The following is an 86,803-nucleotide window of genomic DNA, read 5'->3' as shown; positions in this document are numbered from 1 at the left end:
AATGGATTAAAAGTCCACTGCTCTACCAACTGAGCTAATGACCCGCTCTGGTATTAATTGCGTTAATCCGCCGATATAAGACCATTCGAAGAATGGTGGGTCATGATGGACTTGAACCATCGACCAATGGATTAAAAGTCCACTGCTCTACCAACTGAGCTAATGACCCGCTCTGCTGCTTATTAAAAGCTACGTAAATCCGCCGATATAGAACCATTCAAAGAATGGTGGGTCATGATGGACTTGAACCATCGACCAATGGATTAAAAGTCCACTGCTCTACCAACTGAGCTAATGACCCGCTCTGATGCTTATAAAAGCTATACGTAAATCCGCCGATTAAAGATTACCATTCTAATAGAATGGTGGGTCATGATGGACTTGAACCATCGACCAATGGATTAAAAGTCCACTGCTCTACCAACTGAGCTAATGACCCGCTCTTTTTTCCGCAATTCGGCTGTTGTTACCAATCGCCTGCTGCGGGCGCTTATAATACTTATTTAAATGCTGAGTGCAACAGAAAATATCTCTTTTTTTAAGTTTTTATGTCTAGATGCCTAATTTTAGACCGCTTAAGTCAAAAAGCAGTCTAATCAGGTCAAATCTACATTTGAGACAAACGTTCTGTGGCTAATTTTGCAGCGGTTGTACTTGGGTACTGATTTATTAAATCATTAAAGGTTTTAAGGGCTTGTTCGCCTAAACCTTGATCCGCTAATAAGTTTCCTAATTTTAACATCGCATCAGGGCGCTTGTTAGAATTTGGGTATTCATTCACAACTACTTTAAAGTGCTCAGTCGCACCTGCTGGATCGTTTTGAATTGTTAATAGCTGGCCTAACCAATAATGTGCATTCGATGCATACACTGAATTAGGGTAAGTCGTTAAGAATGTTTGAAACTCAGGAATTGCTTGCTCATAACGTTTATCTTTCATGATTAACGCCACTGCACGCTCATAGGCTTCGTTTTCAGATAAATCTGAACTAATTGCCTGTGATGGACCCACATCCGTATAAGTGTTCGTAGGTTGAGTTTGTGTTGCAGCAGGCTGGCTATACGCTTGGCTGACACGGTTCTCAATCTCTTGATAAAGCTCACGCTGACGCTGAAGTACTTTTTCAAGCTTATAGCTTTGCTCTTCAGTAATACCACGTACTTGGCTTACTTCGTCTTGTAAAATATTAAGCTGCTGCTGAAGCTCAGCTTGCAATAAATTACGTGACTTCATCATGTTTTCTAAAGCGACTAAACGCTTCTCAATGCTCGATTGCGAGCTTGCAGCTTCTGAAACAGGAGCGGGAGCAGCCCATAACTGGGTGCTCCCGCTTAAGATCATTGCTGCCAAAATAATTTTCGGCTTCATAATGACTCTTTATTAGTAAACTAATACTGCGCGACGGTTCTTCGCGAACGCTTCTTCAGTGCGAGACTTAACCATTGGCTTCTCTTCACCATAGCTCACAACTGACATTTGGCTAGCAGAAACACCTAAACTTTGTAGGTATTTTTCTACTGCTTGACCACGGTGCTCACCTAGTGCGATGTTGTACTCAGGTGTACCGCGCTCATCTGCGTGACCTTCGATTAGTACTTTAACTGAAGGGTTTTGTACTAAGAACTCAGCGTGTGCTTGTAAAAGCTCAGCATATTGGCTTTGGATTTTTGCGTTATCAAAACCAAAGTAAATGATTTGCTCTTGACGTAACGCTTCGTATTTTTCACGAAGTGCTTCTTCAGCTTGTTGCTCTGGAGTAAGTGTTGCAACTTCAACAGTATCAGTGTTGTTTGATTGCTCAACCATACCTTGGTTAGATTGGTTTGCAGAACCTTCATCAACACCTGAAGAAGAGCTACACGCCGCTAATGTCATCACTGGCACAGCAATAAGCAGGCCTTTTAAAGTTTTATTAAGTTGCATTTAATTGATTCCTATATTGAGTAAACCAGTAAAATTACTGTAAATAAGGCGACCAAGCTGGTGCCTTTACTTGTCCGTTTAGCACAGGTAAGCGTGCTTTAAAGCGACCGTCCATAGAAACTAACGCCAACACCTGTTTATTATTATGAAGCGTGCTGTAGATAATCATCGAGCCGTTTGGAGCGATACTCGGTGATTCATCTAGGCGAGTTCGTGTTAACACTTGGAACGCGCCTGTAGCTAGCTCTTTCTTAGCAAGATGGTATTGACCGTTGGTACGATTCACCATCACTAATTCTTTCCCGTCTGGAGAAATCGAACCTGCAAGGTTCATATCTCCGTCAAACGTCATGCGTTTTGACCTGCCAGTTTGCAAATTTAACTTATAAATCTGAGCATTACCACCCCTTTCAGACGTAAACACAATATCTTCACCATTAGGGAACCACGATGGTTCAGTATCTATACTACGGTGGTTTGTAAGACGTCTTTCTTTGCGAGTTGCAAGGTCTAAAACATACACTTCTGTTGCACCATTGCGGTCTTTAGAAAGCACTAAAAGTAACTTTTTACCGTCTGGTGAAAACTGTGGTGCACCATTAATACCCGGATGGCTTGTGATTAGCTCACGTTTACCCGTGTATAAGTCTTGGATGTAAATTTGGCTTTGACGATTTTCAAATGTTACATAAGCAAGCTTAGTACCATCAGGTGACCAGGCTGGTGACATTAACGGTTCTTTAGAACGAAGTAACACTTGCTCATTAAAACCATCATAGTCAGCAACAACTAGTTGATAAGGCTTTGGCTCTTCTTCACGTACAATCACATAAGCAATCTTTGTTAAAAACGCACCTTTTTCACCTGTTAATGCTTCATAAACCACATCGCTAATGCGGTGCGCGTAACGGCGAAAGCCATTTTCTGCAATAACACTTTCACGAGCATCTAAGATATGGTCTTGGCTTTTAACAAGTTGGCCATTGCTCATCATTTGAGTTTGGCCACCGGTAATTTGGCCACGGATCACATCGATGAGCTCATACTTTACTAAGTAACGACCACCCGATTGTTGTTCAACTTTACCAACAAGGATTGCTTCAACACCTTTATTTACCCACGCACCGTAATCAACGTCAGTGTCAGCAGCAGGAAGTTGCGGCATCGTGTTCACATCAATTGGCTTAAACTTACCACTGCGCATTAAGTCAGCTGCAATTACTGAACTTAGTTTTTCAGGGATCGTTCCCACACCTTGATATTGAAATGGCACAACCGCTATTGGGCGTGCACCATCAATACCATCGGTGATCACAATTTCTAGTGCAGCACTGGCAATGCCATGAAAGCCCAGTAATACAATAAAACATGCTGTTTTTATCTGGTTAAACATATCATTCCTTTAAAATTGAGGCGCTATAGTTAAATTAATGTTTTTAAGTTGCTCAAATACTTCACGGTCTGGTGATACTGGTAATGTATCTGCCATACGCACTGCGCGCATTGCCGCTTCACATACCAAGGTATCGCCGCCCAGTGATTTTACTTGAGTCACTAAGCCATTGAAACCAAGACGAATATTAAGACGACATTCTTTGCCTTTCATCTTCTCATCTTTTAAGAAGTTTTGCTGAATGCGCGCCATAATTAACGCTTTATATTTTTCAACTTCGCCCACTACTTGTTGCTGGCGCACTTTATTACGTGCAGCCTGCTCAGCAGCTAATTGTTCTTGCAGCATTTGCTCTTGCAATGCTTGCTGACGTTTACGTTCGGCTTCTTCTTCTTTGCGTTTACGTTCAGCTTCTGCTTCCGCCGCTTTACGCTTGCGTTCTTCTTCCGCTTTCTTTAACGCTTCTTCTTCAGCTTTACGTTTTTCAGCGGCCTCTTTAGCAGCGGCTTCGGCTTCTTGCTTTTGCTTTTCTGCTTGCTGCGCTTTAGCACGTTCTTTCTCTTGAATTTCACGTGCTTTTTTCGCTTGTGCTTCTGCTTCTGCTTTTTCTTTCTCTTTTGCGCGGCGCTGCTGTTCTAGCTTTTTAAGACGACGGTCTTCAGCTTCACGTTGCTTACGTGCATCGTTTGCACGGCGCTCAAGGTCACGAATACGTTTTGCTTCGGCTTGTTTTTTTGCTTCTTCTTGCTTTTTAAGCTCGGCAATTTTCTGCTCAACCTTTTGCTGATCAACAGTTACCGCAGCAACCGCTTTTTCAGGTTCCGGCAAAGCAGGATTCAGCGTCACTTCCATCACCTTAGGTGCTGGCATGTGAAAACTCGCTGTTGCTACTAATAAACCAGCTATAGCAAGATGCAAAAGAACTGACTTTACTACTGATGCACCCATACTAGCCTTTCGTCCCCTCAAATGATTCGGTCATAAGACCCACTGAAGGCACACCGGCATTTTTCAAAAAGTCCATAAGCAGCAGCACTTCTTGATAAGAAACACGGCCTGAACCTTTGATCATCACAGGTGTATCGGGATTCTTTTGCAATTGAAGTTTAATCACCGCCGCAACATCCAAGGCTTCCATTGGCGCTTCAGGATCAGTACCAATACTTACATAGTACTTACCCTCAGCATCAATTGATGCAATGATCGGTGGTGTATCTTTAGTATCAACTAAATCCGATTCTTCCATTTTCGGCAAATCTACTTTTACGCCATGAGTAATAAGCGGTGCCGTTGCCATAAATATGATTAGCAGTACCAACATTACATCAATGTAAGGTACTACGTTTATCTCCCCTACAGGGCGACGTTTCTTACGCTGATACATTCGCTTTAGCCTCTATTTGCGCAGCTGCTTGGCGGTGTAAAATATTGGCGAACTCTTCCATGAAGTTAATGTAATTACCTTCAAGCTTTTCTACTTTGTTAGCAAAACGGTTGTAAGCAATTACCGCAGGGATTGCAGCAAATAAACCCATTGCTGTTGCAATCAATGCTTCGGCAATACCCGGTGCAACCATTTGTAAAGTAGCTTGTTTAACTTCACCTAATGCGATAAATGCGTTCATGATACCCCAAACCGTACCAAACAGACCGATATAAGGGCTAATTGAACCCACTGTTGCTAAAAACGATAAACTAGACTCAAGCTTTTCAACTTCACGTGATAACGCAACACGCATTGAACGGTGTGTGCCTTCCATAACAATGCTTGCACTTTGAAATGTATTTTTCTTATGACGTGCAAACTCTTTAAAACCAGCAACGAATAATGCTTCAACACCTGATGCACCACCAGGACGAGCTGATACTTCGTTATATAATTTACTTAGGTCAATACCTGACCAAAATTTTTGCTCAAAACGCTTTGCGCCATTAAGTGCATCAGAAATCGCTTTTTTACGTTGAAAAATAATTGCCCATGACATTACCGACATACCGACTAATGCCAACATTACTAGCTGGACAAGTACACTGGCTTCTAGAATAAGATCTAAAAAGTTAAGCCCTGATCCCACGTTAAACTCCTAAAATAGATTTCTATGTAATTTGTTATATTTTTTACACTTGCATTTATTGACCACAAAGGTGGCCAAAAGTTACATCTAGTGTATCTAGTCAGTTATGAACTGACAACGCTCTTGCTGTGAATTAGCGGCAAATAACGGTAAAAAGCAATTTGCTTAGTTATTTTTTAGCCATATTAGCTTTTATCAACACTTTTATGCATATTTTCACCTTAATAATAAGTCATTACAGTGACACTAAAAAGCAACCAAAACACTCAAAAACACGGCGTTTATTCATAAATAACGCATAAACACCCAAAAGCACTTTTGCAAATCTACTACATAATACTTAAACTAATCCTGAATAAAGATCACAAAATTTATAAAAAGCCTTTTATTCAGTGATTTAAAACATAAACAGACAAAAAGTGAACAAAAAGAAAACAATTTGATTTTTTGCTCACATTAGTTTTTTTTATCTGAAAATAAAATTTTTCTAGTTTGAAGAAAAATCCACCATTGCGTATTATTTACCTATACCGAGCTAGCAACCTCATGAAAGTTTCTTTCATTAAGCTCCGTTTTTAGCAATATGAAGTTTCGTATTGCTCAGGTTTGCTTAAATCTGGATAAAACCTTATTTAAGTAGACCGTAGTTCCCTGGATTACTTCCTTCAACTTGTTGTTTGCCCGCATTCTTATGCGGGCTTTTTTTTGCCTATTCAAACGTCAACGAGAATACCTACCGATAACTTAACAGCATGTGAATTACAGATGTTAAAATGAGACAACAATCCAGTGGTAAGCGGTAAGCGGTAAGCGGTAAGCGGTAAGCGGTAAGCGGTAAGCGGTAAAAATCTACATACCCGTTGGATACAAGCAATTTATCTCGATAAAAAACAGCCCTTTCGAGCTGCTTGATACTTATAGCTTAAAGCTTCTAACTAACCGCGGGGTTTTTAGTTATTTCTCTGGCGTTAGCCCAAAGTGTAAATAAGCGATGTCTGAAACAAGTCGTCCACGTGGGGTGCGTTGTATAAAGCCTTGTTGTATTAAAAACGGCTCTATTACATCTTCAATGGTTTCTTTTTCTTCGCCAATCGCAGCCGCGAGGTTATCAAGGCCAACGGGGCCGCCCATAAATTTTTCGATGATAGCAAGCAGGTATTTTCTATCCATGTAGTCAAAACCGCTTTTATCGACATCAATCATATCGAGGGCTTGCTCTGCAACTGTAGCATTCACTTTACCGTCTGATTTCACTTGGGTGTAATCACGAACGCGGCGTAATAAACGGTTCGCTATTCGCGGCGTACCACGTGAGCGCTTAGCGATTTCGGTTGCCCCTTCATCGCACATCGTTAATTCTAAAAAGCGTGCTGAACGGGCAACAATTTTTGATAAGTCTTCAACAGAATAAAACTCTAATCGTTGAACAATACCAAAGCGGTCTCTAAGAGGTGAAGTGAGTGATCCTGCACGCGTTGTCGCGCCTATTAGAGTAAATGGTGGTAAATCGAGCTTTATTGAGCGTGCTGCAGGGCCTTCACCTATCATTATATCCAGCTGATAATCTTCCATCGCAGGATACAAAATCTCTTCGACTTGCGGGCTCAAACGATGTATTTCATCAATAAACAGTACGTCACCTTCTTCAAGATTCGTTAAAAGCGCGGCTAAATCGCCTGCTTTTTCCAGTACTGGCCCCGACGTCGTTTTAATATTAACGTTAAGCTCGTTGGCTACAATGTTTGCAAGTGTAGTTTTACCAAGACCCGGTGGACCAAATATTAATAAGTGATCCAGCGCTTCGCCACGATGGCGAGCTGCCTCAATAAAAATTTCCATTTGCTGCTTAACATGCGGCTGGCCTGTGTAATCGGTTAACAGTTTTGGTCGTATGGCACGATCAACACTGTCTTCGTTACTTTGTTCACTCGCATCTATTAAGCGATCTGCTTCAATCATGGTTTACTCACAACATTGATTTTAGAGCTTCTTTAATTAGAACCTCGGTCGTCATATCTGGTTTGTTCACTGTTTTAACCGCTTTTTGTGCTTGCGGTAGCTTATAGCCTAATGCCACAAGTGCCGATACAGCATCATCGGCAGCATTGTTTGCCACAAGGGTATCATTACTTGATGGCTCAATTACGGCATTATCGCTAAATGGCGTAAATAAGTCATTACCCCAATTTTTAAGCCTGTCTTTCATTTCGAGTACTAAACGCTCAGCCGTTTTTTTACCAACACCCGGCAGTTTAACCAGTGTGGTCGCATCTTCATTATTAACACAACTTACAAATTGCTGCGCCGACATACCCGATAAAATAGCAAGACCAAGTTTTGGCCCTACACCATTGGCTTTTAAAAGCTCTCTAAATAAAGTGCGCTCGGTTTTGTTGTTAAAGCCAAATAATAGCTGGGCATCTTCACGTACCACAAAATGGGTATAAATAATCGCTTGCTCACCCACTGCTGGTAAATCATAAAAGCAAGTCATGGGCATTTGTACTTCGTAGCCTACACCACTTACTTCGATAAGAATTTCTGGTGGCTGCTTTTCAACAAGTAAGCCATTTAATCGACCAATCATATTACTTCCTTAATCGTCCTCTTACGGTTTTGCTCGCACTGCCCGCAAGTTTTATTAAATTTTGTTCTGAGTGTGCATGACAAATAGCGATTGCTAAAGCATCTGCGGCATCGGCTTGAGGGGTACCAGGCAGCTTTAAAATGTTTTTAACCATATGCTGTACTTGGGACTTATCGGCTCCGCCATTACCTACAACGGCCTGCTTAATTTGCCTAGCTGAATATTCATAAACTGGCAGCTCTGCCATTGAAGCACCAACAATCGCTGCACCACGTGCTTGGCCTAGTTTAAGTGCCGAGTCGGGGTTATGCGCCATAAACACTTTTTCGATAGCAAAACTGTCTGGGGAGAATTGCTCTACCAATTGACTGATCCCTTGGTAAATCATTTTTAAGCGTACAGGAAAATCATGATCGGCCAGTTTAATGCAGCCACTGCCTAAATAAGTGAACTTAGCACCTTGGTGAGCAATCACGCCGTACCCTGTTAATCGTGAACCAGGATCAATCCCTAAAATAATCGCCAACTAACTGACCCGTCTATTATCATTATTATCTGCGGTTAATAATGCCAGAGCACTGTATAAATTACCAGTAACCAATTGCAATTCATAAAAAATGCCCGCAATTGCGAGCATTTTATAGTCAACCTTTAAGTAAGACATTTACGCGAGCGAGCGTAATAAGCCTTGGGTATTTTTTCGCATTGTGCGGGCTATCATCAAATAGCCCAAACATGCCACGAATAAGCCACCGACTGCTGGGCCAATCACCCAAATATGAGGGTGGAACTTACCTGCTAAATCGAACATCTGTTTTTGCACTATCAACAGGGCAATATCACTGACAATGGCAGCCACTAAGCCTGCGGTAACGCCTAATAATAAAAACTCATATAAGGTGGCATTTTTAATTAAGCGCCCTTTGGCACCTAAGGTTCGCAAAATAACAATCTCTTGCATTCGCTCGCCTAAACTTGCTTGCACTTGCGAAATAAGCACTAAAGCGCCACAGGCAACCACAATCGCGAGTACAAAGCCAATCGCTAACGATACTTGCTCTATGGTTGAGCGAATTTGTTTAATGAAACTCTCAACATCTATCACGTTAACCGTGGGGTATTGACGCATTAGCTCATTAAACTCTCGTTTTTTCTCTGCTTTTACATTCACTGATGAAATATAAGTAGCAGGAAAACTCGCTAGCACATCAGGGCTTAAAATAATAAAGAAGTTAGGTTTAAGCGTTGTCCAATTAACCTTGCGCACACTGGTAATTTTTGCATCGAATGATTGTGCACCAATTAAGAAGGTAAGCGTATCGCCAATTTTAACATCAAGGCGTTCAAGCATCGACTCTTCGACCGATGCCTCGGCAACAGAGTTTTCACTAAACCATGCACCGTCGATAAGCTCGTTTTGATTAGGTAAGTCTTTACGCCAAGTTAGGTTTAACTCACGGCCAATACCAGAGCGGGCTTCTTCGTCTTTCTTTTCGTTGTCTTCTTGCGATACTTCGCGGGCAACCAACTCACCATTAACGGCATTTACGCGACCACGCACAACCGGATAGAAATCAGACGTGGGCATATCGTTTTGTGCTAAGAAGCTCGTAATAGGCTCTAACTCTTGCTCAGTAATGTTCACTAAAAATGAATTAGGTGCATTTTCAGGAAGCTGAGACTGCCAGTCCGAAATCATGTCGTTCTTAAGTACAATTAAAAACAGTAATAGCTTGATAGCCAAAGCAAAGCTAATTAATTGTACCGCATTCACATTGGCACGCTTTTGAATTGACGCAATCGCCAATGACCAACTATTGCCCGGACTCAAGCCAAGTTTGCGGCCACCACCAAAAATAACCTTTGATAGACCAAATAACACAGCAATTAAAAATGCCGTCGAAAGGAACAAAATTGCACTTATTTTGATGTTATTACTAAATAACCACATCAATAAAAACACAGTAAGTGCCGACATAGCCAAGTGCACTTTACTTACTAATAAACGGTCACCTAAGTTACGGCGAAGTACACGCAGCGGCGGAATATCGAATAAATCGAGTAGCGGTTTAATCGAAAACATTACCGCACAAATCACGCCTGTGCTAATTGCAATGATCCAAGGTTTTGCCGATGCACTAGGCAGTGCTGAACCCATGGTTTGTGCTAAATAATCAGTGGCAATCGCTTGTAAACCATAACCAATCAGTAAACCCACAATCACCGACATTGAACATACAAGGCTTAAGTGCAGTAAATAGATTTTACGGATCATAGCGCGACTTCCGCCAAGCGTTTTCATCATCGCAACTGGGTCGTACTGACGTTCACAATACCGTTTTGCCGATACCGCGATAGCAACAGCAGCTAAAATAATGCCAAGCAAACCTGCTAGCAATAAGTAACTCTCAGCGCGATTTAAACTATTAGAAATTGGTGACTGGCGGTCTTTAACACCATACCAATTTTGGTTTTCTTTCATTTGTGGTTTTAACCACGCATAAAAGGCATCTAAATTGTCTTTGTCGCCAGCATAAAGTTGACGGTAAAATACCCGACTCCCCGGCTGAATTACCTCTGTAACAGCAATGTCTGCTTCATTGATTAAGATCCGCTGGCTGCTTGAAAACACATTAAACGGCGCATCTGGCTCTTCAGCTACAACATGACTAGCCGTAAACGTAGCTGCGCCAAGCTCTACTTTATCGCCCACGTTAATATTCAGCGCATAAAACACCGATTCACTTAACCATACTTCACCACGGCTTGGGATCTCGGTTGTTACTTCTGCTTGGCCAGTCAGGCTAGTTTTTACTTTTAACTCACCTTTTAACGGATAGGTGTTTGATACCGCTTTAACCGAACCAAGCTGCATTTCGTCACCTGCAAATAACATGGTGTCGAAGTAGGTTATTTTTGCGGTGCGTAAGTTATCTTGGTTGGCTTTTTCTAAAAACTCGGCAGGTAAAACATGGTTACTTGCTAAAACGCGATCAGCAGCAATAAAAGCACTGCTTTTTTCTTCAATACTTTGGCCAATACGGTCGGTAACCATGGACAGAGTTAAAACAGTGAGAACAGCTAAGGCTATTGCTGCACTGATCACTGTTAATTCGCCACGCTTAAACTCACGTGAAAACAGTTTTAGTGCTAATTTAGCCCACATTCGCTTGCACTCCTTCGCTTTCTTTTACAGTAACTAACTGCCCTGCTTCAATGTGTAAAATTTGCTGACACTTTTGTGCAAGCTGCTCATCATGGGTTACTAAAATAAGTGTCGTGCCGTGCTCTTTATTTAGTTCAAATAATAGAGACTCAATTAACTTACCGTTTTTGCTATCTAGGTTTGCTGATGGTTCATCGGCAAATAAGATTTTCGGTGTGCCAATAAATGCACGCGCAATTGCTACACGTTGCTGCTCACCGCCAGATAATTGCGATGGGTAATGACCCACGCGATGACTCAAGCCTACCTTTTCAAGTAACTCAAGTGCTTGTTGTTTAGCGTCTTTGCTACCCGCAAGTTCTGCCGGAAGCATTACGTTTTCAAGGGCTGTTAAGCTTTGTACAAGCATGAAAGACTGAAATACAAAACCTACTTTTTCAGCGCGAAGTGCTGCGCGTGCTTCTTCATCTAATTCATGTAATGCGGCTCCGTCTAAATGGATACTGCCGCCAGTTGATTGGTCAAGGCCCGCCAATAAACTTAATAAAGTAGACTTACCCGAACCAGAGGTGCCCACCACGGCAACTGAGTCGCCCGACTTGACATTAAAGCTGATGTCACTGAGGATGGTCAGGTCGCCCTCAACCGTGGTGACCGTTTTAGAAAGTCCTTTAACTTGAATGATGTTTAATTGAGAAAGCGCTGACATATGATGCATCCAATCCTACGTTTTATATTCGTTTTACTGTTAGTAATCAAACCACTTACGGCAGCAGCTGACAACACAATTTTAATTCTAGGTGACAGTTTAAGCGCCGCTTACGGACTTAAACAAGAGCAAGGCTGGGTTAAATTGTTACAAGATAAGTACGATGAAAAAGACCAATCTGTATACCTAGTAAACGCCAGTATTAGCGGTGAAACCACAGGCGGTGCCCTAAGACGGCTCGACGCGTTACTGAGCGAATTTGAACCCACTCATGTACTCATTGAGCTTGGCGGAAACGATGGTTTACGAGGTTTCCCTATTAAACGCCTGCAAGCTAACTTACGTGATTTAATTGCAAAAAGCCAAAAAATTGGGGCGAAAACCGCCGTAATGGAAGTACAAATTCCACCAAACTATGGCCCCCGTTATACCAAACTTTTCACCGATAGCTTTAAAACCATTGCCGATGAAACAGATTCTGAGCTCATGCCCTTTTTCATGCTTAGCATTGCAGGCCGTCCAGAACTTATGCAAAACGATAACCTGCACCCTAATGCCGATGCTCAACCATTAATACGCGACTTTATGTACAAAACGATCAATGATTGGCTAGATTAACCTCTAGCCCATTGATTTAATGTGGATTACCTGAACAATAAACAAGCAATCAAACTGCGGGGATATTGATTTTTATAAAAAAAGCCGTACTATGGCTTGCAACGTCGGCATATAGCGCAGCTTGGTAGCGCACTGTCATGGGGTGTCAGGGGTCGCAGGTTCAAATCCTGCTATGCCGACCATTTAATTCAATAACTTAGCCCCCTTTCTTTATAGGTTATTTTCTGCAAAATCTCTATGTGTAGCCAATCTGTAGCCACTAAAGACTTCCCCTTAGATACATCAAAAATAGCAAGTATCTATTAGTTTGCAGTTCCAACATAAATTAGTTATGTTATCTTCTAGGCTGAAGCTAAATACATATACAGTAATTAGGGATGATTTTAATGAAATTCGTAATTGTTCAAAACAATGTTGGCGAAACAATAGCTATTGAATCGAGTAAGGCTGGTAATAGGATTGTTTATGGAACATATGAGGCCGATAATTCACAGGAAGCTTTGAATAAGCACCTAACAACAAAACCCGCCAGTCACAAGAATAACGACAATAACCCAAAAAAAGTACAAATAAATAGTGAAAAAGTAAAATTGAGTGAGTCTAGCTCTCGCATGGTATTACTTCACATCATTCACTTTTTAGCGCTTTTTGGAGTCAACCTTCATCAACAAACCAAGACGATGGGCACTTATTTTACGACAACCTCAACATCTTGGGAATTCATGATTAACCCTGCTGGAATTATCGCTGTACTGATATCTTGGATAGCTTGCAGTATTGTAGGTTCAATTTTAAAACGCGTCACAATGCTATACAACAACTCGATCGAATGATCAAAGTGAATGCCGTTACACATATGTAAGCGTAGTGCTTTATAACGTACTGGTTGCGAAACTCCCTTTTTACGATGTCTGAAAATACCCTAAATAAACTTAGCTAGCTTTGTATATTGCTCTAAGCTGTTTCGTAAGCCCCACACACCAGAAAAGCCGTTTCTTTGTAGATATCTAAATAGGCTTTTACGAGTCCAAGTATTTCCCCAATTTGTCAAAATCCCCTTATTATTAAGGTGGTTAACTAACGCATGGTAACTAGGGTTTTTGTATCTGCTGGATTGATTTAGCAACTCCACCAGCGTTTTAAAAATTAGTTTATCGTTTTCAATTCGATATGAATGTTTCATAAATCCCCCTTTATTAAGTCATATTATACCCTTTTATGCGCTAATGTTTACTTGGCAGCATCAAAGCATGTCTGAGTAAATTTCACCTCAAAATTCAAGTCATTAATAAATATTTAAATTTTCTAAGGAAAGATATGTTTTTTCTAAAAGCGATAAATCAACTCCATCAAACACAAAGCCTGACTGGAGTTTAAAAGGCAATGAACTTATAAATAATAAATCTGGGAACACATATGATACCTCAGATTTAGAATATGCTCTAAAAAAGTACGGTCATAACGCAATTGCTGCCATTTGGCATAAAGGTCAATTTTTATGTAATTTAACAACTCTATATAGTCAGTCTGGGATTTATAAAAATCATGGTATGAAAGAGTGCGATGCGTTTATAGAAAGCTTCGACGATACTAACCTAGCTGTTCTAAACAACAATGAAATTGATATATCCTTGCCTAGCCTTAAATTCATGAATAAAGAGTTCGGATTAGCGGGAATCAGAACCCTTTAAATTGTTATTAATAAACTATACAGTTTTTAAGCAAGACTATGGTGAAAATTTAGGCCACATATTGTAACCGATCTCGGGGTTATTTGACTGATACTCCCTAATTAATTCCACCTCTCGTTTATTAATTTCTTTTGTATCAGTTGATTCAAAAATAATATCTTTTGTGATGGTAAGGCTCTTACGTTGCTCAGCTGAAAAGTCTGCTGCCACCAAATCAGAATTAACGCTTCCAAAATAAGTGAACGTATTAGTAAGATCTTTTCCTATATAAATTTTACCATTCGGATAAGTGATTTTATAAATAACTTTTGTAGCCATGTGCTACCCATGCTCCTTGTTATGTAAATACTAAGAAATTGTTAGCTTAGTTCTTGATACCTAACAACCACTAACCAATTGAATTTTAAAGACTAAGATAATTTTAAGTTAGGTGTTAAGTTAAAACGCCAACTTTCCTATTTTAGCCTTTTCTATACACGGTAGTCCTTATTGCCTTGATAAACCACCCTATATTTAATCAGCTATTTAAATTATTTATAGAAAGTTACTTAACTACCTAACACAAATAAGAAAAGCCCTTATAAACAAAGGGCTTCAGGATAGGTAGGTAAATTTTAAGTGCTTAACTTTTCTTAACTAACCTAACAGGTAATGTAAAAGAAGCGGCTATAAACTACTTAATTTATATCGCGTTTGATTCCCCCCTGCTTTTTTGGCTTGTAAATGCCCCTCGCGGCTCAACTGCTTTAATGCTTTACCAACAACACCGCTTGTATATGAGTTTAACTTTTTATCTTCATAAATTAACTCACCAGCAGAGAACCACCCATTTATGCACTGTGGCCTGTCTATTTCATTAATAGAATCTATCTTGCTGGCTGGCGCTATGTAATTATCGTATAGGTAACTATATGCAAAGCCTTTATCTTGATAGCTGTCGTTAACCTTGGCTATTTGCTGTAAATCTTCATCTTTAAGCATCCAGCCATAACCATCTAAATATAGTTGTTGAACCTCAAGCCAAAATTGAATTAATTGCGACTCATCTACACGTTTAAGCGATCCTGTACCGTCATAGTGCCACCCTAGTAACTTGTTTAGCTTATCCATGTTAGCGGCTTGTTCCATTTCAATAACAGCAAAGCGGCTTGAGCCTGTTTCATCTTTTAAAAACTCGCTACCGTTAACCGTGGCAATAAAATGTGTTTGCCGTGGCTTTTTAATGTCTAGCCTTGCATAAGGCGGGCGTACAGTATCAACCTTATTAGTAATAAACGCTTTTAAACTACCTTGTGAGTTTTTACTGGTGCGTTCAAGTTCGCCTAGCTCAACGATAAACGAACGAATACACGATAAAACACTGTCCTTATCATCGGGGTTTAATGCTGCCCCTTCTAAAAAAGCATGTGGGATTATTTCAGCAAACCGAGAAACAAACGCGGTTTTTCTAAAAGATTGATTACCCTGTAATACAGGCACAAGCTTACTATTAAAATTATCCTCATAAAGAGAAGCCACACAGCCCACCAGCCAGTGCTTTAATATAGTATCGGCTAGTGCTTCATGTTTAGCATTTAAACAGCTAATAACGGCACTCACGCGCTCTTTACCATCCCATTTTTCACCATCAAGGTATAACTTTACTGGGTGGTATTTTGTTTCCTCACATAACGCGACTAAATGTGTACCTATTGCCTTTTCAGGTAAACCATAAATATTTGCAGCAGAAATAAGCTTACTATTAATACTGTCGAAAGAATCAGCAATTAAGTCGCCAAACATATCACAAACTTCATTATTAAACGTCATCATATTGAGCCTAAACCCTAAACCGCAAAAGTTACCTAAGTCAGCTAAATTTTGGTTCGTGTTTAATACCCTTACGTTACCTTTGCTGTCCTCCTTTAAATCAGTAAAGCGTGGTCTATCTAAAACCGTATTTTGAGGCAGCTCTATTTCGTAATTTTTGTGTGGTGCTGGTACGTTTATACTCATAGCTTAGCCCCCATAAATAGCGTTTGGCTTCGCTGGTTTTGCTTATGTATTTTGTACTCTTTTAAGTTGTGCTTATGCAAATCAGGAAAGTACGTTTCAGCAATTTGTTTTAAGGCGCGTTTATAGTCCCCCTGATAAGAGCGCATGACCATAAAATCAAATTTATCTATGCACAAACCTGTGGCGCAGGGGTCGCTTTCGTGATGTGAATAATATCGCTCCTTACCATCGGTATGGCTTGTTAATATATGAGCGCCCGCTTGCTTGCTGGTGGATTCTGGCGGTAAATACGCTTTACCTTGTGCTTTATAGCCATAACTCAAAAGCAGTTCATGCCAAGAATACGCACTGTTAACAGCATCTATAATAGATACCTGTTTACCTAACAGCTCTGTTTTATACGGTAGCTTTATAGGTATTTGACTAGCCTGTTCTATTTGCTGCTGTTGCTCTACTAAAAATGCACGTGCTTCTTGTAATAGTTGAGAAGAACACACATCAAACGCACTGCCCTCACCTATTTTATACTCGTAGGTATCTCCTTTTAACCTAACAGGTAAATACATAATTTGCTGTGGACGTTTGGCACAATCATCAGCCATAAATATATAGCTTAAATAACTCTCCACCAGCGCCCAAACCTCATAAGTAATAGAAGCGGCTAGTTGTATGTAAATCCTATAGCGGTTGCCTTTATCGCCTTGCTGGTGGCTTGCTGTTGAATGGATTATGTAAGAGTGTATAGCCATACCTTCGAGGGTGTCGGCTATGGATTCTAAATCTAGTTTTGTATCGTCTAAATCTAACCGTATTAGCGTAAAGTTATCATGCTGTAATATGGTCTCTTTGGTTTTGTTGGGCGCATCGGTGGCAGCTATAACGGGACTTTTAGCCTTTGCTTCTTTTACTGTTAACGCGCCCAAGTTTATCGGGTTTTCAATTTTTAGCTTAAGCTCATGCCAATTTATATACGTAAAATCAGCGGTTACATTGTGGCTTTTACCGTGTAAAAAATTAAGCATGTTTAAGCCCTCTATTAAAAATAACATTTGTAAGTGGCGTGTTCGTACTAGCGCTCATACTCAGCAAAGTTTTAAATTTATTGATATAATAGAGAGCGAAACATGCCTCTATAACTAGCCCTTTAGTGAGGGCTTTTTTTTGCGTAATCATAAAGCCCCCGAATTAATCAAGGTGATAATTAAAGCTACTAATTGAAAAATTATGCATAATATTGCAGATAAAATATCATTAAGCTTTACACTCACTTCTGAATTAAGTAGCTTATCAATCGCAAGCATCATTTTTTTGCATCTTACAAAAGGGTTCATTATTTTGCCCCCTTTTTTGGCTGGTGGTTAGTCGCCAAACTATCCCCACCAGTATTTGAATTAGAAGCCAATACAGTTTGCGCTGTATTGGCTTTTTCTTTATATAAACTAACTTGTTCAAAACTCATATAAGCCTTATCAACGGGATTACTTATCACCTCTTGAACGAGTGGGCAATACGCTTTTACATGGTCTATAGTAAATGGCACACCCCGCTTTTTAAGTTTGCTTAAAATACTGTGTAAGTTATAAATGCCTATGTAACGTGCCATTCGCGTGTTAATTGAATACCCTGTAAGCAGTAGTCGTAAAACATAGTTAATTTGCTTTTCGTACTTTTTAGGGGTAGATAAGCCAAGTTCTAAACAGTTTGCGATATTTATACAGCAAGGCTTTAATTGAATAGCATGCTTAACTGAAAGGTTATCGTTTGTCATAATCAAACCTCCTTACTTGCTAACCAAGCATCAAGGTCGGATTTTCTATAGACACAGCAGCGGCTGGTTATATGTATTTTTTTAGGAAATTTTTCTTTGCTCTCACCGAGGCGGTAGAGTGTTACTTTACTGATACCAAGGTACTTTGCAGCATCAGCTAAGCGAAGATGTTCTTCTGGGAATGTTTGTTTCATAGTGAAACCTCAAGTAGTTAATCGAGGCTTCATTGTATTAAGCATTATTTGAAAGCAGGGGGATCAAAAGTGTACCTACACAATTTCACCCTTTTGAATGAATATTGGATCATCAACTAGATCAATAAAAGGCATTTTAGTTGGGGATAATTCTATTTTTGTTTTTTTTCTTTGCTCGATTTCAGAGTTTAAGTATTTAGCTAGCTTATATTGGCTTCGCTTGACGGCTTGGCTTACCCAACTTGGATTACCAGTTAATTCATTAATAACTGGTATTGTGTAAACTCCCATTTCTTCAAATACTTTAATAATTCCATAGCACAAATGAAGAGATTTTTTATACTTTTGCCAGTCTTTTCTCAATGGCCTCAACAAATATTTTAAGTCCTCCTGAGCGAAAGAAGGACTGTTTAGCTTCTCCTTATAAATCTCATTAAAATTATTACTAAAATTATCGAAAGCATAACCGTCATCATAATTTTGATAAAAAGCTAATGACCTGACCAAGTAATTATTCCAACTATATGTTATTTCTTTATTTGACTTTTCATTTCCAATAAAGTGAGTATATGCTTGCCAAAAAAATAGAGCCCTCACAAACCTTTTTTTACCTTTGTTAAGGCAACTATCGATCCTTGGCCATTTTTTTGGGTTTTCAAAATGTAAATTAATTAAATAATTTAGCTTTTTCTCCCTTAGTATGGCTTGCAAAATAGCATCATAGAAATCTTTTCTATCTTTGATTTGTTCCAATTCAGGGTAAGAGATAATCGAAATATACTCAGCGGCTATCAAAGTTGCTTTATCTATTTCAGGAATTACATGATCCACTGAAGGTAAACCTATTAGTTGGTCAAATTTATCTACCGAGTTAGAAAGCATCATTCTGTCAATTTTGAACATTACTTATTCCCATAGTTTCTTCTTTATTATCTAAATCCATAAACTTTAAAACTAAATCAAGATATGACTCATCATGTCTCAAATAGTTAGCAGCAATCATTGAACCATCTTTATGACCTACTAAACCTGCGATTGTAAGTACAGGCACACCACGCGCCACCAGCGATGATATAAAGTTATGCCTAAATGAGTAAAAGTCTAAGTTTTCGGTAATACCAGCAAGCGCTTTAATTTGTTTCCAGTGTCGCAAGTGAGCTTTACGCTCTAAACTTTTACCAGTGCGTTCTGATTTAAATATTAAACCGCTTTTAGCCTGTTCTTGTTGTGCTGCCCAGTTGTCAAACACGAACTTTAATTCACCCGTTACAGGGAATTTAACCTTTCGGCTATTTTCTGCTTTTTTAGTTTTACTAGGTGTAAAGATAAGTGTGGTTTGATTATTAAATTGGTTAAATAGTAAGTTTTCCCATTTCAAATTATAAATGTCGGCTGGGCGCATACCCGTTAAACGCGCAATATGGCAAAAGGGAATAAACCAGTGCGGATAAGTGTGGTTATCTAAATTTATTAAGTGGCTTTTACCGTGGGCTATGCTTGAGCGCCTTTTCATTTTTAAGCTATCTGCGTAAAGCGCTAAGCCCTCACTTATTTGTTGTTTAACCTTATCGCTGAATATATCGCGCTGGTGGCTTAGCTTTTCGTTGTGTTCTTCTAGATCGTCTTGCTCTTTAATTGTGAGCGCTGGCAGCGTAAAGTTTTTAATAGGATTAACTTTTAGAATTGGCTCACTCACCCCTCTTAATGGCTGGGCAGCATAATTAAGCATGGCTTTAAATGCGCCAAAATCTCTTATGAGCGTTGAACGCATAATGCCTTTACTTCTGCGCTTGTTGTACCAGTGTAAAATATCAGCGCTATTAATCTTGTCCATATCGCGATCAAATAGATGCGAGAAGTTATGCTTTATGCCTTTTAACGTACCCGCGCCATATCTGTAATTATCTATTTTGTGGGGGGTGTAAATGGATTCGAAAAACTCACCTACCTTTAAATATACATTGGCGGCTTTTTGTTGTTCTTCTTCTCGTTGTATTTGGGCTAGTTCTTCTTTGTAAGAAAGTGGATCAATCCCCTCTCTTAGTTTGGCTTTCCATGAAATTGCCTCTGCTGCTGCTTGGTTTGGTTTAATATTGGTATCGGCAATAGTCGCGGTTCTGCGCTTACCCAATAGATCAGTATAACGCAAACGCCAAGCTCCGCCTTGGGCAAGTTTTAAATAAAAGAAGCCAGAAATTTTATCGCACCCTAACTGCTGTCGTGGTGTCGCTTCTTTTTTAAATGCTGTTAATTTAGCTTGTGTAATAGAGGTTAAATCTGCCATGTTAAAACCGAGCGTGTAGCCAATCTGTAGCCAGTATAACCTAATTTTCAGAAATTAACAGATACCACAAGAAACAACAAATTATATAAAAACAAAAACTTAATATAAAAACATTAATCAAAACAACCATTAAAACTGTCATGGGGTGTCAGGGGTCGCAGGTTCAAATCCTGCTATGCCGACCATTTTTCTTCACCCTACTCAATAAGTTACTTAACTTATCTATTTACTTTATCGCACCTTTACTCTGTATTCTTTTATTTATATCGCACATTTATCGCACCATACTTAACTAAATTTATTTTCTCATTTTTAGGTTAGATTAAGTGTAGATTGGGGGGGATATATAGGAAGACAGCTAATGGCACCTTTGTTAACCTTCCTCACTATAGAATTTCATAAAAGCTTTTCAGATAAAAAATTTGTAATAGTCGGGTAATGAATCGTGGCAGCTCAAATATGACCTTATGCTTTTAGCTGTTAGGTTAGGGTTTCTGCTAACAGGTAGGTTTAAACGAGGTGCAGACAACGGCTCTAACACATTTTTGGATATAAATGAGTTAGAGGTGAAGGAAAGCTGTGTGCCAGAAGCAGACTATGGTAACGCCCTGTTAAGGTGTGAGCAACGCAAGACCGAAGCCAACGCATACCACTTTAAATACCAAACGCAATGCTTAGTAAAAATGCCACGCGTGGCGAATCACTCTTAAACAGTTTGTTAGCAATCTACTGCACCTTGATCAGTATCGGAACTTTCATTTCATGTATAAGTCTTCGATCAATCACATGAGAAACCTGCTCGACTACATCTTGAATTTTTTTGCTTCCTTTGAATAAGGCTGGATCAATACAAATATCTTCTGAGTCAAAGAAAATAAATCTATTTATCAGTCTTTCAAAGTCAGAAAGGTTATCTTTCGCATCCTTCAACCATTTAGAATAATAATCAAACTTCTTTAGCCATGTTATTACGATAATGGTTTCTAATTTTGACGGTATAACATCAAAGGTAAATGTGGGTAACTCGCCATTATTTGATTGCATATAGAAATCTTCAGCAATCCCATCATATAACGAGATACAACTAGAACAAGATACTCCCAGATTTCGAGGAACCACATGCCATATCGTCTCTATTTCATCATAACTCTGTTTTTCTATTACAGACATTAAACTCTTCATTAAAGGAGTTAGCTCCTTTTCTATACTATAAGCAAGGTAATCATGGCGGAGTTTACCAAACTGCAACTTTTCATGCCTAATTTTAGACTCTCTCTGTCTAGCCAATTCGTAACCAATTGTTCGATATGATAAATAACACGCGTGTTCATCATTAAAGGGCTCTAAACCATTTTTTTCGAAAACAGAAAAAATCGCTTCATGTTTAACACAAAAGCCCGGGAAAGTAGATGCGCTGGCGATTCTTTTTTTCCTAAACTGAACTGAGAGATTCCCTGTTTTTACGTCATATGACCTAGCTATATTTGAATCTAAGGCATAAACCTCTTTATTTTTATTAGAAATAGCTAATAGAGAACCCTGTTTTTGTTGTGAATGAGATTTTTGTGCTTCACCGGTGCACCCTTCAAATAAACAGTTAAATTTTAACTTTTCTATTTCTGACTCGATTTTATACAACCGTTGTTTTTCTTTCTTGAATTCTTCCACAGTCCCTTTCCTGAATGCTAACAATTTAATACCGACCCAGTGGATCGTTTTTCTACCGAGCCACGAGTTATTTTGATCATTATACCAGATCTATGGTACTTACTAACTTGTTGCTACAGATATACTTTTAATCATTATAGAAATTATGAAAAGGATAAAAACGACCAAATAGGTCGTTTTCCTGAATATAGGAGAAATTCATAGCAACTGGACATAAAATCATTGCTGAAAAATAATTTCCTAATGTCCGTTGTTCGCTTTTTTGAGGCATTCGCATAAGCACGTTTTTGGGGCAAAATGAGTTACGCATCAAGTTCGGCTCATGAAATTTCGCCACTTCAAGTTTGATTAAATTCTATTAATCTCTTCTGGCAAACCGAGTTAAAACTTCCTTAAATAAATTACATTTTTCGTTGAATTGGAAATGCTGATATTCACCCTTGGCAAAGCCAATACCTCTTTACAGTTCGTAACCCTAACCCTACCCTTTCCGCAACTTGCCTCTGAGTAGGCTTTTTGCCTGTTTCTTTTGTTAGCTGTTTAATGGCTTTCGCTACAATCTCATGAGAGTTATTTCGTTTTTTATCAGCCGTACATTTAGCAGCTTCACTTTGCCTTTGTCTTATTTCATCTTTTGATAGCTTAATTTTAGGTTTCGTACATAAATACTCTGGACAGTAACCAAGCAACTCTTCTAAGTACTCAGCTAAAGTTTCTTTTCTATAGTTATAAATTGTTATTTTGGCGGTTTTTGTTAAACCTTCTAACTCTTCGAGTGAGAAGCCAATCAGCTCATCATTAATTTTTATCAGCTTTTCAAAAGCTGTCTCTTTATTCAAGTGCTGAAAAGCAACAAATAGAATGAAAGCAGTTTTATCTCGTTTGCCTTTAGGTACTTTACCTAACTTTCTAAAATGAATTTGAACTGTGTTAATACACTTAAACCACCAATCCTTGATGTTGTGACCATATCGCCTTTGAATTTTTTGACGAGGTTTGCTGCTTGTGGGTTTATATGGCAGCCTAACAACTGTCGTTTCTTCTTTTATTTTTAATTTATCTCTTAGTGACCCCAAGTTTAGATAATTTATTAACTCTTCGAATTCGTATTTGGGGCCACCAGCTAAAAACCTTGCTTGCAAACCTGTCGTTCCATGAACAGAGCCTGGTATCCGAAGGTTTCCATTAAGTCTTTTTGATGCTGTAGAATCAACTTTCCATTGGGAACTTATACCTTTTAAACTATCAATATAAATTTGGGCTATGCTCTTCCACAGCTCCTTATTCGTTAGAGAGGCATCTACTGGTTCGTAAACCCAGTATAAATGTAGCCCTCCAGAACCAGAGAAAACGTAACCTGTAAACGGCGGTATTTTCTCTCTTTTGAAAATTTGCATGACCTCACCAATTAAGACTTTCTCAACCTCTCTAACTTTTTTCCCATAGATAACCTTTTTGATATCTATATCTATCCAATTAGCTCTTAAAAGGGCTAAATTTGATACTCTAGGCCATTCATAAAACTCATTTGGACTATAGTAAATATTTACTGCTTCACTTTTACAATTCAATACACCCTGAACATACCGGGTTGTTTTTCGCTTGAATGTTTTTAAATCTGTGACGCTTTTCGATCTACGATTTCCCAGTAAAAAAATCTTACAACCTGATTCGTGATTGTTACTAAAAAGCGCTCTTACATATTTTGGTGAATGAAAATCTATTAAATCGTAAAAGTCCTTTGGCGAGGCAATAGCGTACTCTGGCCACGACAAAGGTGGCCTTTCTTTTAAGGCAAGCATATAATTTGAAGATGCAAAATGCGGTTGGGGTATCGCCGGTCAAGCTGCCCCTTTCGCCTTCCCTACATCTTCACCCCTTCAAAACGAGCTAGCCATTGCTCAACCGTTTCCCGAATGAACAAACGAGATTTGCCTAACTTTATTGAAGGTGGCGCTAAACGCTGTATTTGATAGCTTTCTGGATTTTCACCAGCTTCTATTGCTTTAAATTGAGCACTAATTCGGTTGTGGATTGTGCGAGGTGATAATTGTAGTAGCTCAGCTAAGTCTTTAACTGAGATAGTTTGAGATGATGACATGACAGTCCTCCAATACGTTTAATGGAGCGAAGGGCATTGTTCATGCACGTATGCACGACGCTGCATATGCAGCCATGTCTTTCCTCTTTACGTATTGAAGGCAGCCATAAAGGCGCCTGTTTTCAGTCACCGAAGTGACTCCCTTCGCAGGAACGCAGCAAATGTGCGCATGTATGAATATAAGTGATGAAACGTGAACTATCAAGAGCTGTATTTAAAGAGTTGCTTTACCTCATAGAGCTCCCACACTTAAGCATTAACTTACTATTTCTCTCCAATCAATTTAACCCAATGCTCTAATGCAGCTAACTTAATATTTTTATCTTTATGCTCCCATATCAATTTTTCTAAGAACGCCAATGCAATGTATTTCTCTACAGGAGATTCTGTTAACTCTCTTGCAAGCTTTCTTAGTCTGCTATTTGAAACATGCCTAATTTTGCTAGCAACCGTTTCTGATTCACTACGCATAGAGCTATGATGATTCATTTATTTCCTCTTCCCTTTAACTAAGACTCGTCTGTTTTTATAAAATAAGACTGCGAAAAATATAACCAAGCTTATGATCATTATATTACTAGCGATCAATGCGCCCATATTAACCTCCAGAGCTTTCAAAATTAGCCGCACAGAGTATATGCCATAAGCCTATATTCATAAAACCAACCCCTTTTTATTGAGGCATCATGAGCAATATCCTCCTCTTTTAAAAGGGGCTACGCCCCCCGCTATGTCGAAGCGATAAATCGCTCGCTTCATAGCGGGGAGCTTGGTTTTTCGCGGCTTACACGCAGATTTTTATTTGCAGATTGCACATAGGCAACTTTAACGCTAACCTAATATTGAAATAGCCCAATGGGCATTTACAAAAAACGGCGCTGTTCAGCTGCCGACAACACGTAGTGAGGACCCTCACTCTTTTCAATTTAATAGTCATGTCTCACGCCACATTTAAGGCGTTATACCGGCGCTTTCTGCTGCCGCTTTCACGTAAAGAGGAAATAAATTAAGGCGAGATCGGTCCGAGCCTTTTGCATGTGCGAAAAACAGGGGCGAATAGGCTTCAGTGTCGCTGAGCAACCAAGTTGCCAGTTAATCTTACAACCTAGGAGAATGCCATGACTTTTAATGCAAATACTGAAGTCGCTTTGTTAAAAGCGCATACTAAACTACGTGCCCGTAAACGTCACAAATCATCCAAACTGGACAAATACCGCACTCACCTTTGCAAACTCTACGAAGCTGGTGCAAGCAAAGCTGAATTACAACGTTGGCTTGCAATGAGAGGTGTCAATGTAGAATGGACGACTGTTAAAAGGTGGGTCGATAAAAATGCCTAAATTCGCCAAAGCTGAAACTCAAGCAAAAAATGTTATTAAAGGACTAACCAAAGCACAGCGCATAAAGTCTTTGGGCACTGCCAGGAACTATATGCAGTCGATAAAAACGGTTGCCAACTGGTCTAAAGATATCGGCATTAATGGTATTCAGGCTATGACTATTCAGCAAGCACGTATGTATCTTGATTACAGAGCTGAGATCGTTGGTCAAAAAGCCCTGGATATGGAACGCCAAGCTATTCAAGCAATGATGCAATTAAACGGTAAATTACAACCGAAAGAAACACTCTACCGAGTAAAGTCATGTTTAGATGAGATAAAGCGCTCTCGTGCTTACACCACAGAACAAGCCAAAGCTATTTCACATAGACAAACGGAAAGAAATCAACTCGCAACACAAATCGCCTATGCGGCCGGACTTCGAGCTCATGAGCTACTAACACTTGCCAAAGCTAATGAACGAACTCCAGATAAGCGCCCTGCTCTAGACTCAAAATGGCAGGGCCGAAATGGTGAACTTTACACAGTAGTTGGTAAAGGAGGCTTGGTTCGACATGTACTTATTCCCAATATCCTAGCCTATCAGCTCGAGCAACAACGTTTAGCTCAACCAATCACAGTAGTAGACAGAGAAATTAACTATTCTCAGCGTTATAATATTGCTGGCGGTAAAAAGTGGTCGGACTCATTTTCAAAAGCCTCCAACCGCACTTTGCTGTTTTCCACAGGCGCACACGGCCTCAGGCACAGCTATGCCCAAGAAAGAATGGTTGAACTGAAATGCTTAGGGTTAAAATACGAAACGGCCTTGGAGACCGTTTCACAGGAAATGGGGCATTTTAGAAAAGAGATAACTAAGGTATACCTTCAGTGAATGTTCATAACTAATTGCTACTATTTAATTAAATGTTGCTAGAGTCTGAGCTGGTATGTACAATTGCCTTGTTTAAATTATATAAAACAATCAATATAAGAAATATGGAAATGACTGCTCACGTTGGCTACCACACTTGCAAATTAGAGAATGGATTCGATTACATTGTCGATAATATCCCCTTCAGAAGTGGCAATGGTGCTAACCAATGGCTAACTCAGGGCTACTACTTTTGGACTGACTCGGACTACTGGGCAAAAAAGTGGGGAATTTCTAATAGAAGAGTTATAGGTCAGTTCAATATAAATTTATGCTTTAAAAAAGAAGTACTAGATTTAGTAGGTAACGTTCAGCACCAATTAGAATTTATCCAACTAAAAGATATAATCCTTGCTAAACTTGATAAAGAAGAGACACGTAAAAGTGTTACTGTTAATCAAATATTAAGTAAGTTAAGGTGCTCGAAAGAAATATTTCCATATCTAGGCGTCAAAGCACAGGATGGAAGAACAGTAGAAAATATTGATTTTGTTGATCCAAAAATTAATAAATCAAAGTTAGGTTTAGTCACACCACAGCAACTTTGCGTTTTCGAGGAAGCAAAAGACCGTATTTTCTTAAATGGTTTCATTGAACCATCTGATTTCGCAGAAAAAATGCCTACAGCATGAAGGAGATTAATATGTTAAGTTTACAAGAACGTGTACTTTTACTTCAAGAAGAGTTATCTAAAGTTTCTGCTGAAGAGCTATACAACGAACTTCAAAGCTATGAGTCTGTTGGTCCATTAGCTCACGACTTTCTGTGTGATGTACAAAAACCTTATTCAAATGAATATTGGAAACAATCATTCAATAAATTCAATTTTGAAAAATTTTGTGATGATATTTATCGTGAGATTATGATTCTCGAAGTTACTTACTTAGAGGATAGTACAAGCAAAATTGTAACAGCTTGTAATGATGACGATTATGGTAACTCTTTAGCGGCTTAAAAATGAACATTCAACTATATACTAACAAGGCAAAAGAAATAAACCTACTTGATAAGGATCAAGTTGAAGGCTTTGATGAAATCGATGAATTCGGATTTCACTATGAGCCGAATTTTTCAGAACAAACATCTGATAAATTTAATATCTTTTTTGCCTTAAGGTTAAAAGTTAAAAATTCACACTTACTTTTGCTTGAGTATGAATCAACTTTTAAGCTAGATAGAGAACTTGACGATGAGTTTATACAATCTCACTTTCCACACGTAAATGCACCTGCAATAGCTTTTCCGTATATGAGAGCTTTTGTAAGTACGCTTTTACTCAATGCAGGGTATGACCCTATAATGCTTCCAAGCGTCAACTTTTCAGCTATGTACAAGGATATGCAAGAAAAAGTTAATTAAAGGAGTTGGTGTACATCTTAGATTTAGAACATGTACACCAAATCCTGTCTTTCTGAGCAATAAATTTTAATAACTAAATTTGACTATAAAATCTAAAGCTCAAGCAAACTACTATAGTCACAGATAGTAAAAAACTATTTTCAATTATAGAAAATTGGTGGTTGAAAAGTGCGATTGCTCTTTATTTAATGCTTTTACTCACCCTATCTCTTCTTTAACTGTCAATACTCCTTCATCAACTGTTCAAGTATAAATGGTGTTAGCTTTAAATATAAACGGCCTAGAGACGGTTTAGCAAGGGGTGGGACTTAGGGCTGAGATTACGACTCATTATCTGTAGTGAATATCAACTTTATGCATCAGAAAACGCGCTCTCTGAACCTCTCGCTCATTTGTAAATGTTGTGGTTATCACGTCTAGCAATTTAAAGAAATCACTCTCAACGGAAAAAAAGTCCCCTTTGGGTAAATTAGCAACATCAATACCAAATTTTTTAGCGAGCTTTATTATTTTCTTTTTATGATTAAAAAAAGAAACTTCTGAGTTCGGCATCTTTTTAATCCCACCCTTATACCCATTTGAATAGCTAATTACATAGTCTCTCAGTTCTTTAACTCTTCTTTTGTACTCATCAAAGTTAGACATTTTACCTTCAGATGAATTTGGGTAAATCAACTGATATAAAATATTGAAATCAACGCTTGATTGAGAGAGGTAATCTAGTCGATCAATTTCAGATTTTATGAATGATACGAAAAACTCTAAATTGCGAAGGTGGTTGTTAAAAGCCCTATCCTTTGATTGCTCAATAAAAGCTACATAACCATAAGCTACGCCAAAAATAGCCGTAAGCCCCGCTAAAAATTTATTTATTACAATCACCAACTCGATAAAATATTGGTGCCTATCATATATGTATTTTAGGCAACGATCTTGAATGCAAAAATCAAGTGAAAACGTTCCTGCTCCATTCATTTGCACCAACAGCAGGACTAAGAAAATGAAGTTTATGAAAGCATAAATACATGCCAGCTTTGTTATTTTGCTCTTCACTAGCATTAATAGTCCTTGATCTTAAATTCTGGCTCATAACGTGATAATTTATCAAGCTTATCTTGTGCAAACTTTTTATAGTCAGAGCCACCCTCTCCTTTTATAAAAAATAAAAGATGCTTTAAATAATGATATCTTTTATAAAAGTTGTATTGAGATTTTTTTCTGCTGTAGTCAATCACTATTTTATCAAATCGCTTTTCCGCAGAAATTTTGTCTGATTGCGATGGTTTGGGTCTTAAACCATCACTTCTAAGTATTTTTATAAGCTTTGCATGCTTGTCATTTTTAACACGACTAAGCTTATTAACTCTTCCTAAAATCCTTTGGTAATCGTTCCTGTATGATTTCGATTTTTGATCTTCTTGTTTTTCAGCTCTATGTTTCAGTTGATGAACAGCCGCCCTAATATTCTTTACTTCATCTTTAGAATATATAGGGTTTGGGAATGACACTACTAAGCCATGGACTTTAAGAGGCTCACTAGAAAGACGGTATACTCTAGTTTTATCAATGTTTTGTGGTAAGCCTTTTTCATTTAGCATTTCTTCTATCAGCTTAGATGTCCCGTTAAAGTCAAAATTGTGACTAGTAGAAGAAACAGTAATATCATCAACTAACCGCGTATAAGTTAGATTCAAACGCTTCAACTTTCTCACTAAGTATAATTCAACATCCCACAAAATAAGTGAAGCTATATAACTAGAGGTTAATGCTCCTTGCACAACTCTGTCACCATAACAGCATATATTGGTTATAATCTCAGAAACTTCATCAGAATACCTGAAGAGATTTTTAAACATATTCTTCACATGAAATTCTTGTATATTGTCAAAGAAATTAGAAATATCGACTTTCAAAATACTCTTTGCCCCACAGTGTTTATGAGCGCATTCAACATAATCCCGATTACCATTTTCAATGCTTTTAGGGATAGAACCATAAATGTAGGAGGGCCATCTTATACACTGTTTATTAATTCTATTATTAATGCGTCGCTGCAAAAACCTTACTTTTCGATGTGGGTTAAATATTTTCCTAATTGTTCCATCAGATTTCAAAATGGGGTTCTTAGGAGGCCTATATCTCTTATCTAGTGGCATGTTTAAGACATCATCGATATCAGATATGTCAATATTTAACACTTTTGCTAAATGAGCTTTCGACTTTATTGGACCGGCTTTAAACAGAGGAATATCTGGAGTGGTCATTTGACTAATAATTCCCTTTACAATTTTTGGAACAACCGACCCAGCACAAAAGTGCTAACAGGCTTCCGCCACACTATGAGACTCAAACCGCCTCTGAAAAAGAAAAACCAGTACAAGTCTCATAGCCTGGGTCGGTATCCTAAAGTGCCGAAGGCACGCAGCGGATTCGCCCCAGAGGGGGTTGCGAAGCAACTCTACTCTGGTCAGGGTGAATCACGCGACTGCGTCGGGGGTCCAGCACTAGGCCTAAAGGCCACCTTATATATCAAGGCAAAAGGGTTTTCTTTTTATCAATCAGAACAAGTTTGCGGACGAAACGTCCGTGAAGTTTTAACAATAACTCTAAATTCAGCTTATGTAAATATTGGCTACAATTTAAAACAAGGGGTTCTAGGACTATTTAAATCATATTAAACTTAAGAGACCAAGCCACAAGGGCTTTACTCCTTTTCTCCATGTACTCCTGCAAGTTATAAACCTTTTGCATCCCTTGCAACTGGTGGTTAAGTATCTTCTCAACCACAATCGGATCAGCGCCAATATCATCATCACCTAAGCGAGTCGCCATGGTTCTACGCAGGTCATGGGGCACGAACTTTGGTACACCTAGCTCTTTTTGTTTTCGGTTTATCGCCCTCGAAAGTGAGTGCCTATCGATAGATTGTTCACCCACGTTGCTTGTAGTACAGGTGGTACTTGGGAACACATACTTTGAGCGCAAATAACTAAATGAAGCTCTCAGTTCATCAAGCATGATTAGCATATTTTGATTAATCGGCACTTTGTGAATACGGTCCCCACCTTTGTTTTGTTTTACTCGCTCAGCCGGGATAGTCCACATCATCTTTTCAAAGTCAAATTCTTGCCACTGGGCACCAGTAATCTCTATCGGCCTACAACCAGTTAGAGCTATAAACTTCAAAGCGTAGATCACTTGTGTGCTTACGCCAAGCTTAGGTAGGCGTTCGAATACTTGTATCAATTCTTCAAACTCAAGAGCTCTTGTACGTGGTTTTTCAATACCGCCTACATTCTTTTTCTTGGCGGTGCTAATAGGGTTTCCCTGCATTAAGTCACGCTCAACAGCAAAATCAAACATCTGCTTTAATATTGAAAGGGTTTTGTTGGCTTGAGTCCCTGCTCCCCTATCTGTGATTGGGTCTAGAACTTTACTTAGTATTTCTCGGCGAGAAATATCTTTTAATTTAACTTTCCCTATAGCTGGTAACACGTCTTTTTCAAACATACGCTCTACTGCACTTGGGTCTTTACGATTAATTTTGATATAACGCTCTAGGAATTCTGTAACTAATTCTTGTACCGTTGGCGCTTCATCTTCTTGTTTTTGCGCTTTGGTTCTTTCTTTTTGTTCAAGGAATACATCTATTCCACGAGAAACATCACCAATATATTGCTTAGCGAGCTTTCTGGCTTCACCTACTGTTAGAACTGAAGATTTACCTAGGGCTAATCTTCTTTCTTTAGAACCTCGGCCACCTAAGCGATAATAAAGATAAAATACTTGGGAACGTTCGCCATCTTTATTTGGCTTACCAATGTTCAGATAGAAACCTGGGATTTCAGTGTCGTTTATTTTAGTAATTTCTAAAGGAATATTATTAAGTACTGACTCCGTTAATTTTGCTCTGATTGACGCCATTTTTCGCACACCCAACACATAGTTAAAAAATTTATCGCACAGTTATCGCACCAACTAGTTCTAACTCACGATTTATCACGTTACTTCACTATGTATAATTTACAGCGCAATTATTAGCAACAGCAATAACTTAGGTTTTATTTGGATACTTCACGATAGGTCACATTTGGTCATGATTGTACACGTATCAACACAGTTAATTTTTATGGGGTGTCAGGGGTCGCAGGTTCAAATCCTGCTATGCCGACCATCTTTTCCTTATCCCTATCAAACACTTACATAAAACCCTTACTTTTATAAGATCTAAAACGTCAATAACGTTGAAAAGCTATACACTAATTTACCATCAACAGCCTCATGATCTTTAGCTACAAATTGTGCCGTCCAACCTTTGTTATCACTTGATGCTAAACCTGAAGAATGCAACTGACAAAAGAGTTGCTCTAAAAATAATGATTGGTAACTAATTAAGAAATCTTCTAACTCTGATTTACTCTTTGAAACTGGAATATTTATTTTTGCGTTGTAGATAACGTTAATGGGTTTTGGTTTATAAGCATTGAATTTAGTATATAAATCAATATTCTGATTGATAAATGAATCGAGTTCATCTCGCTCTGCTTGTTGCAAATGATAAACAAATGCTGAATCACAGCATTCTGTTGCAAAGGATCGCTTATAAGCGTCGTTTACAAACCGTGAAGAGAAAACAACAGTTCTAGGTTTGTTAGTTTGACTTTGAATATCAAAATCATTGAGTTCTAGAATTCGATGAACTCTCCATATCCCTGAACCATAGCTTCTGACCCAGTCTCCGACCTTCATATTATCGCCCATACTTCCTTAATGCCTAACGCCGCGATAAACGGAACAAAATTGCAGGCTGCAATTTAGAGCGTAAACAGCCTAATGTTTTTTGTTCGATTTATTTACCTTGTTAAGGTTATAAAACACCTTTTTTGATTGAGTGTGCTTCAAGTTCTTTTGATATTAGATCTCGATCTATATCTTTCGGTAATAAAAATGTAATTTCACTATCATCCGTAAACTTAAAAACTATGCCGTCAACAATAAACGTATACGAAGATATCAGCTTCCAAGGTATCGAAGTTATATTATCTGCTTTGATTCTAATAATACCTTTGGGGCCGGAATCAATTTTAACTGGTGACAGCCACCTGATCGTATACATGCCCCAAGCTAAAATGAAACCTCCTACAGGCGCAATCCAAATAGTTTTAACCAGATGATTGATAAACTCATCTTTAGTCAACAGACTTACAACTGCCAAAAAAACGAAAAACAACGTCCAAATAAGGCAGCTGATTACCACCCCTTTTGAAATGAGACTATATCTTTCTTGATTTTGGATTGATTTAACCCAAGGTTCAGTCCACTTCATTGTCTGATTGTAACCCTAACGCCGCATAGAGGGCGGATAAAGCTTGGCTAAAATTAGAAACGAAGGAGCGCAAGCCAAGCGTTTTGCGTCCTTTTCATAATTACTTAATTAGGTTTTGCTTAGCGCATTTCCGTAATTTATACCAAGTAAGACTTTGTTAACTGTATCTTGAAACGAGCCACCGAAATATAATTGCTCATCTGGATCTGTAAAGATATAAAAGTTATTAAATTCATCGACAACTATTTGCATGTGATCTCGATGAGCTGAGGCAACAGAGAAGAGGCTATTTATGTTAGTCCAATATTTATCAAACTCTTTGCCTAAATCAAAAGTTTTAGAGTAAAAACAAATTTCACTCGCTGAAAAGTCTCGACCTGGAGCGACTTCACCTACGGTTAGACCTCCGTATTCTATTAGAACTCTTATTGCGTTTTTGTATGCTGGCTTAAATAAATCCAAAACATTAGTTTGTACTTTTACATTTCTTCCTTCATACCAACCAGAGTCGTCAAACAATTTCTGAATATATTGCTCGGTGTCCATTAAAAACCTAACATGTTTATAGCGAGCAAATCGGGTGTTTTTCTACCACAGTATCGCTCGCTTTTCTGAATGACTCATTTGTAACAAACTTCTTAAGTAATTGCCAATACTACTAAAATGCAGGAGCTTTAGCTTTTTCTTAGGACAAGAAAGAGCTATAGGATCGTTTTCCTGACTATAAAAGCTATATTCTTTGACGAAATAGAAAAGCAATTGTGTACAGACGAAGGACGGCTCTATAAAAGAAAGGCCTTGGTAACACCCAGTTAGGGGCTGATTAATGTTTGGCTAAAATGCAAAGGTAGCGAAATCGAACCAAGCTTTAGCAGTCCCATGCTTAAACAGCTTGTTAGGTTTTCTTATACACATAGAACCTAAATATCATTGCTTGGGACAATGCAGTCAGCGCAAATAATACAGAATCCTGACTTTGAACAAAATACAACGTTAAGCTTACTAGAATACTAACTACCATATAGATCTTGAAGGAAGCATTTGCATATTTACAAATTACCCAATGAACAGGAAAGCCGACACATAGCCACCCGACCAACGATACAAGTAAATAGACACCTAGAAAAAGTAAACTTGATACAAATAAGTCAGCAATATCACTAGCGGTTGTAGATAGTGAAGCCATAACCGAAGTTATTACGATTATTCCTAAGGCTACCCATGACAGGCTTTTGATAATTGCGCTATCCCAGTTTCCTAAGTCCACCACTCCTCCATTAAAACATAACGATAAGCTCTGCTGCGTCGTTGCTTGAGTGCCTTGTTATGTGTTAGTTATTCGATTCTCTGCAATTACCATAATAATCGAATTGCATAGGTGAAGCTTCTTTTGATTTTCCATCAATACGGACTAATTCAGCTTTACAGTATGAGTCATAAGCACCTAACTTACCCGACACGTTTATTTCATAATTCTGCTCTGCTTTTGGCTTGAATGAAGCGTAAGTTGTACAATTGCTCATGCCTGCAACAGACATAATCATGAAGGTGTATTTTTTATCAGCAACAAGATTTACGCCATCTGGATTTAATGGCGAAATTAAAGGATTACTGTCATCCAAAATAACTAATTGAGCTGCACTTTCCGCACCAAACGATTTTCCACATGATTCCTCTTCAGAGTGAACATTTACAAATGTAGAGTAACCAAGAAAAGGCGCATTGAAATCATGATTTATTTTTAGTGTCGCTGTAGGCTGGTTTGCTAGAGGAGCTTTATACTTAGGTAAGCCTGCACAACCACTTACAATTAACGGTATTAATAAAAAGCCAACTCTCATAATAAATCCTTTCCTAAAATATTCGGGTAACAGCAACGCTTGCCTAACCGCCGCAAAATAGCAGGCTAAAATTAGCGTCAGCCAAGCTTTTGGCGTCCACCCTTAGTGCGATTGTTATATTGCATTGTAAACCATTGGCTCACAAGGCTTTGGTTTATATTCACAATACCGATATTCAATGGTTACAATTTGAGCGACAGCTTGCTCTTTAGATACTTGAGTAAATAAACCATTCTTTAATACATAAAATAGCTCATTTTTATTAGCTGCTACTTTAAGTTGATTCCATTGACCAGCATCAACCAAGTTTGAATGGTGATTGAAGCGATATTGTATAGTTGCATCTTCGGCTAATGTAATTGAACTGTAGGCTCCAAAATATAGCTTACTATTAATGCCGTTAACTTTTACTTGTTGGTACGCACTCGGTTCTTGGTATGCAACCGGAGATATTAGATATACGATTGTACTTTCGGTACTAGGCAGAATAGGAAATTTATACTCAGCTGATTTGGATTTTAAAATTTCAGCAGGAATTCCAACGCAAGATATTAGTGCCGAAGCGACTAAAATAATGATTAGATTACGCATAGCTCCCCTTGCAATATAACGCTTGCCGTAAACGGCACAAATAGCAGGCTAAAATTGGCGACGAAGAAGCACAAGCCTGCTGTTTTGCGTCCTTTGGTTTGGGCACTTGTTATGTGTTTTTATTCAGGTTTTAAACCTGACAACTTAACGCTTTCACCTTTTGAAATTGACTTTGCTTGGTCTAAAGTAAACTGAAACCAAAATTCAGTGCGATTCTCATCGAAATAACTAAAGCAAAACTCCACTTCATCAGCGTCAAAGCCACCAACAAACGATGGAGACTGAAACATATCGCTCGACTCTATTTCAAGCCATTGATGAGTTGAGTAGTCTTGGTTAACTATCTCAATACAAATAGATTTTAATTCATCTTCAATTGGTATATCCATCACCGACCTATTAGAGCCAAAGCCCGCATAATGAGCGGATTAAGCTTGCTAAAATTAGCGAGGAATGAGCGCTAGCCAAGCTTTAGACGTCCATTCATTGATGCGTTTTTATGTGCTTTATTTATACCTACATACTTGAGTAGCACTAATTTTATGACTTGCCACTTGGGATGAATCATTCACTGCAAAGCGCAAAAACAAACTGGTATAGCAATTAGGGACTATCTTGCTTTTTAATCTCTCTAATTCGGCTGAATTTGAATCACCACCAAAGTTTTTTTGCATATCATTTTTCATAGCATGAGCATTTAGCCAAACTTCTAAATCAGAATAGTCAGTAGATGCTTGAAGTTGGGCGCCAATTTTTACATTCCACGCGTCTTTCGCCTCTTTGATTGCTTGAATATCAATATTTTGTTGCTCTGAGCATCCGAAAAGAATAATCAACATCAAAAGCAAAGCGACACGCAACGGAAACCTCCTAGCACATAACAATTTTATAGTGCGCTCGTCCCGTATCTTTCTGCCGATGTTACGCGCATGTATAAATAAGTCTATTAGTAACAAATAACTTAAAGCATCGCCAACTCTAATTTTTCTATTAGTACTTAAAGATATTCAGAAAATGCGCTCGTCGTTCATCCTGGGGCAAAAATAAGTTACCCCAAACTCCTTTCAATTATTTATCCATCTGTACTTCAAACTCCTTAAAAATACTGTTCACATTCACTTTTGCGCCTAGCTTTACGGCGATTAAAAACAGGCCTGCTAGTTTTCTGTGAACGAACAAGGCATCTACCGGTGGTGCGTGCCAATGCTCTGAAGCGGTGCTCATTTTAAGGCCAAGTTCTTTAATGCGTTTTGGTAAGTCGCTATTTGCAAAGTCATACTCACCTTGGTGGCGCAGTGGCTCGCAGGCGAATAGAAATATATCAACGACATTATCTATATTCTTGAGCAAGTCCTTGTTGAAAATAGCCAATGTGCTGCTCTACTGTTGCAATACATGCACTGTATTATTGAGTTTCATTGCCTAATAATCTGAATTTAGTTAAATATTTTCAGTTACTTCAATTACCTGTTTACTTTAGATGTTTGTAGTGGAAATATGGGAACAGCTTAATAAAAATTAATTTTCCAGTAACAAACAATAAACTTAAGCCTTTGACGTACAGCTTATTAAAAGGAGTTATTTTGAAAGTATATTTACTATTTTTTATTGTTTTTCTGTGTGGTTGTAATTCTACTCCCGAGCAAGACTTATCAACAAAACCGCTGCAAACCACAGAAGTACCTAAGTCTCAAAAGATTTATTTCTTTCAACATAAAATTCTCCCCGAATGGACTTTTACAACAGAGGGGAAATTTTATGATGACCTGTTAAAAGGTGACTTGAGTCATTTAAAAACAGTAGCAACAGATATTATCTCGATTGAATATGCAAACGGCATTAGTAGTGAAGTGTTAGAAGACGCTGTGTTAATTAAATTCCCAAAACCAATTGCCATGGCAAACTGTTTTTTTGTTTTAATATTAAAATCTAACGATGGGTTTAAGTTTTATACTTACGAGAAGACAATGAGCTTTGGCGACGATGATCCTGTCATTGGTGTTGTTGGTAGCTGGTCACCCGAAGGTAGCCACGGAAACTTGGGTGGTAGAACATATAGCGAGGCAGCAAAATTTGTCTCTGATGTACTCGAAAATGCACATTTTTAAAAACTTATAATAAAGAAAACTATGGATACTCACTTACCCAAACGCCTTATAATTTCGTTCTCACTTATTCAAAGTATAGTTCTTACGTTGCTTTATCGTAGTGCTGAAAATGAATTTTGGCCCGGAACAAGCCCTGTTTGGTTATTTTCATTAGTAACTTTTTTTATAAGCTTTCCTCTTTTAGTTTCTCTATGTATTACCAAGACAAATTTAAAAGATACAATAAAATTTTTACTGCCATTCTCAATTACTTTATCCCTTTTAGGTGCTTATGTAGGCTTTCAACAAGAACCAAAAGCATTTATAAACAATAGCAATATTATTTCAGTGTTTATTTTTACAGCTTTAATTGCCTGTTTTAAAGTACTTATGTATGTACAACAATACATCGATAATAAGAAATTTGGTTACAGCTCGTTAGTTGAGCTCTCTTGGCAAAACTTCATTGTTTTCTCTTTTAGCTGCCTATTCATTGGAGCACTTTGGGGAATTTTAAATTTAGGTGCTAGTTTATTTGCGGTGCTTGAAATTAATTTTTTCAAGGAGCTTTTAGAAAAAGATTGGTTTGTCATTCCTGTACTTAATATTGCATTTGGCTTTGCGGTCTTCATTTTTAGAAAAATAATACATACCGTCGAAACTGTTTCTACGATGCTACAAACTTTACTTAACTTTATGCTGCCTACGCTTACAGTTATCTCTTTAGGGTTTTTAGTTACCCTGCCTTTTACTGGATTGAGTTCTTTATGGAAAACCGGTTCTGGTAGTTTATTGATTTTGTGGTTACAAGCGCTTACTCTTTTCTGCGTAAATGCGGTATATCAGTACGGATCAGGGCATAAGCCCTATAGTCTACTTATTCACCGCCTTATTTTTATAGGTGTTGCGCTACTACCCATTTACAGTCTAATTTCTGCTTACGGAATTTGGCTTAGAATCGAACAATATGGCTTAACTGTTGATAGATGTTGGGCTATTTTAGTCTGGTCTGTTCTTACTAGCTTCTCCTTTGGTTACTTGATAGGCATTATAAAAAAAAGAGACGCATGGTTAGAAACTCTAGGCTCAGTAAACATTGCAATGGGCTTTATTGTTCTCACTCTTATGCTATTAGTAAACTCCCCTGTTTTAAATTTTCAGCAAATCTCTGCGAATAGCCAAATCGCTCGTTTAGATGAAGGTAAAGTCAATTTCGAAGAGTTTGATTATTATTATTTTGGGTATGCACTAGGTCGTCAGGGCTACTTAAAACTGCAAACACTCATTAATGAATCAAAGACTCTACCTAAAGAGCACATTGCAATTATTGAACGTATGTATATAAATCATAAACTTGCCAACAAAAACAGATCATTTACCAACTTTGAAAGTTTGATAACTTACTGGCCAAGCAAGGAAAGTATACCTGCCGATCTCGTAAAGAGTTTTTACGAAAGAGAAACACAATATGAGTGGTCTATTTATCAAACGAAAGATTATTACTTAATTGCAATAGATTTAGATGATGATACCAAGCCTGAGTTTATTGCAATTGAAGAGAGTAACGAATTAACAAATGCAGATATGTGGGTGATAGAACATGGACAATGGGTTGCAAAATACATGACTACATCTAACTCTGGTAAAGATAACTACATCAAAGAATTAATCAAAAGTGGTCAAATCGAAACGGTTAAACCCAAGTGGAAGAATATAAAGATTGGAAATTTAGAATTAAAATCACCAAACGATTAGTTAAAACCTATTTCAAATTCTTTTAGTTGTACTAGTTCAAAAATAAAAAAGCCGCATAGTTGTATATTAGCTTCCCTATGCGGCTTTGATTAAATTAAAACTCAATAAATCGTTTTAGTGAGTGTTACTGCTTACCAGACATCAACTGTTCCATTAACTGACTAAAGTCGAAGCTAGCCGCTTTTTGTAGTGGTGGATATTTTGATAATGACTGAATATGCTCACCAAGTAAGTGTTGCACAGGCTCATTTAGCCATTGCTTAGCTTGCACTATGTCGGAACGGTCAGTTAAGCCATCAAAGCTTTCAAACGGGTCCATGCGTAAGTTATAGATAATCGGGAACTTTTGTTTTTCGTACTGAGCGTAATAGTTTTCGCTTGTTTCGAAATGAAGTTTCCACTGTTTGTAACGCACAGCTTTAATGCTCGATTCGTAATAATACAGAAAACTATCACGCGCACTCTCGTCCGTTTTACCTAACCAGTAATCTAAGTTGTTTACGCCATCAATCGGTTGCTTGTGTTCTTTAAGCGCTTTTTTCACGATATTTGGTTCACCCGCTGCTGCTGCAAGGGTTGTATAAATATCCATGTGTGACTGAATGCCATTTAATACGGTATTTGCTGGAACTTTACCTGGCCAGCGAACAATCATAGGAACGCGTACACCGCCTTCGTAAGTTGTCATTTTTTCACCGCGAAACGGTGTTGTACCGCCATGTAATCGTGCACTGTGCTCAGGGCCATTATCAGTAGAATAAATCACAATGGTGTTATCTAGGGCACCCATCTCTTCGAGCGCAGCCATTAACTCACCCACTTGTTGATCATGCTCAATCAAGCCACTGCCGTATAAATCATGCTCTGTAGTGTAGTCTGCTGCCAAATAACGGCTTTCATCACTTAAACGCGTGTACATATGCATACGGCTTGGGTTAAACCAAACGAAGAAAGGTTTATCAGCTTTTTGCGCTCGTTTAATAAAGTCTATGCTTGCGTCCATAAACTCTTTATCAACGGTTTTCATTCGCTCACGAGAGAGTTGGCCAGTATCTTTAATTTTTTGCTTACCTACTTTACCAAAACGTGGGTCCACTGTTTTGTCATCTACATTTGTGGCGTAAGTATGTAAAACGCCTCGGGTGCCATACTTTTTGAAAAACTCAGGATCTTTTGGGTAATCACGTTGCTCAAACTCTTCTTGAGTATTTAAGTGATATAAATTTCCGAAAAATTCATCAAAGCCATGAACTGTAGGTAGGTGCTCGTTGCGATCACCTAAGTGGTTTTTACCAAATTGTCCTGTTGCATAACCCTGCTCTTTTAAAACCTCAGCAAGCGTATAAGAGCCCGCTTTTAAACCAAGCTCTGCGCCAGGTCGGCCTACCGTTGTCATGCCACTACGAATTGGATATTGACCGGTAATAAGGGCTGCGCGCCCAGCTGTGCAAGATGGCTGCGCATAATGATCGGTAAACATTGCGCCTTCGTGAGCGAGTTTATCGATGTTTGGCGTTTTGTAACCCATGGTACCAAGTCCATAAGCACTAACGTTTTGCCAGCCAACATCGTCGGGGAATATGATTAAAATATTAGGTTTGTCTTTAGCAAAAGCGACCGAGCTTGCTAAATACAAAGCAGCGGATGCTACGGCGAGTAGTTTTTTCATAACAGCAGTCCTTCGTGTATTGTGAGTGAGTACTAATAAAATTTATTGTACGTTTTTCAGTCTACTAAAATTACTGTATACCGCAATTAATTATTATTGCTAGGCATAAAAAAACCGTATTTGCTTACACAAATACGGTTTTTAAACGTTATGAACTTAAATGTTATTTAATAACTTCTAAGCCACCCATGTAAGGGCGTAATACTTCTGGTACAACAATTGAGCCGTCAGCTTGTTGGTAGTTCTCTAAGATTGCTACCAGTGTACGACCAACCGCTAAACCTGAACCATTTAGTGTATGAAGTAGCTCTGGCTTTTTCTCGCCTTGACGACGGAAACGCGCTTGCATACGACGTGCTTGGAAATCAACCATGTTAGAACATGATGAGATTTCACGATAAGTGTTTTGTGCAGGTAACCATACTTCTAAATCGTAAGTTTTTGCTGCACCAAAGCCCATATCACCCGTACATAAAATCACTTTACGGTATGGAAGTTCTAATGCTTGTAAGATTTGCTCAGCGTGACCTGTTAGCTCTTCTAGCGCTTGCATTGAATCTTCTGGTTTTACTAGTTGTACTAATTCAACTTTGTCGAATTGGTGCTGACGAATAAGACCACGTGTATCACGGCCATAGCTACCTGCTTCACTACGGAAACAAGGCGTATGCGCAGTTAAACGAATTGGTAAGTCGCTTTCGTCGTAAATTTCGTCACGAGCACTGTTCGTAAGTGGTACTTCAGCTGTAGGAATTAAGCTAAAACCTGGTTGTTGCTGACCGTCGTCATCCACTAAACCTAAGGTGTGGAATAAGTCACCAGCAAACTTAGGTAATTGACTTGTGCCGTATAAGCTTGCGCTATTAACTAGGTAAGGCACATACATTTCTGTGTAGCCGTTTTGCTCTGTGTGCGTATCAAGCATAAACTGCGTAAGAGCACGGTGCATACGTGCAACTTGACCACGCATAACAGTAAAACGTGCGCCACTGATTTTAACACCCATTTCAAAGTCTAGGCCGTTTACGTCTTGACCAACATCAACGTGATCTTTTACTTCAAAGTCATATGACTTAGGCGTACCCCAGGTTGAAATTTCAACGTTTTGATCTTCGTCTTCACCTACTGGTACTGACTCATCAGGTAAGTTTGGAATAGCAAGTGCAATTTGCTTAAGCTCTTCAAGTACTGCGTCTTGCTCAGCTTTAACGCTGTCTAGTTGATCACCAAGGTTACTTACTGAATCAAGCAGCTGTTGTGCTTTTTCGTGCTCGCCTTTCGCTTTTGCTTGGCCGATAGCTTTGGAACTTGCATTACGCTCGCTTTGAAGTTCTTGCGTTTGTACTTGTAATGTTTTGCGTTTTTCTTCAAGTGCAGTTACCGCTGCAATATCAAGTTCGAAACCGCGTGTTGCTAAACGTGCAGCCGCTTGTTCGATATCTTGACGTAAATATTTAGAATCTAACATGTTTGATTTTTAACCTTTTTGCATTACCAGCTGAAGGCCCAGCCAAGCCATAAATATACACACCACCACGTTTAGGGTGATATTGAGGGCCATTTTAAAAAAGTGACCTTGTTGCAAGAGCAACAACGAATCCATTGAGAATGTTGAAAAGGTGGTCAATGCACCTAAAAAGCCAATACCAATTAAGGTTTTAGCGGGGCTAACAGCGATTATTTCTTTTTCAATCAAGCCGTATAAAATGCCCATTAACAATGAACCAAGAATATTAACTGTCAACGTGCCAAAAGGGAATCCCCTACCGAGCAGTTTTAACATGGTTTCGCTAAGAAAATAGCGTAAACACGCCCCTGAAGCGCCCCCCATTGCAATCATCATATAAAGTTTCAAGCTATTCATAGCGTTTAATATCACTTTGCTCGTTGCGCTGGCTTAAATAGTCCAGCTTTTGTTTTATTTTTTGTTCAAGCCCACGGTCAGTTGGGAAGTAATACTGGCGATCATTAATTGCCTCAGGGAAATACTTTTCGCCAGCAGCAAATGCCCCTTCTTCATTGTGCGCATAACGATATTCAGCGCCATAACCCAAGTCTTTCATTAAGTTGGTTGGCGCATTACGTAAATGCTCAGGCACCGGATAACTCGGCTCATTTTTAGCATCTTGCAGCGCTTGATTAAACGCCATATACACGGCATTACTTTTCGGGGCACTGGCTAAGTAAATGGTGGCTTGTGCGATAGCACGCTCACCTTCGCTTGGGCCAACACGTTGAAAAATATCCCACGCGTTGAGTGCCACTTCCATTGCTCGCGGATCAGCATTGCCAATATCTTCAGTAGCAATCGCTAATAAACGCCGAGCCACATAAAGTGGGTCGCCACCCCCTGCTAAAATACGGCAATACCAATATAAAGCGCCATCAGGTGAACTTCCTCGCACTGACTTATGAAACGCTGAAATCAAGTCATAAAACTCATCACCACCTTTGTCGTACTTGGCTAAGTGAGTTGGTAAAACTTGGCTTAAAACATGTTGATCAACAAGGTATTTTCCCTGCTGCTCAGTGGTTAAATCAACCGCTTGTTCTAACAGGTTAAGCACTTTACGTGCATCGCCATCACTTGCTTGGCAAAGCGCTTGTTTAGCGTTATCGGCAATGTCTATGTGTTTTTGGCTAAGTTCTACGTCTTCACGTAAGGCGCGTTCAATGACGGTAAATAAGTCGGCTTGTTCAAGCGCTTTTAAAACATACACACGAGCACGAGACAGAATCGCATTATTAAGTGCGAATGATGGGTTTTCGGTGGTTGCGCCTACGAAAATAAAGGTGCCATCTTCAATATGCGGTAAAAATGCATCTTGCTGAGATTTATTAAAGCGGTGCACTTCGTCAACAAACAATAAGGTGCGTTGCCCTCGCCCGGCAAGGTTTGTTTTTGCTTCGCTTACTGCCTCACGAATGTCTTTAACACCCGCTGTGACCGCCGACATTTGAATAAGGCTGGCATCGGCATGGTTTGCAATAATTTGCGCTAATGTAGTTTTACCAACGCCTGGCGGCCCCCACAAAATAAGGCTGTGGCATCGGCCTGCAAGAATCGCTTGGTAAAGAGGTTTATCGGGGCTTAAAAGGTGCTGCTGACCAATGTAGTCATTAAGTGTTTCAGGTCGCATGCGCGCCGCTAGTGGGCGCACATCAGGACCAAAATTAAATCCGAGGTTACTCAAGCCTTAATCACCTTGGCTTTGGTCGTCAACTTCAACGCCCTCAGGAATAGTAAATTCAAAGGTTTGAGCCGCCAGAGCTTCGTTTACCTTGGCATCTTTAAAGGTAAATAAAGACTGCTGACCTGAGGTATCTAATACCGTTAGTGATGCGAGGCCTTGCTCTTTAGCATTAAAGCGAATGTCTAGCTTTTCAACTTGGCTCTCAACGCCTTTGTTTGGCGTGACACTAAAGCCAGCATCGGTTGCCACAACTTGGTATTTAGCCCACTGTTCTGGATCTTTTGAAGTCAGCAATACAAACGGTGTTGAATCAATTAGGCTGTGGGTATTCATAATCGTTACTTGCTCAGCAAAGCTGTCGAAGTAATACGTTTTGTCGCCATTAGATACAAACAAGGTATCGTCTGGGCTTTGCTGTTGCCAGCGGATCATCATAGGCTGCTGAAGGGCAATATTCCCCTCACCTTGCATGATAGCTTCGCCTTGCGAATCGGTCACTTGCTGTGAGAACTGTGCTTTAAAACTTTTAATCGCAGCCAGTTGTTGTTGCAACGCTTCGCTGTCGTCTGCAAAACTTTGACCGCTTAATAAACAACCCACAATTAGGGCTAGGTATTTAATTTTTTTCATTAATTTGCTCCACCATTTGGCACTAAGACTTCGCGGGCACCGTTGTGACCTGGTGCGCTAACAATGCCTGATGTTTCCATTTGTTCAACTAAGCGTGCTGCGCGGTTATAACCTACACGAAGCTTACGCTGTACACTCGATACCGACACTTTGCCAGTTTCAATTACAAATGATACTGCTTCATCGTAAAGCGGATCTGACTCTTCATCACCGTCTTCACTGGTTTCTCCTGGTAGTAAAATTTCTTCTGTGGCATCGCCACTTAAAATTTCATCAATATAATTTGGTTTGCCGCGTTTTTTCCAATCGTCTACAACCGCATGAACTTCGTGGTCGTCAACAAACGCGCCATGCACACGCACGGGTACACTGGTACCCGGCGGTAAGTAAAGCATGTCACCCATACCAAGTAAGTTTTCAGCGCCTTGCTGATCTAAAATGGTACGCGAGTCAATTTTACTTGAAACTTGGAACGCCATACGGGTTGGAATATTCGCTTTAATCAAACCAGTAATTACGTCAACCGATGGGCGCTGTGTTGCTAGCACTAAGTGAATACCTGCTGCACGGGCTTTTTGCGCGATGCGTGCAATAAGCTCTTCCACTTTTTTACCCACGATCATCATCATGTCGGCAAATTCGTCAATGACCACCACAATACTTGGTAGTTTATCTAGCTCTGCTGGGCCATCGGCCATGCCGTCGGTATCTTTAAACAGTGGATCTAGAATCGGTTGACCCGCTTCTTTGGCATCCAGCACTTTTTGGTTGTAACCTTTTAAGTTACGCACACCAAGTGCCGACATCAGCTTATAACGACGCTCCATTTCGCCTACACACCAACGCAATGCATTGGCTGCTTCTTTCATGTCGGTAACAACTTCACATAATAAATGTGGGATGCCTTCGTACACAGAAAGTTCAAGCATTTTCGGGTCGATCATGATCATACGAACATCATCAGGGCCCGATTTGTACAGTAAGCTTAATATCATTACATTAACGCCCACTGACTTACCTGAACCTGTGGTACCCGCAACAAGTAAATGTGGCATTTTGCCAAGGTCAGCACATACTGGCTCGCCAGCAATGTCTTTACCTAACACCATAGTCAGTGGTGATGGGTTTGATTCAAACTTAGGCGCGTTAATAACTTCACTTAAACGCACGATTTCACGGTGTTTGTTTGGTAGTTCTATACCTACATAGGTTTTACCCGGAATAACTTCTACCACACGGACACTCACCGCAGACAGTGAACGCGCTAAATCTTTTGATAAACCTGTGATTTTGGCCACTTTAATACCCGGCGCTAAATCAAGTTCAAAACGCGTTACAACCGGCCCCGGGTAAACCCCAACCACCGCAGCTTGAATATTAAAATCAAGTAGTTTTGTTTCAACTAAACGCGAAATACCATCAAGCTCTTCTTGTGATAACGGGTTTTTCGCTTTGTCAGGGCGATCGAGTAAATCAAGCGACGGCAACGGATTTGCTGGCGGTTGCTCTTCAAGCAAGGCTTCAAACTTTTCTTTTGCCGTTGGCGGTGGCTGATACGCTGGTTTTGGTTTAGGCATTGGGCGCGCAGGCGAAACAACCGTTGTAACTGGTTTTTCTGGTTCTAAAACGGGGCTTTGATCAAGCGCATTAAGTGCTGATACTGTATCGAAAGATTCATCATCAAGGGCACTAAAACCAATTTCTTGGTCAAGAATATCGTCTAGTTCATCAAAACCTTGGAAATCATCATTGGCTTTTTCCGCTGGCTTCTGCTGTGCTTTAGTCTGCTTTGGCTCATCTTTTTCGGCATCTTTAAAACCAATTGCAGGTTCGTTTTCTGGCTCGACAAAGTTTGCATCAGGTTCTGTAGTCGTAACGTCTTTAACGGCTTCTTTCTCACGGTGCATCCAAGCAGAAAATTGTTCACGCAAAAAGTAGAATGTTTTCATCACCCATTTGCCAACAAAATCGACAAATTGTACCCACGAAATACCGGTTAATAAGGTTAAACCTGCAAAGAAAAAGCACAGTAATAAAATAGAGGTACCGGTAAAATTAAAGGTCGGCATCATGGCTGTAGCGATGACATCTCCCACTACCCCACCGGATGAAAAATTATAAATATCATCAAAATTAATGCTGCTGATGGCAGTCGCTGAAGTAATAAACAACGCAAAGCCAATTACACGTAAAGCAAGTGTGGTGTAATCAAGCTGAAAAATACGGTGTGGCTGTTTAAACAATAAATAACCAAACAACTGAATAGCAACAGGCACTAAATAAGCAAGCCAGCCAAAAGTGAGTAATAGGATATCTGCAACCCAAGCTCCCGCTGTGCCGGTAATATTCTTAACATTAACAAATTCACCGGTTTGCGACCATGAAGGGTCCGCAGGATCAAAACTGATTAATGCACATAAAATAAATACTGCAGCAAAGGTGCTGATGATTAGCCCCGTTTCTAACAGTCTTTGAACACCATTTAGGCGCATAGCTCCCTATTCCTTATTATTCTTTACTTATCGATTAGCAGTGAAATACCTTAGCAGGAAATGCCGTTTGATGCACTTTATCTTAACCTTGATGGACTGATAATGAACAAGTTTTTGTTACTCAATGTGTATTTTAACAGTTTAGGCGATATATGGGCGAATAATGACCCCTTGTTCACCTTTTACTTCTTCCATTACCACATAAGTTCGGCTTTCACTGACGTTGGGTAGTTTTAGCAGAATATCACCCAGTACATTGCGATATTCAGACATATCATTTACCCGCGTTTTTAATAAAAAGTCGAAATTTCCCGACACTAAGTGACATTCGATTATTTCGTCGTGTTTTTTAACTGCAGCGTTAAACTCTTCGAACACATCAGGTGAGGTTTTCGTGATAGTGACTTCTACATACACGGATAATCCTTGACCGAGCTTAGCAGGGTCTACTACCGCTTTGTATCCAAGTATATAACCTTCTCTTTCAAGCTTTTTAACCCGCTCTAAACATGGGGTGGCGCTTAGGCCTACACGCCGCGCGAGCTCTACATTAGAGATCCGACCATCGAGCTGTAATTCCATTAAAATTTTACGGTCTATCCTGTCGAGTAATTGGTGCATATGGCAAACCAGAGTTTTAAACTGTTATATATTAATTTTCAGAGTATATCACTAGAATACCACTTAAAAAAGGTGAGACACACTGGCAGGTCATGAATATAATAGTCAAAAATTTTACCCCGTTCTATTAAGGCGAAAAACTATGATTATTGGTGTACCTAAAGAAATTAAAAACCATGAATACCGTGTAGGTATGGTTCCTGCGAGTGTTCGTGAACTAGTAAACCATGGCCACCAAGTATTTGTTGAAACTGATGCTGGTATGGGCATTGGCTTCACAAACGAAGATTATGTAGCAGCAGGTGCTGAAATTTTATCAACAGCGGCAGAAGTTTTTGCTAAAGCTGAAATGATCGTAAAAGTGAAAGAGCCACAAGCTGTTGAGCGTGCAATGTTACGCGAAGACCAAATTCTATTTACTTACCTTCACTTAGCACCGGATCTTCCACAAACTGAAGACCTAGTGAAAAGTGGCGCTATCTGTATCGCTTACGAAACAGTAACTGATGCACGTGGCGGTTTACCTCTTCTTGCTCCTATGAGTGAAGTTGCTGGTCGTATGTCTATTCAAGCTGGTGCACAAGCATTAGAAAAATCTAACCACGGCCGTGGTATGTTACTTGGTGGTGTACCAGGTGTTGAGCCAGCTAAAGTTGTTGTTATCGGCGGCGGCATGGTTGGTCGTAGCGCAGCGCAAATGGCTGTTGGCCTAGGCGCAGACGTTGTTGTTCTTGATCGTAACATCGATGTATTACGTGCTTTAGACGCACAGTTTGGTAATAAAGTTAAAGCACTTTACTCAACTGCTGACGCGTTAGAAAAACACGTACTAGAAGCTGACCTTGTGATCGGTGGCGTACTAATCCCAGGTGCTGCAGCGCCTAAACTAGTAACTGCTGAGCACATCAAAGCAATGAAACCTGGTTCTGCAATCGTTGACGTTGCAATCGACCAAGGTGGTTGTATCGCAACTTCTAAAGCGACTACTCATGCTGATCCAACTTACATCGTTGATGACGTTGTTCACTACTGTGTTGCTAACATGCCAGGTGCTGTTCCACGTACTTCTACGTTCGCACTTAACAACGCAACGTTACCGTTTATCATCAACCTTGCTAACAAAGGCTACAAGAAAGCGCTTCTTGACGATGCACATTTCTTAAAAGGCTTAAACGTGATTAAAGGCCAAGTTACTTATAAAGAAGTAGCTGAAGCTTTCAACATGGAATATGTTGACCCACGTACAGCGGTTGAAAATGCTTAATTAGCATTGTGAATCGAAATAAAAAAAGCAGCGATATCGCTGCTTTTTTTATGCCTGTTTGCAAGTGAAGAGCTTTACCTGCAAACAAGTTTGAATATAGTTTTTAACGACGCTTAGTTTGTTTAGCGCGTTGATTGTGCTTTTTAACCGCTTTACGGATTTGGTTAATTTTAGCACGTTTGTCTTTACGCTTTTCAGGAATAACCGACAGCTTAGTTTGCGTTTCGCGGCCAAGTTGTACTGTTTTACGTAAATAGTTAACCGTGTCTAAATCAAGCTCAGCCCAACCACCTTGTGGCAAACGCTTATCAAGCTCTAGCTTACCGTAACGAATACGGATAAGACGCGATACTTCAACATCTTGTGATTGCCATAAACGACGAACTTCGCGGTTACGACCTTCTGTTAAAGTCACATTAAACCAACGGTTGATACCTTCACCACCCATAGGTTTGATGTTTAAGAATTTCGCAGGACCATCATCAAGCTCAACACCTTTTGTTAAAGTGCGCAGCGTTTCGTTTGTCACTTCACCAAACACGCGAGCAGAGTACTCACGCTCTACTTCGTAGCTTGGGTGCATTAAACGGTTAGCAAGTTCACCATCGTTAGTAAACAGCATTAAACCAGCGGTATTAATATCTAGTCGGCCAACTGCAATCCAACGTTCGCCATCAACACGTGGTAAACGGTCAAATACAGTACGACGACCTTCAGGGTCTTTACGTGTACATAACTCGCCTTCTGGTTTGTTATACATAAGTACACGACAAATTCGGTCGGCTTTGTCTTCGATTTTCACCACGTGACCATCAACACGAATTACATCGGTTGCTTCTACGCGGTCGCCTAAACGGGCCACTTTACCATTCACGCTCACGCGATTGGCATCGATGTATTTTTCCATTTCACGACGTGAACCCACGCCAGCACGGGCTAATACTTTTTGTAACTTTTCAGTTTCTACATTACTCATTCAGATAGTTCTCTCACAGAAGGATCGCTCAATAACTGGTTGATTTTACTCTCCTGAAGTTCAGGTAACGGCGGTAATTCATCTAAACCAGCTAATGAAAAATAATCTAAGAAAGCGGATGTGGTAGCATACAACGCTGGGCGCCCTGGCACTTCTTTGTGGCCAACAACCCGAATCCACTCTCTTTCTAATAAGGTTTTAATAATTCCTGAGCCAACGGTCACACCCCGTACTTGTTCAATTTCACCACGGGTAATAGGTTGTCTGTAGGCAATCAAGGATAAAGTTTCTAGTAGTGCTCTTGAGTATTTAGGTGCGCGTTCTTGCCATAAGTTTGCCAGCCAAGGGGCTAAACTGGCACAGGCCTGAAACCTGTAACCGCTGCCAACTGCAACAAGCTTGATGCCTCGGGTTTGATAATGCGTTTGAATCTGTTCGATTGCATTATTAATGCGTGGCATAGATACGCTTAAATCAGCTAATACTGTCTCTTTTAAATGACGTTTAGACACAGGTTTTCCAGCAACAAAAATCGCGGCTTCTATGATTTCGACTAACTGTTCATCACTGATACGTTTTGTGGCCATTGCTACTAAAGGTCATTTTAAATCACTAACGCACTATTATGACAGAAGTCAGCCAAGGTTGGAAAAATTATTGTAAAAAAGCCAGTGTAAAACACTGGCTTTGGGGGATTTTTATGAATAAATATTGAAATTAGCTTTTTTTGACCATTTCAAGGGCATCATCTTCTGCCACATCGCTGCCATATTTGCTAATGTAGCTAATGAACTCGGTGCGACTTACACGCTTATCTTTGTTGCTATCCATGTAGCCAAAATGATTTGCGATGTCGTCGTCATCCGCTTCTTCAATAGAGATGTAACCATTTTTATCGTTGTCTAACGATTTAAAGTCACTTTCGATCGGGTCAAACTTAGCGATTTCTGCTTTAAATGCTGATTCAGACACCTCGCTATCTGTTGCCACTTTGCCTGTATTTAACTGCATGTAGGCGTTAAATTCTGTACGGCTAATTTGCTCATCCATGTTGGTATCGATGTTTGAGAAATGCTCCCAAATTGCATCGTCATCTGCTTCTACTTTCGAGATATAACCATCATGGTCGTTATCTAGGCTGCCAAAATCGCTGTCGATTTTTGCTAAAGAGTTACTTGCAGAACATGCTGATAGGCTTAATGCTGCTAAAATTGTTGATGCTAAAGTTAACTTGTTCATAAGACATTTCCTTGTAGTCGATTAGATTCAGTTAGACTATTTCAAGTTGAATGCCAAAATGCCTTATTGACTAAAATCAAGCACTTACAACTAAGTTAAGTTTTGGTTAAGCCTATGATTTAGAAAGCTTTTCATGGATTGCTGTAATTTTTTCATAAAAAAAGCGCTCCGATGAGCGCTTTTTACAAATCGCTAAAATGTCGCGATTAGATAGCTGCGTTTTGGTAACGCTTAACGAAATCTGTTACTGCTTCGCCATTACATTTTAAGGTATTTAAGTTACCAATTTTTTCACGCACAGGTGTTAAACCTTGCTTAAGTGCAGTAATACAAAGCTGAGTTTCTTTTTGCTCATTTTTAGCAAACACTTCAACAGCTGCTTTTGTTGCTGCTTCTTGTGATTGTGCTTTTTTAGCAATTTCACGGATATCTGTGCCGTTACATAAAATGCTTTGTGAAAAACGTGACATTGAAATGCCGTGTTTTGCTGCTTCTTTACGTGCAGCGGTAAACCCTTCGTTCGCACTTAAGCTACATAACTTTGATTCGATACGGTTATCAGCTGAAAAGTAGTGCGGGTTGCTTGCTAATGAGCCAAATGAGATACATGCAAGAGAAAGCATCACTAATTGTTTTTTCATGGTTTACCTTTAAATAGTACATAATATGAACGGGTGGTTTGCGCGCATTATATAAACAAAAATCAGTAGATCAACTGAATTATTTATTTAATTTAATAATTAATAATGAGTTAACAATGTCTTTAAAATAAGCAGCAATTGATCAACATTTACTCAATTTGATTTTCGTAATTTGCTCATGAATAAGCCCTAGTTTGATGATAGAATTGCGCTAAACGAATAATCAAAAATACAGATAGGTAAACCATGAAGGTAATCTCATTTAACATTAACGGGCTGCGCGCTCGTTTACACCAATTGCAGGCCGTAATTGATAAACATCAACCAGATATCATCGGCTTACAAGAAATCAAAGTGCACGATGAGGCCTTCCCTCTCGAAGACGTACAAAAAATGGGCTATCACGTTTATTTTCATGGTCAAAAAGCACATTACGGTGTGGCAATGTTATGTAAGCAAGAACCTAAATCTGTAGTAAAAGGTTTTGCAACCGATACCGACGAATCACAGCGCCGTATGATCAGCGTAACAGTGACACAAGAAAATGGTCGCGACTTAACGGTAATGAATGGCTACTTCCCGCAAGGTGACAACATTGCCCATGAAACAAAGTTTCCTTATAAGCGTCAATTCTATAAAGATTTAATGACCCATCTAGAAGATAACCACACGCCTGATCAAGATGTTATCGTGATGGGTGACATTAATATTTCGCCAACTGATCTCGACATTGGTATTGGTGAACCAAACCGTAAACGCTGGTTAAAAACAGGTAAGTGTTCTTTCCAACCTGAAGAGCGTGAATGGTTAAGCACGTTATTAAACTGGGGCTTTAAAGATACCTTCCGTGAACTTTATCCAGAAAAAACAGAACAATATTCGTGGTTTGATTACCGCTCAAAAGGGTTTGATGACAACCGCGGTCTGCGTATTGATGTGATCTTAGCAACCCCTGCTCTTGCTGAGCGTTGTGTTGAGTCTGGTATTGATTACGAGTTGCGCGGTATCGAAAAACCATCTGATCATGCGCCAATTTGGTCAACATTTAACGCATGATAGACACACTGCAATGGCAGCTCCCATTGTGGAGCTGTGTGGCTATAATAATTTGGCTCAGCTTTGATAAGCAAAGCGCATCACATTTGCTGGCAACACCGATAAGACAAGTGGGTGTACTCGCATGTGCCCTTGTACTTGCGGTACTGTGGCGTATTAAAGCAGGCATATTACCTGGCCTCGAATTGCATATTTTGGGGGTCACCGCAGTGACCCTAATTTTAGGTTGGCGACTGGCTATTTTTGCAAGTACCTTGGCGAGTTTGTTGTTAGTGCTGGTTGCACAATTGCCAATCAGTTTATTGCCTGTGCATTTGTTATTTACAGCGTTCATTCCAATTACGTTGAGCTATCTGTGCTTTGTAATTTGTTATACCTATTTACCAAGACACTTTTTTATTTATATCTTTTTATGCGCGTTTTTAACCGCAGCTGTTATCGCCTGTATTAAAATACTCACCAGTGGTGTGCTTTATTACTTGCTTGGTGATTACAGTTTTATTGAGATTTCAGAAAACTATTTGATCCTGTGTGCCATAATTTGGTTTCCTGAAGCGATGCTCAATGGCATGGCAATCACCTTGTTGATCACCTATCGCCCTTACTGGGTAAAAACCTTTTATGATAAGGACTACTTAGACTCATGAGTCTTCACTATCACTGCCCGCTTTGCAAACTTGAACTGACGCTCACCGATAAAACGTACCGCTGTGACAATAATCACAGTTTTGATATCGCCAAAGAGGGTTATGTCAATTTACTTCCCGTGCAAAATAAAAAGTCGAAACAACCGGGCGATAACCTTGAAATGGTGCAAGCACGCCGCGTATTTTTAAGTGCCGGGCACTATTTGTTTTTACAGCACGCTATAGCTGAATTAGTAGCATCTCTCGCTCCAAGTTCAGTGATTGATTTAGGCTGTGGTGAAGGTTTTTACACTCAAGCAATTGCAGCACAATCAAGTGCCGATGTTTATGGTGTTGATATTTCGAAGCCGGCGGTAAAATACGCCGCTAAGCGGTATGAAAATGCGCATTTTAGTGTCGCGTCGATTAGCCAAGCCCCTTTTGCAGATGCCAAAGCGGATGTACTTGTTAGTGTGTTTGCCCCTTTATTTGCACAAGAACTTGCCCGCCTTGCCAAACCGCAAGCTAGTTTAATTGTTGCAAGCCCTGGCCCTTGGCATCTTAAAGAGTTAAAAGCGTTTATTTATGCCGATGTTAAACCGCATACAGAGATAGAACCACCAGCAGGCTTTAGCAAAGAGTCGGCAACATTATTAGAGCAACAGGTGCTGTTGTCTGTTGATGAGATTAAACATTTAATTATGATGACGCCGTTTGCGTGGAAATTCCGCCCAGAGCATTGGCAGCAGATTGAGCAGCAAGGCCCACAAAAAGTAACGTTATCGTTTTATGTGAGCCAGTTTATTCGTGATTAGAAGTGTTCTTTAGTAAAGGCTTTATCCATTTTTTCGAACATATCTTTTAATAGTTGAGCTAAATCTGAATAGCGTGGTTTTTCAGTCGTTAATTGTGACTGATAACCATGCGCTTTCATTTTACTGTGCAGCTCTGTGTACCAACTAAGCATTGCTGGTTCTAAGCGAGTTTCTGCACGGCGGCCTAGCCACAACAAACCTTGCAGCGGTAGTGATAAAAAGAAAAGCGCGATAGTGATTGCTTGTGGAAAATAATCACTACCTAAATAATTAACTTGCATGAATACAGTCAGCATTGCCAATATTGGCATCACTGTAATAGCCAGATCTGTGGCCTTGATCACTCTAAATTCGGCAAACAATGGAGCGAGCTCTTGTCGCATCGGCCATTTTTTAGCGTATTGACGACCTGTTTGCACTTGTGACATGACACCTTTTTGCATCATCACTCCTAGGGTCTTCATCTTGTTTCACAATCGAGTGTAACACACTCCCGGATACAATCCCTGCAAAACCTGTCCTAGTTTTAATACCAAATTAATGGTAATGAGACTAACGTTTAATGTCTAAATGAGATAAAATGTTATCGGCTTAAGTCAACCAGACTTTAGTATAATTACAGCCTAGCTTTGTTAAGTGTAGCAACAAAATACTTATTTACTATACTGGCAAAGAATTCTAATTATCAAGCCTTAATATACACTGACTGATATCGTATTTTTAGGACCTAGCTATGTCGACGCACCTTTGCTCACCACAACATGTTTTAGTACTGAACTGTGGTAGTTCAAGTTTAAAATTTGCCATTTTAGATGCCACTACTTCTGACGAAGTTATTTCTGGTTTAGCTGAGCGCCTTGGCTCAGACACGCCTTCAATCAAATATAAATATAATGGTGAAAAACAACTTATTGAACTTGCAAAGGGCCAAGCCCATGATGCAGCCATTGCTGAGCTTGTGAAGCTAGTTAATGAGTTAGGTCTGGCAGATAACTTAATTGCGGTGGGTCATCGTGTTGTGCACGGTGGTGAGCATTTCACTGAGTCTGTGCTTATCGACGATAATGTACTTACAGCTATCGAAAAAACAGCGGCACTTGCTCCACTTCATAACCCTGCAAATTTATTGGGCATTCGCACTGCACAGCAAGCGTTCTCAACGCTACCGCAAATTGCTGTATTTGATACGGCATTTCACCAAAGCATGCCAAATATTGCATACTTATACGCCCTACCTTACTCGCTTTATAAAGAGCACGGGGTGAGACGTTATGGTTTTCATGGTACAAGCCATTATTATGTTGCTGGAGAAGCGGCAAAATTGCTAGGTAAAGAGCGTGAGCAAACCAATGTGATCAGTGCGCATTTAGGTAATGGTTGTTCAGTGTGTGCGATTAAAGATGGTAAGAGCGTTGATACCAGCATGGGTCTGACACCGCTTGAAGGCTTAGTGATGGGCACGCGCAGTGGTAGCATCGACCCGGGTTTATTCACGTTTTTAACTCAGCAACTTAATTATTCAGTGCAAGAAATTGATGACTTACTTAATAAGCAAAGTGGCCTGTTAGGTATTAGTGAATTATCAAATGACTGTCGCACTATTGAAGAAGCCGCTGTTGAAGGTCACCCGCAAGCAAACCTTGCACTCGATATTTTCTGCTACCGTTTAGCAAAACAAATCGCCGCATTCTTAGTGCCTGTACAACGCCTTGATGCACTTATTTTCACCGGTGGTATCGGTGAAAACTCAGATATCATTCGTGACAAAGTGATCACCCAATTAGGCTTTTTAGGCCTTGAGTGTGACGAAGCTGCAAACTTAGCTGCTCGCTTTGGTAAAGAAGGCTTAATCTCAAAAGGCCAAGCCCACGCGAAAGCGTTTGTGATCCCGACCAACGAAGAATGGGTTATTGCTAACGACGCAGCCCGCATTGCAAAGGAGGGTTAATTAATGGCACGTAGAATTATGTTGATCCCTATTTCAACTGGGGTTGGTTTAACATCTGTTTCTGTTGGTTTAGTGCGTGCACTTGAGCAAAAAGCGCTTAAAGTGAACTTTTTCAAACCAATTGCACAGCCGCGTTCTGGCGATACAGGCCCTGAAAAGTCGACGCAGATTGTTACTCATGGCTCGCCAATTAATCCGCCTACTCCCTTCGATTTGAGCTATGCAGAACAAATGATTGGTGATGGTAAAGGCGACGACTTACTTGAAGAAATCGTCGAGCGCTTTGAAAACACCATTAAAGAAGACGAAATTGCAATTATTGAAGGTATGGTGCCAACACGTCGTCAGCCGTACGCAGGCCGTGTAAACCGTGAAATCGCGCAAACTCTGGGTGCTGATATTGTTTTTGTTTTAACGCCTAGTAACGATAGCAACGACCAAATTGAAGACCGTTTAGAAATCGCCTCAGGCAACTATGGCGGTGTTAACCACCCTCGCGTGTTAGGCTGTATTTTCAACAAAGTTAATGCACCTTTAGATGATGAAGGTCGTGCCCGTGCTGATCTAGTTGAAGCTCATGAGCCAGAGCAACTTGAAAACGAATTAAACCGTTTAGCATCGCTGCCTATTTTCAGAAAGCACCCATTTAAGTTATTAGGTTCAATCCCGTGGGATTTCGATCTAGTAGCGCCGCGTGTGCGTGATTTATGTGAATACTTAAAGGCCGAAGTTATTAATGAAGGCGACATGGCTCACCGACGTTTACGTCGCGTTACTTTCTGCGCCCGTACCGTATCGAATATTTTAAGCCACTTTACCCCAGGTGCATTACTGGTCACTCCGGGCGATCGCTCTGATGTATTAGTTGCCGCTTGTTTATCAGCTATGAATGGCACCAAGCTTGGGGCTATTTTATTAACCGGTGGCTTTAAGCCTGAAGATCGCATCATGAAATTATGCGAACAAGCGATGGATACGGGCCTGCCAATTCTTGCAACAGAAGAAGATACGTGGCGCACGTCTTTATTACTGCACAACTTCAATATGGAAGTACCGTGTGATGATGATCAGCGTATCGATAAAGTAAAAGATCACAACGCCAGCCACATTGACTCTGATTGGTTAGACAGCCTAGCGCAAAGTGTTGGTCGTACTCGTAAAATGTCTCCGCCAGCGTTTCGTTTCTTACTGACAGACAAAGCTCGTCAAGCGAATAAAACAGTTGTTTTACCAGAAGGTAATGAGCCGCGCACAATTAAAGCTGCGGCAATTTGTGGCCAACGTGGCATTGCAAAAACAATCTTACTTGGTGACAAAGAAGAGATTTTACGTATTGCTGAGCAACAAGGTGTTGAGCTTAACGATAACGTAACTATTGTTGAGCCAGCGGATGTGATCAACGATTACGTTGCGCCTATGGTTGAAATTCGTAAAAACAAAGGCTTAACAGAAGTGGTTGCCCAAGAGCAATTACTTGATAACGTGGTGCTTGGCACCATGATGCTTGAACAAGGAAAAGTAGATGGTCTAGTGTCGGGTGCGGTTAACACCACTGCGAATACGATTCGCCCACCGCTACAGTTAATTAAAACTGCACCGGGTTCATCGTTGGTATCGTCAGTGTTCTTTATGTTGTTACCTGATCAAGTTCTGGTTTACGGTGACTGTGCAATCAACCCTGACCCAACAGCAGAGCAACTGGCCGATATCGCGATCCAGTCAGCTGATTCAGCGGCTGCGTTTGGTATTGAACCTCGTGTTGCAATGATCAGCTACAGTACGGGTACTTCGGGTTCAGGTGCTGACGTGGAAAAAGTGCGTGAAGCCACTAAACTTGCCCAGCAAAAGCGCCCTGATTTAGTGATTGATGGCCCGCTTCAGTACGACGCTGCAATTATGGAAAATGTAGCAATTAAGAAAGCACCAGACAGCCCGGTTGCAGGTAAAGCAACGGTGTTTGTATTCCCAGATTTAAATACCGGTAATACAACCTATAAAGCAGTTCAACGGAGTGCCGATTTAATTAGTATTGGCCCAATGCTGCAAGGTATGCGTAAGCCGGTAAATGACTTGAGTCGTGGTGCATTAGTAGACGATATTGTTTACACCATTGCCCTTACAGCAATTCAAGCTAAGCAAGTTGAAAGCTTAGAAAATTAACCCTTCAAAATTTAGGCTAATTTATAAAACCCTTATAAATTAGCCTATTACCTTCTTTATACTGACCTATTCCCATATTTATCCACAGAATCTGTGGACAACCTCAACAGCGATATTGAGTAAAACCTCAGCAATCAAAATTATTGCGCTTTATCTTAACTTTGTTTACCTATACTATAAATTCAAAGGCTTCAAAGATAGGATCGCAGATGTCAAAACAAACGTTACAACTTCATAGTGAAGAACTTACCATTCATAGTTTAGATGTCGATGCAACGATTGACCCTGCCTTACTCCAACAAGCTATTTTCTTTATTGCAAAAACGGCTGATGAGCTGTCTATTGTCTGCCCAAGTAGTTTCCAGCTCGACAGTCTGGACCAAGAAACCGACTGGCAAGCACTGGAAGTCATTGGCCCACTTGGTTTTTCGTTGACTGGTATTATGGCGAACATTTCTGGCGTGCTAGCAAAAGCGTCGATTTCGATTTTTGCTTTATCTACTTACGATACCGATTATGTATTAGTGAAAAAGCAAAGTATGGCCAAAGCCATTACAGCTCTGAAAAAAGACGGTTACCATGTGCTAGGTGATGTTAAATAAGCCATGACTAACGAAGTTCAATACTTACCCGAACGCAGCCTCAGAAAAGCGCGCTGCATGGCCATTAAAAGCCCATTTAGTGGGCGTGTAAAAAGCATTAACGAGCACCCTGAGCCATTTTTTCGTTTTGCCACCCTTGGCCCAGGGATTAGTGTTGAACTAACCAGCCACAACATCATTGCGCCATTCGATGGCACCCTATTACAAGTTAAAAATGCTGGTAAAGAATACATTTTACAAGCAAAAAACGGTTTAAAAGTTTTATTAAACTTATCGTTTTCATCGGTTGAAGAACATATCAACCACACCAATATCGCTAAATTAAACGGCAGTAAAATTAGCCAAGGTGAACGATTAGCCTATTTTGATTTACGCGAGTTGAGCAGCCCTATGCTTGGTACGCTTTGCGTTCTCAATAGCCAACACCTTGGACCCCTTTATTATTCACTATCTCAGGTCACTGCTGGGGTAGACACATTACTCACTGTAACTAAAAAGTAGAATTTATGACTATCATGTACGGTATCAGCAATTGCGATACAATTAAAAAAGCCAAGAAATATTTAACTGATAACAATCAAGAATTTACTTTCCATGATTACCGTAAAGACGGCATTAGTGCTGAGCTAGTTAATGAGTTAGCAGCGCATATTGATTGGCAAGATTTAGTTAATAAACGCGGCACAACTTATCGCCAATTATCTGATGAGCAAAAGCAAAACCTAGATAAAGAATCTGCATTAGCATTACTTGTTGAGCAACCTGCGATGATCAAGCGCCCGGTACTTGTGCATAATGGCCAATACCACTTAGGTTTTAAAGCCGCTCAATACGATGAGATTTTTGCCTAATGACTCACCCTGTTATTGAACTTGCTCAAGCGCTTATCCAGCGTGAATCAGTGACGCCTGAAGATGCTGGTTGCCAAGCGTTAATGAACGAACGCCTTGAAAAACTTGGCTTTAATATTGAATCACTGTTTTTCACCGATACGCTAAATACTTGGGCTCGTAAGGGCGATGCGTCACCGCATTTTTGTTTTGCTGGTCACACTGATGTTGTACCAACAGGTCCTGAAAAAAATTGGCAGCACCCGCCTTTTTCTGCACTGGTAAAAGACGGTATGTTACATGGTCGCGGCGCAGCCGATATGAAAGGTTCACTGGCTGCTATGGTGGTTGCCACTGAGCGTTTTGTGGCTAAGCACCCAGATCACAAAGGTTCAATTTCGTTTTTAATTACGTCTGATGAAGAAGGCCCGTTTATCAACGGCACAACCCGTGTTATCGATACCCTCGAAGCACGAGGCGAAAAGATTGATTTGTGCCTAGTTGGCGAACCCTCTTCACGAGATGTGCTTGGCGATGTGGTAAAAAATGGTCGTCGCGGTTCATTAACTGGCTTTTTAACCGTGAAAGGTGTGCAAGGCCATGTTGCTTACCCGCATCTAGCGCAAAACCCAATTCATTTAGCTGCTCCTGCGTTAACTGAACTGAGTCAAACCGAGTGGGATCAAGGTAACGAATTTTTCCCTGCAACGAGTTTTCAGGTTTCGAATATTAACGGCGGTACCGGTGCCGGAAATGTGATCCCAGGTGAACTTGAGATTCAATTTAACTTTCGCTTTAGTACTGAAGTAACTCACCAACAGCTACAGCAGCGAGTGGTTGATATTGTTGAGAAACACAACCTCAATTACGAGCTAAATTGGATTGTCAATGGGCTGCCTTTTTTAACCGATCATGGCCCGTTAGTTGATGCTACCGTGCACGCTATTAAGCAGGTGACTGGACGCGACACCGTGCTTGAAACCACCGGTGGTACTTCTGATGGCCGCTTTATCGCGCAAACGGGCGCCAAAGTCATTGAGCTTGGTCCGCGTAATGAAACCATTCACAAAGTAGATGAATGTGTTAGCACCGATGATTTAATTCAACTAGCTGATATTTACGAAGTGATTTTAGAGCAACTGCTTACATGAACCCAACCGAGCTTAAGCAATGCGCCACGGGGTTAAGTAGCTCACATTTAGTTGAGCTACAAAACCATCGCTTGCATCGTGATATTGTCGATGATTTTTTAGCTCTGCAGCAAGGAGCAAAAGAAGCTGGTATTGATCTGACAATTGCCTCAAGCTTTCGTGATTTTCATCGTCAAAGTGCTATTTGGAATGCTAAATTTCAGGGCCTTCGACCGGTTTACACCCTTGAGCAACAAACGGTAGATTTAGAAAATCTAAGTGATACTGAAAAGTGCCACGCTATTATGCTTTACTCAGCACTGCCTGGGGCAAGTAGGCACCACTTTGGTACCGACCTCGACATTTACGATACCCGCCCTATTGACGATGATTACCAGCTGCAATTAACCCCTGATGAGTATTCGCCCACAGGGCCCTTTGCCAAGCTTGCTGCATGGCTTGACGATAACCTAGAAAAATATGGTTTTTATCGCCCTTATCAGGAGTACAAAGGTGGGGTTGCTCCTGAGCCTTGGCATATCAGTCATATTGGTGTGTCTGCTAAGATGATGGCGTTTTTGTCAGTTACAACATTACAGCAATGTATTGCACAAAGTGAGCTGAGCGGCAAACAAGCGATACTAGCCGAACTTAACACCTTGTATGAACGCTACGTATTAAATATTAATACGCCCTAATCTAGACACTGCGCTTTTTAGCCATCAAAAACACCAGTACAGCGCCAAGAATTAAGGCGCTGGCTACAACTAAACGCGCTGTTAATTGCTCATCTAAAACCACCACCCCAGCTAATGTGGCAAGTACAGGCACGGTTAGCTGCACCACACCTGCTTGGCTACTTTTAAGCCTAGGTAGTGCAATGTACCAAATGCTATAGCCAAGCCCGGATGCAAGCGCTCCTGAAGCTATCGCCAAATAAACCCCACTGGCAGTAATATCTTGCCAATCAACCACGGCTAGAAACACTAAAATTGGCACGAGTATTAAACTTCTTAGAAAGTTAAAGCTGGTTGCTTGCAAAGGTGAGCTGCATGATTTTCCGCGAATACTGTAAACACCCCACGCCACACCACTTAACGCCATGAGCATTGCAGGCATCAAAGAAGGCACCGTGGCTGAGGGCAGCATTAAGTATATAAAGCCCGCAAAAGCGACAAACAAAGCCCCCCACTGCACTTTACTGAGTGGTTCTTTATTTAAAACACTATGGCCTATCATGGTTAACTGTACTGCTGAAAATAAGATAAGTGCGCCTGTGCCTGTGTTTAAATCAACATAGGCAACTGAAAAGCACAGCGCGTAAACAAATAAGCTAAGCGCACTGATATTGCTACCTTTATCGGTTAAAGGTTGAGCTGATTGTGATTTTGATCTCAATAAAGTTGTTTGCCATATAAGTATACCAAGCAACATCAACGCCCCACTTGCAAAGCGAATGGCTGTAAAACTTAACGGATCAATATCACCACTTTGTAATGCCATCCGGCACAGCAAAGAGTTAGCTGCAAACGCACAAAGTGCAATCAAGGTATACAGTATGGTGCTCAACAAATGAGTTATCCTTTTGGTTTTAAAAAAGATAAGACCTAAAATTAGACAATTAACTTACGATTTTTTACATAATTTATCATAGAAGGTTAAGCCGCGTATGCTAATCTGAGTACATTGTTTAAAAGGAGTGTTCAGTGCATCGACGTTTATTTATTGGAGCTGCTCTACTGTTATCTGGTTGCAGTACCATAGGTATTACTGATCTATTCCAAGATTATGCGACGCAGCTAAGACCTGTGCGCCAAGCTGTTTCTCAGAATAACATAGCAAGTGCGCAGCAACTTTTGCCAAGTAACAGCCGAGGCCATAGTAACTATTTGTTAAATCAGCTTGAAACGGCCCGTCTTGAGTTTTTGGCTAAACAAAATTCTCAGGCCAATGAGACCTTTGAAGCTGTTTATCAAAATATGGAAAAAAAGCGTCAAGCAGCCAAAGTACAGCTAAGTGCAGGCCTTGAGCAAACAAATTCATTATTAACCAATGACTCAGTGATTGGTTATGAGCCAGCAGCCTATGAAATGACCATGCTGCATAGCTACAAAGCACTGAGTTATGTATTTGATAAACAACTTGAATCTGCATTAGTTGAAGTTAGACGTGCAAATAAAGTGCAAGAAGATGCACTTAAAGACAATCAAGCTGAACTTGATCAACAAGCAGAACAGGCAGCCGAAGGCTACCCTGATATGGCCGAGCTAATTGGTAATGTCAAAAATGGCTTTCAAAATGCCTTTACGTTTTATTTGTCTGGCCTACTTTATGAGGCAGATAAACAGTTTGATGATGCCTATATCGATTATAAGAAAGCACTCGAAATAAATAGCGAAAATAGCTACTTACAGCAAACAGTGTTACGCCTTGCCAAAAAACAAGGGTTTGATCAGGATTTTGAAGAATTTAGCAAACGCTTTGGCAAGTTAAAGCAGACTCAAACAAACACGGGACAAGTAATTGTAATTGCAGAGCAAGGTTTGATACCAGCAAGGCAAGAGTTTCATTTACGATTACCCATTTATACCTCCCGGGGTGATGCACGCTTTTACAGTATTGCCATGCCAGTTTATCGCGATGCGCCCTATGCGGGCAGTAATAAAACAGTGACTCTTGATGGCGAAAATTTGCCACTGACGCCCATTGTTAGGCTTGAAGCACTGGCAGCAAAAACTTTGAAAGATCAAAGTGCTGGCAGAATAACCCGTCAAGTAATGCGTTTGGTAGCAAAAGAAAAGATGCGCGCAGAATTGGCAAGAAGCGGCGGCGATGTCGGTAATATTTTAGCGAATATTTATAACATAGCATCAGAGCAAGCTGATACGCGAAGCTGGTCGACTTTACCAAGTCAACTGAGTATTGCACAGCACGCGATGTCAGCAGGTCAGCACGCTTTAAGCGTGCCGGGACATGGCGAAATAGACTTTACGGTTAGTAAGCAAGGGTTAACCTTGATTTTCCTAACCTCTATAAATAACTACTACGACACACATGTTGTACAACTCTAGGAGCAATGATGAAATACTTAGTGCCACTATTAACCATTTTACTTGTTGCGGCTTGCTCCTCACGCCCTACCACTTCTGGCATTGGTGTTGAGCAGGCATCACAACAGTATAACCAACAACTGATTGTTAATAACCCTGAACTTGGCAAGAAATTAGCCATTACAGATGTAAAAACACGCCAAACAAATGGCTTAACCGATGTTGTTGTGACACTGGCAAGCCAGTATAAAAAGTCTCAATACTTACAATATCAATTTACTTGGTATGACGCTGATGGCTTTGTTATTCGCGGCAACCATTCACCTTGGCAACCCATTACATTATTTGGATTTGCTAAGACCCAATTACCGGGCCTAGCCCCGACAGCAAATGCTGTCACCTTCTCGCTTGCAGTGCGTGAAGTGTCAACAGAAGCACAAGAATTTGAAGATTAAGGATACTACAATGAAATTACTTTCTGTTAAGTCGGCTGCGGCCGTTGCAATGACAAGCGCTTTGTTGCTGTCTGGTTGTGCTAATAAAGCCGTTGTTAGCTATGGTGATGCGCAAGCTGTTGAAACCACAGATATCAATTTTGGCTCAACGGATCTACAAAAAGTAGCAAGCCAAATGACAGACTCGTTACTTGCTTCACCTGTGGTTGGCACCATGACAGCAAATACTCGCCCTATCGTGTTTGTTGAGCGTATTAAAAACAAAACGAGCGAGCACATTGATACTGAATCAATCACCGATTCGATCTCAACACAGTTATTACGCAGTGGTAAGTTCCGCTTTGTTGATATGACCCGTGTTGAAGCTGTGCGCGAACAACTTAATTTCCAAAACGTCGATCCACTAGTTGATCCAAATACCGCTATCGCTTTTGGCCAGCAAGTTGGTGCGCAATATATGTTATACGGCAACTTATCGAGCATTGTTAAATCAAATGCTGACAAGGCTGATGTGTATTACAAATTCACCATGCGTTTAATGGATTTAAAAAGCGGCCTAGTTGAATGGGCTGATGAAACTGAAATCCGCAAAACACGTGAGAAATCAACCTTTGGCTGGTAGTCAGGAGGGGTTATGAAATACCTAGTAGCAATCCTAGCAAGCTGTTTATTACTGAGCTCGCCTAGTTATGCTGACTATCAGCGTAACAAAGCTGTACCAGTACAACAGGTGTTATTTGGCTCAGTACAATCAGTACGAACCATTACCGAACAAGAACTGGTCAGAGACAGAACCAATGGCTGGGAAACGTTTGGTGGTGCGCTTATTGGCGGTGTTATCGGTAATCAGTTTGGTGGCGGCAGTGGCCGCACTGTAGCAACCATTTTAGGTTCGATGATTGGTGGCTCTGTTGCTCACAACCGCCAACAAAACAGTCGCGTCATACAATATCAGCTCGTTGAATTGATGATCAAAGTAGAAAGCGGCGAACAGTTTATGGTTGTGCAAGACAAAGATAACCAAATGCTGTTTAACCAAGGCGATAAAGTACGTCTGGTGTACCTCACCGATAACACGGTACGTGTTGATAAAGCTTATTAAAAAAGCGAGCCTTGGCTCGCTTTTTTTAACTTTGTCGATAATCAGCGAAGAATCGCTGCATCTTACTCATGGCTTCTGTTAAATCATCTTTGTTAGGTAAAAATACCAATCTGAAATGATCCGGATCAGGCCAATTAAATGCGCGACCATGCACTAATAAGATTTTCTCAGCTTTGAGTAAATCTAAAATCATGCGCTCATCGTTTTTAATATTAAAGTGCGCCGTATCCACCTTCGCAAATGCGTAAAGTGCCCCTTTAGGCTTTTTACAGCTAATACCATCAATGGCATTTAAACCACGCCATGCAATATCACGCTGCACATACAATCGACCACCAGGGTTTATCAAGTTATCGATTGACTGCACACCGCCTAAAGCTTGTTGAATGGCATACTGAGCAGGCACATTGGCACATAAGCGCATGGATGCCAGCATATCTAGGCCACGACTTAAATCTTCCATCATGCTAGTACGACCGCTTAACACCATCCAGCCCATACGCAATCCTGCCGCGCGGTACGTTTTTGCTAGGCCATTAAAGGTGATAATTGGCACATCATCACACAACGCACCAATCGAGCTGTGGCTGACACCGTCATACAAGATTTTCTCGTAAATCTCATCGCTCAGTAACAATAACTTGTGCTCGCGAGCAATATTGATAAGTTCCATCAACAGATCATCGCTATACACCGCACCGGTTGGGTTATTCGGATTTATAAGCACCAACGCTTTAGTCTTTGACGTGATCTTCGATTTAATATCAGCAATATCAGGAAACCAATCTTGTTCTTCATCACATAGATAATGCACAGGGTTACCCCCTGCTAATTTAACCGAAGCTGTCCATAGCGGATAATCCGGTGCTGGAATAAGCACTTCGTCGTCATTATCAAGTAATGCTTGTGTGGTCATTTGAATTAATTCGCTGACCCCATTGCCAATATAAATATTATCGACATCAAGATTAAATAAACCGCGTTGCTGATAGTGTTGATAGACAGCCACACGGGCTGAGTAGAGGCCTTTAGAGTCACAGTAGCCTTGGGCTGAATATAAGTTACGAATGATATCTTTGTGCATATCTTCAGGCATATCAAAGCCAAAGGCAGCAGGATTGCCAATGTTTAGCTTTAATACTTTTTGCCCTTCGTCTTCCATTTTTCGAGCTTGTGCAAGCACAGGCCCACGTATGTCATAACAGACACCGTCTAGTTTGTGACTCTTTTTGATTTGTGACATGGTTACCTCTACTAATTAGCCTTAAGACTAACCCAGTACGGGGCCACCACGCCAGAGGATTTTTGCGGTTATAACTGAAATAAATTCAAGTTTTTAGCGGCCAGCAAGCCATACTTGTAATTTTTCGACTGAACCTGAAACTTGTTCATCAAGAGTTTGTGATTTTTCTTGTGCTGTTGCGACATCGCCTTGGTTCAAAGTCAGTTCAATTTCTTGCGCAAGTGCTGATAAACTCATGGCACCAAATTGGGCGGCATTTGATTTTAAACTGTGTGCATGCCTTGCTGCTGCTTCATTATCTGAACCAAGATTTGCAAGTACTTCAGATCCTAAACGCTGAAATTCACTGCAACAAAAGGTTAAGGTGTCGGCAAATTGGTCACCTAAAAGTGATTCCATTCCTTCAAGTGCACTCTCATCAATTGTGATTGTCGTCATCTTTATCCCTTAATTAAAAACGTAATTATATAAATCGCAACTTTAGCGGTTCATAGCCAAAAAGCAAACCTGCTTTGCGAGTTAAGCTCATGTATACTAGGCATAGTTTTGATTTACACCTGAGTTTGTATGGCTAGAGAATTGTGCTCACATTGTGGCTTTTCAGTTAAAACCTGTTTATGTGATTCAATAAGCATAATCAATAATAAACTAAAAATCATTATATTACGCCACCCTAGTGAGGAAAAAGTTACTAAGAACACCGCTAATTTGCTGAATTTAGGCTTAGAAAATTGCCAGATCTTTGCTGGTGAGTCAGAACAAGACTTTTTACAGCTTGCAACATTCCCAAAAGCAACAACCGCGGTACTTTATCCTGCTGATGATGCATTATGCTTAGATGAGCACACAGCCACTTCAAATGCTTTCAAACAGTCTTTGAGCCATTTAATCGTGATTGATGGTACGTGGAAAAAAGCTTACAAAATATTGCAATTAACTCCTAGCCTTCAAGGCTTTCAAGCTGTGAGTTTTAAACAACTACCCCAAAACAAATACGTCATTCGTAAAGCACCACGCGCAGATAGTTTATCTACTTTAGAAGCTGTTGCTCATAGCCTAAAACTGATTGAAGGCCTTGATGTAACACCGCTATACAGTTTATTAGCGGCACTGGTCGATAAGCAAACCCAACATATGCCAGATGATGTTAAGGCGCGCTATTTATAATGCGTGTATCAAAACGACTTAGCGCAGGTTTTCATCGTCAAGGTCCAGATTACCGCTTTGATGATCAAGTTGATTTTGACGATATTCGCGACACCTTTGGTTTTCGTACCATGGTGGTTGGCAATTGGGTTAATAAGCAAGAGCGGCTTTTAGCAGCAAATTTAATTTACGATGCCTTAGCTGATCTTGCACAAATTCTGACTTTGCCACCAACAGCGATTGGCCTTAGGGGTAAGCTTAATTTTGCCTTTGGTCATGGTGGCCAAAAAGGTGTGCAGGCTCATTACAATGCCAACAGCCAAACTCTTGCGCTAGCTAAAAATGCTGGCGGTGGCGCTCTCGCCCACGAATGGTTTCATGCGTTTGATCACCATATTTGTCAGCATTTATTTAAGAGCAGAAAGAGCATGCAATTTTGCTCAGCGCTGTGGCTCGAACAGTCACCAAATTTAAGCCATCCACTAAATCAGCGTTTAAATGAATTTTACCATCAGGTTTTTTTAGATACCTCAGGTGCAAATCCAAATGAGTTCGTTAAGCAATCTATCGCTTTTGATAAGCAGGTAAAACAACTATATATGAGTATGCCTGAGGAGCTAGCTGCCCGCTGTTTTGAAAAGTGCATTACCATGCACCCTGATATAAAAAATAGCTTTTTAGTGAGTGGGTTATCGACAAGTGGCTTAATCTACCCAGATGAACAGCATACAATGCGCTGCTTTTCTGCACTGCTGAATTACTTTAATCAATTAGGTTTGCTGTTGCATCAAGGCTAATTTCAACTTTCTGCACATCGCTTATCCAAGCTAAGTAGTCATCTGCACAAAGCGGTTTTGAAAAATAATACCCTTGTCCAAACTGGCAGCCATAACTTTGCAGCATTGCTAAGCTTTGTTCGTCTTCAATACCCTCAGCAACCACCTGCGCGCCCAGAGTGGCAGCAATGTCGCAGGTTGCTCGACAGATACTCTGATCATTTACTGAAAACGGCAGATTTAACACAAATTGCTTATCTATTTTCACTTCGTCAAAGCCAAGTTGACTTAAATAAGCAAGTGAAGAATAGCCAGTACCAAAATCATCAATCGCGAGTTTTAAGCCAATTAAACGGTAGTCATCAAGTGTGGCTTTAATCTTTTTACTTTCTTCCAAAGTGGCTGATTCAGTCAGCTCTAACATCACGGATTCGGCACGCACTTTTTGCTCATTTAAAATGGTGATTAACAGCACAGGTAGGTCTTTATTTAATAGATCTTTTGCTGAAATATTAATAGAAATAACGTGATCGGGTATCAGTTTGCAAAACTTCGCTTGCCACTGGATACCATTTTCAACCACCCACTCTGTGAGTTGATTGATCACCCCTGCTGATTCTGCAATTGGAATAAACACATCAGGGCTCACCGCACCAAATACAGGATGATGCCATCGCAGCAATGCTTCACAGCCCACTACTTTGCCTGTTTTCAAACAAATCTGTGGCTGAAAATGTAAGCTTAACTGGTTTTCATCTATCGCCATTTTAAGCGCCGCAGCAATAGATAATCTTTGTTCAGAAAGCCGCGCACTCTCTGAGTCGAACATGCGCCATCGCTCACCTTGTAGGCGTTTTTCGGTCATTGCTTGTATTGCACATTGCAATATTTGCTTTGCGGTATTGCCATGCATCGGGTAATAAGCAACACCAATATCAACACTATCGACTAAGTTAATATCTTCATGGGTGAGCCCTTCTTCAAAGACCCCATGGATCAAACATGCAAACTGCTCTATATGACTGAGCTCTAATTCACCAATAACTAAGCAACCAAATGTACTGTCATCAACGTGAGCAAGCCATGCGCTCCTGCTGGCTTGAATTTCAAGCTTTAATGCATTCATGGTCTGTAGCTGAGTATTTAAGATACTTAACCTTTCATTTATACAAATATTGGCTTGCTCAAAACCAAATGTAGAACGCGCGTTTGAAAGTACATGAGGTTTAAATAACAAAACTGAAAAGTGTTGTTTCTGCGATACTTTCTTCACCATTTGCGCGAGTAAAAATTGCTTATTTGGCAGTTTAGTGTCTGCATCATGCAGCATAGAATAACTAAATGCTGAAATTTGCTGACGATCTTTTAACAACAGCACAGAACATATCGCCAGTGATGTGATAAGCAAAATGGTGTTGTGAACTCCATGATAACCAATACCAAAGCCATTCCAAATAAATAGACTAAATACCTGAGTCACAATTGTCAGAAGCATAAAACAACGAAGATGAGTGCGGCTATTTTTACGCTGCATTAAACGCAAAAATACAGCAGCTGCAAAACTTAAGAACCCGATACATGAAACTATAAATAACCATTGGCGATTAAATTGAGGCAGTAGTGATGACAACACGGCTGCACTGAGTAAACAAACCATCATAGCTTGCCACGCTTTTTTAAAGCGAGGTTTATAGGTATGGATTGCTAGAAAGTGATATAAAAAGTAGCTCGCAAAACATAATGCAAACTCATTAACGGGCCATTTTGCTTCCCAATCTAAACCATTAACGAGATAGTTTATTAACCCGTTATCAATCAAAAATCCGATACAAACCAACACGAAGTACGCATTCAGCACCAAGTATTTTGGTTGCTGCGATACAAAAAAATAAACAGCGCACACAAACATACATAAAATTAAGACGCCTAAGATTGCGCCATAGCTTAATATGATTTGATGGAGGTTTATTTCGAACGCTTTTGCAGCAACAACCCCAACTTCTAAAGTCAGTGCCCTATCGTGCTCAAAGTTAACCAATGCCCAGCGATGTCCTTGACTATGCTCTATTAACCAATGTGGTCGCACATTTGATAAGTTTTCGAGTGAGGCGAGCCGCTGATCATAAGTCGCCTGATAACTTTCATCTAACAGATAGAACTTTGCCCAGGTTAAGTTAGGCTCACCAAGATAGACAACGTAATTTTTATTGTCGGGTAGTTGGAATAAATCGATTATTAACCAGTGGGATGTTTGCGGGGCAAGACGAATGGAACTGCTTTCGAGTGCATTCAGCTGTTTAGCATTTTGTAGTGATTCTTGCAGGGTTCCACTTAATTTGGCAAGTGGCTCGGGGGAGTCAAGCAGCCAAACCGAGGCATTATCACTGGCAGCAAAAGTGCTAACGCTGTGTAAAAATACACAACACATTATTATGGGCAGCGTTCTAACAACCCGATGGATGTGCTTGCCAATAAAATGCATTTTAGCTCCGTGCTTTAAACACCAGCTAAAAGTATGGGAGGAATACGCTTAAATTGCCAATTATGCAGGATTTAATTAGGTAAAAAGTTCAGTAACAAAATGTTATGTGGCCCGAAAGCCACACAAACTCTAATTATTTATTATCATCACTGATACGACTTGCAACCGCCGTATTTTGATCTTTATATTTTGCGTCTTTACGCGTGTTATACGGATTTTCTGCAGGACTTGTCATGGTTTCAAAGCTCATGGCACCAATTTTCATCATTGGGCGAAGCGCCAATGGCAATTTACCTGAGTTATAAAACTCTAACACGATATTACCAGACCAGCCTGGATCAATACGATGTGCTGTAACATGTACCATCAAACCAAGGCGAGCTAACGATGAACGACCGTCTAACCAACCAACAATATCTGCTGGTAATGTGACTTTTTCATGGGTAATTGCCAGTGCCAGTTCACCTGGGTGCAGGAAAAATGCTTCTTCATCAGCAAGCACAATTTCGTCACTCATGATTGATTCCATCGCCTTATTTAACTGATCTTTTGGACCACTTAAGTCAACATAGGCTGCGGTATGATCTTGGAAAACTCGAAACTTGTTGCCCAAACGCAAGTCTACCGTCACACCTGAAATCATTTCTTTACTCGGTGTTGGCTCAATAACAATGCGGCCTTCGTCAATATACTGCTGAATATGGGTATCTGATAATCTCATTTATTATTCTACCTAATACAACTTAAACATATGATTTTAAGTTGAAAAAACACGCTAAGCTTTAAACTAAACACACCAAAAATCGAGTGTGTATCAGCAAAGCCAAATGGGGTGGCTATAGTGTGCCATATATTACACAAATCATCAGCGTGTTGCGCGAATAATTCTCAACTAAATAAGATAAGCCATCTCAGGTAATAAGATCAGCTCTTTCTGATTTATCTGAAGTACTGAGTTTTGTTTTAATGCCCCGATTATAAGGAGAATGAGGATAAGTTGTTATGGATTACGTCATTTTATCCGTAATAACATTGCCAGCATGCGTTGCCGCTATTTTAATTGCCAAACATTACGCTAAAAAGCATGATTTATGGCATGGCTTTCTCGTTTTTATCGGTTCATTACTATTAACTAGCTGGTCGGTGGTTGGCTTAGTTGCAAACGAAACGTTCTTTTTCCCACTGCCTTCATTACTCACTATTGTCTTTTACTTCTATTGTTTTGGTGAAACCGATATTGTGTTTATGCCTAATTTATTAATTAATCCTGGCATTGCCTTTTTTTGCTATTTTTCGAGTTACTTCTTTTATCGCAAGAAACCTTTCTAAACCCGTGTTATTAATTGTCACTTTTTGAAAATCACGTTTTAATAAAAAAAGCCGCTCATTGAGCGGCTTTTGTTCCTTTGGGGATCACATATTAAAAGCTATAACGGGCACCGATTGTGTAACGCGGTCCGTACTGGCGAGCAAATAAGAACTGCTCTTCGTAACGACCGTAGCCACGCTCAGTTTCGTTGTTAAGGTTTATACCTTCAAAGAAAACGGTCATGTTTTCGTTAATGTCGTAGTTAACGCTTAAGTCCCATTGACCGTAGGTATCGCCAAATTGTGGCGGCGCATCAGATGAGCCTTGCGATTGACCTACACCAATTAAGTACGAATCACGCCATGCGTAAGTTACTTTTACTGATAAGCCATCTTTATCATAGAAGGCTTGGAAGTTCGCTGAATCACTTAAGCCAGATAAAGGAGCTTGCTGAGTTAAACTTGCTACATCAAATTCAACATCACCATCAACAAACGTGGCATTAACCCCTAAACCAAAGCCGCTTTCACCAAACAAGTGTTGTACAGCAACTTCAAAGCCATCAACTGATTTACTATCTGTATTTTGTGGCTGAGAAATATTCCAAACCATCAATGGATCAGAACTCGTTGGCTCAATGGCACCATCCGCATTACCATAACCTAATGCCAACATTTCATTGAAAACAGCGTCACTCGTAGCCTGCTCGCCACGCGCTTCAACAGATGCAACAGCTTCAAGGTAACGTGGACCATTTAAGATATCGTATAAACCATCAATGGTTGTTTCAGTGATTTGCGTTTGAATAAAGTTATCTACGTCTTTTTTGAAGTAGCCAACCGATGCATAGCTGCCTTCACCGTAGTAGTACTCAAGCGATAAATCGAGGTTTGTTGATTCAAATGGCAACAAATTAGTATTACCTTGGCTACCTGTCCGAGCACCCGGTTTAGGGCTACCCGTTAAGCTACGGCCACCAGCCAAATTACCCAGCGGCGCACGTGCCATGGTTTTACCCCACGAAACTCGACCAACTAACTCGTCTGTAATTTCAACTTTTACGTCAATGTTCGGCAACCAAATATCGTAGTTACCTTCTTCTTGATAAAAGTTATCTGTGCCACCAGTTTCGTACTGCATGATCCACTCAGAAGCACTTACCCAGTTCACTTGGCTTTCAACACGTTGGCGAACCGTACTGGTTACATCAGTATCTTCATAGCGAAGACCTGCATTAATTTGGACAAAGTAATTTGCAACTTCAAATTCCCATAAACTGTTCACATAGAAGCTTTGCGTTTTTTCTTCTACGTAGCTTTCACTATCGATACCATCATAGAAAGGGTCAATTGAATATTGGTTATCGCCCAATAAGTCTTCATTTAAATAAGCAAGTTGACGCGCTAACGCTTCTTCAAAGCTATAGGTGTAGTAATAATTAGGCTCAAGCGCACTACCACCACCAGAGAATTGATCTAGCATGTCGCCAGTATCATTATAAGTGAACATGCCGTCTGGGAAGATTTCAGTGAATGATGGGTTAAAGCCCGGACCACCACGCAGACCACTCCAAGCGGTAAAACCACCCATCGTTTGCTTGGTGTGAGCCGCACCAAATTTCACTTTAACAAGCGGAATTTCAAAGCGCTCATTAAACCACGTTGTGTGAAGCTGAGCTTGCTCTACCTTAGACTCACCTGGTGAGTAGCTAAACTGGCTGAAGTTTGAATCAATTTCACTTGGATCCAGCACCGTTGTGCCGTTGTTCCAGTTAACGTAGGCGTGTGGAATTTCGCCAGTGCGGTAATCATACACTTTACTCTTTAACTGATCTGAGCCAAGAATGATTTGCCCTGTCGAACCTAAACCGTCATCTGCGCCATTATCTGTTTCGTTTTTCGAATCATGATAATCGAACTCAACTTCCCACTCATCGTTAATTTGCCACTCTAGGTTTAAACCAATTGAGCGCGCTTTAACTTCAGTGGTGCCTCGGCTAGCTGTAAATGAGCCATCGTTACCACTGATGTCGGCATAAATCGCTGTACCATTTTCATCAAGCTCATAGCCATTGATATTACTACCAAACTCATTCCAAATACCCCAACCCACGGTATTTACACCGGTAATTGCACGGCTTGCGGTGTAATCAACCGTCGCTGTAAAGTTTTCAACAGGTGAGTACTGTAACGTTACTTGGCCATTCGTTCTTTCACGTTCAACATCAGCAATGCTGTAGTTCATGTCTTTCGGGAAGAAGTAATTGCCTGTTGGGTTGCCGTCACTATCAACTGGGCGAGCATCAATGTAATCGCCTTCATCGAGTGTTGGTAAATCAACATTGGCCTGCCAACCTTGGATATTGGCATTTTGTTGTTGGAAGTCACGTTCTTGGTGCGAGAAAGACACCGCAAAACCAAATGTATCATCAGCATAGGTGTTGCTGTACATCGCTGAAAACTCAGGCGTTACATCATCACCCGCTTCATTAGATGAATCGTGAATCGCTTTAATTGATGAGCTAAATTTTTCACCTGGGCTATTTAACGGGCGCGTAGTAATAATATTTACCGTAGCACCTAGACCACCACTTGGTACATCTGCTTGCCCCGATTTTGCAACTTCAAGTGCACTAACACCATCAGCGGCAATGTTCTCAAGGGCGTAAGAACGCGTATAACCCGTACCCGGCATTTGACGACCATTTAGGGTGATAAGGTTAAACTCAGGACCAAAACCACGTACTGTAATTTCACTCCCTTCACCGTTAGAACGACTCACCGATACACCGGTAATACGTTGTAATGATTCAGCCAAGTTAGTATCTGGGAACTTACCCATTTCTTCGGCTGAAATCGCATCTACAACACCTGTTGCATCGCGTTTCATATCCATGGCGCGGATCATACTGCCACGAATACCTTTAATTTCGATAACTTCGATTTCGTTATCAGCCTTCTCTTGCTCATCCTGTGCGTAAGCAGACATAGTGCCTAGCCCTGCGGTTAAGATCATCGCAACTGACGCTGCAAGAGGTGTTTTAATAAATTTTGTGCTTTTCATGATTTACCTGCTTTTGCAATATATTGTCATGGATACTGGGTGCCGTATTCAGCACCCATCACTTGTTGCCAATGTTAATTACGGGTTTGCAATTACTGCATTATCAATACGGTAAACCGCACCTTCACCCATCCCCCATGACGGGAACACCATGACAACGTCGATTGCACTAATATCAAGACCTGCACTGAGTAAGTCTGCAAGTGTATACGTATAGGTTTGCCACTCACCCACCACAGGCTCGACACCTTCTTGGCTTGCACTTAACGCAAGCTCCACAGCTTGACCTGCATCGTTTGATTCAATTTTGAATAACCACTGTGCATCTTGGTTACTGGCGTTTGACACAATTTTCATCTCAAAACGAACCACACCTTCAGATAACAAGTGCGATGCATCAAAGCTCACGCCATCATCAGCTAGGAACCCCATTACCGTAGCGGTAGAACCAATTTGAAATTCTGCCACTGAGCCATGGGTTTCGTCATCCGTTTCGACTGTTGGTGTACTCCCTGCACAACAATCCCAAATGCTCCACAGATCTGCCACGTTTTCAGCAAATAGCGTTAGCTCTGATGCTGTAGATTCTTGCTCTGGAGCATAGATAGGTGCATTGTCAACACGATAAACAGCACCGTCACCTTGACCCCATGCAGGGAAAATCATGATGACATCAATCGCACTTACATCTAAACCAGCGTTTAATAAAGTACTGATTGGGAATGTATAGGTTTGCCATTCACCCGCTACAGGGTCAACGCCTTCTGTGCTTGTGTTTAGGTTAACTTCAACCGCTGTTGCACCTTCATTTGACTCAACTTTTAACAGCCAAGGCGCATCTGGCGTTGATGATAAAGAGGTGATCTTCATCTCAAATTGCAACATGCCATCATCAACCAGTGCTGATGCATCAAACTGCGTACCACTACCACCTGATGAAGTACGGTTGATAAAGCCCATTACGGTAGGTGTTGCACCAATCGAGAATTCAGCAGTCACACCATGTTCTTCGTCGTCGACTACTTCAACAGGTGTTGAACCACCACAACAATCCCACAGCGGCCAATCAAGATTCGTTTCATCGGTGAATAAGGTTAATGAAGGCAATGTTGTTGTGCCGCCATTGGTAATTTCAACATTATCAACACGGTATACTGCACCTTCACCTTGACCCCACGCAGGGAAAATCATGATCACATCAATCAGTGATACATTTAAACCCGCATCAGCTAATGTTTGCAGTGGGAAAGTATAAGTTTGCCATTCACCAGCAACTGGGCTAACACCTTCAGTACTTGCACTTAGGTTTAGCTCAACAGCTGTCGCACCTTCATCACTTTCGATTTTGAATAACCACGGTGCGTCAGGCGTTGATGGTAAAGACGTTACTTGCATATCAAACGTTACATAGCCGTCTTCTAACATCGCACTGGCATCATAAGGCGAGGCTTCACCGTTTTCATCGGTAATAAAGGCATCACGGCTGATAAAACCATTTACCGTAGCCGTTGCACCCACACTAAACTCAACCACATTGCCACGGTCGGCATCTTCAACTAACCCTGGCGTTGTGCCACCACAACAGTCCCATGCAGGCCAGTTAGGGTTAAAACTGCTATCAAAAATAGTCAGCGGCGTAACAGTACCATCACTTGGTGGTGTTGGCGCCGGCGCTGCACCTTGTACAAGTGCATCTTCTAAATCGTCGTAGCCAGGGCGGACGGTTTCACAACCTTTACCTGTGTCTGGGTTTTGCGAACACTCATAAACACGTACATAGTCAACTTCAAAAGTTTGACCGTTTTCGAATGCACTTGCATCAACACCAAGGGCATTAACGTTTTCAGGCCAATCACCACCTACCGCAAAGTTTAAAATTAAATAAAACTCTTGGTTAAATGGTGCAGCGTCCCAAAAAGTCGTTAACTCACCAGTTGTTTGATCATAATACTCGGTGTACCAACCCTTATGTTTAAGAGCCAGCGCTTCACCGCTTGCGTTGTAAAGCAATTCTGATTGGCGCTGCGTTGCGTATAAATAGTTATCTACATACCAACGAATTTCGCCTTCTTGCCATTCAATCGCATAAGTATGAAAGTCATCTGCCGGATTTGAATCTTGCGCGAAGGTGTATGCTTGACCACTACTATCATTATTTGGCCACGCTTGACCATAATGTAACGTGCCGTAGATATTTGACTCTAAGCCATCATCATTTTCGACTTTTAAATTCACTGATTCTAAAATGTCGATTTCACCTGAACGAGGCCACTCACCGTATACTTCGTCGGTTGGCATCATCCAAAACGCAGGCCAAGAACCTTGACCGCTTGGTAGTTTTGCTCTTACTTCAAAGCGGCCATATTTAAAATCGGCTTTGTAGCGAGTATTGATACGTGCAGATGTATAAGGCTTTGCAGCACCGTCTTCTGCAGGCAATGCAACGATATTAAGAATACCATCTGCAACAAAGGCGTTTTCTTCACTGTCGGTATAACATTGTTTTTCGTTATTACCGCCACCTGCACAGTCTATTTCGAAACTCCATTTATTTTCATCAATGGCATCACCATCAAAGTTATCTTCCCAAACCATGACCCAGTCTGAAACGGGTTCAGTTGTATCAATTGTATCAATTTTTGTATCTGTGGCAGAGCCACCGCAGCCAGCTAATGTCGCTACTGAAAGCGCCATTGCAAGTTGTGTTAAGTGTGTTTTGAATTTGTTCATTGCATTGAACCCTAACATTATGTGTTTGTTAGTACTCAACTGATCTATATGAATATTATTTTAATCAGTCAATTGTAAGCGCTTACATCAGGAGGCAAATAAAAAGGCCTAACAATGTAAGCGCTTTCATTAGAGTATGTCACGGTTATTAAAACGTCAATAAAATATTAACATTTACTGCGAATTTGTTTTTAGACATGTTTAACGAAAATATAGGCTTTATACGGCTAAAAATGGGGTTTAAGAGTGAATTCAATACAAAAGAAGCAATCAAGATCTTGTTAATAAGAAAAACCCATTAACAAGATCTTTGCAACAATTAATCTTCAGTAATGACAATTTCAACTGCGCTTGTGTGCGCCTGTTGATAATACAAGCTACTAGCAAGCACACGAGCCGCGGTTTTGTAAGTTTCACTTAATTTCGCCGTATTATCTTTGGCAATTAAGTCACCCTGCTCCGAGCTTTCACGAATTTCAATGGCCAGCGGAATATTCGCTAGTACAGGCACACCATGACGATGCGCTAATTTTACAGCGCCATCTTTACCAAATACATGATTGGGCTCACCACAATGGCCACACAAGAAGTAGCTCATGTTTTCAATTAAGCCAAGCACAGGGACGTTCACTTTATTGAACATAGCAATGCCCTTTTGTGCATCGGCTAGGGCTAAATCTTGAGGCGTGGTAATGATCACTGCACCACTGGCTGGCACTTTTTGGCTCATGGTTAATTGAATATCGCCCGTACCTGGAGGCATATCAACAATGAGATAATCAAGCTCACCCCAAGCGGTTTCGTTCATTAACTGATTAAGTGCTCCCGATGCCATTGGGCCGCGCCAAACGGTCGCGTCATCACTTGGCACTAAAAAGCCGATCGATTGTGCCTTGAGGTTATGCGCTTCAAAAGGAAGTAAATTTTTATTATCTGCTGTTTTCGGCTCTGCCCCTTGTAGACCCAGAAGCAATGGAATAGACGGGCCATAAATATCGGCATCAAGAATACCCACTTTGGCACCCTCTTGCTCTAAAGCCGAGGCAAGATTCACTGCTGTGGTTGACTTTCCAACGCCCCCCTTTCCTGAGGCAACGAGTACAATATGCTTAATTTGCTTAAAGCTATATAGGCTAGGTAATTTCACTTTAGCGCTAATTGACACAGGCACTGATAGTTTATCGGTGACAAATTTTTCAATGTCGTTGATTTCACTCAAGCCTGCAAAAGGGAGGTTTAATTTGACTTGCCAGCTTTTATCGCTGTTTTGATTAAGCTCTTCGAGCCAGTCTTGCTCAATGCCAATGGCAAATGCGTTACTACGATAGGCGGCTAAGGCATCAATGATAGGCGCTTTTTCAGCCGATTTACTTGAGAATAGTTTTGACAGTCCAAACATAGCAATAAATTAGCGTTTCTTTGATGAAAAGTGCTGCGGAATTATGTAACATTCAAGGCATTAAAACCAGACAATTAGATAATATCATTGCTTTGAGTTGTCTATGAGCAACTTACAATGTATTAAATAATGATATTCGAGCATTTTTGCATCGAACTAATCTCAATTCGGAATGATTATGGCACAGCGAAAGATCCTGATTACTAGCGCATTACCTTATGCCAATGGCCCGACTCACTTAGGCCATTTACTAGAATATATCCAAACAGATATTTGGGCGCGTTTCCAAAAACAACAAGGTCATGAAACCTATTACGTTTGCGCGGATGATGCTCACGGCACACCAATTATGCTTAATGCGCAAAAGCAAGGGATCTCGCCAGAAGAGATGGTTAAAAACGTCAGTGTTGAACGTCAACGCGACTTTGCTGATTTCAACATTGAATTTGATAACTATCACAGCACGCACAGTGAAGAAAACCGTCATTTCAGCGAGTTAATCTACAACCGTTTGAATGAAGCGGGTCACATTAAAAAGCATACTATTTCTCAACTTTTCGACCCAGAGAAAGGTATCTTCTTACCAGATCGCTTTGTAACGGGTACTTGCCCAACGTGTAAGTCAGAGGATCAAAACGGTGACAGCTGTGATTCTTGTGGTGCTACATACAGCCCAACTGAACTTATCAACCCACGCTCTGTAATGTCGGGTGCTGAGCCAATCTTAAAAGATTCGGAGCATTACTTCTTCGACCTACCTGCTTTTGAAGACATGCTTAAAGAGTGGTTACACTCAGGTACGATTCAACAAGAAATGGCGAACAAGCTTGATGAATGGTTTGCAGATGGCCTACAGCAGTGGGATATCAGCCGTGACGCACCTTACTTTGGTTTTGAAATCCCTGGTGCACCGGGTAAATACTTCTACGTGTGGCTCGATGCGCCTATCGGCTACATGGCGAGCTTTAAAAACCTGTGCGACAAAAAAGGGATTGATTTTGATGCATTCTGGCGCGAAGACTCAGATGCAGAGCTTTACCACTTCATTGGTAAAGACATCATCTATTTCCACAGCCTATTCTGGCCGGCAATGTTAGACGGTGCAAAGTTCAGAAAACCTACCAACGTTTTTGCACACGGTTTTGTAACTGTAAATGGCTCAAAGATGTCTAAATCAAAAGGCACCTTTGTTAAAGCGCGTACTTACCTTGATAACTTAGATCCTGAGTATCTTCGTTATTACTACGCAGCAAAACTAAACAACGGCATCACTGACCTTGATTTAAACCTTGAAGACTTTGCACTACGTGTAAACTCTGACTTAGTAGGTAAAGTGGTTAATATCGCAAGCCGCTGTGCAAGTTTCATCACTAAGAAATTTGACGGCAAGCTTAGCGACACTGTAATGGATGAAGCACTATTAGGTGAGTTCCAAGCGGCTTCTGCAAGCATTGCAAATCACTATGAAAACCGTGATTACAGCCGTGCAATTCGCGAAATCATGGCGCTTGCTGACAAAGCAAACCAATTTATCGACGCTAAAGCGCCGTGGGTGTTAATTAAAGACGAAACAAAGCAACAAGAAGCACACGATGTATGCTCACTTGGTTTGAATATGTTCCGTGTACTTATCACTTACTTAAAACCTGTTCTACCAGGTATGGCTACAAACGTTGAAGCCTTCTTAAACGACAGTTTAACATGGCAAGGCGCGCAAACAGCGCTGGTTGGTCACGCAATCAATAAATTCAAACCGTTAATGCAACGTGTTGAAATGGATAAAGTAAACAAAATGATTGAAGAATCAAAAGAAAGCCTAGTTGCTGAGAAAGATAAAGTTGACCCAAACAGCCCACTAGCTAAAGAGCCAATCAGCCCTGAAATCGAATTTGACGACTTTGCTAAAGTTGATTTACGTGTAGCGAAAATTGCTAAAGCAGAACACGTAGAAGGTGCTGAGAAACTACTTAAACTTACCCTAGATTTAGGCGGCGAAACGCGCCAAGTATTTGCAGGCATTAAATCTGCGTATGCACCAGAAGATATCGAAGGTAAGCTAACGGTTATGGTAGCAAACCTTAAGCCTCGTAAGATGCGTTTTGGTATGTCTGAAGGCATGGTATTAGCAGCCGGCCCTGGCGGTAAAGAAATTTATATTCTTAACCCAGATGAAGGCTCAGAGCCTGGCATGCGTGTAATGTAATTACACAATTACTAGCTACTATAAAAAACCGTTGTGTTTAGACACAACGGTTTTTTTGTGTTTAATGCGTGCTTCACATCGATGTAGTTAGTTTATGAACTTGGACATGCAGGGTGCTCAGCAAGCACTTGGGTAATTATTTGCCCAAACTGCTGGTGTTGTTGCTCGCTAATAGCAAAAGCGGCATTGTAAGCAAGGGTATCGGCAAGCTCACCCGTTATGACCTCATAAAAAGTCATCGCGGTCAGTAAGTGCCCTGCGTTTGATGCATGATTACCATCTGCACTGTAAAAATTAAGTTCAGGTAATGCGGCAATTGCTTTATCCCAAACTAAACCGATTGGGGCAACACAGCTTGCCTCTTTTTCACTAATCGACAAATGCAATTGATAGACAAGCTCCCCTTCTTTGCTGTCACCTTGTTGAGGATGCTCAGGAAACAAAATAGGCGTTATTTTCAGCTCTTTTGCACTGGCAATTAATCGCTCAGCCTCATTCGTAGAATAATTAACAGAACCAGACTGAGAGTACTTCTGACCTTGAAAAATAGCATGAGTCCAATTGGCTTGCTGTAGCTTTTCAACATTGCCAGATGTGTTCACTATTTCATCTAAAAAGCGACCACTGACGGTAAGTGTTGAAACTTGAGCGTTGGTTAACTCACTGGAAATAAGCTGTTCAAGCAAATCACCTAATTTAGCACTATGGCTATTGCCATAAATAATAATTTGATAGTCAGCACTACCACTGTTATCAACAATGGCAGCGCCAGAATTTGGTATTGATGTATCTGGGACGGACGTCGAATTTTCTGTGTTAGAGCCAGAACCACAGGCCACCAAGCCTATACAACAGCTTAGTAATATATAAACTGTTAAAGGCCTAAACCGCTTGTTTTCAGTCATTTATCGTTCCATCTATTGGCTTATTATTTTTATGTCATCAATATTGAGACATAAAACGCTAAATTGCCAATATTTGGACGATATTTAGCTAAGGGGCTAAGTATAAATCATGTAAAACCCGTTCTTTTCGAGGTAAGTGATAATCATCATAATCGAGTGACACAAGCACCCTCTTAGCTTTGCCTAATAACTCACTGCGAGGCACTAGCCCAATCACTCGTGAGTCTGCACTATTATCGCGGTTATCGCCCATCGCTAAATACATATCGCTGGGAATAACGACAGGGGCAAAATGCTGCATCACCGAGGGCGTTTTGGATATCTGAATAGCGTGCTGAACACCTGCAAGGTTTTCAATGAGTGTTTGCTGCTCTTGTTTGTCATCTGTTAATGCGTAATCAAGCGCTTTACCGTTAATGATCAATTTATTATCTATTAAAGTCACTGTATCGCCCGGCACGCCAATAACACGCTTTATTAAGCGATTATTTGCAGCCTTAGAATCAAATACAATGATATCACCGGCTTTTGGCTCATCTGTGCGCATTAGCGAAATATGACTAAATGGCACACGCAGATCATAAGCCATTTTATCCGTTAAAATTCGATCCCCTTCAACGATGGTCGGATTCATTGAGCCTGTTGGCACTTCATACCAATCAGCCACCGCACTTCTAAACACACTCATCAAACAGATGAATAAAATCAAAGAGCGGTTATTTTTCCATACCTTCAAAAGCCAGTTCATATTCGTTCCTTATTTGTTGTTTGTTTTCATAAGAGCTTGTGCGGTACAAATTAGTTCTCAACTAAATGTAACGAAATACGTCAATGATAAAAATACCATACATGATGTTAAAAATATTTGACACAGCAAACAATGAGTAGTTTACTTAACACCAAGTCAAATATTTTTTACATTGGATGATACGATGAGCTACAAAGAAATGACAATTTGGGGCACCTTGGTGGTAACCATAGGCCTGTTAAGCTATTACCTATTAGGCATTAATTCACTACAAGCTGCGGGTGATCTTAACCAAGATACCATGGTGTCTTATTTGTATAAGGTTGTTGTAGTTGCGGTGATCTTAGAGATCATTATGCAATCTGTGCTTGCTGGTATTAAACACAAAGAAGCAGACTTAGGGGATGATGAGCGCGACAAGCTCATTGAGCTAAAAAGCACCAAGCTTGGTCACTGGTTTTGCTCTGCAATTATCTTAATGTGTGTATTTTTAGCAACGCAAATTGAACGTGTATCTGGGCGTATGTTGTTACCTGAGGTCTCTGATCTATATAATATTATGCACTTTCTTATTATTGGTTTTTTAGTCAGTGAAATTATTACTATTGCCAGCAAAGTGTATTTATACCGAAGAGATAGCTAGATGACAAAACAGCTCAGTAATACCATTCGGGAACTTCGATTTCATCATAATGAAATGACTCAGCAAGCATTGGCAGAGGCAGTTGGCGTTTCAAGGCAAACCATAGTAGCAATTGAAAAAGGTAAATATTCACCGTCGCTAGAGGTGGCTTTTAAGATTGCTCAATTGTTTGATAAAAAACTAGACGACGTGTTTTCGTATCAGTAATTAACAAAAAAGGTTACCTAAATAGCTAACCTTTTATAAAGTCGTATCATTTAATTTTATGACTGCTGATTTTTGAACTGCGCTTTGGCTTGCTCAACTTCATCATCACTGATACCCACTGATTCAGCCGCTTCTTTAATAAGGTGTGGCTGCGTCATCACTAATGCCATCAATTGTTGAAGCTTTTCTGGTGGGATACCTAACTGTTGGACCAGACCCATTGCCATCATTGGGTTTTCCATAAACGCTTGAAACAGCTCACGCACTTTCTCGTCACTTACATTGTGCTCTTTGAGCATTGCAATAATAGGGTTCATATTAACCTTTACTTTTAACTACTAATAAAACCAATAATATGGGCAAATTGATGTTATTCAACTAACATCACCACTTTTCCCGAGTTTTCGTTGTTATCTAAAATACGGTGCGCCTCATTAGCCTCTTGCCAATTTAAGGTTTTGTAGATATTGCAATCGAACAGCCCGTTGGCCAAGTCATCATAAAATCGCGATATAAACTGCTCTTTTAAATCACGTTTAAATTCAATTGAACGGTTACGCAAGGTTGATGCATGAAATGATATGCGCTTACTAAGTAACCTTGCAAAGTCAACCTCAGCAAAGCGTGCATCTAAAAAGGCTAACATTACAATTTGACAATCCATTGCTGCAACGGCAGCATTTTTATTTAAATAGCGTCCTGAGACAGGATCAACAATGGTATTAGCCTGTAAATTATTGGCTTTGAAGTACTCTACAAAGTCAGTGGTTTTATAATTAATGGTGTGGTCTGCACCAAGCTGTTTGGCATGTTCGCACTTTTCATCGCTACCTGCAGTGATCACCACTTGAGCACCTGCGCGTTTTGCCATTTGAATTGCCGCCCCACCGACACCACTGGCTCCCGCATGGATCAGTGCCGTTTGCCCCGATTTAAGCTGACCAAATTGAAATAAGGCAGAAAAAGCCGTTAAGTATACTTCACTGATAGCAGCGCCCTCTGCCATTGTCATTTCATCTGGTAACGGCATCACTTGTGCGGCATCAACGGCAACATATTCACTATAAGCACCACCCGCACACAAGGCAAAAACGCGCTTATTAAGCAGGTCACCCGATACTGCACTACCTTGCTCAACAATGGTACCGGCGCATTCTAACCCTAAAATTTCACTGTCACCTTTTGGGGCTGGGTATTTACCTTGCCGCTGTAAACAATCAGCGCGATTAACGCCGATTGCTGCAACAGCAATAAGAACTTCGTTATCTTTTAAAACTGGTTTATCTGTTTGCGCAAAATGTAACTGTGAATCTTCGTGCTTAATATAACGCATATCACCTTCTATTTAATTCGTTGCCAGATCTCAGCTTCGACTAATTTGCCATTTTCATACAAGGTGTGATGCCACAAGTCACCTTCTAGTTTGTAATCAAATGCCATGGTCTTACCAAGTAGTGAAGGTACATTACCATAGGAAAAAGTTTCGATAAATTGCTGGTCTTGCAAAACATATTTTCCGCCACCAGCATAATGAAAGTTGCCTTGCTTTTGGGTGATATAGCTAAAATGACTAGGTGTAATCAGTTTAACTGAAGTTATTTCTGGCGCTTTTGCCGTCACATAGCCGTCATTGGTTGCATATTTGCCTTCAACAAATTGCCAGCTACCTAATAACGGATTGGCGCTTACCATAGACGAAATAAATAAACTCGATAATAACAGTGTGTTTTTCATAGTGCGTTCCTTAGCTTTTTGAACAGCATACGCTAACACTATGTTCCTATTAAACGGTTATAGATTGAGATTTTTTCATTTGAGCTCTCATCGAAGAAAAGCGCCAAGACTGCTTATAAGGATAAACATCAAGCAATTGCCCATCGTTTATAGCTGTTTGTAGTTGCTGCCACATTGTGGCGGTAAAAATATCTTGATGCGCAGCATTAAAGTGATCAAACGCCCGCTTATTGGCGCTAAAAAAGATTTTAAACTGGCTCGGAAATACGTCGTTTTCTGCGATATCAAAGTAACTTTCGCTACTGAGTTCATCTAATGAATCCTCGGTTT

90 protein-coding genes and 5 tRNA genes (2 of these 95 only partly in view) are annotated in these 86,803 nt (G+C 40.4%); 31 read left to right on the top strand and 64 right to left on the bottom strand.

Features of this window, described 5'->3' with window-relative positions:
- The 15 genes from NH153_RS21765 to NH153_RS13555 form a co-directional block, all read right to left on the bottom strand.
- Positions 1–44, bottom strand: a tRNA-OTHER gene (locus NH153_RS21765); it reaches 94 nt to the left of the window's first position.
- Between the two features lie 49 nt (positions 45–93).
- A tRNA-Lys gene (locus NH153_RS13620) sits at positions 94–169 on the bottom strand.
- A 56-nt stretch (positions 170–225) separates the two neighbouring features.
- Positions 226–301: transfer RNA gene (locus NH153_RS13615), tRNA-Lys, on the bottom strand.
- Positions 302–363: 62 nt separating this feature from the next.
- Positions 364–439 (bottom strand) — tRNA-Lys (locus NH153_RS13610).
- Between the two features lie 168 nt (positions 440–607).
- Positions 608–1,369, bottom strand: a complete 762-nt coding sequence (ybgF, locus tag NH153_RS13605; RefSeq protein ID WP_063704742.1) for a tol-pal system protein YbgF — start codon at positions 1,367–1,369, stop codon at positions 608–610.
- Positions 1,370–1,381: 12 nt separating this feature from the next.
- On the bottom strand, positions 1,382–1,924 hold the full coding sequence (gene pal, locus NH153_RS13600; protein WP_063704740.1) for a peptidoglycan-associated lipoprotein Pal: 543 nt from the start codon (positions 1,922–1,924) through the stop codon (positions 1,382–1,384).
- 34 nt (positions 1,925–1,958) lie between these two features.
- Complete coding sequence (gene tolB / locus NH153_RS13595) at positions 1,959–3,317, bottom strand: Tol-Pal system beta propeller repeat protein TolB (RefSeq protein WP_063704738.1); 1,359 nt, start codon at positions 3,315–3,317, stop codon at positions 1,959–1,961.
- Between the two features lie 9 nt (positions 3,318–3,326).
- Entirely contained in the window at positions 3,327–4,265 is a 939-nt protein-coding gene (gene tolA / locus NH153_RS13590; RefSeq protein WP_063704736.1) for a cell envelope integrity protein TolA, read from the bottom strand.
- Between the two features lies 1 nt (position 4,266).
- Complete coding sequence (gene tolR, locus NH153_RS13585; protein ID WP_054561289.1) at positions 4,267–4,701, bottom strand: protein TolR; 435 nt, start codon at positions 4,699–4,701, stop codon at positions 4,267–4,269.
- The gene (gene tolQ, locus NH153_RS13580; RefSeq protein WP_063704733.1) at positions 4,688–5,392 is read right to left on the bottom strand and encodes a protein TolQ; all 705 of its coding nucleotides are present in this window, start codon (positions 5,390–5,392) and stop codon (positions 4,688–4,690) included. Before tolQ ends, tolR begins: the two co-directional genes overlap by 14 nt.
- A 954-nt stretch (positions 5,393–6,346) precedes the next feature.
- Complete coding sequence (gene ruvB, locus NH153_RS13575; protein ID WP_063704731.1) at positions 6,347–7,351, bottom strand: Holliday junction branch migration DNA helicase RuvB; 1,005 nt, start codon at positions 7,349–7,351, stop codon at positions 6,347–6,349.
- A 7-nt stretch (positions 7,352–7,358) separates the two neighbouring features.
- A complete protein-coding gene (ruvA, locus tag NH153_RS13570; protein ID WP_063704728.1) occupies positions 7,359–7,979 on the bottom strand; it encodes a Holliday junction branch migration protein RuvA in 621 nt (206 codons plus the stop codon).
- A gap of 1 nt (position 7,980) precedes the next feature.
- On the bottom strand, positions 7,981–8,505 hold the full coding sequence (gene ruvC / locus NH153_RS13565; protein WP_054561285.1) for a crossover junction endodeoxyribonuclease RuvC: 525 nt from the start codon (positions 8,503–8,505) through the stop codon (positions 7,981–7,983).
- 138 nt (positions 8,506–8,643) lie between these two features.
- Entirely contained in the window at positions 8,644–11,145 is a 2,502-nt protein-coding gene (locus tag NH153_RS13560; RefSeq protein ID WP_063704726.1) for an ABC transporter permease, read from the bottom strand.
- On the bottom strand, positions 11,135–11,854 hold the full coding sequence (locus NH153_RS13555) for an ABC transporter ATP-binding protein (RefSeq protein WP_054561283.1): 720 nt from the start codon (positions 11,852–11,854) through the stop codon (positions 11,135–11,137). Before NH153_RS13555 ends, NH153_RS13560 begins: the two co-directional genes overlap by 11 nt.
- Between NH153_RS13555 and NH153_RS13550 the strand changes: the two genes are divergently transcribed.
- The 3 genes from NH153_RS13550 to NH153_RS13540 all read left to right on the top strand — a co-directional run bounded on the left by NH153_RS13550 (position 11,855) and on the right by NH153_RS13540 (position 13,305).
- Positions 11,855–12,472, top strand: a complete 618-nt coding sequence (locus NH153_RS13550) for an arylesterase (RefSeq protein WP_054553006.1) — start codon at positions 11,855–11,857, stop codon at positions 12,470–12,472.
- Positions 12,473–12,577: 105 nt separating this feature from the next.
- A tRNA-Pro gene (locus tag NH153_RS13545) sits at positions 12,578–12,654 on the top strand.
- A 204-nt stretch (positions 12,655–12,858) separates the two neighbouring features.
- The gene (locus NH153_RS13540) at positions 12,859–13,305 is read left to right on the top strand and encodes a hypothetical protein (RefSeq protein WP_063704724.1); all 447 of its coding nucleotides are present in this window, start codon (positions 12,859–12,861) and stop codon (positions 13,303–13,305) included.
- Between the two features lie 89 nt (positions 13,306–13,394).
- On the opposite strand, the gene NH153_RS13535 is transcribed toward NH153_RS13540, so the two are convergent.
- The 12 genes from NH153_RS13535 to NH153_RS13480 form a co-directional block, all read right to left on the bottom strand.
- On the bottom strand, positions 13,395–13,655 hold the full coding sequence (locus NH153_RS13535) for a hypothetical protein (RefSeq protein WP_063704722.1): 261 nt from the start codon (positions 13,653–13,655) through the stop codon (positions 13,395–13,397).
- Between the two features lie 544 nt (positions 13,656–14,199).
- The gene (locus NH153_RS13530) at positions 14,200–14,481 is read right to left on the bottom strand and encodes a GIY-YIG nuclease family protein (protein ID WP_063704719.1); all 282 of its coding nucleotides are present in this window, start codon (positions 14,479–14,481) and stop codon (positions 14,200–14,202) included.
- 348 nt (positions 14,482–14,829) lie between these two features.
- The gene (locus NH153_RS13525) at positions 14,830–16,158 is read right to left on the bottom strand and encodes a VapE domain-containing protein (protein ID WP_082874069.1); all 1,329 of its coding nucleotides are present in this window, start codon (positions 16,156–16,158) and stop codon (positions 14,830–14,832) included.
- On the bottom strand, positions 16,155–17,180 hold the full coding sequence (locus NH153_RS13520) for a hypothetical protein (protein ID WP_063704717.1): 1,026 nt from the start codon (positions 17,178–17,180) through the stop codon (positions 16,155–16,157). Before NH153_RS13520 ends, NH153_RS13525 begins: the two co-directional genes overlap by 4 nt.
- A 308-nt stretch (positions 17,181–17,488) precedes the next feature.
- Positions 17,489–17,926, bottom strand: a complete 438-nt coding sequence (locus tag NH153_RS13515; RefSeq protein ID WP_063704715.1) for a hypothetical protein — start codon at positions 17,924–17,926, stop codon at positions 17,489–17,491.
- Positions 17,927–17,928: 2 nt separating this feature from the next.
- Positions 17,929–18,120, bottom strand: a complete 192-nt coding sequence (locus NH153_RS13510; protein ID WP_063704713.1) for a helix-turn-helix transcriptional regulator — start codon at positions 18,118–18,120, stop codon at positions 17,929–17,931.
- A gap of 75 nt (positions 18,121–18,195) precedes the next feature.
- Positions 18,196–19,023 (bottom strand): hypothetical protein, encoded by an 828-nt coding sequence (locus NH153_RS13505; protein WP_063704711.1) that lies wholly within the window; start codon positions 19,021–19,023, stop codon positions 18,196–18,198.
- Positions 19,010–20,404, bottom strand: a complete 1,395-nt coding sequence (locus NH153_RS13500; protein WP_063704708.1) for a site-specific integrase — start codon at positions 20,402–20,404, stop codon at positions 19,010–19,012. Before NH153_RS13500 ends, NH153_RS13505 begins: the two co-directional genes overlap by 14 nt.
- Positions 20,405–21,130: 726 nt before the next feature.
- Positions 21,131–22,072, bottom strand: coding sequence for a hypothetical protein (locus tag NH153_RS13495; RefSeq protein ID WP_063704706.1), 942 nt, complete (start codon positions 22,070–22,072; stop codon positions 21,131–21,133).
- A gap of 434 nt (positions 22,073–22,506) precedes the next feature.
- Positions 22,507–23,847 carry a bifunctional DNA primase/polymerase gene (locus NH153_RS13490; RefSeq protein ID WP_156503644.1) on the bottom strand — a complete coding sequence of 447 codons (1,341 nt, stop codon included), beginning with the start codon at positions 23,845–23,847 and terminating at the stop codon, positions 22,507–22,509.
- 89 nt (positions 23,848–23,936) lie between these two features.
- Positions 23,937–24,173, bottom strand: a complete 237-nt coding sequence (locus tag NH153_RS13485; protein WP_063704702.1) for a helix-turn-helix domain-containing protein — start codon at positions 24,171–24,173, stop codon at positions 23,937–23,939.
- Positions 24,174–24,437: 264 nt separating this feature from the next.
- Complete coding sequence (locus tag NH153_RS13480; protein WP_063704699.1) at positions 24,438–24,662, bottom strand: hypothetical protein; 225 nt, start codon at positions 24,660–24,662, stop codon at positions 24,438–24,440.
- A 629-nt stretch (positions 24,663–25,291) separates the two neighbouring features.
- Here NH153_RS13480 and NH153_RS13475 point away from each other — a divergent pair.
- The 5 genes from NH153_RS13475 (at position 25,292) to NH153_RS13455 (ending at position 27,785) form a co-directional block, all read left to right on the top strand.
- On the top strand, positions 25,292–25,513 hold the full coding sequence (locus tag NH153_RS13475) for a hypothetical protein (RefSeq protein WP_063704697.1): 222 nt from the start codon (positions 25,292–25,294) through the stop codon (positions 25,511–25,513).
- Entirely contained in the window at positions 25,506–26,387 is an 882-nt protein-coding gene (locus tag NH153_RS13470; protein WP_063704696.1) for a site-specific integrase, read from the top strand. Before NH153_RS13475 ends, NH153_RS13470 begins: the two co-directional genes overlap by 8 nt.
- 110 nt (positions 26,388–26,497) lie before the next feature.
- Positions 26,498–27,058: a hypothetical protein gene (locus NH153_RS13465; protein WP_063704694.1), complete on the top strand. Its 561-nt coding sequence runs from the start codon at positions 26,498–26,500 to the stop codon at positions 27,056–27,058.
- 11 nt (positions 27,059–27,069) lie between these two features.
- The gene (locus tag NH153_RS13460; protein ID WP_063704692.1) at positions 27,070–27,381 is read left to right on the top strand and encodes a hypothetical protein; all 312 of its coding nucleotides are present in this window, start codon (positions 27,070–27,072) and stop codon (positions 27,379–27,381) included.
- 2 nt (positions 27,382–27,383) lie between these two features.
- Positions 27,384–27,785 (top strand): protein-export chaperone SecB, encoded by a 402-nt coding sequence (locus tag NH153_RS13455; RefSeq protein ID WP_063704691.1) that lies wholly within the window; start codon positions 27,384–27,386, stop codon positions 27,783–27,785.
- A 330-nt stretch (positions 27,786–28,115) separates the two neighbouring features.
- Here NH153_RS13455 and NH153_RS13450 read toward each other — a convergent pair whose 3' ends face one another.
- From NH153_RS13450 to NH153_RS13390, 11 genes are all read right to left on the bottom strand, one after another.
- Entirely contained in the window at positions 28,116–28,844 is a 729-nt protein-coding gene (locus NH153_RS13450; protein ID WP_063704689.1) for a retron Ec48 family effector membrane protein, read from the bottom strand.
- Positions 28,844–30,049: a reverse transcriptase family protein gene (locus tag NH153_RS13445; protein ID WP_063704687.1), complete on the bottom strand. Its 1,206-nt coding sequence runs from the start codon at positions 30,047–30,049 to the stop codon at positions 28,844–28,846. The genes NH153_RS13450 and NH153_RS13445 overlap by 1 nt, the downstream gene beginning before the upstream one ends.
- Positions 30,050–30,449: 400 nt before the next feature.
- Positions 30,450–31,709 carry a tyrosine-type recombinase/integrase gene (locus NH153_RS13435; protein WP_063704683.1) on the bottom strand — a complete coding sequence of 420 codons (1,260 nt, stop codon included), beginning with the start codon at positions 31,707–31,709 and terminating at the stop codon, positions 30,450–30,452.
- Between the two features lie 303 nt (positions 31,710–32,012).
- Positions 32,013–32,546, bottom strand: a complete 534-nt coding sequence (locus tag NH153_RS13430) for a hypothetical protein (RefSeq protein ID WP_063704681.1) — start codon at positions 32,544–32,546, stop codon at positions 32,013–32,015.
- Between the two features lie 106 nt (positions 32,547–32,652).
- Positions 32,653–33,111 carry a hypothetical protein gene (locus tag NH153_RS13425; protein ID WP_063704678.1) on the bottom strand — a complete coding sequence of 153 codons (459 nt, stop codon included), beginning with the start codon at positions 33,109–33,111 and terminating at the stop codon, positions 32,653–32,655.
- Positions 33,112–33,219: 108 nt separating this feature from the next.
- On the bottom strand, positions 33,220–33,657 hold the full coding sequence (locus NH153_RS13420) for an SUKH-3 domain-containing protein (RefSeq protein WP_063704676.1): 438 nt from the start codon (positions 33,655–33,657) through the stop codon (positions 33,220–33,222).
- Between the two features lie 785 nt (positions 33,658–34,442).
- The gene (locus tag NH153_RS13410) at positions 34,443–34,952 is read right to left on the bottom strand and encodes a hypothetical protein (RefSeq protein ID WP_063704672.1); all 510 of its coding nucleotides are present in this window, start codon (positions 34,950–34,952) and stop codon (positions 34,443–34,445) included.
- 114 nt (positions 34,953–35,066) lie between these two features.
- Positions 35,067–35,543 (bottom strand): hypothetical protein, encoded by a 477-nt coding sequence (locus NH153_RS13405; RefSeq protein WP_063704670.1) that lies wholly within the window; start codon positions 35,541–35,543, stop codon positions 35,067–35,069.
- 119 nt (positions 35,544–35,662) lie between these two features.
- The gene (locus NH153_RS13400) at positions 35,663–35,932 is read right to left on the bottom strand and encodes a hypothetical protein (protein ID WP_054552978.1); all 270 of its coding nucleotides are present in this window, start codon (positions 35,930–35,932) and stop codon (positions 35,663–35,665) included.
- A 117-nt stretch (positions 35,933–36,049) separates the two neighbouring features.
- Entirely contained in the window at positions 36,050–36,403 is a 354-nt protein-coding gene (locus NH153_RS13395) for a hypothetical protein (RefSeq protein ID WP_138625615.1), read from the bottom strand.
- A 208-nt stretch (positions 36,404–36,611) separates the two neighbouring features.
- A complete protein-coding gene (locus tag NH153_RS13390; protein ID WP_063704666.1) occupies positions 36,612–36,914 on the bottom strand; it encodes a hypothetical protein in 303 nt (100 codons plus the stop codon).
- A 212-nt stretch (positions 36,915–37,126) separates the two neighbouring features.
- On the opposite strand from NH153_RS13390, the gene NH153_RS13385 reads away from it, so the two are divergent.
- Both NH153_RS13385 and NH153_RS13380 read left to right on the top strand, forming a co-directional pair.
- Entirely contained in the window at positions 37,127–37,651 is a 525-nt protein-coding gene (locus NH153_RS13385; protein WP_063704664.1) for a hypothetical protein, read from the top strand.
- Positions 37,652–37,672: 21 nt separating this feature from the next.
- Complete coding sequence (locus tag NH153_RS13380) at positions 37,673–39,385, top strand: DUF4153 domain-containing protein (protein ID WP_063704662.1); 1,713 nt, start codon at positions 37,673–37,675, stop codon at positions 39,383–39,385.
- A 124-nt stretch (positions 39,386–39,509) separates the two neighbouring features.
- Here the strand turns inward: NH153_RS13380 and NH153_RS13375 are convergent, their stop codons facing one another.
- The 7 genes from NH153_RS13375 to lrp form a co-directional block, all read right to left on the bottom strand.
- Positions 39,510–41,054: an arylsulfatase gene (locus tag NH153_RS13375; RefSeq protein ID WP_063704660.1), complete on the bottom strand. Its 1,545-nt coding sequence runs from the start codon at positions 41,052–41,054 to the stop codon at positions 39,510–39,512.
- Positions 41,055–41,217: 163 nt separating this feature from the next.
- On the bottom strand, positions 41,218–42,522 hold the full coding sequence (gene serS / locus NH153_RS13370; RefSeq protein WP_063704658.1) for a serine--tRNA ligase: 1,305 nt from the start codon (positions 42,520–42,522) through the stop codon (positions 41,218–41,220).
- A gap of 9 nt (positions 42,523–42,531) precedes the next feature.
- The gene (crcB, locus tag NH153_RS13365; RefSeq protein WP_082389253.1) at positions 42,532–42,918 is read right to left on the bottom strand and encodes a fluoride efflux transporter CrcB; all 387 of its coding nucleotides are present in this window, start codon (positions 42,916–42,918) and stop codon (positions 42,532–42,534) included.
- On the bottom strand, positions 42,911–44,248 hold the full coding sequence (locus NH153_RS13360; RefSeq protein WP_063704656.1) for a replication-associated recombination protein A: 1,338 nt from the start codon (positions 44,246–44,248) through the stop codon (positions 42,911–42,913). Before NH153_RS13360 ends, crcB begins: the two co-directional genes overlap by 8 nt.
- A 3-nt stretch (positions 44,249–44,251) precedes the next feature.
- A complete protein-coding gene (lolA, locus tag NH153_RS13355) occupies positions 44,252–44,878 on the bottom strand; it encodes an outer membrane lipoprotein periplasmic chaperone LolA (RefSeq protein ID WP_063704654.1) in 627 nt (208 codons plus the stop codon).
- Positions 44,878–47,370: a DNA translocase FtsK gene (locus NH153_RS13350; RefSeq protein WP_063704652.1), complete on the bottom strand. Its 2,493-nt coding sequence runs from the start codon at positions 47,368–47,370 to the stop codon at positions 44,878–44,880. The genes lolA and NH153_RS13350 overlap by 1 nt, the downstream gene beginning before the upstream one ends.
- 141 nt (positions 47,371–47,511) lie before the next feature.
- Complete coding sequence (gene lrp, locus NH153_RS13345) at positions 47,512–47,991, bottom strand: leucine-responsive transcriptional regulator Lrp (protein ID WP_063704651.1); 480 nt, start codon at positions 47,989–47,991, stop codon at positions 47,512–47,514.
- A gap of 142 nt (positions 47,992–48,133) precedes the next feature.
- Between lrp and ald the strand changes: the two genes are divergently transcribed.
- Positions 48,134–49,255, top strand: a complete 1,122-nt coding sequence (gene ald, locus NH153_RS13340; protein ID WP_063704649.1) for an alanine dehydrogenase — start codon at positions 48,134–48,136, stop codon at positions 49,253–49,255.
- Between the two features lie 103 nt (positions 49,256–49,358).
- Here ald and rluB read toward each other — a convergent pair whose 3' ends face one another.
- The 4 genes from rluB to NH153_RS13320 all read right to left on the bottom strand — a co-directional run bounded on the left by rluB (position 49,359) and on the right by NH153_RS13320 (position 52,111).
- Complete coding sequence (gene rluB, locus NH153_RS13335; RefSeq protein ID WP_063704647.1) at positions 49,359–50,231, bottom strand: 23S rRNA pseudouridine(2605) synthase RluB; 873 nt, start codon at positions 50,229–50,231, stop codon at positions 49,359–49,361.
- Entirely contained in the window at positions 50,228–50,818 is a 591-nt protein-coding gene (gene scpB, locus NH153_RS13330) for an SMC-Scp complex subunit ScpB (protein WP_063704645.1), read from the bottom strand. The genes rluB and scpB overlap by 4 nt, the downstream gene beginning before the upstream one ends.
- 130 nt (positions 50,819–50,948) lie before the next feature.
- Positions 50,949–51,470 (bottom strand): EF-hand domain-containing protein, encoded by a 522-nt coding sequence (locus tag NH153_RS13325; protein ID WP_063704643.1) that lies wholly within the window; start codon positions 51,468–51,470, stop codon positions 50,949–50,951.
- Positions 51,471–51,676: 206 nt separating this feature from the next.
- Positions 51,677–52,111: a hypothetical protein gene (locus tag NH153_RS13320; protein ID WP_063704641.1), complete on the bottom strand. Its 435-nt coding sequence runs from the start codon at positions 52,109–52,111 to the stop codon at positions 51,677–51,679.
- Between the two features lie 246 nt (positions 52,112–52,357).
- Between NH153_RS13320 and xthA the strand changes: the two genes are divergently transcribed.
- Genes xthA through NH153_RS13305 form a run of 3 tightly spaced genes read left to right on the top strand, consistent with a single transcriptional unit; the run spans position 52,358 to position 54,608 of the window.
- Entirely contained in the window at positions 52,358–53,167 is an 810-nt protein-coding gene (gene xthA / locus NH153_RS13315; RefSeq protein ID WP_063704639.1) for an exodeoxyribonuclease III, read from the top strand.
- Complete coding sequence (locus tag NH153_RS13310; RefSeq protein WP_105174308.1) at positions 53,164–53,814, top strand: energy-coupling factor ABC transporter permease; 651 nt, start codon at positions 53,164–53,166, stop codon at positions 53,812–53,814. The genes xthA and NH153_RS13310 overlap by 4 nt, the downstream gene beginning before the upstream one ends.
- A complete protein-coding gene (locus tag NH153_RS13305; protein WP_063704637.1) occupies positions 53,811–54,608 on the top strand; it encodes a putative RNA methyltransferase in 798 nt (265 codons plus the stop codon). The genes NH153_RS13310 and NH153_RS13305 overlap by 4 nt, the downstream gene beginning before the upstream one ends.
- Here NH153_RS13305 and yfbV read toward each other — a convergent pair.
- On the bottom strand, positions 54,605–55,051 hold the full coding sequence (gene yfbV / locus NH153_RS13300) for a terminus macrodomain insulation protein YfbV (RefSeq protein WP_063704635.1): 447 nt from the start codon (positions 55,049–55,051) through the stop codon (positions 54,605–54,607). The genes NH153_RS13305 and yfbV overlap by 4 nt on opposite strands.
- 290 nt (positions 55,052–55,341) lie before the next feature.
- Between yfbV and NH153_RS13295 the strand changes: the two genes are divergently transcribed.
- The 7 genes from NH153_RS13295 (at position 55,342) to NH153_RS13265 (ending at position 61,976) form a co-directional block, all read left to right on the top strand.
- Positions 55,342–56,556: an acetate kinase gene (locus NH153_RS13295; protein WP_063704633.1), complete on the top strand. Its 1,215-nt coding sequence runs from the start codon at positions 55,342–55,344 to the stop codon at positions 56,554–56,556.
- Between the two features lie 3 nt (positions 56,557–56,559).
- Positions 56,560–58,716: a phosphate acetyltransferase gene (gene pta / locus NH153_RS13290; protein WP_063704632.1), complete on the top strand. Its 2,157-nt coding sequence runs from the start codon at positions 56,560–56,562 to the stop codon at positions 58,714–58,716.
- 209 nt (positions 58,717–58,925) lie between these two features.
- Positions 58,926–59,318, top strand: a complete 393-nt coding sequence (locus tag NH153_RS13285; protein WP_054552960.1) for an ACT domain-containing protein — start codon at positions 58,926–58,928, stop codon at positions 59,316–59,318.
- Between the two features lie 3 nt (positions 59,319–59,321).
- Positions 59,322–59,819 (top strand): PTS glucose transporter subunit IIA, encoded by a 498-nt coding sequence (locus NH153_RS13280; RefSeq protein ID WP_063704631.1) that lies wholly within the window; start codon positions 59,322–59,324, stop codon positions 59,817–59,819.
- Between the two features lie 5 nt (positions 59,820–59,824).
- The gene (locus NH153_RS13275; RefSeq protein ID WP_063704630.1) at positions 59,825–60,169 is read left to right on the top strand and encodes an ArsC family reductase; all 345 of its coding nucleotides are present in this window, start codon (positions 59,825–59,827) and stop codon (positions 60,167–60,169) included.
- Complete coding sequence (dapE, locus tag NH153_RS13270) at positions 60,169–61,299, top strand: succinyl-diaminopimelate desuccinylase (RefSeq protein WP_063704629.1); 1,131 nt, start codon at positions 60,169–60,171, stop codon at positions 61,297–61,299. The genes NH153_RS13275 and dapE overlap by 1 nt, the downstream gene beginning before the upstream one ends.
- Positions 61,296–61,976 (top strand): M15 family metallopeptidase, encoded by a 681-nt coding sequence (locus NH153_RS13265; RefSeq protein WP_063704628.1) that lies wholly within the window; start codon positions 61,296–61,298, stop codon positions 61,974–61,976. The genes dapE and NH153_RS13265 overlap by 4 nt, the downstream gene beginning before the upstream one ends.
- A 1-nt stretch (position 61,977) precedes the next feature.
- On the opposite strand, the gene NH153_RS13260 is transcribed toward NH153_RS13265, so the two are convergent.
- Entirely contained in the window at positions 61,978–62,847 is an 870-nt protein-coding gene (locus NH153_RS13260; protein WP_063706129.1) for a DMT family transporter, read from the bottom strand.
- 137 nt (positions 62,848–62,984) lie between these two features.
- Here NH153_RS13260 and NH153_RS13255 point away from each other — a divergent pair, with 137 nt between their 5' ends.
- The 4 genes from NH153_RS13255 to NH153_RS13240 are packed head-to-tail and all read left to right on the top strand — an operon-like array spanning position 62,985 to position 65,885.
- Complete coding sequence (locus NH153_RS13255) at positions 62,985–64,349, top strand: COG3014 family protein (RefSeq protein ID WP_063704627.1); 1,365 nt, start codon at positions 62,985–62,987, stop codon at positions 64,347–64,349.
- A gap of 8 nt (positions 64,350–64,357) precedes the next feature.
- Positions 64,358–64,783, top strand: a complete 426-nt coding sequence (locus NH153_RS13250) for a YcfL family putative periplasmic lipoprotein (protein ID WP_054552954.1) — start codon at positions 64,358–64,360, stop codon at positions 64,781–64,783.
- Between the two features lie 10 nt (positions 64,784–64,793).
- Positions 64,794–65,405: a penicillin-binding protein activator LpoB gene (gene lpoB, locus NH153_RS13245; protein WP_054552953.1), complete on the top strand. Its 612-nt coding sequence runs from the start codon at positions 64,794–64,796 to the stop codon at positions 65,403–65,405.
- A gap of 12 nt (positions 65,406–65,417) precedes the next feature.
- Positions 65,418–65,885 carry an outer membrane lipoprotein gene (locus tag NH153_RS13240; protein WP_063704626.1) on the top strand — a complete coding sequence of 156 codons (468 nt, stop codon included), beginning with the start codon at positions 65,418–65,420 and terminating at the stop codon, positions 65,883–65,885.
- A 25-nt stretch (positions 65,886–65,910) separates the two neighbouring features.
- On the opposite strand, the gene NH153_RS13235 is transcribed toward NH153_RS13240, so the two are convergent.
- Both NH153_RS13235 and NH153_RS13230 read right to left on the bottom strand, forming a co-directional pair.
- Positions 65,911–67,128, bottom strand: coding sequence for a pyridoxal phosphate-dependent aminotransferase (locus NH153_RS13235; protein WP_063704625.1), 1,218 nt, complete (start codon positions 67,126–67,128; stop codon positions 65,911–65,913).
- A gap of 93 nt (positions 67,129–67,221) precedes the next feature.
- Positions 67,222–67,566 (bottom strand): Hpt domain-containing protein, encoded by a 345-nt coding sequence (locus NH153_RS13230; protein WP_063704624.1) that lies wholly within the window; start codon positions 67,564–67,566, stop codon positions 67,222–67,224.
- 129 nt (positions 67,567–67,695) lie between these two features.
- On the opposite strand from NH153_RS13230, the gene NH153_RS13225 reads away from it, so the two are divergent.
- Entirely contained in the window at positions 67,696–68,295 is a 600-nt protein-coding gene (locus NH153_RS13225) for a tRNA-uridine aminocarboxypropyltransferase (RefSeq protein ID WP_063704623.1), read from the top strand.
- Positions 68,295–69,071 (top strand): CLCA_X family protein, encoded by a 777-nt coding sequence (locus NH153_RS13220; RefSeq protein WP_063704622.1) that lies wholly within the window; start codon positions 68,295–68,297, stop codon positions 69,069–69,071. The genes NH153_RS13225 and NH153_RS13220 overlap by 1 nt, the downstream gene beginning before the upstream one ends.
- On the opposite strand, the gene NH153_RS13215 is transcribed toward NH153_RS13220, so the two are convergent.
- A complete protein-coding gene (locus NH153_RS13215; RefSeq protein WP_082874068.1) occupies positions 69,037–71,532 on the bottom strand; it encodes an EAL domain-containing protein in 2,496 nt (831 codons plus the stop codon). The genes NH153_RS13220 and NH153_RS13215 overlap by 35 nt on opposite strands.
- A 133-nt stretch (positions 71,533–71,665) precedes the next feature.
- Positions 71,666–72,253 (bottom strand): dCTP deaminase, encoded by a 588-nt coding sequence (gene dcd / locus NH153_RS13210; protein ID WP_063704618.1) that lies wholly within the window; start codon positions 72,251–72,253, stop codon positions 71,666–71,668.
- 281 nt (positions 72,254–72,534) lie between these two features.
- Here dcd and NH153_RS13205 point away from each other — a divergent pair, with 281 nt between their 5' ends.
- Positions 72,535–72,861, top strand: coding sequence for a hypothetical protein (locus NH153_RS13205; protein ID WP_063704615.1), 327 nt, complete (start codon positions 72,535–72,537; stop codon positions 72,859–72,861).
- 91 nt (positions 72,862–72,952) lie between these two features.
- Here NH153_RS13205 and NH153_RS13200 read toward each other — a convergent pair whose 3' ends face one another.
- The 3 genes from NH153_RS13200 to apbC all read right to left on the bottom strand — a co-directional run bounded on the left by NH153_RS13200 (position 72,953) and on the right by apbC (position 80,033).
- Positions 72,953–75,904, bottom strand: coding sequence for a TonB-dependent receptor (locus NH153_RS13200; RefSeq protein ID WP_063704613.1), 2,952 nt, complete (start codon positions 75,902–75,904; stop codon positions 72,953–72,955).
- A 78-nt stretch (positions 75,905–75,982) separates the two neighbouring features.
- Complete coding sequence (locus NH153_RS13195; RefSeq protein ID WP_063706126.1) at positions 75,983–78,634, bottom strand: glycoside hydrolase family 16 protein; 2,652 nt, start codon at positions 78,632–78,634, stop codon at positions 75,983–75,985.
- 319 nt (positions 78,635–78,953) lie between these two features.
- Positions 78,954–80,033: an iron-sulfur cluster carrier protein ApbC gene (gene apbC / locus NH153_RS13190; RefSeq protein WP_063704612.1), complete on the bottom strand. Its 1,080-nt coding sequence runs from the start codon at positions 80,031–80,033 to the stop codon at positions 78,954–78,956.
- A gap of 178 nt (positions 80,034–80,211) precedes the next feature.
- Between apbC and metG the strand changes: the two genes are divergently transcribed.
- Positions 80,212–82,236 (top strand): methionine--tRNA ligase, encoded by a 2,025-nt coding sequence (metG, locus tag NH153_RS13185; RefSeq protein ID WP_063704610.1) that lies wholly within the window; start codon positions 80,212–80,214, stop codon positions 82,234–82,236.
- A gap of 92 nt (positions 82,237–82,328) precedes the next feature.
- Here the strand turns inward: metG and NH153_RS13180 are convergent, their stop codons facing one another.
- Both NH153_RS13180 and lepB read right to left on the bottom strand, forming a co-directional pair.
- Positions 82,329–83,141: a hypothetical protein gene (locus NH153_RS13180; RefSeq protein WP_063704608.1), complete on the bottom strand. Its 813-nt coding sequence runs from the start codon at positions 83,139–83,141 to the stop codon at positions 82,329–82,331.
- Between the two features lie 88 nt (positions 83,142–83,229).
- Positions 83,230–83,889: a signal peptidase I gene (gene lepB, locus NH153_RS13175; RefSeq protein WP_063704606.1), complete on the bottom strand. Its 660-nt coding sequence runs from the start codon at positions 83,887–83,889 to the stop codon at positions 83,230–83,232.
- Positions 83,890–84,073: 184 nt separating this feature from the next.
- On the opposite strand from lepB, the gene NH153_RS13170 reads away from it, so the two are divergent.
- Together NH153_RS13170 and NH153_RS13165 are read left to right on the top strand one after the other, a co-directional pair.
- Entirely contained in the window at positions 84,074–84,532 is a 459-nt protein-coding gene (locus tag NH153_RS13170; protein ID WP_063704604.1) for a hypothetical protein, read from the top strand.
- On the top strand, positions 84,533–84,739 hold the full coding sequence (locus NH153_RS13165; protein WP_054552938.1) for a helix-turn-helix transcriptional regulator: 207 nt from the start codon (positions 84,533–84,535) through the stop codon (positions 84,737–84,739).
- A 56-nt stretch (positions 84,740–84,795) separates the two neighbouring features.
- On the opposite strand, the gene NH153_RS13160 is transcribed toward NH153_RS13165, so the two are convergent.
- The 4 genes in view from NH153_RS13160 to aceK are tightly spaced (at most 53 nt apart) and all read right to left on the bottom strand, a layout consistent with a single transcriptional unit that may run on beyond the window.
- Entirely contained in the window at positions 84,796–85,056 is a 261-nt protein-coding gene (locus NH153_RS13160; protein WP_054561248.1) for a DUF2999 family protein, read from the bottom strand.
- A 53-nt stretch (positions 85,057–85,109) separates the two neighbouring features.
- The gene (locus NH153_RS13155; protein WP_063704602.1) at positions 85,110–86,072 is read right to left on the bottom strand and encodes a putative NAD(P)H-quinone oxidoreductase, PIG3 family; all 963 of its coding nucleotides are present in this window, start codon (positions 86,070–86,072) and stop codon (positions 85,110–85,112) included.
- An 8-nt stretch (positions 86,073–86,080) separates the two neighbouring features.
- Positions 86,081–86,473 carry a hypothetical protein gene (locus tag NH153_RS13150; RefSeq protein WP_063704600.1) on the bottom strand — a complete coding sequence of 131 codons (393 nt, stop codon included), beginning with the start codon at positions 86,471–86,473 and terminating at the stop codon, positions 86,081–86,083.
- Between the two features lie 49 nt (positions 86,474–86,522).
- Positions 86,523–86,803: the 3' portion of a bifunctional isocitrate dehydrogenase kinase/phosphatase gene (gene aceK / locus NH153_RS13145; RefSeq protein WP_063704598.1), read on the bottom strand. 1,549 nt of this gene lie beyond the right edge of the window; 281 of the gene's 1,830 nt are visible here — the last part of the coding sequence; its start codon lies off the right edge, out of view; its stop codon occupies positions 86,523–86,525.

The organism is Pseudoalteromonas gelatinilytica (assembly GCF_001641615.1).
GTDB lineage: Bacteria > Pseudomonadota > Gammaproteobacteria > Enterobacterales > Alteromonadaceae > Pseudoalteromonas > Pseudoalteromonas gelatinilytica.
Note: the sequence above shows the minus strand (reverse complement) of the source record. Positions and strands in the feature narration are given on the sequence as shown.

Excerpts from the sequence above, each read along its gene's own strand:
- ybgF (WP_063704742.1), bottom strand. The coding sequence starts at position 1,369 with ATGAAGCCGAAAATTATTTTGGCAGCAATGATCTTAAGCGGGAGCACC.
- pal (WP_063704740.1), bottom strand. The coding sequence starts at position 1,924 with ATGCAACTTAATAAAACTTTAAAAGGCCTGCTTATTGCTGTGCCAGTG.
- tolB (WP_063704738.1), bottom strand. The coding sequence starts at position 3,317 with ATGTTTAACCAGATAAAAACAGCATGTTTTATTGTATTACTGGGCTTT.
- tolA (WP_063704736.1), bottom strand. The coding sequence starts at position 4,265 with ATGGGTGCATCAGTAGTAAAGTCAGTTCTTTTGCATCTTGCTATAGCT.
- tolR (WP_054561289.1), bottom strand. The coding sequence starts at position 4,701 with ATGTATCAGCGTAAGAAACGTCGCCCTGTAGGGGAGATAAACGTAGTA.
- ruvB (WP_063704731.1), bottom strand. The coding sequence starts at position 7,351 with ATGATTGAAGCAGATCGCTTAATAGATGCGAGTGAACAAAGTAACGAA.
- ruvA (WP_063704728.1), bottom strand. The coding sequence starts at position 7,979 with ATGATTGGTCGATTAAATGGCTTACTTGTTGAAAAGCAGCCACCAGAA.
- NH153_RS13560 (WP_063704726.1), bottom strand. The coding sequence starts at position 11,145 with ATGTGGGCTAAATTAGCACTAAAACTGTTTTCACGTGAGTTTAAGCGT.
- NH153_RS13555 (WP_054561283.1), bottom strand. The coding sequence starts at position 11,854 with ATGTCAGCGCTTTCTCAATTAAACATCATTCAAGTTAAAGGACTTTCT.
- NH153_RS13550 (WP_054553006.1), top strand. The coding sequence starts at position 11,855 with ATGATGCATCCAATCCTACGTTTTATATTCGTTTTACTGTTAGTAATC.
- NH153_RS13540 (WP_063704724.1), top strand. The coding sequence starts at position 12,859 with ATGAAATTCGTAATTGTTCAAAACAATGTTGGCGAAACAATAGCTATT.
- NH153_RS13535 (WP_063704722.1), bottom strand. The coding sequence starts at position 13,655 with ATGAAACATTCATATCGAATTGAAAACGATAAACTAATTTTTAAAACG.
- NH153_RS13530 (WP_063704719.1), bottom strand. The coding sequence starts at position 14,481 with ATGGCTACAAAAGTTATTTATAAAATCACTTATCCGAATGGTAAAATT.
- NH153_RS13525 (WP_082874069.1), bottom strand. The coding sequence starts at position 16,158 with ATGAGTATAAACGTACCAGCACCACACAAAAATTACGAAATAGAGCTG.
- NH153_RS13520 (WP_063704717.1), bottom strand. The coding sequence starts at position 17,180 with ATGCTTAATTTTTTACACGGTAAAAGCCACAATGTAACCGCTGATTTT.
- NH153_RS13515 (WP_063704715.1), bottom strand. The coding sequence starts at position 17,926 with ATGACAAACGATAACCTTTCAGTTAAGCATGCTATTCAATTAAAGCCT.
- NH153_RS13510 (WP_063704713.1), bottom strand. The coding sequence starts at position 18,120 with ATGAAACAAACATTCCCAGAAGAACATCTTCGCTTAGCTGATGCTGCA.
- NH153_RS13505 (WP_063704711.1), bottom strand. The coding sequence starts at position 19,023 with ATGTTCAAAATTGACAGAATGATGCTTTCTAACTCGGTAGATAAATTT.
- NH153_RS13500 (WP_063704708.1), bottom strand. The coding sequence starts at position 20,404 with ATGGCAGATTTAACCTCTATTACACAAGCTAAATTAACAGCATTTAAA.
- NH153_RS13485 (WP_063704702.1), bottom strand. The coding sequence starts at position 24,173 with ATGTCATCATCTCAAACTATCTCAGTTAAAGACTTAGCTGAGCTACTA.
- NH153_RS13480 (WP_063704699.1), bottom strand. The coding sequence starts at position 24,662 with ATGAATCATCATAGCTCTATGCGTAGTGAATCAGAAACGGTTGCTAGC.
- NH153_RS13475 (WP_063704697.1), top strand. The coding sequence starts at position 25,292 with ATGACTTTTAATGCAAATACTGAAGTCGCTTTGTTAAAAGCGCATACT.
- NH153_RS13470 (WP_063704696.1), top strand. The coding sequence starts at position 25,506 with ATGCCTAAATTCGCCAAAGCTGAAACTCAAGCAAAAAATGTTATTAAA.
- NH153_RS13465 (WP_063704694.1), top strand. The coding sequence starts at position 26,498 with ATGACTGCTCACGTTGGCTACCACACTTGCAAATTAGAGAATGGATTC.
- NH153_RS13460 (WP_063704692.1), top strand. The coding sequence starts at position 27,070 with ATGTTAAGTTTACAAGAACGTGTACTTTTACTTCAAGAAGAGTTATCT.
- NH153_RS13455 (WP_063704691.1), top strand. The coding sequence starts at position 27,384 with ATGAACATTCAACTATATACTAACAAGGCAAAAGAAATAAACCTACTT.
- NH153_RS13450 (WP_063704689.1), bottom strand. The coding sequence starts at position 28,844 with ATGCTAGTGAAGAGCAAAATAACAAAGCTGGCATGTATTTATGCTTTC.
- NH153_RS13445 (WP_063704687.1), bottom strand. The coding sequence starts at position 30,049 with ATGACCACTCCAGATATTCCTCTGTTTAAAGCCGGTCCAATAAAGTCG.
- NH153_RS13435 (WP_063704683.1), bottom strand. The coding sequence starts at position 31,709 with ATGGCGTCAATCAGAGCAAAATTAACGGAGTCAGTACTTAATAATATT.
- NH153_RS13430 (WP_063704681.1), bottom strand. The coding sequence starts at position 32,546 with ATGGGCGATAATATGAAGGTCGGAGACTGGGTCAGAAGCTATGGTTCA.
- NH153_RS13425 (WP_063704678.1), bottom strand. The coding sequence starts at position 33,111 with ATGAAGTGGACTGAACCTTGGGTTAAATCAATCCAAAATCAAGAAAGA.
- NH153_RS13420 (WP_063704676.1), bottom strand. The coding sequence starts at position 33,657 with ATGGACACCGAGCAATATATTCAGAAATTGTTTGACGACTCTGGTTGG.
- NH153_RS13410 (WP_063704672.1), bottom strand. The coding sequence starts at position 34,952 with ATGAGAGTTGGCTTTTTATTAATACCGTTAATTGTAAGTGGTTGTGCA.
- NH153_RS13405 (WP_063704670.1), bottom strand. The coding sequence starts at position 35,543 with ATGCGTAATCTAATCATTATTTTAGTCGCTTCGGCACTAATATCTTGC.
- NH153_RS13400 (WP_054552978.1), bottom strand. The coding sequence starts at position 35,932 with ATGGATATACCAATTGAAGATGAATTAAAATCTATTTGTATTGAGATA.
- NH153_RS13380 (WP_063704662.1), top strand. The coding sequence starts at position 37,673 with ATGGATACTCACTTACCCAAACGCCTTATAATTTCGTTCTCACTTATT.
- NH153_RS13375 (WP_063704660.1), bottom strand. The coding sequence starts at position 41,054 with ATGAAAAAACTACTCGCCGTAGCATCCGCTGCTTTGTATTTAGCAAGC.
- serS (WP_063704658.1), bottom strand. The coding sequence starts at position 42,522 with ATGTTAGATTCTAAATATTTACGTCAAGATATCGAACAAGCGGCTGCA.
- crcB (WP_082389253.1), bottom strand. The coding sequence starts at position 42,918 with ATGAATAGCTTGAAACTTTATATGATGATTGCAATGGGGGGCGCTTCA.
- lolA (WP_063704654.1), bottom strand. The coding sequence starts at position 44,878 with ATGAAAAAAATTAAATACCTAGCCCTAATTGTGGGTTGTTTATTAAGC.
- NH153_RS13350 (WP_063704652.1), bottom strand. The coding sequence starts at position 47,370 with ATGCGCCTAAATGGTGTTCAAAGACTGTTAGAAACGGGGCTAATCATC.
- lrp (WP_063704651.1), bottom strand. The coding sequence starts at position 47,991 with ATGCACCAATTACTCGACAGGATAGACCGTAAAATTTTAATGGAATTA.
- ald (WP_063704649.1), top strand. The coding sequence starts at position 48,134 with ATGATTATTGGTGTACCTAAAGAAATTAAAAACCATGAATACCGTGTA.
- rluB (WP_063704647.1), bottom strand. The coding sequence starts at position 50,231 with ATGAGTAATGTAGAAACTGAAAAGTTACAAAAAGTATTAGCCCGTGCT.
- scpB (WP_063704645.1), bottom strand. The coding sequence starts at position 50,818 with ATGGCCACAAAACGTATCAGTGATGAACAGTTAGTCGAAATCATAGAA.
- NH153_RS13325 (WP_063704643.1), bottom strand. The coding sequence starts at position 51,470 with ATGAACAAGTTAACTTTAGCATCAACAATTTTAGCAGCATTAAGCCTA.
- NH153_RS13320 (WP_063704641.1), bottom strand. The coding sequence starts at position 52,111 with ATGAAAAAACAATTAGTGATGCTTTCTCTTGCATGTATCTCATTTGGC.
- xthA (WP_063704639.1), top strand. The coding sequence starts at position 52,358 with ATGAAGGTAATCTCATTTAACATTAACGGGCTGCGCGCTCGTTTACAC.
- NH153_RS13310 (WP_105174308.1), top strand. The coding sequence starts at position 53,164 with ATGATAGACACACTGCAATGGCAGCTCCCATTGTGGAGCTGTGTGGCT.
- NH153_RS13305 (WP_063704637.1), top strand. The coding sequence starts at position 53,811 with ATGAGTCTTCACTATCACTGCCCGCTTTGCAAACTTGAACTGACGCTC.
- yfbV (WP_063704635.1), bottom strand. The coding sequence starts at position 55,051 with ATGCAAAAAGGTGTCATGTCACAAGTGCAAACAGGTCGTCAATACGCT.
- NH153_RS13295 (WP_063704633.1), top strand. The coding sequence starts at position 55,342 with ATGTCGACGCACCTTTGCTCACCACAACATGTTTTAGTACTGAACTGT.
- pta (WP_063704632.1), top strand. The coding sequence starts at position 56,560 with ATGGCACGTAGAATTATGTTGATCCCTATTTCAACTGGGGTTGGTTTA.
- NH153_RS13285 (WP_054552960.1), top strand. The coding sequence starts at position 58,926 with ATGTCAAAACAAACGTTACAACTTCATAGTGAAGAACTTACCATTCAT.
- NH153_RS13280 (WP_063704631.1), top strand. The coding sequence starts at position 59,322 with ATGACTAACGAAGTTCAATACTTACCCGAACGCAGCCTCAGAAAAGCG.
- NH153_RS13275 (WP_063704630.1), top strand. The coding sequence starts at position 59,825 with ATGACTATCATGTACGGTATCAGCAATTGCGATACAATTAAAAAAGCC.
- dapE (WP_063704629.1), top strand. The coding sequence starts at position 60,169 with ATGACTCACCCTGTTATTGAACTTGCTCAAGCGCTTATCCAGCGTGAA.
- NH153_RS13265 (WP_063704628.1), top strand. The coding sequence starts at position 61,296 with ATGAACCCAACCGAGCTTAAGCAATGCGCCACGGGGTTAAGTAGCTCA.
- NH153_RS13250 (WP_054552954.1), top strand. The coding sequence starts at position 64,358 with ATGAAATACTTAGTGCCACTATTAACCATTTTACTTGTTGCGGCTTGC.
- lpoB (WP_054552953.1), top strand. The coding sequence starts at position 64,794 with ATGAAATTACTTTCTGTTAAGTCGGCTGCGGCCGTTGCAATGACAAGC.
- NH153_RS13240 (WP_063704626.1), top strand. The coding sequence starts at position 65,418 with ATGAAATACCTAGTAGCAATCCTAGCAAGCTGTTTATTACTGAGCTCG.
- NH153_RS13235 (WP_063704625.1), bottom strand. The coding sequence starts at position 67,128 with ATGTCACAAATCAAAAAGAGTCACAAACTAGACGGTGTCTGTTATGAC.
- NH153_RS13230 (WP_063704624.1), bottom strand. The coding sequence starts at position 67,566 with ATGACGACAATCACAATTGATGAGAGTGCACTTGAAGGAATGGAATCA.
- NH153_RS13225 (WP_063704623.1), top strand. The coding sequence starts at position 67,696 with ATGGCTAGAGAATTGTGCTCACATTGTGGCTTTTCAGTTAAAACCTGT.
- NH153_RS13220 (WP_063704622.1), top strand. The coding sequence starts at position 68,295 with ATGCGTGTATCAAAACGACTTAGCGCAGGTTTTCATCGTCAAGGTCCA.
- NH153_RS13215 (WP_082874068.1), bottom strand. The coding sequence starts at position 71,532 with ATGCATTTTATTGGCAAGCACATCCATCGGGTTGTTAGAACGCTGCCC.
- dcd (WP_063704618.1), bottom strand. The coding sequence starts at position 72,253 with ATGAGATTATCAGATACCCATATTCAGCAGTATATTGACGAAGGCCGC.
- NH153_RS13205 (WP_063704615.1), top strand. The coding sequence starts at position 72,535 with ATGGATTACGTCATTTTATCCGTAATAACATTGCCAGCATGCGTTGCC.
- NH153_RS13200 (WP_063704613.1), bottom strand. The coding sequence starts at position 75,904 with ATGAAAAGCACAAAATTTATTAAAACACCTCTTGCAGCGTCAGTTGCG.
- NH153_RS13195 (WP_063706126.1), bottom strand. The coding sequence starts at position 78,634 with ATGAACAAATTCAAAACACACTTAACACAACTTGCAATGGCGCTTTCA.
- apbC (WP_063704612.1), bottom strand. The coding sequence starts at position 80,033 with ATGTTTGGACTGTCAAAACTATTCTCAAGTAAATCGGCTGAAAAAGCG.
- metG (WP_063704610.1), top strand. The coding sequence starts at position 80,212 with ATGGCACAGCGAAAGATCCTGATTACTAGCGCATTACCTTATGCCAAT.
- NH153_RS13180 (WP_063704608.1), bottom strand. The coding sequence starts at position 83,141 with ATGACTGAAAACAAGCGGTTTAGGCCTTTAACAGTTTATATATTACTA.
- lepB (WP_063704606.1), bottom strand. The coding sequence starts at position 83,889 with ATGAACTGGCTTTTGAAGGTATGGAAAAATAACCGCTCTTTGATTTTA.
- NH153_RS13170 (WP_063704604.1), top strand. The coding sequence starts at position 84,074 with ATGAGCTACAAAGAAATGACAATTTGGGGCACCTTGGTGGTAACCATA.
- NH153_RS13165 (WP_054552938.1), top strand. The coding sequence starts at position 84,533 with ATGACAAAACAGCTCAGTAATACCATTCGGGAACTTCGATTTCATCAT.
- NH153_RS13160 (WP_054561248.1), bottom strand. The coding sequence starts at position 85,056 with ATGAACCCTATTATTGCAATGCTCAAAGAGCACAATGTAAGTGACGAG.
- NH153_RS13155 (WP_063704602.1), bottom strand. The coding sequence starts at position 86,072 with ATGCGTTATATTAAGCACGAAGATTCACAGTTACATTTTGCGCAAACA.
- NH153_RS13150 (WP_063704600.1), bottom strand. The coding sequence starts at position 86,473 with ATGAAAAACACACTGTTATTATCGAGTTTATTTATTTCGTCTATGGTA.